The 115,343-nt window shown below is 68.5% G+C and carries 98 protein-coding genes (2 of these 98 cut by a window edge); 77 read left to right on the top strand and 21 right to left on the bottom strand.

Translation table 11 applies throughout. The features are described from left to right. Both VYI76_RS04155 and VYI76_RS04150 read left to right on the top strand, forming a co-directional pair. On the top strand, positions 1–555 hold the end of the coding sequence (locus VYI76_RS04155) for a TldD/PmbA family protein (protein WP_326523512.1). It extends 792 nt beyond the left edge of the window; only the last 555 of its 1,347 coding nucleotides appear in the window; its start codon lies beyond the left edge, outside the window; its stop codon occupies positions 553–555. Beyond that, positions 548–1,318, top strand: a complete 771-nt coding sequence (locus VYI76_RS04150; protein WP_326523511.1) for a 3'(2'),5'-bisphosphate nucleotidase CysQ — start codon at positions 548–550, stop codon at positions 1,316–1,318. Before VYI76_RS04155 ends, VYI76_RS04150 begins: the two co-directional genes overlap by 8 nt. A 156-nt stretch (positions 1,319–1,474) precedes the next feature. On the opposite strand, the gene VYI76_RS04145 is transcribed toward VYI76_RS04150, so the two are convergent. Beyond that, positions 1,475–2,764, bottom strand: a complete 1,290-nt coding sequence (locus VYI76_RS04145) for an amidohydrolase family protein (RefSeq protein WP_326523510.1) — start codon at positions 2,762–2,764, stop codon at positions 1,475–1,477. Beyond that, positions 2,761–4,182 carry an amidohydrolase gene (locus tag VYI76_RS04140; protein ID WP_326523509.1) on the bottom strand — a complete coding sequence of 474 codons (1,422 nt, stop codon included), beginning with the start codon at positions 4,180–4,182 and terminating at the stop codon, positions 2,761–2,763. The genes VYI76_RS04145 and VYI76_RS04140 overlap by 4 nt, the downstream gene beginning before the upstream one ends. Before the next feature lie 134 nt (positions 4,183–4,316). Between VYI76_RS04140 and VYI76_RS04135 the strand changes: the two genes are divergently transcribed. Beyond that, entirely contained in the window at positions 4,317–5,441 is a 1,125-nt protein-coding gene (locus VYI76_RS04135; RefSeq protein ID WP_326523508.1) for a zinc-binding dehydrogenase, read from the top strand. 188 nt (positions 5,442–5,629) lie between these two features. Here VYI76_RS04135 and VYI76_RS04130 read toward each other — a convergent pair whose 3' ends face one another. Both VYI76_RS04130 and VYI76_RS04125 read right to left on the bottom strand, forming a co-directional pair. Continuing rightward, positions 5,630–6,343, bottom strand: a complete 714-nt coding sequence (locus tag VYI76_RS04130; RefSeq protein ID WP_326523507.1) for a hypothetical protein — start codon at positions 6,341–6,343, stop codon at positions 5,630–5,632. Between the two features lie 21 nt (positions 6,344–6,364). Then, positions 6,365–7,999, bottom strand: coding sequence for a CHAT domain-containing protein (locus VYI76_RS04125; protein ID WP_326523506.1), 1,635 nt, complete (start codon positions 7,997–7,999; stop codon positions 6,365–6,367). A gap of 83 nt (positions 8,000–8,082) precedes the next feature. On the opposite strand from VYI76_RS04125, the gene VYI76_RS04120 reads away from it, so the two are divergent. Genes VYI76_RS04120 through murI form a run of 4 tightly spaced genes read left to right on the top strand, consistent with a single transcriptional unit; the run spans position 8,083 to position 13,575 of the window. After that, the gene (locus tag VYI76_RS04120; protein WP_326523505.1) at positions 8,083–9,606 is read left to right on the top strand and encodes a tetratricopeptide repeat protein; all 1,524 of its coding nucleotides are present in this window, start codon (positions 8,083–8,085) and stop codon (positions 9,604–9,606) included. Next, the gene (locus VYI76_RS04115) at positions 9,603–11,225 is read left to right on the top strand and encodes a tetratricopeptide repeat protein (RefSeq protein ID WP_326523504.1); all 1,623 of its coding nucleotides are present in this window, start codon (positions 9,603–9,605) and stop codon (positions 11,223–11,225) included. Before VYI76_RS04120 ends, VYI76_RS04115 begins: the two co-directional genes overlap by 4 nt. Further along, positions 11,222–12,778, top strand: a complete 1,557-nt coding sequence (locus VYI76_RS04110; protein ID WP_326523503.1) for a tetratricopeptide repeat protein — start codon at positions 11,222–11,224, stop codon at positions 12,776–12,778. The genes VYI76_RS04115 and VYI76_RS04110 overlap by 4 nt, the downstream gene beginning before the upstream one ends. Positions 12,779–12,783: 5 nt before the next feature. Continuing rightward, positions 12,784–13,575: a glutamate racemase gene (murI, locus tag VYI76_RS04105; RefSeq protein ID WP_326523502.1), complete on the top strand. Its 792-nt coding sequence runs from the start codon at positions 12,784–12,786 to the stop codon at positions 13,573–13,575. A 9-nt stretch (positions 13,576–13,584) separates the two neighbouring features. Here murI and VYI76_RS04100 read toward each other — a convergent pair whose 3' ends face one another. Next, positions 13,585–13,848, bottom strand: a complete 264-nt coding sequence (locus tag VYI76_RS04100; RefSeq protein ID WP_326523501.1) for a GNAT family N-acetyltransferase — start codon at positions 13,846–13,848, stop codon at positions 13,585–13,587. Positions 13,849–13,863: 15 nt separating this feature from the next. Further along, a complete protein-coding gene (radC, locus tag VYI76_RS04095) occupies positions 13,864–14,556 on the bottom strand; it encodes a RadC family protein (RefSeq protein ID WP_326523500.1) in 693 nt (230 codons plus the stop codon). A gap of 65 nt (positions 14,557–14,621) precedes the next feature. Between radC and VYI76_RS04090 the strand changes: the two genes are divergently transcribed. The 11 genes from VYI76_RS04090 to VYI76_RS04040 all read left to right on the top strand — a co-directional run bounded on the left by VYI76_RS04090 (position 14,622) and on the right by VYI76_RS04040 (position 24,190). Next, entirely contained in the window at positions 14,622–17,750 is a 3,129-nt protein-coding gene (locus VYI76_RS04090) for a YdbH domain-containing protein (RefSeq protein WP_326523499.1), read from the top strand. 56 nt (positions 17,751–17,806) lie between these two features. Continuing rightward, the gene (locus VYI76_RS04085) at positions 17,807–17,974 is read left to right on the top strand and encodes a YnbE family lipoprotein (RefSeq protein WP_326523498.1); all 168 of its coding nucleotides are present in this window, start codon (positions 17,807–17,809) and stop codon (positions 17,972–17,974) included. A 1-nt stretch (position 17,975) separates the two neighbouring features. Then, positions 17,976–18,362: a YdbL family protein gene (locus VYI76_RS04080; protein WP_326523497.1), complete on the top strand. Its 387-nt coding sequence runs from the start codon at positions 17,976–17,978 to the stop codon at positions 18,360–18,362. Between the two features lie 138 nt (positions 18,363–18,500). After that, positions 18,501–18,818: an AtpZ/AtpI family protein gene (locus tag VYI76_RS04075; protein ID WP_326523496.1), complete on the top strand. Its 318-nt coding sequence runs from the start codon at positions 18,501–18,503 to the stop codon at positions 18,816–18,818. Between the two features lie 39 nt (positions 18,819–18,857). Next, positions 18,858–19,640, top strand: coding sequence for a F0F1 ATP synthase subunit A (locus tag VYI76_RS04070; protein WP_326523495.1), 783 nt, complete (start codon positions 18,858–18,860; stop codon positions 19,638–19,640). Positions 19,641–19,686: 46 nt separating this feature from the next. Then, positions 19,687–19,914, top strand: a complete 228-nt coding sequence (locus VYI76_RS04065; protein WP_317224667.1) for a F0F1 ATP synthase subunit C — start codon at positions 19,687–19,689, stop codon at positions 19,912–19,914. Positions 19,915–19,966: 52 nt separating this feature from the next. After that, a complete protein-coding gene (locus VYI76_RS04060) occupies positions 19,967–20,458 on the top strand; it encodes a F0F1 ATP synthase subunit B family protein (protein ID WP_326523494.1) in 492 nt (163 codons plus the stop codon). Beyond that, the gene (locus VYI76_RS04055; protein WP_326523493.1) at positions 20,451–21,074 is read left to right on the top strand and encodes a F0F1 ATP synthase subunit B family protein; all 624 of its coding nucleotides are present in this window, start codon (positions 20,451–20,453) and stop codon (positions 21,072–21,074) included. Before VYI76_RS04060 ends, VYI76_RS04055 begins: the two co-directional genes overlap by 8 nt. A gap of 109 nt (positions 21,075–21,183) precedes the next feature. Then, positions 21,184–21,930 carry a helix-turn-helix domain-containing protein gene (locus VYI76_RS04050; RefSeq protein ID WP_326523492.1) on the top strand — a complete coding sequence of 249 codons (747 nt, stop codon included), beginning with the start codon at positions 21,184–21,186 and terminating at the stop codon, positions 21,928–21,930. An 89-nt stretch (positions 21,931–22,019) separates the two neighbouring features. Further along, on the top strand, positions 22,020–22,361 hold the full coding sequence (locus VYI76_RS04045; RefSeq protein ID WP_326523491.1) for a hypothetical protein: 342 nt from the start codon (positions 22,020–22,022) through the stop codon (positions 22,359–22,361). A gap of 17 nt (positions 22,362–22,378) precedes the next feature. Further along, on the top strand, positions 22,379–24,190 hold the full coding sequence (locus tag VYI76_RS04040; protein ID WP_326523521.1) for a DUF885 domain-containing protein: 1,812 nt from the start codon (positions 22,379–22,381) through the stop codon (positions 24,188–24,190). Positions 24,191–24,195: 5 nt separating this feature from the next. Here the strand turns inward: VYI76_RS04040 and VYI76_RS04035 are convergent, their stop codons facing one another. Then, positions 24,196–24,870: an HPP family protein gene (locus VYI76_RS04035; protein ID WP_326523490.1), complete on the bottom strand. Its 675-nt coding sequence runs from the start codon at positions 24,868–24,870 to the stop codon at positions 24,196–24,198. A gap of 146 nt (positions 24,871–25,016) precedes the next feature. Between VYI76_RS04035 and uvrC the strand changes: the two genes are divergently transcribed. The 13 genes from uvrC to VYI76_RS03970 all read left to right on the top strand — a co-directional run bounded on the left by uvrC (position 25,017) and on the right by VYI76_RS03970 (position 39,568). Then, positions 25,017–26,939: an excinuclease ABC subunit UvrC gene (gene uvrC / locus VYI76_RS04030; RefSeq protein ID WP_326523489.1), complete on the top strand. Its 1,923-nt coding sequence runs from the start codon at positions 25,017–25,019 to the stop codon at positions 26,937–26,939. A 78-nt stretch (positions 26,940–27,017) separates the two neighbouring features. Then, positions 27,018–30,260 carry a tetratricopeptide repeat protein gene (locus VYI76_RS04025; protein WP_326523488.1) on the top strand — a complete coding sequence of 1,081 codons (3,243 nt, stop codon included), beginning with the start codon at positions 27,018–27,020 and terminating at the stop codon, positions 30,258–30,260. Between the two features lie 50 nt (positions 30,261–30,310). Beyond that, a complete protein-coding gene (locus VYI76_RS04020; protein WP_326523487.1) occupies positions 30,311–31,264 on the top strand; it encodes a polysaccharide deacetylase family protein in 954 nt (317 codons plus the stop codon). Between the two features lie 2 nt (positions 31,265–31,266). Beyond that, on the top strand, positions 31,267–32,160 hold the full coding sequence (locus tag VYI76_RS04015) for a GNAT family N-acetyltransferase (RefSeq protein ID WP_326523520.1): 894 nt from the start codon (positions 31,267–31,269) through the stop codon (positions 32,158–32,160). A gap of 39 nt (positions 32,161–32,199) precedes the next feature. Then, positions 32,200–32,931 (top strand): DNA repair protein RecO, encoded by a 732-nt coding sequence (recO, locus tag VYI76_RS04010; RefSeq protein WP_326523486.1) that lies wholly within the window; start codon positions 32,200–32,202, stop codon positions 32,929–32,931. 47 nt (positions 32,932–32,978) lie between these two features. After that, positions 32,979–34,022, top strand: a complete 1,044-nt coding sequence (gene leuB, locus VYI76_RS04005) for a 3-isopropylmalate dehydrogenase (RefSeq protein WP_326523485.1) — start codon at positions 32,979–32,981, stop codon at positions 34,020–34,022. Next, positions 34,019–35,122: a glycosyltransferase family 2 protein gene (locus VYI76_RS04000; protein WP_326523484.1), complete on the top strand. Its 1,104-nt coding sequence runs from the start codon at positions 34,019–34,021 to the stop codon at positions 35,120–35,122. Before leuB ends, VYI76_RS04000 begins: the two co-directional genes overlap by 4 nt. A gap of 225 nt (positions 35,123–35,347) precedes the next feature. Continuing rightward, a complete protein-coding gene (locus tag VYI76_RS03995) occupies positions 35,348–36,556 on the top strand; it encodes a trans-sulfuration enzyme family protein (RefSeq protein ID WP_326523483.1) in 1,209 nt (402 codons plus the stop codon). A 14-nt stretch (positions 36,557–36,570) separates the two neighbouring features. Further along, positions 36,571–36,969 (top strand): Co2+/Mg2+ efflux protein ApaG, encoded by a 399-nt coding sequence (gene apaG, locus VYI76_RS03990; protein WP_326523519.1) that lies wholly within the window; start codon positions 36,571–36,573, stop codon positions 36,967–36,969. A 121-nt stretch (positions 36,970–37,090) separates the two neighbouring features. Next, entirely contained in the window at positions 37,091–37,879 is a 789-nt protein-coding gene (locus VYI76_RS03985; protein ID WP_326523482.1) for a LysR family transcriptional regulator, read from the top strand. Further along, positions 37,876–38,424 carry a GNAT family N-acetyltransferase gene (locus tag VYI76_RS03980; protein ID WP_326523481.1) on the top strand — a complete coding sequence of 183 codons (549 nt, stop codon included), beginning with the start codon at positions 37,876–37,878 and terminating at the stop codon, positions 38,422–38,424. Before VYI76_RS03985 ends, VYI76_RS03980 begins: the two co-directional genes overlap by 4 nt. Continuing rightward, complete coding sequence (locus VYI76_RS03975; RefSeq protein WP_326523480.1) at positions 38,408–38,668, top strand: hypothetical protein; 261 nt, start codon at positions 38,408–38,410, stop codon at positions 38,666–38,668. The genes VYI76_RS03980 and VYI76_RS03975 overlap by 17 nt, the downstream gene beginning before the upstream one ends. 63 nt (positions 38,669–38,731) lie before the next feature. Continuing rightward, positions 38,732–39,568 carry a TIGR00266 family protein gene (locus VYI76_RS03970; RefSeq protein ID WP_326523479.1) on the top strand — a complete coding sequence of 279 codons (837 nt, stop codon included), beginning with the start codon at positions 38,732–38,734 and terminating at the stop codon, positions 39,566–39,568. Between the two features lie 44 nt (positions 39,569–39,612). Here the strand turns inward: VYI76_RS03970 and VYI76_RS03965 are convergent, their stop codons facing one another. From VYI76_RS03965 to VYI76_RS03955, 3 genes are all read right to left on the bottom strand, one after another. Continuing rightward, the gene (locus tag VYI76_RS03965; RefSeq protein ID WP_326523478.1) at positions 39,613–40,845 is read right to left on the bottom strand and encodes a hypothetical protein; all 1,233 of its coding nucleotides are present in this window, start codon (positions 40,843–40,845) and stop codon (positions 39,613–39,615) included. 166 nt (positions 40,846–41,011) lie between these two features. Then, on the bottom strand, positions 41,012–42,994 hold the full coding sequence (parE, locus tag VYI76_RS03960) for a DNA topoisomerase IV subunit B (protein WP_326523477.1): 1,983 nt from the start codon (positions 42,992–42,994) through the stop codon (positions 41,012–41,014). 90 nt (positions 42,995–43,084) lie between these two features. Further along, the gene (locus VYI76_RS03955) at positions 43,085–43,708 is read right to left on the bottom strand and encodes a DNA-3-methyladenine glycosylase family protein (RefSeq protein WP_326523476.1); all 624 of its coding nucleotides are present in this window, start codon (positions 43,706–43,708) and stop codon (positions 43,085–43,087) included. Positions 43,709–43,779: 71 nt separating this feature from the next. Between VYI76_RS03955 and VYI76_RS03950 the strand changes: the two genes are divergently transcribed. Then, positions 43,780–44,097, top strand: a complete 318-nt coding sequence (locus tag VYI76_RS03950; protein WP_326523475.1) for a ferredoxin — start codon at positions 43,780–43,782, stop codon at positions 44,095–44,097. Positions 44,098–44,199: 102 nt separating this feature from the next. Here VYI76_RS03950 and VYI76_RS03945 read toward each other — a convergent pair whose 3' ends face one another. From VYI76_RS03945 to VYI76_RS03925, 5 genes are read right to left on the bottom strand one after another with little or no spacing between them, the layout of a single operon-like run. Then, positions 44,200–44,607 (bottom strand): RidA family protein, encoded by a 408-nt coding sequence (locus VYI76_RS03945; RefSeq protein WP_326523474.1) that lies wholly within the window; start codon positions 44,605–44,607, stop codon positions 44,200–44,202. After that, positions 44,604–45,422: a tryptophan 2,3-dioxygenase gene (gene kynA / locus VYI76_RS03940; protein ID WP_326523473.1), complete on the bottom strand. Its 819-nt coding sequence runs from the start codon at positions 45,420–45,422 to the stop codon at positions 44,604–44,606. The genes VYI76_RS03945 and kynA overlap by 4 nt, the downstream gene beginning before the upstream one ends. Next, on the bottom strand, positions 45,419–46,612 hold the full coding sequence (kynU, locus tag VYI76_RS03935; protein ID WP_326523472.1) for a kynureninase: 1,194 nt from the start codon (positions 46,610–46,612) through the stop codon (positions 45,419–45,421). Before kynU ends, kynA begins: the two co-directional genes overlap by 4 nt. Continuing rightward, complete coding sequence (locus VYI76_RS03930; RefSeq protein WP_326523471.1) at positions 46,609–46,836, bottom strand: AMP-binding enzyme; 228 nt, start codon at positions 46,834–46,836, stop codon at positions 46,609–46,611. The genes kynU and VYI76_RS03930 overlap by 4 nt, the downstream gene beginning before the upstream one ends. Continuing rightward, the gene (locus VYI76_RS03925) at positions 46,833–47,177 is read right to left on the bottom strand and encodes an FAD-dependent oxidoreductase (protein WP_326523470.1); all 345 of its coding nucleotides are present in this window, start codon (positions 47,175–47,177) and stop codon (positions 46,833–46,835) included. The genes VYI76_RS03930 and VYI76_RS03925 overlap by 4 nt, the downstream gene beginning before the upstream one ends. Positions 47,178–47,649: 472 nt before the next feature. Here VYI76_RS03925 and VYI76_RS03920 point away from each other — a divergent pair, with 472 nt between their 5' ends. The 7 genes from VYI76_RS03920 (at position 47,650) to VYI76_RS03890 (ending at position 63,097) form a co-directional block, all read left to right on the top strand. Beyond that, a complete protein-coding gene (locus tag VYI76_RS03920) occupies positions 47,650–49,353 on the top strand; it encodes a ShlB/FhaC/HecB family hemolysin secretion/activation protein (RefSeq protein ID WP_326523469.1) in 1,704 nt (567 codons plus the stop codon). A 32-nt stretch (positions 49,354–49,385) separates the two neighbouring features. Next, the gene (locus tag VYI76_RS03915; RefSeq protein WP_326523468.1) at positions 49,386–56,783 is read left to right on the top strand and encodes a hypothetical protein; all 7,398 of its coding nucleotides are present in this window, start codon (positions 49,386–49,388) and stop codon (positions 56,781–56,783) included. Beyond that, positions 56,780–59,929, top strand: a complete 3,150-nt coding sequence (locus VYI76_RS03910) for a CHAT domain-containing protein (protein ID WP_326523467.1) — start codon at positions 56,780–56,782, stop codon at positions 59,927–59,929. Before VYI76_RS03915 ends, VYI76_RS03910 begins: the two co-directional genes overlap by 4 nt. Before the next feature lie 34 nt (positions 59,930–59,963). After that, a complete protein-coding gene (locus VYI76_RS03905; RefSeq protein ID WP_326523466.1) occupies positions 59,964–61,139 on the top strand; it encodes a PAAR domain-containing protein in 1,176 nt (391 codons plus the stop codon). 70 nt (positions 61,140–61,209) lie between these two features. Next, the gene (locus tag VYI76_RS03900) at positions 61,210–61,923 is read left to right on the top strand and encodes an ankyrin repeat domain-containing protein (RefSeq protein WP_326523465.1); all 714 of its coding nucleotides are present in this window, start codon (positions 61,210–61,212) and stop codon (positions 61,921–61,923) included. Then, the gene (locus tag VYI76_RS03895) at positions 61,920–62,780 is read left to right on the top strand and encodes a CPBP family intramembrane glutamic endopeptidase (protein WP_326523464.1); all 861 of its coding nucleotides are present in this window, start codon (positions 61,920–61,922) and stop codon (positions 62,778–62,780) included. Before VYI76_RS03900 ends, VYI76_RS03895 begins: the two co-directional genes overlap by 4 nt. 8 nt (positions 62,781–62,788) lie before the next feature. Beyond that, positions 62,789–63,097: a hypothetical protein gene (locus VYI76_RS03890; protein ID WP_326523463.1), complete on the top strand. Its 309-nt coding sequence runs from the start codon at positions 62,789–62,791 to the stop codon at positions 63,095–63,097. 11 nt (positions 63,098–63,108) lie between these two features. Here VYI76_RS03890 and VYI76_RS03885 read toward each other — a convergent pair whose 3' ends face one another. Beyond that, complete coding sequence (locus VYI76_RS03885; RefSeq protein ID WP_326523462.1) at positions 63,109–64,554, bottom strand: M23 family metallopeptidase; 1,446 nt, start codon at positions 64,552–64,554, stop codon at positions 63,109–63,111. A gap of 128 nt (positions 64,555–64,682) precedes the next feature. On the opposite strand from VYI76_RS03885, the gene tssK reads away from it, so the two are divergent. The 6 genes from tssK to VYI76_RS03855 are packed head-to-tail and all read left to right on the top strand — an operon-like array spanning position 64,683 to position 74,522. Further along, positions 64,683–66,023, top strand: a complete 1,341-nt coding sequence (gene tssK, locus VYI76_RS03880; protein WP_326523461.1) for a type VI secretion system baseplate subunit TssK — start codon at positions 64,683–64,685, stop codon at positions 66,021–66,023. Beyond that, positions 65,999–67,537, top strand: coding sequence for a type IVB secretion system protein IcmH/DotU (gene icmH, locus VYI76_RS03875; protein WP_326523460.1), 1,539 nt, complete (start codon positions 65,999–66,001; stop codon positions 67,535–67,537). The genes tssK and icmH overlap by 25 nt, the downstream gene beginning before the upstream one ends. Positions 67,538–67,550: 13 nt before the next feature. Then, positions 67,551–71,045 carry a type VI secretion system membrane subunit TssM gene (tssM, locus tag VYI76_RS03870; RefSeq protein ID WP_326523459.1) on the top strand — a complete coding sequence of 1,165 codons (3,495 nt, stop codon included), beginning with the start codon at positions 67,551–67,553 and terminating at the stop codon, positions 71,043–71,045. Further along, positions 71,042–71,566 carry a type VI secretion system-associated protein TagF gene (gene tagF, locus VYI76_RS03865; protein ID WP_326523458.1) on the top strand — a complete coding sequence of 175 codons (525 nt, stop codon included), beginning with the start codon at positions 71,042–71,044 and terminating at the stop codon, positions 71,564–71,566. The genes tssM and tagF overlap by 4 nt, the downstream gene beginning before the upstream one ends. Next, a complete protein-coding gene (locus tag VYI76_RS03860) occupies positions 71,563–72,330 on the top strand; it encodes a PP2C family protein-serine/threonine phosphatase (protein WP_326523457.1) in 768 nt (255 codons plus the stop codon). The genes tagF and VYI76_RS03860 overlap by 4 nt, the downstream gene beginning before the upstream one ends. Continuing rightward, entirely contained in the window at positions 72,327–74,522 is a 2,196-nt protein-coding gene (locus VYI76_RS03855; protein WP_326523456.1) for a serine/threonine-protein kinase, read from the top strand. The genes VYI76_RS03860 and VYI76_RS03855 overlap by 4 nt, the downstream gene beginning before the upstream one ends. 439 nt (positions 74,523–74,961) lie before the next feature. On the opposite strand, the gene tagH is transcribed toward VYI76_RS03855, so the two are convergent. Genes tagH through VYI76_RS03840 form a run of 3 tightly spaced genes read right to left on the bottom strand, consistent with a single transcriptional unit; the run spans position 74,962 to position 79,180 of the window. Continuing rightward, entirely contained in the window at positions 74,962–76,587 is a 1,626-nt protein-coding gene (gene tagH / locus VYI76_RS03850; protein WP_326523455.1) for a type VI secretion system-associated FHA domain protein TagH, read from the bottom strand. Further along, the gene (locus VYI76_RS03845) at positions 76,584–77,156 is read right to left on the bottom strand and encodes a DUF6931 family protein (protein ID WP_326523454.1); all 573 of its coding nucleotides are present in this window, start codon (positions 77,154–77,156) and stop codon (positions 76,584–76,586) included. Before VYI76_RS03845 ends, tagH begins: the two co-directional genes overlap by 4 nt. A gap of 26 nt (positions 77,157–77,182) precedes the next feature. Next, the gene (locus tag VYI76_RS03840; protein ID WP_326523453.1) at positions 77,183–79,180 is read right to left on the bottom strand and encodes a type VI secretion system Vgr family protein; all 1,998 of its coding nucleotides are present in this window, start codon (positions 79,178–79,180) and stop codon (positions 77,183–77,185) included. A 209-nt stretch (positions 79,181–79,389) separates the two neighbouring features. On the opposite strand from VYI76_RS03840, the gene VYI76_RS03835 reads away from it, so the two are divergent. The 10 genes from VYI76_RS03835 (at position 79,390) to tssH (ending at position 90,940) form a co-directional block, all read left to right on the top strand. Next, on the top strand, positions 79,390–80,121 hold the full coding sequence (locus tag VYI76_RS03835; RefSeq protein WP_326523452.1) for an OmpA family protein: 732 nt from the start codon (positions 79,390–79,392) through the stop codon (positions 80,119–80,121). A 47-nt stretch (positions 80,122–80,168) separates the two neighbouring features. Further along, the gene (locus VYI76_RS03830) at positions 80,169–81,182 is read left to right on the top strand and encodes a type VI secretion system protein TssA (RefSeq protein ID WP_326523451.1); all 1,014 of its coding nucleotides are present in this window, start codon (positions 80,169–80,171) and stop codon (positions 81,180–81,182) included. A gap of 88 nt (positions 81,183–81,270) precedes the next feature. After that, positions 81,271–81,804, top strand: coding sequence for a type VI secretion system contractile sheath small subunit (gene tssB, locus VYI76_RS03825; RefSeq protein WP_326523450.1), 534 nt, complete (start codon positions 81,271–81,273; stop codon positions 81,802–81,804). Positions 81,805–81,848: 44 nt separating this feature from the next. Continuing rightward, positions 81,849–83,336 (top strand): type VI secretion system contractile sheath large subunit, encoded by a 1,488-nt coding sequence (gene tssC / locus VYI76_RS03820; protein WP_326523449.1) that lies wholly within the window; start codon positions 81,849–81,851, stop codon positions 83,334–83,336. Between the two features lie 67 nt (positions 83,337–83,403). Continuing rightward, complete coding sequence (locus VYI76_RS03815; protein WP_326523448.1) at positions 83,404–83,922, top strand: Hcp family type VI secretion system effector; 519 nt, start codon at positions 83,404–83,406, stop codon at positions 83,920–83,922. A 24-nt stretch (positions 83,923–83,946) separates the two neighbouring features. Beyond that, positions 83,947–84,732: a type VI secretion system accessory protein TagJ gene (locus tag VYI76_RS03810; protein WP_326523447.1), complete on the top strand. Its 786-nt coding sequence runs from the start codon at positions 83,947–83,949 to the stop codon at positions 84,730–84,732. Positions 84,733–84,742: 10 nt separating this feature from the next. Further along, complete coding sequence (tssE, locus tag VYI76_RS03805) at positions 84,743–85,276, top strand: type VI secretion system baseplate subunit TssE (RefSeq protein ID WP_326523446.1); 534 nt, start codon at positions 84,743–84,745, stop codon at positions 85,274–85,276. Positions 85,277–85,284: 8 nt separating this feature from the next. Continuing rightward, the gene (tssF, locus tag VYI76_RS03800; RefSeq protein WP_326523445.1) at positions 85,285–87,153 is read left to right on the top strand and encodes a type VI secretion system baseplate subunit TssF; all 1,869 of its coding nucleotides are present in this window, start codon (positions 85,285–85,287) and stop codon (positions 87,151–87,153) included. Further along, on the top strand, positions 87,117–88,157 hold the full coding sequence (gene tssG, locus VYI76_RS03795) for a type VI secretion system baseplate subunit TssG (RefSeq protein ID WP_326523444.1): 1,041 nt from the start codon (positions 87,117–87,119) through the stop codon (positions 88,155–88,157). Before tssF ends, tssG begins: the two co-directional genes overlap by 37 nt. Further along, entirely contained in the window at positions 88,154–90,940 is a 2,787-nt protein-coding gene (gene tssH / locus VYI76_RS03790) for a type VI secretion system ATPase TssH (RefSeq protein WP_326523443.1), read from the top strand. Before tssG ends, tssH begins: the two co-directional genes overlap by 4 nt. Before the next feature lie 94 nt (positions 90,941–91,034). On the opposite strand, the gene VYI76_RS03785 is transcribed toward tssH, so the two are convergent. Continuing rightward, the gene (locus VYI76_RS03785; protein WP_326523442.1) at positions 91,035–92,429 is read right to left on the bottom strand and encodes a helix-turn-helix domain-containing protein; all 1,395 of its coding nucleotides are present in this window, start codon (positions 92,427–92,429) and stop codon (positions 91,035–91,037) included. Positions 92,430–92,523: 94 nt separating this feature from the next. On the opposite strand from VYI76_RS03785, the gene VYI76_RS03780 reads away from it, so the two are divergent. The 19 genes from VYI76_RS03780 to VYI76_RS03690 all read left to right on the top strand — a co-directional run bounded on the left by VYI76_RS03780 (position 92,524) and on the right by VYI76_RS03690 (position 110,818). After that, complete coding sequence (locus tag VYI76_RS03780; protein ID WP_326523441.1) at positions 92,524–94,050, top strand: acyl-CoA carboxylase subunit beta; 1,527 nt, start codon at positions 92,524–92,526, stop codon at positions 94,048–94,050. Next, positions 94,047–94,310, top strand: coding sequence for a hypothetical protein (locus VYI76_RS03775; RefSeq protein ID WP_326523440.1), 264 nt, complete (start codon positions 94,047–94,049; stop codon positions 94,308–94,310). The genes VYI76_RS03780 and VYI76_RS03775 overlap by 4 nt, the downstream gene beginning before the upstream one ends. Then, positions 94,307–94,723, top strand: coding sequence for a methylmalonyl-CoA epimerase (gene mce, locus VYI76_RS03770; protein WP_326523439.1), 417 nt, complete (start codon positions 94,307–94,309; stop codon positions 94,721–94,723). The genes VYI76_RS03775 and mce overlap by 4 nt, the downstream gene beginning before the upstream one ends. A gap of 149 nt (positions 94,724–94,872) precedes the next feature. Then, complete coding sequence (gene scpA, locus VYI76_RS03765; protein WP_326523438.1) at positions 94,873–97,002, top strand: methylmalonyl-CoA mutase; 2,130 nt, start codon at positions 94,873–94,875, stop codon at positions 97,000–97,002. Then, the gene (locus VYI76_RS03760; RefSeq protein WP_326523437.1) at positions 96,999–97,499 is read left to right on the top strand and encodes a hypothetical protein; all 501 of its coding nucleotides are present in this window, start codon (positions 96,999–97,001) and stop codon (positions 97,497–97,499) included. Before scpA ends, VYI76_RS03760 begins: the two co-directional genes overlap by 4 nt. 5 nt (positions 97,500–97,504) lie before the next feature. After that, positions 97,505–97,861, top strand: coding sequence for a hypothetical protein (locus tag VYI76_RS03755; RefSeq protein WP_326523436.1), 357 nt, complete (start codon positions 97,505–97,507; stop codon positions 97,859–97,861). Then, complete coding sequence (bioB, locus tag VYI76_RS03750; RefSeq protein ID WP_326523435.1) at positions 97,858–98,847, top strand: biotin synthase BioB; 990 nt, start codon at positions 97,858–97,860, stop codon at positions 98,845–98,847. The genes VYI76_RS03755 and bioB overlap by 4 nt, the downstream gene beginning before the upstream one ends. A 209-nt stretch (positions 98,848–99,056) precedes the next feature. Next, positions 99,057–101,093, top strand: a complete 2,037-nt coding sequence (locus tag VYI76_RS03745; protein ID WP_326523434.1) for an acetyl/propionyl/methylcrotonyl-CoA carboxylase subunit alpha — start codon at positions 99,057–99,059, stop codon at positions 101,091–101,093. 74 nt (positions 101,094–101,167) lie between these two features. Next, positions 101,168–102,664 (top strand): CoA-acylating methylmalonate-semialdehyde dehydrogenase, encoded by a 1,497-nt coding sequence (locus VYI76_RS03740; RefSeq protein ID WP_326523433.1) that lies wholly within the window; start codon positions 101,168–101,170, stop codon positions 102,662–102,664. Then, the gene (locus VYI76_RS03735; protein ID WP_326523432.1) at positions 102,664–103,068 is read left to right on the top strand and encodes a hypothetical protein; all 405 of its coding nucleotides are present in this window, start codon (positions 102,664–102,666) and stop codon (positions 103,066–103,068) included. The genes VYI76_RS03740 and VYI76_RS03735 overlap by 1 nt, the downstream gene beginning before the upstream one ends. Next, positions 103,058–103,459 (top strand): RidA family protein, encoded by a 402-nt coding sequence (locus tag VYI76_RS03730; protein ID WP_326523431.1) that lies wholly within the window; start codon positions 103,058–103,060, stop codon positions 103,457–103,459. The genes VYI76_RS03735 and VYI76_RS03730 overlap by 11 nt, the downstream gene beginning before the upstream one ends. Beyond that, positions 103,456–104,001: a hypothetical protein gene (locus VYI76_RS03725; protein WP_326523430.1), complete on the top strand. Its 546-nt coding sequence runs from the start codon at positions 103,456–103,458 to the stop codon at positions 103,999–104,001. The genes VYI76_RS03730 and VYI76_RS03725 overlap by 4 nt, the downstream gene beginning before the upstream one ends. Positions 104,002–104,015: 14 nt before the next feature. Next, positions 104,016–105,161: an acyl-CoA dehydrogenase family protein gene (locus VYI76_RS03720; RefSeq protein WP_326523518.1), complete on the top strand. Its 1,146-nt coding sequence runs from the start codon at positions 104,016–104,018 to the stop codon at positions 105,159–105,161. Continuing rightward, positions 105,158–106,840: a PHA/PHB synthase family protein gene (locus tag VYI76_RS03715; protein WP_326523429.1), complete on the top strand. Its 1,683-nt coding sequence runs from the start codon at positions 105,158–105,160 to the stop codon at positions 106,838–106,840. The genes VYI76_RS03720 and VYI76_RS03715 overlap by 4 nt, the downstream gene beginning before the upstream one ends. Next, entirely contained in the window at positions 106,837–107,859 is a 1,023-nt protein-coding gene (locus VYI76_RS03710) for an enoyl-CoA hydratase/isomerase family protein (protein WP_326523428.1), read from the top strand. Before VYI76_RS03715 ends, VYI76_RS03710 begins: the two co-directional genes overlap by 4 nt. After that, positions 107,856–108,632, top strand: a complete 777-nt coding sequence (locus VYI76_RS03705; protein WP_326523427.1) for an enoyl-CoA hydratase — start codon at positions 107,856–107,858, stop codon at positions 108,630–108,632. Before VYI76_RS03710 ends, VYI76_RS03705 begins: the two co-directional genes overlap by 4 nt. A 2-nt stretch (positions 108,633–108,634) precedes the next feature. After that, positions 108,635–108,898, top strand: coding sequence for a hypothetical protein (locus VYI76_RS03700; RefSeq protein WP_326523426.1), 264 nt, complete (start codon positions 108,635–108,637; stop codon positions 108,896–108,898). After that, complete coding sequence (gene mmsB, locus VYI76_RS03695; RefSeq protein WP_326523425.1) at positions 108,899–109,786, top strand: 3-hydroxyisobutyrate dehydrogenase; 888 nt, start codon at positions 108,899–108,901, stop codon at positions 109,784–109,786. It abuts the gene before it with no gap. Positions 109,787–109,882: 96 nt separating this feature from the next. After that, complete coding sequence (locus VYI76_RS03690) at positions 109,883–110,818, top strand: right-handed parallel beta-helix repeat-containing protein (protein ID WP_326523517.1); 936 nt, start codon at positions 109,883–109,885, stop codon at positions 110,816–110,818. 8 nt (positions 110,819–110,826) lie between these two features. Here VYI76_RS03690 and VYI76_RS03685 read toward each other — a convergent pair whose 3' ends face one another. Then, on the bottom strand, positions 110,827–112,500 hold the full coding sequence (locus VYI76_RS03685) for an alkaline phosphatase family protein (RefSeq protein ID WP_326523424.1): 1,674 nt from the start codon (positions 112,498–112,500) through the stop codon (positions 110,827–110,829). Positions 112,501–112,566: 66 nt separating this feature from the next. On the opposite strand from VYI76_RS03685, the gene VYI76_RS03680 reads away from it, so the two are divergent. From VYI76_RS03680 to VYI76_RS03670, 3 genes are all read left to right on the top strand, one after another. Beyond that, the gene (locus tag VYI76_RS03680) at positions 112,567–114,591 is read left to right on the top strand and encodes a protein-disulfide reductase DsbD family protein (protein WP_326523423.1); all 2,025 of its coding nucleotides are present in this window, start codon (positions 112,567–112,569) and stop codon (positions 114,589–114,591) included. After that, on the top strand, positions 114,588–115,217 hold the full coding sequence (locus VYI76_RS03675) for a redoxin domain-containing protein (RefSeq protein ID WP_326523422.1): 630 nt from the start codon (positions 114,588–114,590) through the stop codon (positions 115,215–115,217). The genes VYI76_RS03680 and VYI76_RS03675 overlap by 4 nt, the downstream gene beginning before the upstream one ends. A 113-nt stretch (positions 115,218–115,330) precedes the next feature. After that, a protein-coding gene (locus VYI76_RS03670; RefSeq protein ID WP_326523421.1) for a circularly permuted type 2 ATP-grasp protein crosses the window boundary here: on the top strand, positions 115,331–115,343 show its start. 1,457 nt of this gene lie beyond the right edge of the window; 13 of the gene's 1,470 nt are visible here — the first part of the coding sequence; its start codon is at positions 115,331–115,333; the stop codon falls past the right edge of the window.

The raw sequence follows: 115,343 nt of genomic DNA, 5'->3' as shown, positions 1-115,343 counted from the left end.
TTCCTGCTCGACGCGCTCGGCACCCAGGTGTTTGCGAAGGGCATCCGTATCGTCGATGATCCCCACCGTCCGCAGGGCCTGCGCTCGCGGCCGTTCGACGGCGAGGGGCTGCCCGTCTCGCCGACCGAAGTGGTATCCGACGGCCTGCTGGAAACCTGGCTGCTCGACAGCGCCTCGGCGCGGCAATTGGGGCTGGAGCCGACCGGCCACGCCTCGCGCGGGATCGGATCGGCGCCGGGCGTCGGCGCGACCAACCTCCACATGGCCGCGGGCGGCACGCCGCGCGACACGCTGATCGGTGAAATCGATCGCGGCGTGCTGGTGATCGAGACGATCGGCCACGGGGTGAATGGTGTGACCGGCGACTATTCGATGGGTGCTGCGGGTTTCCTGATCGAACGGGGCGAGGTGACGCGCCCGGTCAGCGAATTCACCATCGCTGGCAATCTGAGGGCGATGTTCACCACCGCGACCCCGGCGAGCGACCTGGTGTTCCGTGGCGGCGTCAACGCGCCCACGCTGCGCATCGACGGCATGACGGTGGCGAGTGCCTGATCTTCCCGCCGTCGTCGCCGCGGCGCAGGAGGCCGGGCGCCTCGCCATGCGCCGCTGGGACGAGGGGTTCGACAGTTGGGAGAAGTCGCCCGGCCACCCGGTATGCGCGGTCGATCTGGAGGTGGACGCGCTGCTGCGCGATCGGCTGGCCGCGATCGATCCGGATGCGGGCTGGCTGTCGGAGGAGACCGCCGACGATGCCGTCAGGCTGGAAAAGCGGCGGGTGTGGGTCGTCGATCCGATCGACGGCACCCGCGACTATATCCGCCGCCGCATCGGGTGGTGCGTGTCGGTCGCGCTGGTCGAGGACGGGCGGCCGGTGCTGGCGGTGCTCGACGCCCCGGCGCGCGACGAATTGTGGACGGCCGCCGCAGGGCAGGGGGCCTGGCGCAATGGCGTGGCACTGAAAGTCAGCGCTCGCACGCAACTGGCCGGCGCCCGCGCCCCGACCGACAGCCTGCCGCGCGAGGATCGCGATCTGCTGGTCGTCGCCAAGCCCAATTCGATCGCGCTGCGCATAGCGATGGTCGCCGCAGACGAGGCGGACCTGCTGGCGACGCTGCGCTGGGGCAGCGAATGGGATGTCGCCGCCGCCGTGCTGGTCGCGCAGGAAGCCGGCGCGACCGTCACCGACGCTTTCGGCCAGCCGCTCGCGTTCAACACGCCGTCCGCAAAGGCGTTCGGGGTGCTGGCGACAGCGCCCGGCATCCACGCCGCCGCCGTCGATCGGCTGGCGGCGCGGGCGAGGGCGGCGGCGGGGTAACGCCTTCCAATTGCCTTGAATGGGGCTCTCTCCCCGTTCGTGCTGAGCTTGTCGAAGCACCGCCTTTTGTCTTCGTGCCGCACGGTCTGTTGCACGAAGAAGGGCAGCCCTTCGACAAGCTCAGGGCGAACGGTTCAAGTCCGGCGCATCACGTCCTTACCGATCATACGCCTTCGGCAGCGCCCCTTCGGTCACCGTCATGTAGCGGTCGCGCAGCTGGCGCTGGCGCGAGGTCATCGGTTGCGGCTGGCCGTCGATCCACACCGCCTGCGCCTGGCTGGTCAGCTCCAGCGGATCGCCGTCCCACAGCACCACGTCGGCACGGCGGCCGGGGCGCAGCGATCCGATCTCGCCGTCCATCCCCATCACCTGCGCCGGGCCGGAGGTGATCGCCGCGAACGCCTTGCCCCAGTCGAGTCCCGTCTTGCCCGGTACGCGGGTGATGGCGACCAGATTGCCGGCGAACTGGCGGACATTATGCTCGCCGCCGTTGCCGTCGAAGAACAGCCCGACGCGCACCCCGGCCGCGACGAGGCGGCCGATGTTCGATTCGGTCGCCGCGACCTGCTCGAAGGAGGATGGCAGGTCGGCCAGCGCATAGGTCAGCACTGGCACGCCCGCCGCCGCGATCTCGCGTGCCACCATCCAGCCCTCGGCCGCGCCGGCCAGGATCAGCTTCAGCCCGGGATAGCGCGTGCGCAGCGCGAGCACCGTGCGGATATCGCTCGCCCGCTCGACATCGACGACCAGCGGCATCCGCCCGTCGAGCACCTGCAACAGCGCCTGCGCGTCGGCGCGGGTCAGCAGCGCGTCCTTGCTGCGCCCGTCGAAGCCCGCCGGGTTGCGACGATAGTCGAGCGCCTGCTGGAACGCGTCGTGCAGCGCTGCATAGGCCGCCGGGCGGCTGCCCCCGGCGTCGCGCGCGCCGCCTTCGCCCAGCGCGACATGCTGGAACGCGCGGGCGCGGGTGATCGGGTTGGGATCGGCGCCCAGATCGATCACCGCGCCCTGGCCGGAAAATATCGATCCGCCGCCGTCGCCGCGCACGAACGCGCGGGTCACGCCGCCCAGCCGCTCGTTGGCGATCATCACCGCATTGGGATTGACCGCTACGGACACGTCGACCGAGGCGTTATAGGCTGACTGGCGCGCCGAGGCGTCGTTGCTTTCGCTCACCCCGCTGGCATCGACCAGGCCGAGGTTGCCGATCCCGGTGACGAAGCCCGCCACGACCCATTTGCCGCTGGCGTCGACGACGCTGGCGCCGGCCGGTACGGTCACATTGGCGCCCGCCGCGACGATGCGCCCGTCGCGCATCACGACGGTGCCGTTCGGGATCGGTGCGGAGCCGTCGCCGATCGCCACCGTGCCGCCGGTGATCGCGATCGTCTGGGCGGCGGCCGGCGAGGCGACAAAGGCCGCCGCGGCAAGGAGCAGGGCCTTCATTTCGCGTCTCCCAAGCCGGGCTGGCCAAGCTCGAAATCGCTCACCGGGCGGAGCCTGGGGTTGTTCATGTCGAACAGCAGCGCGCCGTCCACCCACACCTTTTCCGGCCGGGTATAGACGCTCAGCGGGTTGCCGTTCCACAGCACCACGTCGGCCATCTTTCCGGCCTTCAGCGATCCGGTGACCCTGTCGATGCCCAGCGCCTTCGCCGGGTTGATCGCCAGCCAAGTCCAGGCGAGTTCGTCGGACACTTGGATACCGGCGTTGCGCCCGGCGGTCAGCGCCTTGGTGACTTCCTGGTTCAACCGCTGGATGCCGTTCGAATCGTCCGAATGGATCATCGCGCAGGCGCCGGCCTTGTGCAGCAGCGCCAGATTCTCGTGGATGCCATCCCACGCTTCCATCTTGAAGCCGTACCAGTCGGCCCATACCGCCGCGCAGGTGCCGTTCTGGCGCAGCAGGTCGCCGATCTTGTACGCCTCGACCGCGTGGTGGAACGCGCTCACCTTGTAGCCGAATTCCTTCGCCATATCCATGACGATGGCCATTTCATCGGCGCGATAGCAGTGGTTCTGGACGAGTATCTCGCCGTCCAGCACGCCGCGCAGCGTGTCCATCGCCACGTCGCGCGCGGGCGGCTCGCCGCCGTCCTTCTCGTACTTGGCCCAGCGCCGGCCGTAATCCTGCGCCTTCATCCACGTCGCGCGATTGACCGCGACATTGCCCATCCGGGTGGATGGCTGGCGCCCCTTGCCGCCATAGACGCGCTTGGGATTCTCGCCGCACGCCATCTTCAGGCCGTACGGCGCGCCGGGAAACTTCATGCCCTGCATCGTGCGCGCGTAGACGTTCTTCAGCGTCACCGATCGGCCGCCCATCAGGTTCGCCGATCCGGGCAGAATCTGCAGCGTGGTGACGCCGCCGTTGGCCAGCGCGCGGCTGAAGCCGGGGTCCTGCGGCCACACGCTGTGTTCGGCCCACACGTCGGCGGTGACCGGGCTGGTCGCCTCGTTGCCGTCCGAATGCGCGCTGACGCTGGGGGAGGGATAGTCGCCCAGGTGGCTGTGGATGTCGATCACGCCGGGGGTCACCCACTTGCCGGTGCCGTCGATCACCGTCGCGCCCGCGGGCGTCTCGACCGACTGGCCGACCGCGACGATCTTGCCGCCGGCGAACAATACCTGGCCGTTCTCGATCCGCCCGCCCTCGCCGTCATAGACGGTGACGTTGCGGACGAGTGTCGGCACGCCCGGATACGCCTTGTAGGTGGAAGGGTAGGGATCGCGGGCATAGGTCTTGCCCGGCACCTTGGGGGCCGGCGTGGCGGCGGCGCTCTTCGGCGCCTCCTTCTGCCCGCAGGCGGCGAGCGCGCCAGCGGCGGCGAGCGCCAGCATCAGGCGCGGGGATCGACGGTTCATGAAACGGCCCCTCTTGTTCTGTGCCGTCGTTGGTAGGGGAGGGCGCCCCGCCGTTTCAACCCGGGATCGCGGCAGTTGGCGACTTTGCGGCAAGCGTCTAGAAGACGTTGCAAATCGAAACGAAAGGATACGCGATGGCGGAGGGTGTCACCGGTCTCGAACTGCGATCGACCGTCACGGATGCGGGCAAGCTGGAACTGACGCTGGAGCCGGTGACGCTCGATCCGCCGGGCGAGGGCGAGGTGATCGTCCGCGTCCAGGCGGCGCCGGTCAATCCGTCCGACCTGGGCCTGCTGCTCGGTCCCGCCGATCCCGCCAGCGCGGTCGCTGGCGGCACGGCGGAGCGCCCGACGCTCACGCTCGACATCGCGCCGGAACGCATGACGATGCTCGCCAGCAGGGTCGGTGAATCGATGGCGGTCGGCAACGAGGGCGCCGGCACCGTGATCCAGGCGGGGCCAGGGGCCGAGGCGCTGCTCGGCAGGACGGTCGGCATGCTCGGCGGCGCGATGTACGCCCAGTATCGCAAGCTGCCGGTTCGCGACGTCGTGCCGCTCAAGGACGGCCAGACCGCCGCCGACGGCGCGTCGATGTTCGTCAACCCGCTCACCGCGCTCGCCTTCGTCGAGACGATGCGCGCGGAGGGGCACAAGGCGATCGTCCACACCGCCGCCGCGTCCAACCTCGGCCAGATGCTGAACCGTATCTGCCTGGCGGACGGCGTGCCGCTGGTGAACGTCGTGCGCAGCGCGGCGCAGGCCGCGATCCTGCGCGATATCGGCGCGACCCACATCGTCGATTCGACCGCGCCCGATTTCCGCGAGGCGCTGATGGCGGCGATCCGCGCGACCGGCGCGACCCTCGCCTTCGACGCGGTCGGCGGCGGCAAGCTGGGTGGACAGATCCTCGCCGCGATGGAGGCCGTCGCGAATGAAGGCACGGCGTACAGCCGCTACGGGTCGACCAGCTTCAAGCAGCTCTACATCTACGGCGTGCTCGACACTTCGCCGACCGTGCTCAACCGCAACTTCGGCTTTTCGTGGAGCGTCGGGGGCTGGCTGCTCACGCCGTTCCTGGCGAAAGCGGGCAAGGAGGTGCTCGGTCGCCTGCGCCAGCGTGTCGTGGACGAACTCACCACCACCTTTGCCAGCCGCTACACCCGCACGATCGGCCTGGCGGAGGCGCTCGATCCCGAAGTGATGCGCGCCTATGAACGCAAGGCGACCGGCGAGAAATTCCTGATCGATCCGTCGCGCTAGCAGCGATATCGCTTCATCCCGACGGGGCCGGCGGAACACCCGCCGGCCCCGGATGTTGGCACAGGACTCGATCGACACAGGAGAGTTCTGGATGAAGCGTGGATGCCTGCTCTGGGCCCTGGGTGTGCCGCTTCCGGTCGTGCTGCTGCTTTATTTCCTGTTCTTTCGCTGATCGTCGCCGCGTGGTCTCACGCCAGCGCGCGCGCCCAGGCGAGGAGCGGCTCGATCGTCAGCAGCCCGTCGAGCAGCGCGGGGCCGACGAACAGGATCAGCATCCCGCCGACGATCGTCGCCGGATGGAAACGGCGCACGTTCAGCCAGTCGTTGGCCAGCAATGCGATCCATGCGATCCAGCCGAGCGCGATCTCCGGCGGAAAGCTCGCCGGGAAATAGGGCGCGATCGCCGCGCCCAGTGCTCGCGAAGGCGTCAGCGCCGGACCCATCGTCACCACGCAGGCCCAGTAGATCAGCCGCCCGTGCGTGGCGGCATCGCGGCGTTTAACGATCGCGGCGGCGATCAGCCCGGCGAACAGGCCGAACCCGACGATGTTGCCGATCACCAGTTCCTCTAGCGGGAAGGGGAGGCGGATGCCCCGCGCGGCATAGAGTGCGGGCTGGTTCAGCGTGGTGTGGATGCCCACGACGACGACCGCCACGGCCAGCGCGGCACCGACCCGGCCCAGGGCGCGGTGCAGATCGGTCCGCCCGGCGGCGACCAGCACGGTCTGGGCGAGAAACAGCAACTGCCACAGCGTCATCACGATGGCATGCACCATCAGATAGCCGGGCAGCGCGGCGGATCGAAACCACGGGCGAAGGTAGAAGCTGGGTAGGAAGCCGGCGAAGACGACCAGCGTCATCAGCGCCGCCGCGGCCGGGAAGAAGGCGCTCCGGCGCCTCATCACGGAGCCCCGGTGTACGCCCTACCGCCCCTCGCCGGCGATCACGAACGGGGCCCACAGCGCAGGGTCGGCGCGTTCGGGATGGCTCCTGTCGTCGATCATCGCCAGCATCGCGGCACGCAGCGCGGTGGCGCGGCCAACCGCCGGGTCGGCGCGCCACCGTTCCAGCGTACCCACCGTCAGCGCCTGCGCCACGTCGTCGCGCACGCGCCAGTGCGATGCCAGGATCGCGCGCGCGCCGGCCGAGAAGAATCCGCGCGCCAGGCCGGAAAGGCCCTCGCCGCTGGCCGTGCCGTCCGACGCGGCGGTGTTGCAGGCGGAAAGGATGATCCAGTCCGCGCTCATCTTGAGCTGTGCCGCCTCGCTCGCGGTCAGCAGGCCGTCGTCGCCGCCCGGCACCGACTGCGCCGGCGGGGTCAGCACCAGGGCCGGTTCGGCGGCCGGGCCGATCTCGCCAGCCAGCAGGCCGTGGGTGGCGAAGGCCACGACCGCGACGTCGCCCAGCGCCGCCGTCTCGACCGCGCGTTCGGTCGCTTCGGCGCCGGTGACGACGCTGTCCGGCCCGGCGCCCAATATCCGGGCCAGCGCGTCGAGCTCGCTCTTGGAGCCCGGTAGGCGCGGCAGGGCCTTCACACGCGCGCTGACGTCGCCATCGACAGCGGCGAAGGCGGTGAAGCTGCGCGGCGCGGCGAGGCTGGGCGCGCCGTCGAGCGCAGGATCGCCGAAGCCGACGAACGGTCGGCTCGCCCCGCCGCGTGCCTGCCCGGCCCGGAGCGCCCGCAGCGACCCGACCGAGGGCAGGGTGACCAGAGCGTGGCGGCGGACCAGCCATTCGGTACGGCGCATCGCGGCGGGATCGGCGTCACTGCCGCGCGGTGCCCTGGTCGGCAATACCGCGAGCGGCAGGCCACCCAGAGCGCCGCCGGTCACGACATAGACGTTCGTCGCCTTGCCGACGATGCGTTCGATCGGCGCCCACAGCCGGGTGTAGAGCGCATGGGCACGGGCGCGCGGAAAGCCCGATGCCGACGTGGTTCGCACGTCGCCCGAGGCGTCCTCGCCGGCGCGCAGCGCTCCCGAAGGGTCGAGCGCGTTACGCAGCGCCCGAACCTCGCCCGCCAGCGCCTCGGCGCCGATGTCGGCGCGCGCCCAGTCGGCCTGCGTGCGGGTGACCGCGAAGATATAGCTGTGGGTCGGCGTCGAGTGGATCATCACGATCGCCTCGTCGGGGGCGAGCAGCGCCTGCGCCTCCGCCACCGGCACCGGCGCGATGCCGGTTAACTGGACATAGCCGGGCGACCGGGCCGACAGCGCGGCGTCGGCAGCCGCCAGCGCCGCCCGCGCCGCCGCCGCCGCCTGGGTCGCCCGCGCGATCGCGGCCGGATCGGGCGACTGCGCGGTACGCGCGGCGACTTCGGCGCTTTCCGCCCGGCCGGCGGCTTCGCTCGCATCCTGGCGCGTGCGGATCAGTTGTGCCAGTTCGGGATCGCCCGCCGCCAACCGCGCGGCGCTGCGCGACAGCGCAAGCGCGGTGCGCGATCCCGTCGCCATCTGCGCGTCGCGGAACGCGCCGTCATAGACTTCCGTCCGCGTCTGGGCATGGGCCGGCGTCGCCGCGATCAGGCAGCCCAGCAACATCCATCTGGCGACCCGCATCCAACATCCCCCGAAATTGTGGATTCGCGACAGCGATCAGGATAGGGTGGCGCCGGGTCGTATGTCCATGGGGGACGATGGGGATGCTTGCGGCCATTGTCAGTGTCGCGCTCGCGTTGCAGGCGGTCCCGGATCGTGGCCCGGCGGCGCGCGAGGTCGATTCGCTGCTGGAACAGAGCCAGGCGCTGGGCCGCGTCGGCAAGCTGGCGGAGGCGACCGAAGTGACCCGCCGCGCCGTCACGATCGCGGAAGCGCGCTCCCGCCCCGATCTCTATCGTTCGCTCGATCGGCTGAATGATCTGCTGTCGGCTTCCGATCCGGACACGATGCTGCTCGTCACCGATCGCATGATCGCGGCGGCGCGGCAGCTTTATGGCGATGAGGATTTCCGCACCGCCCGCGCGGTGACGATCCGCGCGCTGTTCGCCGGCATGGTTAGCGGCGACAACGCCCGTCTGCTGCGCGAGATGCCGGTCGGCCTGGCCGACATGACGCGGCTGGCGCGCAGTCCCGAGCAGGCGGAGGAAGTGGCGACGGCGGCGGCGATCCTGGCCAAGCGGCTGGTCGTCGCGGGCCGCGATGCGGAAGCGCGCACCGCGATGTCCGGCGCGATCGCCGCGATCGAGCGCATGGGCGAGCCCCGCAGCGCCAATGCCGCCACCGCCTATCAGGCCTCCGCCGATCTGCTGACCGGCTGGGGTGACTATCGCCTGGCGGAGGAACACGGGCTTCGCGCGCTCGCCATCTACGAACGCTTCGACGGGCCGACGTCGATGGAACTGCCGGTCGTGCTGGGATCGATCGCGCGGCTGAAGGTGATGACCGGCCGCCCGGCCGAGGCTGAACCGCTGCTGGTTCGCGCGCTGGCGATCGCCGACGCGGTGAAGCCGCCGCGCCAGGCCGATCTTGTCCGCACGCTCGAGGATCTGGGCGCCTTCTATGCCGCGCGCGGTCAGCCGACGCTCGCCGAACCCCTGTTTCGCCGTGCGGTCACGACGTCCGCCCAGATGCCGGCCGGTTCCGATCTGGCCGAGAACGCGCTGCTCTCGCTCGCGTCGAGCTACCTCCAGCTCGGGCGGGTCGACGATGCGCGTACCGCCAATGCCGCCGCGATTGCGCGGGCCGAATCGCGCGACGCGCGGTCGCACAAGGCGGGGATGATCTATCTCCAGGCCGCGCAGATCGCGCTCGCGGCTGGCGACACGGCGGAGGCGGCGCGCCATGCTGCGCGCGGACGCACGCTGTTCGAAACGATCCTACCCGCGGGCGATCCCCGGCGCGGCGACGCGCTGGCGATGGCGGCGGAAGTGGCGATGCGCCAGGGCGACCGCGCTGCGGCGGCGGCGCTGTGGAACGCGGCCGCCACCGCGATGGTGCCGCGCGGCTATCCCAACGCTTCGCGGGAGGCGGCTGCGATCCGCGCGTCGGCCGCCGCGCTCGATGCCGGCCGGCCGCCGGATTGGAGGCCGGCGCGCACTGCGGGCGACGCGATGACCCGGCGGCTGGCGTCCATGGCAAGCCTGCCCGCCTCGCGCACGGCGGAACGCGACGAGGTGTCGCTGTACAACCGTCTGATCGACGTCGCCTGGACGCAGGCCGCGCGATGATCGGGCGGCTTCTCTCGCTGGCGTCGGCGCGGCCCTGCGGCACGATGCGGCGCGCTCTTGTCCCGCTGGCCTGCCTGGTGCTGGCGGCGACGCCGGCGGCGGCGCGCGATACCCCGCGCCAGGCGGCGGTGCGCGCGCTGTTCGACGAGGCGACGAAGCTCGCCAACGACGGACGCTTTCCCGCCTCGCTCGAAGCCGCCGATCGCGCCGTGGCGCTCGCCGATCGCACGCTGCCGGCGCGCGATCCGCTGCGCTATCTGGCGATGCGCCGCCGCGTGGTGACGCTGACCTTCACCGACGACAGCGCGGCGCCCGCCGCGTTCGAGGCACTCTCCCGCGTTGCCGGGCAGGTCTATGGCAAGACCAGCTTCGAGGCCGTATTCGCGCATTTCAAGGGCGTGCAATGGGGCTATAACAGCCGCCTGCCCGGCGCCACGCTGGCTGAGCTTGCGGTCGCCACCACACCCGTGGCCGAGGTCGCCGAGCGACCCGGCGCCAGTCTCGAGGCACGGACGATGGCCGCGCAGGCGCTGGCCATCCTGGCGAACAATCTGAGTCTGAAGGATATCGCGCAGGCCCGGCCGATCGCCGCCCGCGCGCTGGCGCTGGCCGATGCGCTGGGCGATCTGACGGCGGCGGAGCGTGGGCAGACCTATCATTATCTGGCGACGATCGCGCTGCGGGACGACCGGCCCGGTGACGCGATGACGTTCACCACCCGCGCGATCGCGATCTATGAGGCGGACCAGGGCAGGATGTCGCATCATCTGGTCGATACGCTCGGCACCCAGGCGATCGCCGCCCAGCGGCTGGGCGACGGATCGCGGACCGAGGCGCTGCTCCGCCGTGCTGTCGGCATCGTCGATGCCCGCCCTGACATGCCGGGGTCGTTTCGCGGGCGGGCGCTGATGAACTACGGGCGCTTCCTGGCCGATCGCGGGCGCGACGATCTCGCCTACGCGGTCTTCGAACGCGCGGTGGAGACGGCGGCCAGGATGCCTCCGGGTGCCGCACTGGCGCAGTCGATTGTCCTCGCCGCCGGGCAGGCCTATCATCGCGGCGGACGATATGACGACGCGTTGCGCCACCTGCGAACGGCGCTGACGATGACCGAGGAGACGCGGTCCAGCGTCATGCAGGGGCAGGTATTGACGGAAATGGGACGCACCGAATTCGAAATGGGCGACATCGCGTCCGCCCAGGCGACAGCAGAGCGGGCGCTGGCCGTCGTCGAGAAGACCGCGCCGCCGGGGCACAGCCTGCGCGGCGCGACCCGGATGCTGCTCGCCGATCTGGCCGAGGCGCGCGGTGACAGTAAGGGCGCCGCCGAACTCTACGCGCATGCGGCACAGGAACTGAAGGCGATCGGGCCCGATCCGGTCCATGTCGCGCCCGCCACGATCCGCCGCGCCGCGATGCTCGCCCGCCTCGGGCGGCTCGACGATCCTTCCTGGGCCGCGGCGCGCAGCGGTATCGATGCACTGGTCGGCGACGTCATCCGGCAGGCGGCGGGGCCGGTCGGCGACCAGGCGCGTTTGGCGCTGTCGCCGCAGCTGGTCGACGGCGTGCTCGACGCCGCCTGGGCGAAGGCGCATCCGGTCCAGGTCAGCGCGCGATGAGCCGCGTCCTGCGCAGCGCGGCTCTGGCCGTCGCGCTCTTCGCCGCAGTCCCGTCCCACGCGGCGCAACGCACCCCCGATCGTGTCGCGGCGCTGATCGCCGAGGCGGCGGCGCTCAAGGCAGGCGGCGATGCGCCGGGCGGGCTGGCGAAGGCGCGTGTCGCCGTGGCGCTGGCGGAAAAGGACCCAGGTCGCGACGACGCCACCTTGTTTGCCGCGCTGGAGGCCTTGACCGAGCACATTCCCGACGTCGATTTCGAACAGCAGTTCGCGACCTACGACCGGCTCGGCCCGGTCGCCGCGCGGGCGAAGGGGCCGGGCAGCTACCCCGCGCTGTCGGCCATGGCCGGGCGCAATGCGATCGGCTTCGTGCTGCGCAAGCCCGGCGCGACGCTGGAAGCCTTCGCCGACGCGCTGACCAGGGCGACCGCCGTTGCCTCCACAGAACGCGAACAGGCGCAGATGACCGGCCTCGCGATGGTTCTCGCCCAGTTCTACGACGCCACCGGCCAGCATCCCAAGGCGGTGGCGATCGTCGATACCGTTGGTCGCTTCTACGATACGCCGCCAAAGGTGCCGAACAACTCCTATGCGCCGGGGCTGATGTCGCTCGCGCTGCGCTATTCGGACTGGCAGATGTGGGACAAGGCGATGGACGCCGCCGATCGGGCGATCGCCGCCTCCGTCGCTTTCCACGGGCGGCGGGTGGTGGAGATCACCTCCGCGCTGAAGGTGCGCGGTCAGGCGCTGGCGATGGCCGGGCGTGACGCCGAGGCGGAGGCTGCGTATCGCGAAGCGGTCGCGCTCGCCGATACCGCGCCGGATCTGGGCGTAACCAGCAGCGCGCTGTTCAACCTTTCGCGCTGGTATACGTCCATCGGGCGCGACGCGCTGGCGGTGCCGTTGCTCCAGCGCGTGGTCGACATGCTGGAGAATGCGGGGCCGGTGCAGTCCAACACCCGGATGATCGCGCTGCTCGACCTCTACAATATCGCGTCGCGCGCCGGCGATCGGCCGGAGGCGCTGCGCTACGCCCGCCTCGCCCGCGCCGATGCCGATCGTCGCGGCTTCGGCGCCAGCGGCAACTATGTCGCGATCCTGATCGCCGTCGCCAACGCCTCGTCGCTGGCCGGCGCGTTCGATGATGCGGCGGAGGCCGTCGCGGCCGCCGACGCGTTGCTGCCCAAGGTCGCGGCGGCGGACAGCCCGCGCCGCGCCGACATCCGCTATGCGCGGGCGGTGCTGGAGCGCGAGCGCGGCGATCCGGCGGCCGCGGCCGCGTCGATCCGTTCGGCGATCGAGATATGGGAAGCGGCTTCGGCGGCGGACAAGCGACAGATCGCCGTCGCGCGCGCGGCACTCGCGCGGCTGCTCTACGCATCGGGCGACAAGGCGGCCGCGTGGCGTATCGGGCGAGAGGGCGCGCGATCGATGAGTGCGGTGGTGGTCGATCGCGCCGCGCGCAGTGGATCGCAATTGCTCGATCCCGAAAGCGCGCGGGTGTTCGACGGCGCGGTCGATCTCGCCTGGGCCACGACGCACGCGAGCCGCTGACCGGCGTGTCTCGTCCGATCCTGTTCCTCGATTCGGGGGTGGGGGGCCTGTCGGTCCTCGGCCCGACCCGCGCGCTGCTGCCGACGGCGCCGATCGTCTATGTCGCCGACAATGCCGGCTATCCCTACGGCACCAGATCGGAAGCGGAAATCGCCGCGCGTGTGCCCGCGCTGCTGGGGCGGCTGGTCGAACGATACGATCCGCGGCTGGTCGTCATCGCCTGCAACACCGCCTCGACGATCGCGCTGGGGGCGGTGCGGGCCGCGCTCGACGTGCCGATCGTCGGCACCGTCCCGGCGATCAAGCCCGCGGCGGAAATCAGCGTGACGCGGACGATCGGCGTGCTCGGCACCGCGGCGACGGTGCGCCAGCCCTATGTCGACGATCTCGCCGCGCGCTTCGCCGCCGACTGTACGGTGATTCGCCACGGATCGGCGGCGCTGGTCGATCTGGCCGAAGCGAAGCTGGCGGGCGCCGCGACCGATGCTGCGGCGTATCGCGCGGTACTCGACGGGCTGTTTGGCCAGCCGGGCGGGCAACACATCGACGTGATCGTCAACGCCTGTACCCATTTCCCGCTGGTCGTTGGGGAACTCGCCGCCGCCGCACCGCACCCGGTGCGCTTCGTCGATGGCGGTCCCGGCATCGCGCGTCGTGTCGTCCATCTGACCGATGGGCAGGGATGGCCCGCCGATGCGCCCGAAGGGCTGGCGGTCTTCACCCGCGACGATGATCGCCTGCCTGCGCTCGCGCCGGCGCTTGCCCGCTACGGCCTGACGCGCCTCGCGATCCTATAGCGCGCGACGTCAGGCGAGCAGATCGCGATAGTCCGGATGCCGCGCGATCCAGGCGGCGACGAACGGGCATCGGGGAACCACCCGGAGCCCCCGGTGGCGGACATCGTCCAGCGCCGCCTTAACCAGCGCGCTCGCGACCCCGCGTCCCTCAAGTTCCGACGGTACGATCGTGTGGGTGAAGGTTATCGTGTCGCCGTCCAGGTCGTACTCGGCGAAGGCGACATAGCCGTCCACGTCCTCTTCGAAACGATGCCGTTCGCGATTGTCGATCATCCGCGTTCCTTTCGGTCAGATCAGGCCCTGCGCGCGCAGGCTGGTGTGGCCGCCGCGCGCGATGATGATATGGTCGTGCAGCGCGATGTTGAGCGGCTTCAGCCCGTTCGCGATCGTGCGTGTCACCTCTATGTCCGCGCGGCTCGGACTGGCGTCGCCTGACGGGTGGTTGTGGACCAGGATGACCGCCGCCGATCCTAGCTGGATCGCCCGGCGGATCACCTCGCGGGCATAGACCGGCGCCTCGTCGATCGTGCCTTCGCCGGTTACCTCGTCGCGGATCAGGCGGTTGCGGCTGTCGAGGTGGAGGACGCGCACCCGTTCGACCGGCGAATGCGCCATGTCGGCGCGCAGATAGTCGAGCAGCGCCTGCCAGTTCGCCAGCACCGGGCCCACGCTGCTCTCCACCTTCAGCAGCCGCAGCGCGACACCGTGCGCGGCCTTGATCGCCGCCACCGACGTAGTGCCCATGCCCTTCACCCGCGCCAGTTCCTCGGCGTTGGCGGTCATCACCCCCGACAGTCCGCCGAACTCCCGCAGCAGCGCCTTGGCAAGCGGCTTCGTGTCGCGCCGCGGGATCGCCAGCGCCAGAAGATATTCGAGCAGCTCGTAATCCGGCAGCGCCTCGCCGCCTGCGGCGAACAGCCGATCGCGCAGCCTGGCGCGATGTCCGGCGGCATCTTCGGCCTTGGTTGCGGGAACGTCCATCTGCCGCCAAGGTTAAGCGGTAAGAAGTGGCATGCGCAATCATGCGTGTCCGGCGGGAGTAAAGGGTGACGGCGGACGCCGCAGACGAGCGACGCAGGCGGTGGTGGGAACGGCGGCGCTGGCGCGCGCTGATCGCGCTGCTGCTGATCTTCGCGGTCGCGCTCGGCGTGATCTGGAGCCAGCGGCGACCGATCGCGCAGGGCTTCGTCGACCGCGAGCTGGCGAAACGCGGCGTGCCAGCGCGCTATCGCGTCGCCGATATCGGCCTGTCTACGCAGCGACTCGAAAATGTCGTGATCGGCGATCCGCGCGCACCGGATCTGGTCGCCGACTGGGTCGAGGTGCGGACAGATGTAGGGCTGGGCGGTGCCCGCCTCGCCGGGATCGTCGCGGGCCAGGTACGGATGAAGGCGCGGTTGGTGGACGGCGCCCTGTCCTTCGGGACGATCGACCGCCTGCTGCCGCCGCCCAGCGGCCAGCCGTTCGCGTTGCCGGCGCTCGACACGGACCTGCGCGACGTGCGCATGCGGATCGAGACGCCGCACGGGGCCGTCGGCGCGCGGCTCAGCGGCTCCGGCCGGCTCGACGACGGTTTCGCCGGTCGTCTCGCTCTGATCAGCGATCGAATCGAGGCCGGCGAATGTGCGTTCGATCGCCCCCGCGTTGCGCTCGCGGTGCGTGTCGGCGGGGGACGGCCGAGTATCGAGGGACCGTCACGGATCGCTGCGGCGCGATGTGGCGACGTCCAGGCGATCGGCCTCGCCGCCGATGTCGCGGCGACGATCGGCGCCGCACTGGATCGCTGGACCGGCCGGGCGCGCTTCGCGGCGCAGCGGGTGGCGGCGCCCGCAGCCACGACGGGGCAGGTGATGGGGCGTATCTCCTTTGACGGCAGCGCGACCGCGACGGCCGGCGTTATCCGCATGACGGCGATGCACGCGGTGCTGGCGCAGGGGCGTGCCGGGTCTGCGGGCATCGATGGCCGCTACCGCGTCGGCCGCGCGGGCGCCGAATTCGCCGGCCGTGCCAGCGCGACTGCCGCCTCCGCCTCCGAAACGCTTGTTCGCCGCGTTGCCCAGGCCGGCGGGGCGGGCGCGGGAACACCGCTGGCGCCTCTGGTCCAGGCGATGGCGCGGGCGGGCGCCGGGGCATTGCGCGATGTCGGCGGCGATGCGGCGGTCGAGGCGGTGATGCGCGATGGCGCGCAGGCGGTGCGCGTTACGGCGATGCGCCTGGCGTCGGCCAGCGGCGCGAGGGTCGATCTCGGCGGCGCGCCGCTGCGTTTTGGCCAGGTCGAGCTTGGCGGGCGTGTCACGGTGCGCGGCGGCGGACTGCCCGACGTGGCGATCGACCTGAGGCGGACGGGCGCCGGGATCGCGGGGCGCGCGGTGGTGCAGCCTTATGCCGCCGGGAGCGCTCGCCTCGCGCTCTCCCCGGTCGATTTCGTCGCGGGCGGCGGCGGGCTCACCCGCGTGACGACCACGGCGACCCTGTCGGGGCCGCTCGGCGACGGGCGGGTGGATGGGCTGACCCTGCCGATCGATGCGCGGTGGCGCGGCACCGCGCTCGCGGTCAACCCGACGTGTGCGCCGCTGGGCTGGGGGCGGCTGGCGGTGTCCGGGCTGGAACTCGATTCCGCACGGTTGACGCTGTGCCCCGAAGGCTCCGCTCTTGTGACGTTTGCCGGCGGGCGTGTCGGCGGCGGCGCCCGCGCAGGCGCGACGCGGCTCGCCGGGCGGCTGGGCGGAACCCCGCTCGCGCTTGAGGCGTCGGGCATGCGATTCGGCCTCGCCGACAACGGTTTCCGGCTGGCCGATGTGCGTACCCGTCTGGGACCACCGGATCGCGTGACGCGGATCGACGCGGCGGCGCTGACAGGGCGGATCGTCGGCGGCGCGGTGACGGGCGATTTCTCGGGCGGCGGCGGGCAGATCGCCAACGTGCCGCTGGTCCTCGCCGACGCCGCCGGGACATGGCGCTTCGCCGGAGGCCGGCTCGCGCTCGACGGCGGCATGACCGTATCCGATGCCGCCGCCGAACGCCGCTTCGAACCGCTCGCCAGCCGCGACATGACGCTCACCCTGGTCGGCAACCGCATTGATGCGCGCGGCACGCTCAGCCATCCGGCGAAGGGAATCTGCGTCGCCGACGTCGTGATCGCGCACGACCTCGGCCACGGGACGGGAGAGGCTACGCTCGACGTGCCCAGGCTCCAGTTCGGCGACCGCCTCCAGCCTAACGAGCTGACGCCGATCACCTACGGCGTCATCGCCGACGTGCAGGGCGACGTCTCCGGGCGCGGGCGCATCGCCTGGACGCCCGACGGGGTGACCAGCACCGGGCGATTCGCCACGCCGGCGATGGACCTCGCCGCCGCCTTCGGCCCTGTGACCGGCATCAAGGGCGAGATCGCTTTCACCGACCTGCTCGGGCTGGTCAGCGCGCCCGATCAGGTGGCGACAATCGTCTCGATCAACCCCGGCATCGCGGTGGAGAATGGCACGATCCGCTACCAGTTGACCGGCGAGAACCGCGTGCTGGTGACCGGCGGTTCCTGGCCTTTCGCCAACGGGCAGTTGCTGCTCGACCGTACGCTGCTCGATTTCTCGGCGCAGAAGGAACGGCGGATGACGTTTCGGGTGCAGGGTGCCGATGCCGCCGCCTTCCTCCAGCAGTTCGATTTCGACAATCTCGATGCCACCGGCACCTTTGACGGCGTGTTGCCGATGGTGTTCGACGAAACCGGCGGGCGGATCGTCGATGGCCGGCTGGCCGCGCGCTCGGGCGGCAGCCTCGCCTATGTCGGCACGATCACCGAAAAGGACGTCGGCGTATGGGGCAACATGGCGTTCCAGGCGCTCAAGGCGATGAGCTACCGCGAACTGGGCATCACCATGAACGGCCCGCTCGCCGGGGAAATGGTGACGCAGATCCGCTTCGCCGGCGTCAGCCAGGGGCAGGGGACCAAGAGCAACTTCCTGATCCGGCGTCTGGCGAAACTGCCGCTCGTGTTCAACATCACGGTCACCGCACCGTTCCGCCAATTGCTCGATTCGGTACGCAGCTATTATGATCCGTCGCGGCTGATCGAACGCAACCTGCCGGCGCTGCTCGACGAGCGGAAACGCCGCGAGCAGGGTATCATCCCGACGCCCCCGCCCATTCAGCCTCCTGAAAGCGAGAAGAAGCCATGACGGTTCAAGGATTGAGGTTCGTGCGCGATTGCGCGAACATCCATGGTGTGAAGAGGATGGCGATCTTGGGACTGGCGGCTACGGCGCTCGGCGGATGCGTGACGGTGAACGCGCCTGACAAGCCGATCGTCATCAACCTCAACATCTCGATCACGCAGGAGGTCGTCTACCGTCTCGATGGCGAGGCGAAGTCGCTCATCCAGCAGAATCCGGGGATTTTTTAAGATGAAGACGTTGCACATCGCCGGTCTGATCGCCGTTGCCGCCGTCGCGGGCGGATTGATCGCCACGGCCGCCCACGCCCAGCGCGACCCGGCCTATGCCGCCGCCCGTTCGGCGGGCCAGGTCGGCGAACAGCCAGATGGTTATCTGGGCATCGTCGGCGATCCGACGCCGGCGCTGCGTGCGCTGGTCAACAACATCAACATCCAGCGCAAGGCTGCCTATACCCAGCGCGCTTCCGCGAGCGGCGCCACCGTCGAGCAGATGGCGTTCGTGTCCGGGTGCAACCTCGTCAACCAGACGCAGGCGGGGGAGAAGTACCAGACCCCGACCGGCGCCTGGGCGACCCGCGGCGCCGGCGCGCCGACCCGCGACCCGCGCTGCGCCTGACGCCGGTGGGGCCTGCCCCATTCCCCGCAACGGGGTGGGGTTTTGGTTGACTCGGGTGTGACCCCTTCCTAAAGCGCGCCTGCCTTGGCGGGCTCGCCGCTCGGCCGTTCGTTCGCCCGCTTCGTCGGGAGAGCGTACATGGCCGAACGAGAGCCCGGACTGGACCCCATCGCAGAGGACGCCCGCCTGGCATCGCTCGACGAGCGACTTAAGCAGGCCAAGTCCGATGAGGCGATCAGGACCGGTGAGGCGCGCTACGAAAGCGAGGCGGGTTCCCGTCTTGCCAGTCGCGTGCTCGCCGAACTGATCGGGGGAATGGTCGGAGGAGCGCTGATCGGCTGGGTGCTCGATCGGTTGCTCGGTACCTCCCCGTGGTTCCTGCTCGGCCTGCTGTTCCTCGGGATAGCGGCGGCGTTCAGGAACATCTTCAGGATTTCAGCCAGGCGCTCGAAGTAATTTTCGGGCGTTTGTCTTAGCATTTGCAGGGAACGCCAAGTGTCGGCAGAATCGGGCAAGATCGATCCGATGCACCAGTTCCAGGTGCAGACCATCTGGGACGGTTTCCAGATTGGCGGTCATCAGATCGCGTTCACCAATTCGGCGGCGTGGATGTGCGTCACCGTGGTCGTGCTGTGGATCTTCATGCTCGGCGGGATGAAGCGCCAGGTCGTGCCCGGCCGCTGGCAGATGATGGTGGAAACCTTCACCGGCTTCATAGATTCGCTGCTGATGCAGAACGTCGGCAAGGCCGGCAGGAAGTACGTTCCCTACGTCTTCTCGCTCTTCATGTTCATTCTGTTCGCCAACCTGCTGGGCCTGTTGCCGCTGGGTGTGTTCGGGCTGCACCCGTTCACCTTCACCAGCCATTTCACGGTCACCGGCGTGCTCGCGATCATGAGCTTCTCGATCGTGCTGATCGTCGGCTTCTGGAAGCATGGCTTCCATTTCTTCAGCCTGTTCGTGCCGCACGGCACCCCCGTCTGGCTGCTGCCGGTCATCCCGCTGATCGAATTCGTCAGCTTCATGGTGCGCCCGTTCTCGCTGGGTCTGCGACTGTTCGTCGCGATGATCGCGGGGCACATCCTGCTGAAGGTGCTGGCCGGGTTCGTCATCAATTCGGCCAATGCCGGCCTGCTGCCGGGCCTGGGCGTCGGCATCCCCAGCTTCGTGCTGATGGTCGGCGTGTCGGCGCTCGAAATCCTCGTCGCCGGTATCCAGGCTTATGTCTTTGCGCTGCTCACGTCGCTGTACATCAACGACGCCGAGCATCTGCACTGAGTTTTTTCGTCAACAACCACAAACTATTACACGCAGGAGTTTCAAAATGGACGCAGAAGCAGCGAAGCTGATCGGTGCGGGTCTGGCCGCGATCGGCGCCGGCATGGCCGCCATCGGTGTGGGTACGGTGTTCGGCTCGTTCCTCGAAGGCGCGCTGCGCAATCCGGGCGCGGCTGATGGCCAGCAGGGCCGTCTGTTCATCGGCTTCGCGGCCGCCGAGCTTCTCGGCCTGCTCGCGTTCGTCGTCGCGATGATCCTGATCTTCGTCGCGTAACACACTCTAGTCGTTCGGGTCCGGCCGCGTGCCGGCCCCGACGAGGATAGCAATGCCCCAGATAGCCCAACTCGGAGCGACATGGGCCAGCCAGGTTTTCTGGCTGGTGCTGACCTTCGGTATCGTTTTCCTGGTCGTCGGCCGGGGGATGGTGCCCAGGGTATTGTCGACGGTCGAGGCGCGCGATGCGTCGGTGGCGGCGGATCTCGCCGCGGCCGAGGCCGCCCGTGCCGAGGCCGATGCGCAGGAGGAACGCTGGCGTTCTCAGGAGAACGCCGCGCGGGACGCCGCCCAGCGCACCATCGCCGAGGCGCGCGCGCGTGCATCGGCCGCAACCGAGGCGACGCTCGCGTCCGCGGGCGAGGCTTCGGCGGCGCAGGTCGCCGATGCCGAGGCCCGCATCGCCACCGCTTCGGCGGAAGCGATGAAGGAGATCGAGGGCGTGGCGGCCGAGGCGGCGCAGGACATCGTCCAGCGCCTGTCGGGCGCCAAGGTGACAAAGACCGATGCCGCCAAGGCGGTGAAGGCGGCGTTCAATGGCTAATCTTTCCGCAGGCTCGGCGCGGGTCGCCGAAAACCTGTCGCACGCCGACACCGCTGAGGGGATACCCCACGCCGGCGCTGAGGCGCTGACCACCGGTCACGCCGGAACCGAACACCACGCCGAACCCGCCGTTTTCGGCATGGACGCGACGGTGTGGGTGTCGGTCGCGATGCTGGTGTTCATCGCGATTCTGATCTGGAAGAAGGTGCCCGCGCTCATCACCGGCGGCCTCGACAAGCAGATCGCCACGATCCGCCAGCGGCTGGACGAGGCGAAGCAACTGCGCGCTGAGGCCGAGGCGCTGCGCGACGAATATGCGCGTAAGATCGCCGACGTCGACAACCAGACGAAAGCGATCGTCGCCCATGCCGAGGATGAAGCGAAGGCGCTGGTCGCCAAGGCCGAGGCCGACGCCGCCGACTTGGTCAGGCGTCGCGCGAAGATGGCGGAGGACAAGATCGCCGCGGCCGAGCGCACCGCGCTGGCCGATGTGCGGGCCAAGGCTGCTGACGCCGCGACCCGCGCCGCCGCCGGCCTGATCGCGGCTAAGCACGGCGCCGAGGCCGACCAGGCGCTGGTCGACCGGACGATCGCGGGGCTGGGGCGGCCCAACTGAGCGGATCGACCTTGCGACACAAAAGCGGCGGGCCGAAAGGTCCGCCGTTTTTCGTTTCCCCAAGAAATTCGGGGTCGTGGAGATCGCGCTGAACCGATAGCGGTACGGCATGGACGAAGGGCTCGACCGGCTGAATCACGGCGAACAACGCGTTCTGAGGCTGCTGGCGCAGGGGCACACCGCCAAGAGCATCGCCGCGATCGAGGGCTGTTCGACGAACGCGGTCAACGAGCGTCTGCGCGCGGCACGGCGCAAGACCGGCGTCGGGAGCAGCCGAGAGCTTGCGCGCAAGGTCGTGGAACAGGAAAATCGTGACGAGCAATTCGGTCTGGCGCCTGATTGCCTGCCCGGCGCATCGATCGCTCCGCAGGCGTCGTCGCCTGCGTCGAGGAGATGGACAATGCCGATGCTCGCCATGGCCGGGATCGCCGCCGTTACACTGGTTTTTGCTGCGGTTGATCGATCGCAACCGGCAGTCGAACATGCTGAATCACCGGCGGCCGCGACGGCGCCGGCGCATGTGAAGATCGGAAACACGTTGGATCGCGAGCCACGCGACGCAAGCTGGGCGGCGCCGATCGAGGCTGCGCTCGACACCCGCTTCGCGGCGCTGGCGGGCCTCGCTGACCGCAGGGTGCGGTGCGCGGCGACGCTATGCGAGGTGTCGGGCCGCCTCACCGCCACCGTGGGCCGAAATTCTCCCGATTCATTGATGCGCGACCTTCAGGGCTCGCGGTTGAGCGATGACCTCGCCGCGCTCGGCCTGACACATCGCATCAGTTCCTTCGGCTCGCGCAGGGAAGCGCCAACGCGGATCGATTACGTCAGCTATTGGATGCGGCAGCCCGCCGCCTGATCGCGGCGGTTGCGCGGTGCGGGCAACGCGCTAGGCTTTGCCGGTCTGCCGGCGTCTCCCGCGCCGCGCTCCCTCGGAGAAGCTCACCCATGACCCTCGCCCTTGTGATCGCCGCCAGCGCCATGTCGATCGCACCTGCCGCCGCTCAGGATCACGCGAATCACGCCGGTCACCAGAATCATGCGCCCTCCGCGACCCCCGTCGCACCGGCTGGGGCGGTCAAGTTCACGCTCGATACGCCGATCGAGACATTGATGGCGGACGAGAAGGCGAGGGCGGTTGTCGAGGCAAATGTGCCGGGCATCGGCGCGCATCCTAGCTATGAGATGTTCAAGGCGATGTCGTTCAACCAGGTCGCGCCGATGTCGAACGGCCAGATTTCGGCGCAGATGCTCGCCAAGCTTCAGACAGAACTCGCGGCGATCAAGTAAGGGTAGGGGCGATGACGATCGATCGGCGCACGGCGCTTGCTCGGGGCGGTGCGGCAGCCGTCGTCGCGGCTCTGCCCGCGCTTCCGGCCGTCGCGGCCCAGGCCGGGTCGGGCGACGCTGCGTTCAAGGCGCTCCTCGACCGCATCTTCTACGATCGCCTCGCCGACGATCCGGAGGGAGCGACGCGGCTGGGGCTCGATACCGGCGCGCGGGCCGCGATGCGATCGCGACTGGCCGATACATCGGCGGCGGGCCTCGCGCGGCGTCGCGCGCGGACCAGGGCCGAACGGGCGATGATCGCCAGTGTCGATCGAGCGCGGCTCTCGCCGACGGCGCAGCTCGACTATGACATCGTCGTGTACCAGCTCGACGGCGGCGTTCGGGCTCAGCGTTTTGGCTATGGGTCGGGCGGCGGGCGGTACGCACCCTATCTGCTCAGCCAGCTCTCGGGCGCGTATCGCGACGTGCCCGACTTCCTCGACAGCCAGCACCGGGTGCGCGACGCCGCCGATGCCGATGCCTATCTGGCACGGCTTGCGGGTTTCGCGACGCAGATCGACCGCGAGACCGAGCGCCAGCGCGCGGATGCGGCGAAAGGCGTGTTCGCGCCCGACTATATTCTGGATACGACGCTCCGCCTGCTTGGCGCGGTGCGCGATCAGCCGGCGGCGGCGACCGTGCCGGTGGTGTCGTTCGCCACCAAGCTCAAGGCGGCGGGCCTGTCGGCCGAACGCGCGGCAAAGGCGACCGCGATCGTCGAGGGGCAGGTGTTTCCCGCGCTCGATCGTCAGCGCGCTTTGGTGACCGAGTTGCGCGGCAAGGCCGTGCACGACGCCGGATGCTGGCGCCTGCCCGACGGCGAGGCCTATTATGCCGCCGCCGCCGAGGCCGCGACGACGGTGCCGCTGACTGGCGACGAGATCCACCGCATGGGGCTCGATCAGGTCGCCGAAATTTCCGGCCGCATCGATGCGATCCTGAAGAGGCAGGGGCTGACCCAGGGAACCGTCGGCGCGCGCATGATCGCGCTCAACGAGCGTCCCGACCAGCTCTTCCCCAACACCGATCCGGGCCGCGAACAGCTGCTGGCGTTGCTCAACACCCAGGTGCAGGCGATGTACAAACGCCTGCCCGAACAATTCGCGGTCATCCCCAAGGCTCCGGTAGAGGTGCGCCGCGTGCCGCCGTCGATCCAGGCCGGCGCGCCGGGTGGCTATTATCAGGCGGCGACGCTCGACGGGTCACGGCCGGGCATCTATTTCATCAACCTGCGCGACACGTTCGACCGGCCGAAATTCGGGCTGGCGACGCTAAGCTATCACGAAGCGGTGCCGGGCCATCACATGCAGGTGATGACCGCGCTGGAAAGCGGCGACATTCCGCTGCTGCGGCGGCGTGGCGGATTCAGCGGCTATTCGGAAGGCTGGGCGCTCTACACCGAACAATTGGCCGACGAGATGGGCATGTACGAAGGCGATCCGCTGGGGCAGGTCGGCTATCTTCAATCCCTGCTGTTCCGCGCGACGCGACTGGTGGTCGATTCGGGGATGCACGCCAAACGCTGGAGCCGCGAGAAGGCGACCGACTATTTCATCGCCACGACCGGCATTGCGCGCGGGCGCAGCCAGGGCGAGATCGATCGCTACACCGTGTGGCCGGGGCAGGCGTGCAGCTACAAGATCGGCCACACCAAATGGGTCGAGCTGCGCGACGCGGCGAAGAAGAAGGCCGGTACGGGCTGGGACCCCAGGGAATTCCACAAGCTGCTGGCGCTGGGCGCGATGCCGCTGGCGGTGCTGGAACGGGTGGCGGCGGCGCGGTTCTCCTGACGTGTTCAGCGCCGCGTGCGGGCGTGGTGTTCAGCGCGCTGCAGCAGCAGGTCGAGATCCTCGGGCGCGATGTCGAACGTCTCGCCCAGGTCTGCCAGCGCGGCATCGATGTCCGCACGGTGCAGCGGGCGCGGCGTGGGCAGGGCGCCGGCACCCGGCCGGTGCGGCCAGCTATGGCCGGACAGGCGGTGGAACGCCCAGCCCGCGGCGATGAGCAGCGTCGCGTTCACGGCGACCAGGACCAGCGGATAGGCCAGGCCCATCGCCGCGATGGCGGGTCCGCCGGTCACCGCGCCCAGCGCGACGGCGCCGCCGGGCGGATGCAGGCAGCGCAGCAGCGTCATGGTGGCGATCGCGACGCCCACCGCCAGCCCGGCCGCCAGCCATGGCTCGGGGACGATCAGCGCCATGGCGATACCGATCGCGCCCGAAACGACGTTGCCGCCCAACACCGACCATGGCTGGGCCAGCGGACTGGTCGGCACCGCGAACACCAGCACGGCCGAAGCGCCCATCGGCGCGATCAGCGCGGCGAACGAGCGATCGAGCGGCAGGTGCAGCAGCACCCATGCCGTCGCGGCGATGCCGGCAAAGGCGCCCAGCGCGGCGACCAGCCGGTGATCGAGCCGCCCGCCGGCCAGCTTCGGGCGAAAGATCAGTGATTGTCTGAAGGCCGTCATCGCGCAGCCGCATGCGCCCGGATTGGGTAGGGATGCAAGAAAGGAAGGCTTGTTGGGGTGTGCCTGCTGGCAGCCGCATGCCCCCGTATTGGGTATGGATGCAAGTGATGGTGGCGGGTCGCGCCGCCAGGCTCTAGATTCCACGCATGTCGTCACCGTCCGCCCCCGATCGCTTCAACGAGGAAGCGGCGACCTACAGCGTGCGCGGCAGCGACGCGCCGGATCTGGAGGCCGGCGTCGCCGCGATCCGCAACGTCGTGAAGACGTTACCGGTACGCCCCGGCGTCTACCGGATGCAGGATACGAGGGGCGACGTGCTCTACGTCGGCAAGGCGCGCGCGCTGAAGAATCGCGTGACCAACTACACGCAGGTTCAGCGCCTCTCGAAACGGTTGCAGCGGATGGTCGCGCAGACGCGGTCGATGACGATCGTGACGACCAACAACGAGGCGGAGGCGCTGCTGCTCGAGGCGCAGCTCATCAAACGCTATCGTCCGGCGTACAATGTCCTGCTGCGCGACGACAAAAGCTTTCCCTTCATCCTGCTGCGCGCGGACCATGATTTTCCGCGCATCCAGAAGCATCGCGGCGCGCGGCGCGCGAAGGGCGACTATTATGGCCCGTTCGCGTCGGCCGGGTCGGTCAACAACACGCTAAACGCGCTCCAGAAACTGTTCCTGCTGCGATCGTGTACCGACGGCTTCTTCAAGACGCGCGACCGGCCGTGCCTGCTCTATCAGATCAAGCGCTGCTCGGCGCCGTGCGTCGGGCGGATCGACCGGGCGGGCTATGCCGAACTGGTCGAGGATTCGAAGAAGTTCCTCGCCGGCAAGGCGACTGACGTGCAGGCGAAGCTGGGCGCGCAGATGATCGCCGCGGCCGAGGCGATGGACTTCGAACTCGCCGCCGTGCTGCGCGATCGCCTGCGCGCGCTGACCTTCATCCAGGGCAGCCAGTTCATCAACGCCGGAGGGGTGGGCGACGCCGACATCTTCGCACTGGCCAGCCACGAAGGCGTGATGGGCATCCAGGCCTTCTTCATTCGCGGCGGCCAGAACTGGGGCCATCGCAGCTTCTTTCCCGCCCACACCGGCGAGGTGCCAGAGGAAGAGGTGCTCACCCAGTTCCTCGCCCAGTTTTATGAAGAAGTGCCGCCCGCGCGGCAGATCCTGCTCGACCGCGACCTGCCCGAAGGCGAGTTGCTGGCCCAGGCGCTGGGCGACGCCGCCGGCTACAGGGTCGCGCTGGCGGTGCCGCAGCGGGGCACGCGCCGTCGGTTGATGGAACAGGCGCAGCGCAACGCGCGCGAGGCGCTGGAGCGACGCCTGGCGGAAAGCACGACCCAGGCAAAGCTCAACCGCGAACTCGCGGACCTGTTCGAACTTGCCGAGCCGCCCGATCGGATCGAGGTCTACGACAACAGCCACATCCAGGGCACCAACGCGCTGGGCGCGATGGTCGTCGCGGGGCCGGAGGGCTTTCGCAAGGGCCAGTATCGCAAATGGAACATCAAGCGCGCGGAAACGATCGCCGGCGATGATTACGGCATGATGCGCGAGGTGCTGTCGCGCCGTTTCGGTCGCGCGCTGGAGGACGGTCCCGATCGCGATTCGGGCGACTGGCCCGATCTCGTCCTGCTCGACGGCGGGCGGGGCCAGCTCAACGCCGCCCGCGCGGTGCTGGAGGACCTTGGCATCGAGGATATCTGCCTGGTCGGCGTCGCCAAGGGGCCGCACCATGGGCGCGACGGGCGCGAGGTATTTCACCTGATGGACGGCCGCGAGCTGACGCTGCCGGTCAATTCGCCGCTGCTCTTCTACCTCCAGCGGCTGCGCGACGAGGTCCACCGTTTCGCGATCGGCGCGCACCGGGCGAAGCGCGCCAAGGCGATCGGTGCCAGCCCGCTCGACGAGGTCCCCGGCATCGGCCCTGCGCGCAAGAAGGCACTGCTGATGCACTTCGGCACCGCCCGCGCGGTGCGCGGAGCAAGCCTGGCGGATCTGCAGAAAGCGCCGGGGGTCTCCGCGGCGGTGGCGCAGCAGCTGTATGATTTCTACCACGCGAAATAGCGTCCGGATCGGAACGCCGGGTTGCCGCGAGGGACGGAACCGGTAAGCTTCCGTTTCGCGACAAGGGGGGCTCGGCGCGTGTTTAAAGGGATGGTTTTCGCGGGTTTGCTGGCGATTTCCGGCGTGGCACAGGGAGCGGACAAGCCGATCTATGCGCCCCCGCCCGCGTGGGTGAAACCCGCTGCGGCGCCGCCCCTGCCGGCCAAGCCCGACGATGCGCCGGTCCGTCTCCTGCTGTCCGACCAGCAGATCGCGTTCGAAAAGGGACGCCGCACGATCTATTCCGACGTCGCGCTGCTGATCCAGACGCCGCAAGGGCTTGCCGCCGGAAACCTGTCCTTCCCGTGGGATCCGGATTCGGACGAACTCACCATCCACAAGGTCGCCATCCGCCGCGACGACAAGGTGATCGATGTGCTGGCGGGTGGCCAGACCTTCACGGTGATGCGTCGCGAGACCAACCTGGAAAGCGCGATGCTCGACGGCGTGCTGACCGCGAACATGCAGCCCGAAGGACTGCAGGTCGGCGATGTGCTGCAGATCGCGGTTTCGATCACGTCGAGCGACCCGGTGATGAAGGGTCATGTGGAGGCGATTGCCGGCGGTTGGGATGCCGGTCCGATCGGGCGAGCGCGTCTGCGGATGCAATGGCCGGCGTCGATGCCGCTTCGCCTCCGCCAGGCGGGCGCCATGCCTGCCGCGAAGCCTGTCGTGGCAAAAGGCATGAAATCGCTGGAAATCGTGCTGGACGATGTTCAGCCGCAGCCCGGCCCCACCGGCGCCCCACTGCGCTACCACCTGGGCCGGCGTATCGAAGCGAGCGACTTTGCGTCGTGGAGCGAACTCGCAGCGCTGATCGAGCCGCTCTACCGCCAGGCTGCGCAACTGCCCGGGGACGGTGCGCTGGTCGATGAGGTCGCGAAGATCGCGGCCGCGTCCAGCGACCAGAAGGCGCGCGCCGAGGCGGCGCTGACGCTGGTCCAGAACCGCATCCGTTACGTTGCCTTGTCCATGGGGTCCGGTGGGTTGGTGCCCGCCGATGTCGCCACCACCTGGTCGCGCCGCTATGGCGACTGCAAGGCGAAGACGGCAATGCTGCTGGCGATCCTTGCCCGGCTCGGCGTCGCGGCAGAGGCCGTTGCCGTCCACACCCAGATGGGCGACGGGCTGGACGAACGGCTGCCGATGATGGGGGCGTTCGATCACGTGATCGTCCGCGCGACGATCGACGGCAGGACATATTGGCTCGACGGGACGCGGCAGGGGGACACCAGCCTCGATCGCCTGACGGTGCCGGCGTTCGGCTGGGGACTGCCGCTGGTGCCCGCCGGCGCGGCGCTGGTGCGGATGGAGCCGGCGCCGCTGGACAAGCCGGTGCACGACGTATCGATCCATATGGATGCGCGCGCGGGGCTCCGCGTGCCGGCGCCGACCAGAATCGAGGCGGTGTTCCGCGGCGACATGGCGATCATGGTCAACAACGGCGTGTCCGGCCTGACTGGCGATGCGCGCGACCGGGCGCTGCGAAACTACTGGAAGCGCGAGCATGACTTCATCGAGCCGGGCGCGGTCGGCGCGGTGTTCGATCCGGCGACCGGCGAGCTGCGCCTCACGCTGGATGGAAAGGCGAAGATGGACTGGAGCAGCGGCTGGTACGAAACCGATGGAACATCGGTGGGCTATCGCGCCGATTTCTCCCGCGAGCCCGGCCCCGACCGCGATGCGCCGTTCAGCGTCGCGCATCCGCATTACGTCCGTACGCAGCAAACGATTCTTCTGCCGCGAGGATTCCCCGATCAGAAATCGACTAATGACGGGATGATTGACCGCACTGTCGCCGGTGTCGAATATCGTCGCAAATGGTCGCTCGTCGATGGCGTCTTCAGCGTGGAGAAGACCGAGCGTAGCGTCGTATCCGAGTTTCCCGCCAAGGACGCGGCAGCGGCACAGGCTGCCCTGCGCGAGATGGCCAAGCAGACCCTGCACATCAAGCGCCCTGAATCATACCGCGAGAACGATGCCGAAATCGCGGCACTCCAGGCGGAAACGCCGACGACCGCGTCCGCTTTCATAGATCGGGGCAACATGCTGATGGATCGTGGTCGCTTCGTTGAGGCGGAGCGCGATCTCGATCGGGCGATCGCGCTGGAACCCGAAAGCGCCCGCGCGCTTGCCGACCGCGGTATCGCACGGGCCTGGCAAGACAAGGTCGCCCAGGCGACGGGGGATTTCGACGCCGCACTCAAGCTCGACCCGAGCAATGCCGTCGTCTATCGCGGACGCGGACTGATCGCCCAGAACAAGGGCGATCATCGCGCCGCGATCGACGCGCTCACCACATCGCTGCAATTCGATCAGCGCAACAATTGGGCGCTGACCCGTCGGGCGGCGTCGCATCGGGCGCTAGGAGACGATGCTGCGGCGCTGGCCGACGCCAGCACCGCGCTGGCTCGCGATCCACGCTCGATCGAACTGCTCGGTATGCGGGCGAACCTCTATCGACGATTGGGCGAGCTGGACAAGATGCTGGCCGACGCGGCGGCGATGGCGACGCTGAACCCGGACCTCGCCTACGCCCATGTGCTGTCGGGCAAGCTCTACGCCAGCGAGGGGCGGCATGATGAGGCGAGGAAAGCGTTCGACCGGGCCCTGGCGATCGAGCCGGAGGCCTGGGTGTACATGAACCGCGCGCAATCGCGGCCCAGGGTGGATCGCGCCGGCAGGCTCGCCGATCTCGACGCCGCGCTGAAGCTCGACCCCAAGATGGTGGACGCGCTGGTCATGAGGGCGCGACTGCAGGCGGATGCCGGCGACACGCGCGACGCGGTCGCCACGCTCGACCGCGCGATCGCGCTCAAGCCGGAGGATATCGGTGCCTTCGTGCAGCGCGGGATCGTGCGCTCGAAGCTGGGGGATATATCTGGCAGCGAGCGTGACTTCGCGGCGGCGCGAGCGATCGCCCGCGATCCGTCCGACTTCAACACCCTGTGCTGGGCGAAGGCTACTGCCGGCGTCGCGCTGGAGTCGGCACTCGCAGATTGCGAGCGAGCGCTTGCCGGTGCGGCGAGCGCGGCGTCGTTCCTGGACAGCAAGGCTTTCGTGTTGCTCCGCCTCGGCCGAACCGACGAAGCGATCGCATTGTACGACGCCGCCTTGAAAGCAGCGCCGACCCTGGCGGCCTCGCTCTATGGCCGTGCGGTGGCATGGTCGCGCAAGGGCGACGCGGCCAAGGCGGCGGCAGACCTTGCCCTGGCGCTCAAGCAATCGCCAGACGTGGTGGAACGTTTCACCGAATATGGGGTGACGATCGAAACGCGCTGACCGCCAGCCATTTCCACTTCCTTCACACCGCCGCCGGTAAAGCGGGCGGCATGGCGACCCCCGTTTTCCTGACGATCGATACCGAGTTGATGTGGCGGCACCACGCCGCCGGCTTGGCGAGCGCGGATATCGTCGCGCGGTCGCTGGAGCCGGCGGGGGTCGGTGTCGGCTATCAGCTGGCGATGCTGAAGCGGTACGGGCTGAAGGCAACCTTCTTCGTCGATCCGATGCCGGCGCTGGTCCACGGCCGCGACCATGTCGCGCGGGTGGTGGAGGCGATCCTGGCCGCGGGGCAGGAAGTGCAGCTGCACCTCCACCCCAACTGGACGGCGGCGTCGGCGGAGGATCGCACCGCCCACGCCCGGTTCGAGATGATCGAATATTCGGCCCACGAGCAGCGCGGATTGCTGGAGCAGGCGCGCGACCTGCTGACGGCGTGCGGAGCGCCGCCGCCGGTCGCTTTCCGCGCCGGCAGCTATGCGGCGAACGACGACACGCTCGCCGCGCTCACCGCGCTCGGCTTCACCTATGATTCGAGCCACAATGGCGCGCACCATCCCTGGCCCAGCGCGGTGTCGCTGCCGGTGCGCCAGATCGCCCCGGTGGTGCATCGGGGGTTGATCGAGGTGCCGGTCACGCTGATCGAGGATCGCGCCGGCCGGCTGCGCCATTTCCAGCTCTGCGCGCTGTCCATCGCGGAGATGCGCGCCGCGCTGGACCACGCGGGCGCGCGGGATCACGCTGCGGTGACGATCGTTAGCCACGGTTTCGAACTCGCCAACCGCGCGGGCACACGCGCCAATGCGGTGCACCTCCGCCGCTTCACGGGGTTGTGCGCGCTGCTGGCCGACCGCGCGCAGGACATGCCGACCGCGCATTTCGCCGATCGCCCCGCGCTCCGGCTCGGGCGCGATGACCGGCCGCTCGGCCCCAGCCTGTGGCGCACCCGCTGGCGCCAGGCGGAGCAGCTCTGGTCGAACCTCGTGGCGGAACGCGCCGCGTGACAATGGCCGCGCGCCTGCCGCTGAAGTTCCAGGTCGGGGCGCGGACGCTGTTCGCGCTCGACCGGCGGCTGGTGCGTGTTCCGCTGTCGCTGGCCGACGCGCTGGCCGAACGCCCGCCGGCGCTGCCGCCGCCCGGTGACGCCGATGGATATCTCGTCACGTCGCTGCCGGTTGGACAGCTTGCCGCCGTCCGCGTCGCCATGCCCGACGCGATCGTCCATGTCCGCCAGCGCTATACCCGCTACTTCGCGGACCTCACGCTGGGCGCGGAGGGGTGGTGGGACGCGCTGTCGTCGAACACCCGTTCGGGCCTGAAGCGCAAGGCGAAGAAAGCCGGGGCGATCGCGGTCCGGCGCTATCGCACGCCGGACGAGCTTTCCGAGTTCCACCATGCCGCCCGCGCGATCGCTGCGACCACCTATCAGGAACGCCTGCTCGATGCCGCGCTGCCCGACACGCCCGAATTCGTCGCGCGGATGCTGGCGCTTGCCGCCGCCGATCGCGTCCGGGCGTGGACGCTGGAGGTGGACGGCGCACCGGCTGCCTATCTCTACTGCCCCGTCCGGGCGGGCGACGTGATCTACGAATATGTCGGCCATGATCCGCGCTTCGCCGCGCTGTCGGCCGGCACATTGCTGCATGTCGAGGCGATGCGCGATCTGTCGGGCGAGGGCGTGTTCGACCGCTTCGACTTCACCGAAGGGGAGGGCCAGCACAAGCGCAGCCTGTCGACGGGCGGGATCGCCTGTATCGACCTGCTGCTGCTGCGTCCCACGCTCGCCAATCGCGCGGCGGTAACGGCGCTGGCTGGATTCGACCGGGCGGTCGCGCTGGCAAAGGCAGGCGTGGCGCGCTTCGGCCTCGGCGATCTGGCGAAGCGCATCCGCCGCGGCTGACCCTCCCTGTTTACAACGCGAGGCGCTAAGGCGGGAACCATGCACCTGCGCGCGCCCGCGATCGTCCTGGCCGTCCGCTCCCACGGCGAACATGGTGCAATCGTCCGTGCGCTGACGCCGGACGACGGCGTCCAGCCCGGCTACGTCCGTGGCGGCCACGGCCGTGCCCTGCGACCGGTGCTCCAGCCGGCGAACGCGATCCTCGGCGAATGGCGTGCCCGCACCGACGATGCGCTGCCCGGCCTGACGGTGGAATTGCTGGCGAGCCGTGCGCCGCTCTATTCCGAACCGCTCGCCGCCGCGGCGCTCGACTGGGTGAGCGCGCTCACCGCGGCCGCGCTGCCGGAAGGGCAACCCTATCCGCAACTCTACGCCGCGCTCGACGGCGTGATCGCGGCGGTGGAGGCGGCGCCGGCCGCGCGGAGATGGGCGGTGGCGCTGGTCCGCTACGAACTGCTGCTGCTTGCCGAACTCGGCTTCGGGCTCGACTTCTCGGAATGCGTGGCGACCGGGGCGACGCAGGATCTCGCCTATGTCAGTCCGAAGAGCGGCGGCGCGGTCAGCCGCGCGGCGGCGACGGGATATGAGGCGCGGCTGCTGCCCTGTCCCGCCTTTCTGCGCGACGGCGGCGGGGCGGAATGGGGCGACGTGCTCGCCGGACTGGGGCTGACCGGCCATTTCCTCGAACGTGATCTTCTCCACGGTCGTGCCGCCGATGCGCTGGCGGCGCGCGAAAGGCTGGTCGATCGGGTGCGGCGGGCGGTTGCATGAGCGCGTCCGGCCCGGCATGGGCGAACGCGACCTGAGGGGGAACTCACATGCCGCTTATCGCCCTGTTGCCCGGTGACGGGATCGGACCCGAAGTGATCGCCGAGGGGCGGCGCGTGCTGGAGGCGCTGGGCCTCGACCTGACGTTCGAGGAGGCGCCCGTCGGTGGCGCGGCCTATGAGGCGCTGGGCCATCCGCTGCCCGTCTCCACGCTCGACCTTGCGGAACAGGCCGATGCGATCCTGTTCGGCGCGGTGGGTGATGCGCGGTTCGACACGCTGGAACGCGCGCTGCGGCCCGAACAGGCGGTGCTGGGCCTGCGCAAGGAACTCAATCTCTACGCCAATCTGCGCCCGGCGAAGCTGTTTCCGGGGCTGGAGGACGCCTCCGCGCTGCGGCCCGAGGTGGCCGGCGCGATCGACCTCGTCATCGTCCGCGAGCTGACGGGCGACGTCTATTTCGGCGAGAAGGGCCGGCGCGAGACGATCGAGGGGCTGCGCGAGGGCTATGACCTGATGGCCTATGACGAGGTCGAGGTGCGACGCATCGCGAAGATCGGCTTTGACACGGCGCGCGGCCGCACCGGCAAGCTCTGCTCGGTCGACAAGGCCAATGTGCTGGAAACGTCGCAGCTGTGGCGAGACGTGGTGATCGAGACGGCGGCCGACTATCCCGACGTCACGCTGACCCACATGTATGTCGATAACGCCGCGATGCAGCTGGTGCGCAATCCGGGCCAGTTCGACACCATCGTCACGGGCAATCTGTTCGGTGACATATTGTCTGACCAGGCGAGCATGTGCGCGGGATCGATCGGCATGTTGCCGTCCGCCTCGCTCGGGCACGGGGGCAAGGGGATGTACGAGCCGATCCACGGCTCCGCCCCCGACATCGCCGGGCAGGGCAAGGCCAATCCGTGCGCGACGATCCTGTCGGCGGCGATGCTGCTGCGCCATTCGCTCGACCAGCCCGACGCCGCCGACCGTATCGAGGCGGCGGTGATCGCGGCGCTGACCGGCGGCGCGCGCACGGCGGACCTCGGTGGCGGCATGTCGACCCGCGCGATGGGCGACGCGGTGCTCGCCCACCTGTGAGCGACCTGCTGGAGATCGCAGTCGTCGTCCCGACGTTCAACGAACGGGCGAATGTCGCGGCGCTGGTCGCCCGGCTCGACGCGGCGCTGGTGGGGCGGCGGTGGGAAGCGATCTTCGTCGACGATGATTCGCCCGATGGGACCGCCGATACGGCGCGCGAACTCGGGCGGATCGACGCGCGAGTGCGGGTGATCCAGCGGATCGGGCGGCGCGGCCTGTCGTCGGCCTGTATCGAAGGGATGTGCGCCACCGCCGCCCCGGTGGTCGCGGTGATCGACGGCGACCTGCAGCATGACGAGACGCTGCTGCCGAAGATGCTCGACGCCCTGGCGGGTGATCCGACACTCGACGTGGTGATCGGATCGCGCTTCGTCGATGGCGGCGGGACGGGCGACTGGGATCGCGATCGCGTGGCGAAATCCGCTTTGGCAACAAAGCTTTCCCGGCGGGTGCTGAAAGTCGATCTCAGCGACCCGATGTCCGGTTTCTTCGCGATCCGCGCCGATGTGTTGCGCGATCTCGCGCCCAAGCTGTCGGGGATCGGCTTCAAGATCCTGCTCGACATCGTGACCGCCAGCCCGCGCCCGCTCAACTTCGCCGAACTGCCCTACACCTTCCGCGTCCGCGAGGCGGGGGAGAGCAAGCTCGATCACGTCGTCGCGATGGAATATCTGATCGCGCTGTACGACCGCATGTTCGGCAAGCTGATCCCGGTGCGGTTCGCGATGTTCTCGGCGATCGGCGGGCTGGGGGCGGGGGTGCACCTCGGCGTCGTCTGGCTGTTCTTCCGCGCGCTCGGCGCCAGTTTCATCGCCGCGACGGTGGTGGCGACATTGGTCGCGATGACCTTCAACTTCTTCCTCAACAACGCGCTGACCTATCGCGATCGCCGGCTGAAGGGCGCGCGGGCGCTGCTCGACGGATGGGTCAGCTTCTGCATCGTCTGTTCGGTCGGCGCGGCGGCGAACGTCGGCGTGGCGGCGTTCCTCCACGACGTTCAACGGGGCAATTGGGCGGTGTCGGCCCTGGCCGGAATCCTTGTTGCGGCGGTATGGAATTTCGCTCTGTCTTCGCGGTTTACATGGGGACGTTACAAGTAAGGATCACCATCGTCCGTCGAACTACATCGAGCGGCTGAACGCCCGCGCGTTGCGCAGCGCCATCGCTCAGATGATCGGGTGGAAATAGACGAAGAACATCAGGGCGAGGACCGCGAACCACCAGCGCAGGGGTGTTATGCCAGAGAGGCGGAAGCCGGCCGCCGGCGCGATGAAGCGGGTCGGACATGGTTGCGCGAGCGGCCGCCGTCCGGCAAGGCGGAAAACATGAAGCGGCGCACCGGACAGGATCGGACCATTACCCAGGGCTGGCGCCCGGCGACGCAGGCGGTGCGCGGGGGCACCGCGCGCAGCGAGTTCGGCGAGACCAGCGAGGCGTTGTTCCTCACGTCGGGCTATGCCTATGATTGTGCCGGCGATGCCGCCGCGCGCTTCTCGGGTGACCAGGTCGGCATGACCTATTCGCGCCTCCAGAACCCCACCGTCGAGATGCTCGAACAGCGGATCGCGCTGCTCGAGGGCGCGGAAGCGTGCCGGACGATGGCCTCCGGCATGGCGGCGATGACGGCGGCCCTGCTCTGCCAGCTATCGGCGGGCGATCATGTCGTCGCCGGCCGTGCGGCGTTCGGATCGTGCCGCTGGCTCACCGACACGTTGCTGCCGCGCTTCGGGATCGAGACGACGATCATCGACGCGCGCGATCCCGATCAGTTCGCCGCCGCGACGAAGGCCAACACAAAGGTCTATTTCTTCGAGACGCCGGCCAATCCGACGATGGACATCGTCGATCTGCGCGCGGTCTGCGCCCTGGCGCGCGAACGCGGCGTGACCAGCGTCGTCGACAACGCCTTCGCTACCCCGGCACTTCAGCGGCCGCTCGATTTCGGCGCCGACGTCACCGCCTATTCGGCGACCAAGATGATGGACGGCCAGGGCCGCGTGCTGGCCGGCGCCGTGTGCGGGACCGAGGATTTCATCACCAACACGCTGCTGCCCTTCACGCGCAACACCGGGCCGACGCTCAGCGCGTTCAATGCCTGGGTGGTGCTGAAGGGGCTGGAGACGCTCGACCTGCGCATCCGCCGCCAGAGCGAGTCGGCGCTGACGGTCGCGCGTTTCCTTGAGGGGCGCGTGCCGCAGGTGCTGTTCCCCGGCCTGCCCAGCCACCCCCAGCACGACCTCGCGATGCGCCAGATGGACATGGCCGGCTGCATCTTCGCGATCGTGCTCGATGGCGGTCGCCCTCAGGCGCACGGCCTGCTCGACGCGCTGCAACTGATCGACATCTCGAACAACATCGGTGATTCGCGCTCGCTGATGACGCATCCGTCATCGACCACCCATTCGGGGGTGGAGGAGGCCAAGCGGATCGAAATGGGCGTGACCGAGGGGATGCTGCGGCTCAACATCGGGCTTGAAGACCCGCAAGACCTGCTCGACGATCTCGACCAGGCATTGAGGGCGGTCGGGCTGTGAGCACCGCCGGCATGATGGGCGCGTTGTTCCCGCATGCCGTTGAAACCGATGGCGTCACGGTGCGCGTGTCGGTCAGCTATCTGGCCGACCAGTCGGAGCCGCAGCGCGGCCGCTGGTTCTGGGCCTATCACATCCGTATCGAGAACGCGTCCGCGCGAACCGTCCAGTTGCTCACCCGTCACTGGGTCATCACCGATGGCCGCGGCATGCGTCATTCGGTGGAGGGCGAGGGCGTCGTCGGCGAACAGCCGGTGATCGCGCCGGGCGACAGCTACGACTATGTTTCGGGCTGTCCGCTCGCGACGCCGACGGGCGCGATGCAGGGCAGTTACCGCATGGTCGATGAATCCGGCGAAAGCTTCGAGGTCGCGATCCCCAAATTCGCGCTGATGGCGCCGGCGGTGGGGGTATGATGGCCGGCGGATCGTCATTCCGGCGAAAGCCGGAATCTCGCGCCGCGAGCGTCCCGCCCGCGGCCGAAGGCCCCAGCGTTCGCTGGGGCTGCGCCATCGGCTCCCTGCGGGAGTCGATGGCTTGAAGCGCACCCATCTTCCCCTGAACGGCCTGCGCGTGCTCGACGCCGCGGCGCGGCATTTGTCGTTCACCCGCGCCGCCGACGAACTGGCGGTGACCCCGGCGGCCGTCGGCCAGCAGATCCGCGCGCTGGAGGACACGCTGGGCACCGTGCTGTTCCGCCGCACGACCAAGGGGCTGGAACTGACGCCGGAAGGCGAGGCCGGGCTCGCGGCGCTGCGCGACGGCTTTCTGCAGTTCGAAGAATCGGTCCGCGCGATGCAGGCGGGGCAATCGTCCAAGGCGCTGACGATCGCGGCCCCGCGCGACCTGACCGCCAAGTGGCTGATGCCCCGGCTGTCGGCGATCGCCGCCGCCGATCCGGAAGTCCGCTTCGCGATCGTCGCGGACGAAGAGGTCGATTTCGCCCAGGCAAACCTCGATCTCGCCATCCGCTGGGGTGCGGGGCCGGGCGAGCAGGAGGGCGAGGCGCTCGAATCCGACGGCATGGTGGTGGTGCAGGCGCCGGGCGGCGGCGCCGATACCGCGATCGCCTGGACCGGCTGCCTGACGGAAGATGCGGGCGCGGCAGTGCGCGTTGCCGACGCGGGGCTCGCGATCGATGCCGCCGCCGCCGGGCTGGGCCGCGCCTGCGTGCCCGAACTGCTTGCCCGCGGGGACATCGCGGCGGGGCGGGTGATCGCGGTCGGCGAACCGCGCGCGTCGGACAAGGGCTATTGGCTGGTCGCCCCGACGCCGCAGTGGCGGCAGAAGAAGGTCAAGGCGCTGGTCGACGCGCTGGCGTCGTGACCTCCCCGTTCCGCAACCCGGAATTCGAAAGCTCGCGCCTTGCGATGCGTCCGCAATCGGCCGCCGATGCGGAGGCCCTGTTCGAAGCCTATGGCGACGCCCATCTGATGACCTGGTGGTCGTCGGGGCCGCACACCTCCGTCGCTCAGACCGTCGAGTATCTGACCGCGTCCGACCTGCCGTCGGACTGGCGCGGCTGGACGATGGTCGATCGCGACAGCGGCGACGTGATCGGCACGCTGGCGGCGGGTAACGTCCGGCCCGGCGTGGTCGAGGTCGGCTATATGGTGATCCGCCGTTTCTGGGGTCGCGGCTATGCGCGCGAAAGCGTCACGCGGCTGCTCGACCTGCTGTTCGCAGAGGAGGGGCATCGCCGCGTGATGGCCGATGTCGATCCCGATAATGCCGCTTCGATCGGGCTGGTGAAGCGATTGGGCTTTACGCTCGAAGGCCGGCTGCGTGGTGAATGGGAAACCCATATCGGCGTTCGCGACAGCCTGATCTGGGGCTTGCTGAGGGACGAATGGCATGGCCGCACCGCCTGACCTGTCCGATCCCGCCGTTCGCGCCGCCTATCGTGCCGAACTGATGCACGTCGCGCAGGGCACCCGCCGGCTTGGCTTCCTGCTCGCCGGGCTGGGGCTGATCGCGGCGGTGCTGCGCGGCACCGCGCTTCCGGGATTGCCGGAAATCGTGCCGCTGGTGCTGATCGTCACCGCACTGGGCCTGATGCTGATCGGCATCGTGCGGCGCACGCGCTATCACCTGCGCCGGATGCGCGGGCTGTAAGGGGATTGATCGCGGCCCTTTGGCGTCTTAGGTGGATGACACACTAACGGAGTCCCCCGCGCCATGACCTCTTCCAGCCCCTGGTCGCACAGCCGCAAATCCGGCGTCGCCGACGATATCGATTTCGAGATCAAGGGCCAGGAACTCCAGTTTGTCGAGATCGAGCTGGACCCCGGAGAGAGCGCCGTGGCGGAGGCCGGGTCGCTCATCTGGAAGGACGCGAGCGTCGGAATGACGACCGTCTTTGGCGACGGATCGGGCGGGCAGGGCGGCGGCTTCATGGGGGCGCTGCTCGGCGCGGGCAAACGGCTGGTGACCGGGGAAAGCCTGTTCACGACCGTCTTCACCCATGAAGGATCGGGCAAGGCCCGCGTGGCCTTCGCCTCGCCGACGCCCGGCGCGATCGTGCCGCTCAAGCTCGACACGGTGGGCGGGTCGCTGATCTGCCAGAAGGACAGTTTCCTGTGCGCGGCCAAGGGCGTCCAGATCGGTATCCATTTTCAGCAGCGCATCATGACCGGGCTGTTCGGCGGCGAAGGCTTCATCATGCAGCGGCTGGACGGCGACGGCTGGGTGTTCGTCCAGTTCGGCGGCGCGATCGTCGAGCGCGTGCTCCAGCCGGGCGAGGAACTCCATGTCGATACCGGCTGCATCGCCGCCTACACGCCGTCGGTCGATTTCGACCTGGTCCGCGCCGGCGGGGTCAAGAGCATGATCTTCGGTGGCGAGGGTGCGTTCTTCGCGCGGCTCACCGGGCCGGGCAAGGTGTGGATCCAGTCGCTGCCCTTCTCGCGCCTGGCGGGTCGCATGCTCGCGGCGGCGGGCTCGCGCGGCGGCCAGAATCGCGGCGAAGGATCGGCGCTGGGCAGCCTGGGCGACCTGATCGGCGGCAACCGCTGAGGCGTCGCAGCCCGGACCATGACGGACCGGGCCACGCGCCGAAACTATTCCGCCGGTGAGGGCTGGCTCGTGCCGCTCGATGCGGTGCGCGGCGGGTCTGCCGTCAGGTCGAGCATTTCCAGGCGAGGCTGGCCCATACGCACGCGCATGTTGGTGCCGGTCGCGCCAAGGCCCCAGGCGGCGGTCATCGTGTAGCGTTCGACGCGGCGCATCCCGTCGAGGCCGGGGTCAAACTCGAGCGGGGCGTAGCGCCGCGCCGTGACGCTGGCGAGCACCGGCTTGACCCAGTCGTTGCGCAGCCTAGGGCTCTCGCGCAAAACCTCGACCTCCTTCACGCGACCATTCGCATCGACCAGGAAGGTCACATCGACCCATTGATCGACGAAGTCCGGCTCCCCGAGCAGTTTCACCCGGTTGGGATCGAAGAAGGTGCCGCGGTCGTCGAGCAGCGGCGCATAGAGCAGGATAGCCTGGCTCGGGCGATCCCTGGCATAGTTCGCGGCGATCGCCTCGATCCCGCGCATGTCGCCCTTCACGGCGTCCAGCCGCGCATCGAGCAGCCGGCCCGCGTCGCGAAACCCGGCGAGCTGCGGATCGGTGGTGTCGAGCAACGCCTTCACCGCGCGCTTCGCGTCGCGAAAGTTTGCGTCGCTGGCGCCGAACCGCGTCTGCGGGTCGAGCGCGCTCGCCGGCATTCCGGCCAGCGCCGAATAGACCAGCGCGATGCGCAGCAGCGCTGTTCCCTCGACGGCGGCATTCTTCTTGCCGCGTGCCTGGCGGACGACCGTGTGGTAGCCGGCCAGCCCCATCTCGACCTTGCCCTGCCGCAGGAAGGTGTCGGCGACCTGCAGGCGCTGGAGCAGCACGCGGTCGTCTGTCGCGGGAAGACCGGCCTTCAGCGCGTCGATCGCCTGCAACTGGCTGCTGCGCATCGAGCGGTCCTCGCCCAGATGGGCCGAGATGCGCGATTCGGCGCGCCAGATGTTGGCGACCGCGACAGGATATTCCTTCGCGCGGCGATCGACCCGTCCGATGGTGCCGTGCAGGGTGTGGCGCGCGGCCTTGTACTCGCCCTCGACGAACTGGTTCTCGGCATGGGCCAGCGCGGCGGCGACCTCCTCGTCGGGCGGGCAGGCGCGAGCGATGCAGGCGTCGAGCGCCTTCTTCGTGACGTCGAGCCGCTTGGCGGTGACGACGATGGTCTTGCCTTCGTCGTCCTGCGGCGGCGCGGCGGACGCCGTCTGGGCGACGGCGAGCGCAAGGGTCAAGGCGATCATGGCGTCAATTTCCCTGTTTCGACAATATTGTTTCGCGACCGATGGTGGCGAGCACCATGATCGTGGAGTCCTGAATGGAGGCAGAATGCTTCGCGGCGATTACGTGCCACGCAACGCCGCAGGCACAAGGCGCACCATGCGCGTCGCGGAAGGCATCGGCAGCGCCTCAGGCGTCGATCGCCTCATCCTCCAGCCGGGCCGCATTTTCCTGAATGAAGGCGAAGCGGTGCGCGGGGTTATTGCCCATCAGTCGGTCGACCAGATCCTTTACGCCCGCGCGCTCTTCATATTCCTGGGGCAGGGTGATGCGGATCATGCCGCGCGTCTTCGGATCCATCGTGGTCTCGCGCAGCTGCTGGGGGTTCATCTCGCCCAGTCCCTTGAAGCGCGACACCTCGACGCGCTTGCCCTTGAACTCGGTCGCCTCGATCTCGGCGCGGTGGGCGTCGTCACGCGCGTAGAGCGATTTCGCGCCCGCCGTCAGCCGATAGAGCGGCGGCTGGGCGAGGTAGAGGTGTCCGCGCCGCACCAGATCGGGCATTTCCTGGAAGAAGAAGGTCATCAGCAACGTCGCGATGTGCGCGCCGTCGACATCGGCGTCGGTCATGATGACGATGCGTTCGTAACGCAGGTTTTCGGGCACGCAATCCTTGCGCGTGCCGCACCCCATCGCGAGAATCAGGTCCGCGATCTCCTGATTGGCGAGGATCTTCGCGCTGGTCGCGCTGGCAACGTTCAATATCTTGCCGCGGATCGGCAGGATCGCCTGGGTCTTGCGATCGCGCGCCTGCTTGGCGCTACCGCCCGCCGAATCGCCCTCGACGATGAACAACTCGGTGCCCTCGGGGCTGTCGGCGGCGCAATCGGTCAGCTTGCCGGGCAGGCGCAGCTTGCGGCCCGACGTCGCCGTCTTGCGCTTGACCTCGCGTTCCTGCTTGCGGCGCAGGCGGTCGTCCATCCGTTCCAGCACATAGCTGAGCAGCGCCTTGCCACGGTCCATGTTGTCGGACAGGAAATGGTCGAAATGATCGCGCACCGCGCGTTCGACCAGCCCGGTGGCCTCGAGCGACGTCAGCCTGTCCTTGGTCTGCGACTGGAACTGCGGTTCGCGGATGAACACGCTCAGCATCAGTTCGCTGCCGACCATCACGTCGTCGGCGGTCAGATCCTTCGCCTTCTTTTGCCCCACCAGTTCGCCGAACGCGCGCATGCCGCGGGTCAGCGCCTGGCGCAGGCCCTGTTCGTGGGTGCCGCCGTCGGGCGTCGGGATGGTGTTGCAATACCAGCTGTAGCTGCCGTCGCTCCACAGCGGCCAGGCGACGGCCCATTCGACGCGGCCCTGCGCATCGGGAAACTCCTGCGCCCCGGAAAAGAAGCCGGCCGTGGCGCATTCGCGCGCGCCGATCTGTTCCTTCAGGTGATCGGCAAGGCCGCCGGGGAACTGGAACGCCGCCTCGGCCGGTGTCGTGTCGCCTTCGACGAGCAGGTCCGGCGCGCATTTCCAGCGGATCTCGACACCGGCGAACAGATAGGCCTTGGACCGCGCCAGCTTGTACAGCCGCGCCGGCTTGAAATGCATTTCGCCGAAGATCTCTTCATCGGGCGTGAAGGCGACCGTGGTGCCCCGTCGGTTCGGCGTGCCGCCGAGATGTTCGAGCGGACCCAGCGTCTGGCCGCGTGAGAAACGCTGGCGATAGAGTTCGCGATTGCGCGCGACTTCGACGACCGTGTCCTTCGACAGCGCGTTGACCACGCTGACCCCCACGCCGTGAAGGCCGCCCGACGTGGCATAGGCCTTGCCCGAGAACTTTCCGCCGGAATGCAGCATCGACAGGATCACTTCGAGCGCCGACTTGTCGGGGAATTTCGGGTGCGGGTCGATCGGCATCCCGCGCCCGTTGTCGGCGATGGTCAGTCGATTGCCGGCGTCCAGCGTCACCTCGATTCGGGTGGCATGTCCCGCCACCGCCTCGTCCATCGCATTGTCGAGCACCTCGGCGGCAAGGTGGTGCAGCGCGCGCTCGTCGGTGCCGCCGATGTACATGCCGGGGCGGCGGCGGACGGGCTCCAGCCCCTCGAGCACCTCGATCGACGATGCGTCATAGTCGGATGGAGCGGCGGACGGGGCCGCGAACAGGTCGGACGACATGACGGAACGTATAGAGGACACCGGGCGCCGCTGCAAAGCGCCTGACGGTTGCGGCGAAGCCAAAGGTTGCCGCGAACGCGCCGCCCGCGCCTAGATCACGTCCATATCGACCTTGTAATGGTGCCAGGCCATGATCGCCGCCGCCCCGCGATGCGGCCGCCACGCCTCTGCCAGGTCGCGTGTCAGCTTCTCCGAAGGGCGTTCGGCATGGCCCAGCAGCCGCCCGATCTCGATCTGCACCGCCAGGTCGCCCGCCGGCCAGATATCGGGCCGGCCCTCGGCGAACAGCAGATAGATTTCTGCGGACCAGCGCCCGATCCCCTTCACGCGCACCAATTGCGCGATCGCCTCCTCGTCGTCGACGGGCAGGTTGTGGAGGTCGAGCCGGCCGCTCGTCACCTCGTCCGCCAGCGACTTGGCATAGCCGGTCTTCTGCCGCGAGAAGCCGGCCGCGCGGAATGCCTCGTCGGGCGTGCGGGCGATCGTCGCGGGATCGGTCAGGTCGCCCAGCGCCGCCGCCAGCTTGTTCCAGATCGACGCCGCCGCGGCGACCGATACCTGCTGGCCGACGATGGTGCGCAGCAACGTCTCATATCCGGGCGCGCGGATACGCGGCTCGGGATAGCCGGCGCGCGCGATGGCGGCGGCGAAGGCGGGTTCGATCGCCGCGACGGTATCCAGCGAGGCTTTCAGTTGATCGGCGGACAGTCCCATCAAACGGGGCTTTCTTGAAATCATGATGCTGGCACGGCATGGCCGGGCGAGACACCGGGAGGAATGCTTCGATGCCGACACTTATCGTCACGACCCGCGAAGGGGAAGAACGCGCGGTCGCGGGCCAGGCGGGCCTGTCGGTGATGGAGGTCATCCGCGACGCCGGCTTCGACGAGCTGCTCGCGTTGTGCGGCGGCTGCTGTTCGTGCGCCACCTGCCATATCCATGTCGACCCGGATTTTGCCGCCAAACTGCCGCCGATCAGCGAGGACGAGAACGACCTGCTCGATTCGTCGAGTGACCGGAACGAGACCAGCCGCCTGTCCTGCCAGATCGAATTCAGCGATGCGCTGGACGGCCTGCGGGTAAGGATCGCGGCGGAAGACTGATTTCGCACGCAAATAGCGATTCTATTTGCGAGACGAAATCAGTCCGGCCGGCGGCGCACGCGCCGACCGACGACGCCGCTTCGCCGCGGCGCCATTCTTTCGTCATTCCTCCGTCGGCACCACCGCGATCGCCTGTATCTCCACCTTCGCCCGCGCCTCGACCAGCCGCGTGACCCCAACCACCGCCATGGCCGGAAACTCGCGGCCCATCGTGTCGCGATACGCCCGCCCGACATCCTTCAACCGCGCGGAATATTCGCCGACGTCGGTCAGATACCAGGTCATCGAGACGACATGCCCTGGCCCGGCGCCGCCTTCCGCCAGCACCGCCACCACGTTGGCGAGCGTCTGGCGCACCTGATCGGCCAGATCGTCGCTCTCGAAAGCCTGATCCGCGTTCCAGCCGATCTGTCCGCCGGTGACGACGATGCGTCCTTCCGCCGCCATGCCGTTGGCATAGCCGACCGGCGTCGCCCACCCGGCCGGCTGGAGGGCCCGGTTCGCGCTCACAGCGCGGTCCTCACGCGCCACAATTCCGGGAACAGTTCGACGTCCAGCATCTTGCGCAGATAGCTGACCCCCGCCGTTCCGCCGGTCCCGCGCTTGAAGCCGATGATGCGCTCGACGGTGGTGACGTGGTTGAACCGCCAGCGCCGGAAATAATCCTCGAAATCCACCAGCTTCTCCGCGAGTTCATAGAGCTGCCAATAGGTTTCCGGCGCGCGATATACGGTGGCCCAGGCGGCGACCACGGCCTCGCTCGCCGCGCGCGGCTCGCGCCAGTCGCGTTGTGGCTCGCCGGTCGCGATGCCGCTGCGGGCGAGCAGCATCAGCGCTTCGTCATAGAGGCTGGGCGCGTCCAGGATCGCCTCCAGCATCGCCGCCGTCTCTTGCCTGTGGGCGTGTGGCTTGACCATCGCGGCGTTGCGGTTGCCCGCCAGGAACTCGATCGCGCGATACTGGAACGACTGGAAACCGGACGATGCCCCGAGCGAGTCGCGGAACTCGGTATATTCGCTCGGCGTCATCGTCCGCAGCACGTCCCACGCGCTGTTCAGCTGCTCGAAAATGCGGGCGACCCGCGTCAGCATCTTGAACGCGACCGGAAGCCGCCCCTCCCTGATCGCCGCCATCGCGGCGCGGATCTCGGCGATCGCCAGCTTCATCCATAATTCCGACGTCTGGTGCTGCACGATGAACAGCAGTTCGTCGTGCGCGGCCGACAGCGGCGCCTGGGCATCCAGGATCGCATCGAGCCGCAGATAATCGCCGTACGACATGGTGCCGGAGAAATCGGTGCGCGCGCCGTGCGCGGGATCGGTCATGTGACGAGGCCTCTGGTCTGGAATTCGGGTCGTTGCCACGCGCCCGTATCGAGGATGTCGGCGAGGATGCGCGCGGCTTCTGCGACGTCCTCTTGCGACAGATAGAGCGGAGTGAAGCCAAAGCGGAGGATGTCGGGCGCGCGGAAATCGCCGATCACACCCCGCGCGATCAGCGCCTGCATGACGGCATAGCCCTCTGGATGGTGAAACGACACCTGGCTGCCGCGCGCGTGCGGATCGCGAGGCGAGGCGAGGGAGAGGGTAGGGCAGCGTGCCTCGACCTCGACGATGAAGCGTTCGCTCAAGGTGATCGAGGCAGCACGCAGCTCGCCCAGATCAACCCCGTCCCACACGTCGAGCGCGGCGTCGAGCGCGGCGAGGGCCAGGATCGGCGGCGTGCCCACGCGCATCCGCTCCACGCCCGCGCCGGCACGGTAGCCCAGGTCGAACGCGAACGGTTCGGCATGGCCCATCCAGCCCGACAGCGCGGGCAACGCGCCGTCGGCGTGACGCGGCGCGACGTAGATGAAGGCCGGCGCGCCGGGGCCGCCGTTCAGATATTTGTAGGTGCAGCCCACCGCGAAGTCCGCGCCGCCAGCCGCCACCTCGACTGGAAAGGCACCGGCGGAATGGGCGAGATCCCAGATCGTGATCGCCCCGGCGTCATGCGCCCGCTTCGTCAGCGCCGGCATGTCATGGCGGCGGCCAGTGCGGTAGTCGACTTCGGTCAGCATCAGCGCACCGACGGTGCCGTCGATCGCGTCGGCGACCTCCTCCGGTGCGACGACCTTCAGTGCATAGTCGGGCCCGAGCGAACGCAGCAGCCCTTCGGCCATATACAGGTCTGTCGGGAAATTTCCGCTGTCGGACAGCACCACCCGCCGGTCCGGCACCAGCGCCAGCCCCGCGGCGAGCGCCTGATAGACCTTGATCGACAGGGTATCGCCCATCACCACGCTGTCGGTCTCCGCGCCGATCAGCCGTGCGATACGGTCGCCGATGCGGCGCGGCATCGTCATCCATCCGGCGCTGTTCCAGGCGCGGATCAACTCACCGCCCCATTCGTCCGAGATTGCTCCGGCCATGCGCTCCGAGACCCCGATCTGCAGCGGCCCGAGCGAGTTGCCGTCGAGGTAGATGACGCCTTCCGGGATCTGAAAGCGGGCGCGGGTCGCGGCAAAGTCGGTCATGCGGTGCCCCCGTCGCGCAGGCGGAACCGCTGGATCTTGCCGGTCGCGGTCTTGGGCAGCGCCGCGACGAAGCGCACCGACCGGGGGTATTTATACGGTGCGATCGCGGCTTTCACATGATCCTGCAATAGTTTCACGAGGATCGCGTCGCCCTCGACGCCCTCGGCCAGCACGACATGCGCCTCGACGATCTGTCCGCGTCCCTCGTCTGCCGCGCCGATCACCGCGCATTCCCGGACGTGCGGGTGCGACAGCAGTGCCGCCTCAGCAGCGTGCGGCGGCCGATTCCGCAGAAGCCGTGTCCGCCCGACACGATCCGGCTGTCGCCGCGCACCACCGCCACATCGTCCCACCAGGCGAAACGGTCGCGGATAGCCGCGGCGCTGACGGGGTCGTTGGCGGCGAGCCTGTCGAGCGTCTCCTGCGACAGCACCACGCCCCAGCCGAACGTGTCGTCGGCGCGATTGCGCTCATACATGGTTACGCGATGTCCGGGATCGCGCAGCTTCATCGCGATCGCGAAATACAGGCCCGCCGGGCCGCCGCCGATAACCGCCATCCGCATCGCGAGGGAATGCTCCGTTGCCCCGGGTCGGGCGAAGCATCCCGCTGCCCACATGAAAATTCAACCCTGTAATTTCAGGTATGAAACATTTCTCTGGCACCGCGCGGTCAGGGCGTTGTTCTGGCGCACGGCTACAAGCGCTAGCCGTGCACAAGACTTTGGTGTGGCGCCTCAATGTCCTGTCGTCGATGATCCGCAAGAAGATCAAACAGTCGCGCCGGGATCGTTTGACTTGGCGGATGGGCCAACATTAGGTTCCGGCAACATCGATTCGAGTGATTGCCGACTCCGCCAGGAGGTATATGGTCGTCGCGCGCGTCTTATAAAGCATCGCGCCGACACGAATCGGTACGAATGGATCGGCGCATCGGGGGTGGGCATGACGGCGGGGACTAACGACGCTCGGCAGGATTTCCGTCCGAATTCACCGTCGCGGCGGCGTCTGTTTTGCGCGACTTTCTTGTCCGCAATATTGATCGCGCCGCCGGCGCTCGCGCAGACGGTGCCGCAGCAGAGCGTCCCCGGCGCCTTGCCGACGCGCGAACAGCTCACGCCGCTCCCGCCGGAGGCGCCTCCGGCCGCGCGCGTCGATGTCGATTCGCGCGGCGCGCTGGAACGCCAGAACTGCCCTTTCGAGGGATCGGCATTGCGGGTCGATCTGTCGCGGGTGACCTTCACCCGCCCCGACGGCAGCCCGCTCGCGCCGGCGATCGCCGCGACGCTGGCCGGGGTCGTGGCTCCCGGTCAGGATGCGCCGATCAGCGCGGTGTGCGACATCCGCGACGCCGCCAACGCTGCGCTGCGCCGCGACGGGTGGATCGCCTCGGTGCAGGTGCCGCCGCAGGAAATCGACGCGGGTGCGCTGCGGCTCGACGTCATTACCGCCAGGATCGTCGAGACGCGGGTACGCGGTGCCCCCGGCGCTTACGAAGCCGCGCTGCGCACGCGGATCGCCGAGCTCGAGGCGCTCGACCCGCTCAACGAACGGGATGCGGAGCGGCTGCTGCTGCTCGCTGGCGACCTGCCCGGTCTCGACGTCCAGCTGTCGCTGCGCCCGGCCGGCACCGCGCCGGGCGAGGTGATCGGCGATCTGGCGATCAGCTACCGCCCCTGGGCGGTGCTGGGCAACTTCCAGAACTACAATTCCCCCTTGCTGGGCCGCGAGACCGGCTATCTGCGCGGCGAGGTCTACGGCCTGACCGGCATGGGCGACACGACCTATGTCGGTGTGTCCACGACCCGCGATTTCGAGGAGCAGCGGATCGTCCAGGCCGGGCACATCATGACGCTCGACACCGCCGGCACGACGTTCGGCCTGCGGGCGACCAAGGCGTGGTCGCGGCCCGATATCGGTGCGCTGGACCTGCGGTCCGATACGCTGGTGGCCGGCTTCGATGTGCGGCGCCCGCTGGTGCGCTCGCTGATGAGCAACCTCGCGCTCGATGCCGGCTTCGACTACGTCAACCAGGACAGCCGGGTGACCGCCGGAGGCAACAGCGCGCCGCTCAGTCGTGACCGGCTGCGCATTCTCTATCTGGGAATCGACGGCGAAGCGCGGGCGACCGGGCGGGGCGGCCTGACCAACTGGTCGGCGCGTGGTGCGCTTTCGATTCGCAAGGGCCTGGACCTGTTCGGCGCGAGCGAAGGCGGCGTCATCCCGATCGGCGGGGCACTGCCGTCGCGCATCGACGGCAACGCGCGCGCCTTCGTGGTACGCGGCGATCTCGACACGGTCGTCCGCCTGACGCCGATCCTGTCGTTCGCGGCGCGCATCCAGGGCCAGTGGACCAACGATCCGCTGCTCAACTATGAGGAATATTCGATCGGCAACCTGACGGTCGGCCGCGGCTATGATCCGGGATCGAACACCGGCGACCGCGCCATCGCGTTCCGATCCGAAGTGCGCGCCGACGTGTGGCGTCGCGACGATTTCGATCTGCAGCTGTTCGGCTTCATCGATACCGTCAAGCTCACCAACCTCGATCCCAACGCGACCGAGACCGATCGCACGCTGCGCAGCTATGGCGGCGGCATCCGCGCGTCGTTGACCAACAATGCGCTGCTCGAAGTGACCTATGCCCATCCGCGCGATCCGGCATTGCTCATCGACCAGCGACCGCCGCCCGACCGCGTGCTCGTGTCGTTGACGTTCCAGTTCAGGCCGCGCCCGCGCTGACGCGCGCCCGCGTTAGGTAAGGAAGTGCCGTGATGATGTCCCGCTCCCGGTCGCGAAACCGCCTGATCCTGTCCACGGCGCTGGCCGGCGGATTGCTGCTTTCCACGCCCGTTGCGGCGCAGACGTCCAACGGCACGCTGCCGAACGCCAGCGATGCGAGTGTCATACTGGGCACCGCCACGATCACCGGCGGCGGGCCGACGCCGGGCTCGACGCTCGACGTCTCGCTGGTGACCGGTACGACGGTGATCGACTGGTTCCATTTCGATGTGCCGGCGGGCGACACAGCGCGCTTCACCAACAACGCCGCCGTTCCGGTGGCGGCCGTGCTCAACCGCGTCCGCGCGGGCGGACCGGTCGCGATCGCGGCGCCGTCTAACCTGTCGGGGACGATCACCGCGCCGGGCGTCGAGTTGTGGATCCAGAACGGCGAGGGTTTCCTGTTCGGCAGCAACCTGTCGATCACCTCCGCCGGGTTCCTGGCGTCGGTGCCCGACATCAGCCTGGCTGATTTCACCGCGGGCGGCGGGTTTCGCGCGACCACTTCGGCGGGGAGCACCGCGGGCATTCGGGGCGGCGGCGCGGGTACGCGCATCCTGACGAACGGCGGCAAGCTTGCGCTGATCGCGCCGGTGATCGACGTCAACGGCACCTTCGACGCCGGCACTGGCCAGGTCGCGTTCGTGACCGCCACCGACGTATCGATGACGATGGCCCCGGGCAGCCCGCTGGCGATCACGGTCAACCGTGGCACCAGCGTCGGCGGCGCGTCTCAGATCGTCGCCGGCAGCGTGGCCGGCAACGAAGCCTATTTCGTCCTCGCCTCGGCAGGTTCGGTGGTCGATTCGCTGCTCGACGTGCGCGCGGCGACGCGGGCCAGCGGCGCGGTCGCGACGGGGCGGGGCGTGGTGCTGGTTGCGGGCGACGTGTCGACGGCGCCGGGCGTCAGCTTTGCTGGCGGCAGTGCCACCAACGGCGCCGCCGGCATCGCGCTGAGCGGTACGGTGGATGCCACCGGCACCGGCCAGCAGGTCGCACTGCGCGCCTCGCGCGATATCGCCGCCACGACCGCGCTGACGGCGTCGGGCGGCATCAGCGCCGAGGCGGGTGGCGCGCTGGCGCTGACGCGGGCGACTGCCGGGACCGGTATCGTGATCAAGGCGGGCGGCGCGGTGACCGCCACCGGGCTGCTCGACAGCGCGACAGGCGCGGTCGAGATCACCGGCGCCGCATTGTCGCTCGACGATGTGACCGCGCGTGCCGGTTCGGTGAAGCTGACCGGCGCGGCGGTGCGGGCCGACGATATCGTCGCCGGCACGACGGTTCAGGCCGCGGCGACGACCGGCGCGATCGCGCTCGGGTCGATCGCGGCCGGCGGTAATGTGACGCTGGCCGGAGCGCCGGCGCAGGCGATCGGCGTCACCCGCGCGACCAGTTCGACCGGCGGCGGTCTGACGATCGACGGGTCGGGCGCGGTGCGGCTGGGTTCGGCGGATATTCGCGATGCGATCACCATCGGCGCGACGACGGCGCCCGCGTCGATCGAGGCGACCGGCGCGTTGCGCGGCAACGGCATCGATCTGCGTTCGGCGGGTGACGTCACGCTCGTCGATGCCGCTTCGGCCACGGTGATAACGCTGGCATCGGGCGGAGCGTTGCGCGCTGGCAATCTGACGGCGACGGCTGGCGGCATTACCGGCACCGCGACGACGATCGACATAGCGGGCGCGGCGTCGCGCGACGCCGCGCTCTCGCTGACCGCAACCGGCGCGTCGCTGCGGCTGGGCAACTCCAGCGTGCAGACAGGGGCAACGGTCACCGCCGCGGCGGGCGACATCGCCATCGGCAGCCTGACCAGCGCGACCGGCGACCTCAAGGTCTCGGGACGCTCGCTTGCCGGCACGACGACGCCCGGCGCGACACTCGCGGCGACTGGTGGTGCGATCGACGTCGCGACCACCGGCGCGGCGGCACTCGCATCCGCCACGGCGGGCGCCGGCCTTATCGTTGCGAGCGGCGCCACGCTTCGGATCGACGACACCGCGCGCGCCATCGGCGCCGTCACGCTGACCGCGCCGGGGGCGATCACGCTCGGCACCGTCGTCAGCGCGGGCGGCCCCGTCACGGTGACGGGCGGCGCGGCGATTTCAGGCACCGGCGCGGCCGGCGGCGATATCTCTGCGGCGGGCGCGCTGGCCGTGACGGCAGCCGGCGCGATCACGCTCGACGCGCTGGCGGGTGACGTCTTGACGGTGGCCGGGCCCAGCCTGTCGGTCGGTAGCGCTACCGCGCGCGCCGGCGATGCGATGCTGACCGCCAGCGCCGGTGATGCGACATTGGGCGACGGATCGGCGGCGCGTGACCTGATCGTCACCGCCAGTGGTGCCGCCGCAGTGCGCGGCACGGTCGAGGCAGGACGCGATTACCGCGTTCGGGGCGCTTCGGTGCGGCTCGGCGAAGGCACCGGTTCCGAAACCCAGCGCGCCGCGCGCTTCGCCACGATCACCGCGACGACCGGCGGGATCACGGGCGGCGGCGGCCTCACGCTGATCGGCGACGGGGCAGGGGCCGGGATCGGCACTGCGGTCACGCTCGATGCCGCCAACGGCGCGATCTCGCTGCCGGGCAGCGTGCTGCGCGGCGGCACCGCGCGGCAGAGCGATGTCGCGCTGCGCTTCGCGGCCGGCACGCCGCTGGTGCTGGGCGATGTCGTCGCGAACGCGTTCGGACGTACCGATGCGGGCGGTGGCGCGGTGGTGCCCATCGCGCACGATGCCGCCATCACGCTCGGGAACCTCGATCTCGCCGGCAGCCTGTCGCTGTCCACCAGCGCGGGCGGGCTGACCACCGGAACGATTGCCTCGACCGGATCGGTCACGCTGATTGCCGACACGATCGTGACGGGCGATGTCACCGCCGCCACGACCATCGCGGCGACCGCGACCGGCGCGCTCGCCGGCCAGCGGCTGCGCAGCGTCGGCGGCACCACCGTATCGGGCGGCCGCGTCCAACTCGTCGAGGCGTCGGCCACCGCCGGCGCGGTCGATGTCCGCGCGACCGGCGGCCGGCTCGATATCGGCACCGCGAACGGCACCAATGTGGGTCTGGCGACCAGCGGCGGCGGGGGGTCGGCCACGCTGGCGGCCGGCACGGTGACCGCGAGCGGCACCGCGACGCTGAACTCGGTCGGCGGGATCGATCTGGGCACCGTCACGGCAGGCGGCGCGATCGCCGTCACGGCGGCCGGGCCGGTCGGCCGGATCGGCGGCGCAGGAAACATCACCTCGACGGGAGGCAACGTCACCGTGACGGCCGGCGGCGCAGCGGCGCTCGGCAACGTTGCCGGTGAGTCGGTGCTGATCCGTGCGGCAGCGATCGACACCGTATCCAACACGGCCCGCACCGGCACCGTCACGCTGGATGCCACCGCAGACGCGCTCAACGCGGGCCGCGTGACGTCGTTCGGCGATCTGCGCCTGACCGCAGCGGGCGCTCTCACCGCAAACGACGTGACGAGCAGCGCAGGCAATGTCGCTATCGCCTCGGGCGACGCGGTCCTGGTGGGAGCGATAGCGGGGAACGCGATCGATGTGCGCGGGGCTCGGATCGAGACGGGGTCCGTCACTGCGCGCAGCGGCCCGCTAGCCATGGCCGCAAGCAGCGGAACCTTGCGGGTAGGCGAAGCGGTGGCAACCGGTGATGTCACCCTGGCCGCCGCGGGGGCGATGAACACCACGAACATCACGAGCAGCGCGGGCAGTGTCGCGATCACCGCCGGCGGCGCGGCGCGGATGGCGAATGTCACCGGCAACGCCGTGACGGCGACCGCGCTCGCCATCGATGCTGGCGATGTCGTGGCGCGCGCTGGAAATGTCGAGCTGACGACGACCGCTCCGGCGTCGGGCAACCCTTCGAACGGCCAACTGACGGTGAGCAATGTCACGGCCAGCGGCGCCGCCACCCTGTACTCGAACAGCCGCGTCGTCGCGGGGTCGGTCTCAGCGGGTATCGGAGACCTGTTGCTGCGCGGATACGGCGTCTCCGTCGATCGGCTCGCCACGCAGAACGGCAACGCGACCATATTATCCCATCTGCGAGAGGCGACGCTGACTGGCTCGGCAACGATCGGGGGCCGGCTTTCCATAGATGGCGCCACGGTCCTGCTGGGGATCGATGCGGATGCGGAAACGATTTCCGCCCGCGATTCGATCTCGATAACCGCGATCGGAGCCGTTAACGGCGGGCCGGGGCTGACCCTGTTGTCGAACAGCGCGGGCTCAAGCGCCAACGGCGACATCTTCATCAATGGAGGCTTCGGCATCCTGTTCGCGCCGGATACGGTGATCCGCGCAGGACCGGATCGCCAGTCTTCGGTGGGCCTGCGCGTCAGCGCCAGCAATGCCGCGATCACGCTGGGCAGCGTGTTCGCCGATCGGATCGGCAACGCCGTCAGCAGTAGCGGCCAGATAATCGGACAGTTGACGGCTCCGTCGATCACCGTGGCCGGGCCGATCGTGACGCGACAGAGTTTCACTGCCACCGCGACCGGACCGGGCGGCAGGCTCGAGCTTGCGGACGTGACGGCGACCAATGCCGGAGCGGAAATCTCGCTTGGCAGTTCGAGTGGCGGGATCACCGCGCGCTCGGTAAGTTCGCCGGGAGCGATCTCCATCGCCAGCGGCGGCGAACTGGCGGTTGCATCGGTTGCGAGTTCGGGTTCGAACGTCAGCGTGAATGTGTCCGGCGGCGCCAACGCGACCATCGGCGCCGCCAGTGCAGGAGGAACGCTCAGCCTGTCCTCAGGACCGGGCAATCTCTCGCTCGGAACCGGCGTCGGCCGGGACGTCCGGATTGTCTCGGCACGTTCCCTGGCGGCCGATTCACTGACATCGGTCGGCGGCGAGATATTCATCAATGCTGGCACCGCGACCATCGGTACCGCCACCGCGACGACGGCGCTGACCGTCACGGGCAGCAGCGGCGGTCTCACGTTCGGGACGGCAAGTGCGGGGACGACGGCGACGCTGTCAGCGCAGGGGCCGGTCACCGTGTCGAACAGTCTGGTCGCGACGGGCGCGATCGGGGTCACTGCAACCGGAAGCTCCGCCAATATCGGCACCGTCCGCAGCACCAGTGGACAGGTGGCGATCGACGCGGCGTCGGTGACTGCGACAACCGCCAGCGCCGGGACCAGCCTTGCGGTCAACGCCCGCTCAGGCGCGATTGCGCTCGGCACCGGCACTGCGGGCACCACCGCGCGGCTGACCGCGACCGGCGACGTCGGGGTGTCGACGGGTCTCACCAGCGGCGGCAGTGCGACCGTCAACGGCGCGAACCTGCGGCTGGCGAACGTGGACGCCACCAACGGCGCCGTCACCGCGACCGCGACGGGAGACGTGACGGGCGCCACCGCCGCCGATCGCGTCAACCTGACGGCGGGCGGCGCGGGCAACAGCCTGGCCGTCACCGCGGGCGGTGTGGTGCGGCTTGGCCAGGCGACGGCGGCGAATGCCGTCACGGTACGCGGCGCCGCGATCGACGCGACGACCGCCACGGCGACCTCCGGCGCGCTCGATCTGAATGCGACGGCCGGGGCGCTGACGCTCGGCACGGGTGCTGCGGGCGGTGCCGCCACGCTGCGTTCGACAGGAGCGATGACCGTTGGTGCGCTCACGTCGCGCGGCGCCACGCTCCAGTCGGGGAGCACGCTGAACGCCACCACGATCACCAGCACCGCCGATATCGCCGTGACCGCCACCGGTGCGGCGACGCTCGGCACCCTGACCGCGACCGGCGCGGGTAACAGCCTGGCCGTCACCTCGGGCGGCGTAGTGCGGCTTGGCCAGGCGACGGCGGGGAATGCCGTCACGGTACGCGGCACCGCGATCGACGCGACGACCGCCACGGCGACCTCCGGCGCGCTCGATCTGAATGCGACGGCCGGGGCGCTGACGCTCGGCACGGGTGCTGCGGGCGGTATCGCCACGCTGCGTTCGACGGGAGCGATGACCGTTGGTGCGCTCACGTCGCGCGGCGCCACGCTCCAGTCGGGGAGCACGCTGAACGCCACCACGATCACCAGCACCGCCGATATCGCCGTGACCGCCACCGACGTGGCGACGCTCGGCACTCTGACCGCGACCGGCGCGATCGCCGCGACCGGGAATGGCGTGACGGCGACGCGCCTCGGGGCCGGCACGACACTGGGTGTCACCAGCGGCGGCGCGGTGTCGATCGGTTCGGCGACTGCCGGCGGCGCGGCGACGATCGATGCGGCGGGCGCGGCGACTCTCGGCGCGATCACCGCCGGGCCCAGCCTGTCGGTCCGCGCGGCCGATGCGACGATCACCGGCGCGCAGCGCGCGACCGCCGTCACCTTCGCCAACCGCGCGCCCGCGACCACGGCCCTGCGGCTCGGCGACACCACTGCGGCGGACGGCTTCCGCCTGTCGCAGGCGGAAATCGGCCTGATCGATGCCGACCGGCTGACGCTCGACGGCGGCAGCGGCGCTGTGGAGATCGGCGCGTTGGGGTTCGGCGCGACCGCTGGCCGCACCAGCGTCGATGTGCTGACGACCGGCCGGATCGACGTGCGCGGCGCCGTCACGGGCGCGGGCAGCGGGCGGCTGTTCCGCTTCGGCGGCACCGCGGCGAACCTGACGGATCGGGCGAGCGATATCCGCATCGCCACCACCGCGAATGGCGGCGGACGCCTGTTGTTCTCCACCGCGGATCTCGAACTGCGCGGCGCCCGCGTCGCCCAGGGCCAGTCGGCGGGTTTCCTCGACGCGCTCACCGGCCTGTCGCCCGCCGACGTCGCCGGCCGCTTCGTCAGCAACGCCGGCTCGTCGCTCTACGCCGCGAACCAGGGCGGAGTCGCCTATGATGCGGCCGCCGCGACGATCCTGTCGGCGAACCGCGTGACGGTGCGCTTCACGGACTATGCCTTGTTCCAGAACACCGGCCTGCTGGGCGAGAACAGCGGTGCTGTGATCGGCGCGTCCAGCGGCCCCGCGCTCAACTTCATCGCCAATGGCGATGCCGGCGGCGCCGGCGCGCTGGCGATCTTCGGGACGGTCGGCGGGGTGGGGGGTATCGCGACGGCGCTGCTCGGCCCGTCGGCGATCGGGGCGACGTCGGTCGATCTGCGCGCCGCGCGCGTCAACGGCTGCCTGCTCGGTTCTGGCGCGGGCTGCCTCAGCAACGTCGTGTCGCAGCCGATCCTGAGCATTTTCGATGCGAGCCGCACCCAGATCCTGCGCGCGTCGGACAATCTGTCCGTGCCGTTCGATCCGGTCGTCGGCACGAACAACGAAGCGCTGTTCTCCGGCGTGTCGTCGATCGACGCGCCGCTGGAGGACATCGCGCCGCCGACCTGCCCCGAGGGATCGACCGATCCGGCCTGCCCGCGCAAGGAGAACAACCAGTGAAGACCGCGACCGCGAGGCCGTTCGGCGCCGCGATCCTTGCCGCATCGGCACTGGCGCTCGCATCCTGCGCGACAACCACCACCACGGTGGGGATGAGCCAGCCCGATACGTTGACGCTGGGCCGCAATGCGGCGGGCGAACCGTGCACCGCGACGCGCAACTGGAACGATCCTCTCGTCACGGACGCCTTCGACGCCGCCTATTCGATCACCTGCCGCAACGTCGCCGCAAGCCGGCCGGTCGGCACGGTGCGACTGGTCGGCCCGAACACCGGCGCACTCGCGCGGATCGAAGGCGCGCTCCAGTGCGGTGCCTCCGGCGACGTGATGATGGGCAGCGGCATCGGCGCGGCGAGCGCGCGGCGCTGCTACGACAAGCTGCTCGGATCGGAGGTCGTCGCGGTGACGCGCTCGGTCGGCGGCCGCACGATGGTCGCCGCGGCGGCGCCGTCGCTGCTCGGTCCGCTCGAACAGGCGATGGCGATCGTCGGCGGCCAGCGCGGGCCCGATGGCGACGGCGGCCGCGCCACCACCGCCAGCATCGACGTCGCGGCGCTCGCTCCGCTGCCTTCGTCGATCGACCAGGCGACGCTCGCGGCCAGCCTGTTCGATCCCGAAGCGGCGCTCAGCACCGGCATCAGCCTCAACCACAAGGGACTCAACGTCCAGGCCTCGCGCGTGCTCAACGACGCGCTCAGCCGCGTGCCCGCCAATGCCGCGCCTGCGATCCTCGTCGAGCTTCAGCTCGAGGCGGCGCTTGCCGATTCGAACATCCGGTTCGCGGAAGCGGCCGCCGAACATTTCGCCCGCGCCGATGCTGTGATGGCGGCGGAGCCGGCGGCGCGGACGCCGTTCCTGCAGCGCAAGCGCGACGCCTATCTGGCGCTCGACCTGCTCAACCGGCGCCAGTTCCGCACGGCGCTGACCGCGCTCGATCGCCAGGTCAGCGCACCGGCCTCGGCGGGGCAGCCCCTGCGCGATCTCGCGACGGTGCGTCGGATCAACCAGCCGGGCACAACCGGCACCGACGCGACGAGTTCGATCGCGTTGCCCGATACGGCGCTGCTCTCGCAGATCGTGCTCGACGCCCAGACCAACTGGGCGCGCAGCGCGGCGATGCTGGCGCTCGGCGACGAGCCCGGTGCGACGGCGGCGCTTGCCGCCGCGGAACGCTCCTATGCACCGCTCCAGAACGAACGGATCGATCAGGGTCCGGTGCTGTGGCTCGGCTCGCGTATCGAACGGCAGAAGGCCCGGCTCGCGGCGCGGCGCGGCGACTGGGGCACCGCGATCCCGGCGATGGATCGCGCGCTCGACGATCTGCGGCGCAGCGCGGTCGCGACGGCGGGCACCGGCAATGAACCGGCGATCGCCGAATTGCAGCTCGAACGCGCCAGCATGGTGGCGCGGCGTGGCGGCGATCCCAGGGCGATCCGCGAGGAATATGGCCGGTCGGTCGATGCGCTGATCGCGGCGAACAGCACCGGCGGCGCGCAGCCGATCGGGCTGGAGGGCTATCTTGACCTGCTCGTCGCGGAGGCGAAGAACGCGCCGCAGGGCGATACCTACGAACGCTTCTTCCGCGCGGTGCAGGGCACTGGCGAGCCGGCGGTCGCGCGCCAGCTCAGCCAGATCCAGGCGGTCGTCACCGCCGATCAGGATATTGGCGTGCAGGTCCGCGATCGTGCGGAACTGGAGCGCGAGATCACCCGTCTGCGCTACGCCATCGCCGAAGCGACGAACACCGGGGCACCGGCCGCCGTGCTGGAGGCCGAGCGCCAGGCCGCCGAGACGAAGCTGCTGGCGATCGACGCGAAACTCTCCGCCGACCCGCGCTACCGCACGATCGATGATCGTCCGGCGACGCTGGCGGAGGTGCGCGCCGCGCTCAAGCCGGGCGAGGGCTTCCTCAAGATTTCGGAGGTGAACCAGCGGCTCTACGCGATGTTCATCACCGCGGCGGACAGCTTCATCTACCCGGTTGCGGCCACGCCGGCCGACACGCGCACCGTGATGAAGCTGGCGGACGATGTCCGAGGGTCGATCGATGGCCAGCTCGCACAGGGCAAGCTGGTGCCGTTCGAGGAGGCGAAGGCCTTCGTCCTGTTCCGCCTGATCTCCGGCCCGGCGCAGGAGGCGATGCTGAAATCGACGGCCCTCGTCGTCGATCCGGCAGGACCGCTCCAGAAGTTGCCGGTCGGCGTGCTGGTCACCGCCTATGATCCGCAGGCGCAGCGCGCCGATCCGTTCGATTTCTCCAAGACCCAGTTCCTTGCCGCACGCACCGCACTGTCGACCGCGGTGTCGCCGCGATCCTTCCTGGTCGTCCGCGCGCTGGCGCCCAGCCAGGCGAAACAGCCCTTCCTGGGCCTGGGCGAGCACCGCGCGCCGGCGGTCAACGCGCCGGCGAGCGAGATGGTCAATGTCGGTTTCGGCTGCTCGGTCGAACTGCGCACGCTTCAGGCGCTGTCCGCGCGGATGGCACCGATCAGCAAGCGCGAGCTGGAGATCGCCTCCACCGCGCTTGGCGTGCCGGGCGCGCCAATGGTGACAGATGGCGCCTTCAACGACACCGCGCTCACGACGCGGGACGACCTTTCGGATTACGAGGTGTTGCACTTCGCGACGCATGGGCTGGAAGAAGGCGTGTGGGGGTGCACCAAGTCTCCGCCCGCGCTTGTCACCTCGTTCGGCGACGCCAATTCCGACGGGCTGCTCAGCTTCTCGGAAATCGCGGGCCTGCGGCTCGACGCCAATCTCGTCGTGCTTTCGGCCTGCGATACCGCGGCCGGTGTCAGGAACCAGGCGCTCGCCCGCGCATCGGGGCAGGAGGAATCGGGCTCGACGCTCGAAGGGCTCGTCCGCGCTTTCCTGACCGCCAATGCGCGCGCGGTCATGGCGACTTATTGGCAGGTGTCGGCAGAAAAGGAGACCGAGGATCTGATCCGCACCTTCTACGAACGCGCGCGCGGCGCCGATATCGGCACATCGCTCCAGGCCGCGCAGCGCGAACTGATGGCCCAGCCGGCCTATTCGCATCCCTTCTACTGGGGGCCGTATTTCGTGGTCGGCGATGCCGCCAAGCCGATGCTGTCGCCTCGCGTGGCGGCGGCACCGGCCAGGGCGGAGGCGGTCGCGGGCCAGTGAGCGCGCCGCGCCACCTCGCAGCGGGAGAACCGCGATGAACCTGCCCGCCGCGCGCATGACCGATATGCACGTCTGCCCGCTGGTCAACGGGCTGGTGCCGCATGTCGGCGGGCCGATCCTGCCGGCTTGCGCGCCGACCGTGCTGACGGGCAGCCTGCCGCAGGCGCGGGTGGGCGACATGTGCACCTGCGTCGGCCCGCCGGACTCGATCGCGATGGGATCGTTCAACGTCATCGTATCGGGATCGATGGCGGCGCGGATGACCGATCCGACCGTTCATGGCGGGATGATCGTGCTCGGGTGCTTCACCGTCCTGATCGGCACCAATGGCGGCGGGGGCGGCGGCGGCGGCGGGGCCGGCGGCGGGATGTGCGCCATCCCGGAGAATGCCGCGCTGTGCGCGGAACTCGCCCAGGCCCACGACAATGCGCTGCTGGCCCAGCATACCTATGGCGAGGACCCGACGCTGCCGCCGGGCTATCGCCACGTCGATCCCAACACGCCCGAAGGACGCGCCGAACTCGACCGCCTGGGCCTGACGCCCGAAATGCTGACGCCTCCGGCATCGGAAGAATCGAACTTCCACGCCCGCGTCTATCGGCGCGAACATCCCCCCGGCTACACGATTGCGTACCGGGGCACGCAGATGACGGAGATGGCGGACTGGCAGTCGAATGCCCAGCAGGGCGTCGGCATGCGCAGCGACCATTACGACCGGGCACTCGCGGTCGGCGGTCTTGCTGCCGCCAGCGGCGAGGACGTCAGCTTCACCGGCCACTCGCTGGGCGGCGGCATGGCCTCGGCGGCGGCGGTCAGCACCGGGCGTCCGGCAACGACTTACAATTCAGCCGGCCTCAGCCAGGCGACGGTCGGCGGATACGACGAGAATTCCGCGCCGGTCGAGGCCTATTACACCCCGCGCGATCCGTTGTCGGGCGTACAGGACAATCGCGACGGCGTGATCGCGGGCGTCATCGGAGTAGCCGGGGCGATCAACCCCTTCCTCGGGGCGGGCGCAGGAGGCTATATCCTCGGCCGCGAGATGGGCGACAGCCCGATCCTGCCGCAGGCGTATGGCAATCGGCGCGAACTGCCGGAGACGGAGGGGTTCTGGGATCGGCACAACCCGCTCAACATCGTCGAGCCGCACAGCATGAAATCGGTGTTGAAGGCGATTGAACAGCAGCAGCGCGATGCGGGCTGTATATAGGGCGGCGCGTGCCCTCGGCGTGGCTGCGGTACTGGTGCTCGCGGCATGTCAGGGCGGAAAGACGGACAGGATGGCAAACGAACGGATCGAAGTGTTCCAGTCCGCGCCCGAGCGCGCCTTCATCCAGGCGGTGGTCGACAAGCGCGTGGCCGATGCGATGCGGCTGGCGTCGCCGCTGCCGCATGGTGTCAACACCGTGTCGCCTTCGGGCGAGACCGCGCTGCTCTATGCGGTGCAGGCGAATGACGTTCCGATGGTCGAGGCGTTGCTGGCCGCGGGTGCCGACCCCAATGGCGGGCCGGACCGCGCGCCGCTCCATCCCGCCACGCGCGACCCGTCGGGACGACTGCTGACGATCCTGCTGCGCGCGGGCGCCGATCCGTCGCGGACCTACAATACCGAAACGCCGCTGTGGGAAGCCGCGCTGATCGACGAGCGCGGCAATGCCGCCAAGCTGATCGCCGCCAAGGCGCCGCTCGACAAGGGTAACGGCAACAACCTGTCGCCCGCGATGATTGCGGCGTCGGCAGGCCACTGGATCATGGCGACGCAATTGATCGAGGCCGGGGCGTCCCCGTGGCACACCCCGGCGAACGGCCAGACGCTGGCCAACCTCGCCGCGTTCGATCGCCTGCGCCCGGATACCGAGGAAGGCCAGGCGCGTGATCGCGTCATCGAGAAATTCCGCGGCTTCGGCTATCCTTGGCCGCCGCCCAAGCCACCGGAGGTTCGTGCGCTGATCGCCGCCGGACGCTGGCCGCCCCCGGCGGGACAGCCGCATTGACACTCGGTCCGCGCGGCGTCGCGGCCGCGACCCTGATCGCCGTCGTCGCCATCTGCGGCGTCGCGGTCGCGATCGGGCCGATGGCGGCGCAGGCGCTGATCGGTGAGAATTCCACCGCGTCGATGCCGGCGATGGAGACGGTCTTCACGCTGGTGATCTTCCTGCCGCTTGTCCTCGCCGGGATCGGCGGCGGCGCGCTGGCCGGGGCCAACGCGGTGCGGCCGGGCGAGCATCCGCTCGCACTCGCGCTGATCGGCGGACTGTTGGGCCTCGCGGGGGTGATCGTCGCGGTGGTCTCCGCCAGCGTGGCGGGCGTGCTGACCGAGGGCGCTGCGCCCCAAGCAACGGCATTTCTGTTGTTGTGGGGGGCGGGTGTCGTCCTGATCCAGACCGGCGCGGAGGAAGTCCTGTTCCGCGGCTGGCTCCAGCCGGTCCTCGAACGCGCCTGGGGCACGGCGCTGGCGATCGGCATCACCGCGCTCGCCTTCGCCGGGCTGCACGTGATGGGTGGGGCGCGTAGCCCCGTCACCCTCGTGAACCTGTTCCTGGGCGGCGTGATGTTCGGCCTGCTCGCCGCGCATGGCCGCGGTATCGCCGGCGCTCTCGCCGCGCATTTCGCGTGGAACGGGGCGGAGCAGCTCGTCCTCGGGCTAGATCCCAATCCCGGCATCGGCAGCTTCGGCGCGCTGCTCGATCTGGAAATGGGCGGCGCGCAGGTGTGGGGTGGATCGGACGAAGGCCTCAACGCCAGCCTGGCGATGACGGTCGCGCTGGTCCTGATCGTCATTCCGCTCGCGCTGGTGGTGCGCCACCGGACGCAGGCGAAGGCGAAACCGAAGCGGCTGACGATCGATTGAGCGGTCCGGTGGAAACGCACCGGCCCGGTCTGGCCGCAGTGTGCATCGTCCTGGCGGCGATCGATGCGGCGGGCGCTCTCGTCCTCGCGTCGTTTCTTGTCGAGATGCTGCGATATGACGGCGTGATGATACCGGAAACGCCGGTGCTCGTGGCGATGCTGGCGGCGGCGTTGCTGGCCGTCTGGCTCGCGTTATTGGCGTATCGACGCGGTCACCTGGGTCGCGCGATAACCTGGCTCGCCCTGCCGGCCGTACCGACGCTGTTGGCGGGCGGTTTCTGGCTGTATCTCGAGGCAAATCCGATCCGCTGGAACTAGCGGGCCTCTCTTCAACTCGCCTGTTCCGCCCGGCTCTTGTCGATCCGGTCGCGCTCCTTCCGGAACGCCTCCAGCCCGCCGCCGGTCAGCGACACGCCGCTGCCGGTGTCGATGCTCATCGGATCGACCTTCTCGCCGTCGATGTGCACTTCGTAATGGAGGTGTGGGCCGGTGGTGCAGGTGCCGGTATTGCCGACGTCGCCGATCGTCTGCCCCTGCGTCACGCGAGCGCCCGCGACGATGCCGTCGGCGTAGCGCGAGAGGTGGAAGTATCGCGTTTCCCACCCGTTGTCGTGGCGCAGGATCGCCATGTTGCCCGCACACGCGCTGGGCGAGGCGCTGACGACCACGCCGCCTGCCGCTGCATAGACCGGGGTGCCGACGGGCGCTGCAAAATCGGTGCCGCCGTGCAGGCGGGTATAATGGAGTACCGGGTGAAAGCGCGGCCCGAAGTTGGACGTGATCCGCGCGCCGCTGATCGGGGTGCGCATCAGCGCGCGCACGGTGCTGCGCCCGTTGGCGTCGAACCAGCCCGGCTCGCTCTCACCGGGAGCGAGAAAGCGGTAGAGCGCGCGTGACTTCGCCTGCGTCGTCATCGACACATAGAGTAGTTTCGGCTTGCCGACGCTCTGGCCGGCGGGGTTCACCTTGCGCTCGAACGCCGCCTCGAAGATGTCGCCGGCGGCGATGTCGGTCGCGAAGTTGAAGTCGTAGCTGAACGCGTCGGCGAACAGGTCGATCAGCGAATCATCGACGCCCGCCGCGACCGCCGAGGAATAGAAGCTGTCGCCGTCCATCTCGCCGCGCACCACCTCGACCCGGCTGGTCAGCTTGGCGTCGAGCTTCTCGGCGGAAAAGCCGCTGTCGGACGCGGTCAGGATAACGCCCGCGCCGTCCGCGCGCGTCGCCTCCAGCCGGGTGAGGCTGGTTGCCGCACCGGTGCCGACCAGGTCGAACTCCAGGCGTATCTCGCCCGCCGCCGTGCCGATTGTCGCCAGCGCCGCCTTTGCCGCCTGGGCGGCGGCCGCGGCGGGTACGCCCGAGGCGCTCAGAGTCGAGGCGATCTCCTGCGGCGCGGCGACCATCAGCGTACGGCGGCTGGCCTGCCGGGCGGGCGCTTCGCCCTTCTCCGCCGGGGCGGGGGCTGTCGCGGCGGGAACGCTTTCCGGCGCATCCTTGCCGCGTTCGACAAGTGCATAGCCGCCGCCCGCCGCCGCCAGCAGCGCGATGCCGGCGATGATCGCCACTTTCCGGCGGTTGCCTGCGGGTGGGGCGGAAGTTTCGTCAGAGGGCAACGTTTCGTCCGGCCCGGCGCTCCACGCACGCGGATCGAACGACGTCGTGTCCGCCTGGGCCGGCTTGGCCGGTTGCTGGGGAGTGTCGGGCGCGGCTTTCGACTCGCCCGCCCCCCAGGTGCGCGGGTCGAACGATGTGTCTTCCCGTTCGGGACCGCTCATGCCCGTGCCCCCAAAGTCGCGCGCAAGAAGATCGCGCCGCAAATATTGTCCCCGCCGCAGAAATAACCCGGCTTTATGCAAACGGGAAGCTGTGCTTAAACAAGCGCGGGCGAAAAGGGGCGGTTTGCATGGCGGGCAAGAACCGGGTTGCGTGGCGAGAGGGCATGTTCCTGCGCCCGCAACATTTTCAGGCGCAGGACCGATTCATCGACGCCCAGCTTCGCGCCCGAGTCGATGGCGTCCGGCCCTGGCCCTGGGGCTTCACCGAACTGGTCATCGACGAGGATCTGGCCTCGCTCGGCAAGTTCGGCGTTACCCGCGCGGCCGGGGTGATGCCCGACGGCACGCCTTTCTCGATCCCCGATGAACTTCCGCCGCCGGAGCCGCTCGACGTGCCCGCCGACGCGCGCGATGCGGTCGTCTCGCTGACACTGCCGGCGCAACAGGTGGGCGCGGTCGAGTTCAAGGAAGCTGGCGAACGCGCTTGGGAAGCGCGGTTCCTGGTCGATGAGGGCGAGGTCGCCGACGCCTTTTCCGACGATCGCACGACCGAACCGATCGATTTCGGCCGTCCCAACCTGCGCTTCGGCGTGACCCGCGACCAGACCTATGGCCGTGTGACACTGGGCATCGCGCGCGTGCGCGAGGTCGCCAACAAGCGGCTGATGTTCGACGATCGCTATATCCCCCCGACGCTCGACAAGGATGCGGCACTCCGCCTGAAGGGCGCCGTCACCGACATATTGGGTCGCGCCGAACAGCGGGCCGAGGAACTGGCGATCCGCGCGGTCGAGGCGACCGACGGTGGCGCGGAGACCTTCGCCAGCTTCCTGCTGCTCCAGGCGCTCAACAAATGGTCGCCGATCCTCGCGCACCTCGAAAAGCTGCCGATGGTGCATCCCGAGCGGTTGTACGAGAATTTGATCGCGCTGACGGGTGAGCTCGCCACGCTGGTTCGTCCCGATCGCAAGCCGCCGCCGATCCCGCTGTACAACCACGAGGATCCGCAGACCTGCTTCGATCCGATCATCGACGCCATCCAGTCGATGCTGTCGGCGGTGTTCGAACGCTCCGCGCTGCAGATGCCGCTCGAGAACGCCGGGCCGGGTGCCTATGTGTCGAAGATCACCGATCATTCGCTGTACCAGACCGGTTATTTCTACCTGGCGGTCGCCGCCGCCTCGCCGGTCGAGGAAATCCGCGGGCTGTTTCCCGCCGTCGCCAAGATCGGGCCGGTGCAGAAGATGCGCCAGATCGTCGATTCGGCGCTGCCCGGCGTGCCGTTGCGCCATACGCCGACCCCGCCGCCGCAGCTGCGCGTGCTACCCGGCTATGTCTATTTCGAGCTCGATCGCGGCGTGCCCGACTGGCGCGAATTCGCGACCGCGCCCGCGCTCGGCCTGCACGTGGCCGGCGACTGGCCGCAGCTCAAGATGGAACTCTGGTGCGTGAAGAGGTCTTCGCGATGAGCAACGACGGCAACGGACCCGGCGGCAACAAGACGGTATTCCGCCCGTCGCCGTTGCAGGGCCTTCGCCAGGGGCAGGGCGGCGCGCAGCCCCCCGCACCTCCGGCGCAGCAGGGATGGGGCAACGGCCCGCCGCCCGCGCCGCCGCAGCAGCCGGCATGGGGCGGGGGCGGCTATGCTCCTCCGCCGCCGCCCGCCTATGCCCCGCCGACCGCGCCGATCCCGGAAACCTCGGGCTATGACGCGCTGCCGACGATGTCGCGGACCGGTCACGCGCCGGCCGCCGCCGGGCTCGCCCCGTCGCGGCTGGCCGACGACGACGTGCCGCTGCCCGCCACGCCGCGGCAGGTGCGCAACATCATGCTGTCGGAAGCCGCGCCCGCGCTGGCGCTCGCCGCCGGCATCCGCTCGGGCCGCGTGCGCACCTCGATGCCGCAGTTCCACCGCGAGGCCGTGGCGGCGATCGCCAATTTCGACCGCGCCGTCGCCCCGCATTATTCCGAGGAGGTCCGCCAGCGCGCCAAATACGCGCTGTGCGCGACGATCGACGACATAGCGCAGAACCTGCCCGGCCTGGGCACCGATGGCGCCGAATGGGCGCGCCGCGCGCTGGTCGTCCATTTCTTCCAGGAGAATATCGGCGGCGATCGCTACTGGCAGCTGGTCGACGACATGCTGCGCAACCCGAACGACAATCTCGACCTGATCGAGCTGTTCCACGCCTGTCTCGCCGCCGGGTTCGAGGGGCGTTTCCGCGTGATGCCCGACGGCCGGCGCCGGCTGCACGAGATCATGGCGCGGCTGCACGGCGCGCTCACGCATGTGCGCTCGCTGTCGATGGTCGAGCTGTCGCCGATGTGGAAGGGCGAGCAGGCGCCGGCCGGCAAGGTCGGTTTCTGGAGCATCATCGCACTCGCCGCGGCGGGGGCGCTGGCGTTCCTCGTGCTCGTCTACATCCTGCTGCGCGTCATCCTGGGATCGACCGGCGATGCGCCATGGGATCGCGTGTCCGGCCTGATGCCGGGCGACAAGCTAAGCATGTCCCGCGCCTCCGCGCCGGTGCCGGTCGCCGCCGCCCCCCAGGCCGCCAAGCTGAAGAAGTTCCTCGAACCCGAAATCCAGCAGGGCCTGGTGACGGTCGAGGAAGATGCCCAGACGGTGCGCGTCCGCACGACCGTGGGCCAGCTGTTCCAGTCCGGCTCCGATCAGCTCGACGACGGGCGGCGCCCGCTGTTCGACCGGATCGGCGCGGCGATCGAGAGCGAGCCCGGCACGGTCACTGTCGAAGGGCATACCGATTCCGACAGGATTTCCAGCGTCGCCTTCCCCGACAACATGGCCCTGTCGGAGGCGCGCGCGAAAACCGTCGCCGACATCCTCAAGGCCAGGCTGAGCGACGGTAACCGCGTCGTGTCGAAGGGCTTCGGCGACGGGGTCGCGATCGGCGACAACAAGACGTCCGACGGCAAGTCGAAGAACCGCCGCGTCGAAGTCGTCGTGCCCAGGCAGTATTGAGGGGTTTTCGAACGTGAAGAACTTCTTCAAGAGCTGGTGGACGATCACCATCCTGTGCGCGGTGCTGCTCGCGCTGGTGATGGCGTTGCTGCTGCCGCTGTTCGTCGGTTTCCTTCGGCCGCTGTGGGTCCGCATCACCTGCGTCCTGGTGATCGCCGCCATCTGGGGGCTGTTCGCATTCCTGCGCGTGCGCAAGCGGCGCAAGGCGGCCGAGGCGCTTGCCGCCGAACTTGCCGCGCCCAATGCGGCGGACGAGGAAGGCAAGGCCTTGGCCGGCCGCATGGCGGAGGCGCTGACGGGGCTGAAGACCGCGGCGGGCGGCAAGCGCGACTATCTCTACACCCGCCCTTGGTACATGATCATCGGCCCGCCCGGCGCCGGCAAGACGACCGCGCTGCTCAATTCGGGCCTGCGCTTCCCGTTCAGCGAACAGGCGGTGAAGGGCGTCGGCGGCACCCGCAACCTTGACTTCTGGTTCGCCGACGAAGCGGTGATGGTCGATACCGCCGGCCGCTACACCACCCAAGATTCGGACTATCAGGTCGATTCCAAGGGCTGGACCAGCTTCCTCTCGCTGCTCAAGAAGCACCGCAACCTCCAGCCGATCAACGGCGTGATCGTCGCGATCGGCGTCGATGAACTGATCCGCAGCGACTGCGCCCAGATCGATGCGCATGCCAAGGCTGTGCGCCGCCGCCTGGTCGAACTGCGCAAGACGTTGGAGGTCGCCGCTCCCGTCTATGTCATGCTGACGAAGGCCGATCTGCTCGCCGGCCTGACCGAATATTATGACGATCTGGACGTCGAGGGCCGCCGCGCGGTGCTCGGTGCGACCATCCCCTTCGCCGAAGGCAAACCGACCGCGGAGATGCTGGCGAAGGCGTTCGACGGCATGGCCCAATCGCTCGCCGATCGCCAGGCCAAGCGGCTGTTCGAGGAAGTCGATCCGGCGCGCCGCGCGCTGCTGCTCGGCTTCCCGGCGCAGCTGGGGTCGCTGCGCACGCGGCTGATGCGCTTCCTCGACGGGGCCTTTGTGTCGGGTGACGAGCCGTCGGGGCGCTTGCGCGGTTTCTACCTGACGTCGGGTGTGCAGGAAGGCGCGCCGCTCGATCGCATCCTGTCGGGCATGGCCGACGTGTTCGACCGGCCCGCCACGGCGTCGTCGGGGGCGGGGGGATCGGGCCGCGCCTATTTCCTCAACCGCCTGCTGACCGAGGTGATGTTCCCCGAAGCCGGCCTCGTCACGCTAGATCCCAAGGCGCGGGCGCGTCAGCGGACGCAACTGGTAGGCGCGCTCGCGGCGCTCGCCGCCGTCGTGCTGGTCACGATCAGCGCCTGGGGTGTCAGCTTCGCGCGCAACCGCGCGTTCCAGAACGATCTGCTGGCGAAGTCGAACGACGCGTCGAACCTGATGCGCGACGCTGGCGTCGATCTGAAGCAGGTGCGTGACGGCGATGCCGATCTGCGCGCGACCCTGCCCGCGCTCAACGCGCTGCGCGGGCTGCCGCGCGGCTATGCCGATCGCCAGAACGGCGGGCCGCCACTCACCATGACGTTTGGCCTTTACCAGACCGGGCTCAGCCGCCAGGCCGAGGAAACCTATCGCGACGGACTGCGCCGCGTCCTGCTGCCGCGTCTGCTGCTGCGGCTCGAGCAATATATGCAGAGCGCGGCGAACGATCCGATGCGGGTCTACGAACCGCTGAAAGTCTATCTGATGCTCGGCGGCGCGGGGCCGATGGACAAGGGCTCGGTCAAGGCGTGGGTGACCGGCGACTGGGCGACCGAAGTGATGCCCGGCGCCGACAGCCAGGCCGAGCGCAACCAGCTCGCCGGCCACCTAAACGCCCTGCTCGACGACGAGAATCTCGCCGCCGCCTGGCCCGATCGCAAGGCGCCGCTCGACGGACAGCTGGTCGCCACCGCGCGGGCCGCGATCGGCACGCTCAGCCTCGCCGACCGTGCCTATGCGGTGATGAAGCAGCGCGCGGCGAGCAAGGGCGCGCCGTGGGAAGTCGCCAATGTCCTGTCGCAGGGCGATGCGCTGGCGTTCGCCGCGCCGGACCGGGCCATCGCCGCGCGCATCCCCTATTTCTTCACCCGCGACGGGTATGAGAAGACATACATCCCCGGTCTCGCGACGGTACAGGCCGATCTCAAGAAGGACCTGTGGGTGCTCGGCGGCGACGGCGAGACCGCCGGCGTGCAGGAGGAGATGAGCAACGTCCGCCCCGGCGTCGCCGGTCTCTATGCCAAGGATTATATCGCCGCGTGGGAGGGTATGCTGAAGCTGCTCCAGCCGGGCGATTTCTTCCGCGACGCGGCGGCGTTCGGCGCCTTCACCAAGAGCCCGTCGCCACTGAAGCGCGTGCTGGTCGAACTGCGACGCAACACGATCTTCGCCGGCGGCAGTTCCGCGGTGGCCCGTCGCGCGATCACCGCGCGGATGCAGCGCTCCACGATTGGCTCCTACGCCGGCACCGCGATGGAGGATCGTGCGCAGGCGATTGACGCAGGCGCGCAGATCACCGCCTATTTCGAGGGACTCCACGAATATAGCGGTGACGGCAAGGGCAGCGCGCCGATCGACGAGTTCGTCGCGGCGGTGAAACAGGCCGGGCAGGCGGTAATCGCCGCCAAGTCGGTCGGCGGCGGGGGTGGCGCCGATGCCACGGGCGCCGCGATGGCCCAGGCCAACGCGTCGGTCGCGGCGGCAGCCGCCGGCGCGCCGCCGCAGCTTCAGGAGTTCGTCAACCAGGCGGCGAAGGGCGGTGCCTCGGCCCAGACCAGCGCGGCGCAGGGCGCGGTATCCGACGCCTATGCCCAAAGCGTCCTGCCAGCGTGCAAGGAGGTCGCGCAGGAGCACTACCCTTTTTTCGGAGGGGCGAAGCAGGATGCCTCGACAGTTGAAATCCTGCGCGTCTTCGGCATGGGCGGCACGCTCGACGGCTTCGTCGACCAGCGGCTGAAGCCGCTGATCGAAACCGCCGGTCCGGTATGGCGCTGGCGCAGCGACGATCCGATCACCGCGACGCTCGATCCGCAGGCGCCCGAGGAATTCGCCAAGGCCGCGCAGATCCGTGACCTGCTGGTCGGTGGGCTGCCGCTCAAGATCAACGTCGCGTCGTTCGGGGCCGACGTCGGCCTGGTAGAATTCTCGGCGAGCGGCGCGACCTATCGCTTCGATCGCGGCACCAACACCGCGCGACCGGTGCTGTGGTCGGCGTCCGGCGGCCTGCCCGAAGCGTCGGTGGTGCTGTATCGCGCGCCCGCCGCGGGTGCCGCGCCCGGAGCGGGCGACGAACTGCGCCGGATCGAGACGGAAGGTGCCTGGGCGCTGTTCCGCCTGATCGACCAGGCGCAGAAGGAGAATGCCGGCGAGCGCGCGATCAAGGCGACCTTCGGTGACGGCGCGCGCGCGGTGACCCTCATGATCCAGCTGCCCGGCGACAAGAACCCGTTCAGCCGCGGCGGCCTGTGGTCGTTCCGCTGCCCGGCGCAACTGTGAGCGCGGCGGTGTTCGGCAAGCTTCCCGCCCATGGCGATTTCGTCAGCCGGGGGCTGGTGGCGGGCGAGCGCGACGCGATCGATGGCTGGTTGTCAGATTCGCTTTCGGCCGCGCGGGACGCGCTGGGAACGTCGTTTGACCAGCTGTGGGGTTCGGCACCGCCGTGGCGCTTCGGCCAGGTTCGCGACGGGCAGGGGACGGCGGCGGCGATCGCCGCCTCCGTGGATGGCGCGGGACGGGTCTATCCGATCCTGGTCCGCCGCGCCGGCCTGGCGTCCGATCAGGTGGCGTCGGCGGCCGAAGCGTGCGAGGCTCTGTTGTTCGATGCGCTTGCCGGCGGCTGGAGCGCCGACGTGCTGGCCGATGCGGTCGGCGCGATCGTGCCCGATGCCGGCGATGCGTGGCGGGGCGGCGCCCTGTGGTGGACCGAGGGTGGCGAGGATTTCGCGCCCGCGAGTGTGGCCGGCGAGCGACCGGCCGGGTTGATGCGAAAGGTGCTGAGCGTGGACGTGACCTCATGAGCCCAGGCCCCAAGATCGAGGCGACCGCCCGCTCGCACGAAGGGCGCGTGCGCACCAACAACGAGGATGCGTTCTGCGACCGCACCGGCGACGGCCTGTGGGCCGTGGCGGACGGCATGGGCGGCCATGAATTCGGCGAGCGCGCCTCCGCCGCCATTGTGGAGGCGCTGTCCGCGGCGGTGCTTCCCGAGGATCTCCACGCCGCCTGCGAGGAAGTGTCGCAGGCGATCCACCGCGCCAACGCGACGATCTGGTCCGAATGCCAGGCATCGGGCGTGCAGAGTGGATCGACGGTCGTCAGCCTGCTGATCCGTGGCACCCAGTTCGCGGTGCTGTGGGTGGGCGACAGCCGCGCCTATCTGTTGCGCGACGGCGCGCTCTATCTGCTCAGCCGCGATCACACGCAGGTGCAGGAAATGGTCGATCGCGGCCTGCTGACCGAGGCCGAGGCGGAAGGCCATCCGATGAGCCACGTGCTCGCCCGCGCGGTCGGCGTCCGCGATTATCTGGAGATCGAGGCGATCGTCGACGAGATCGCGCCCGGCGACATCTTCCTGCTGTGCAGCGACGGGCTGTCGGGCGTGCTCAACGATCACGAGATCGCCGCCCAGCTGCGCCTGGCCGACAGCCACGAGAGCGTCGAACGACTGATCGCCAAGACGCTCGAGCGTGGCGCACCCGACAATGTGACGACGATCGTCGTCGCCACCCGCGAGCCGACTTTGGTGCCGCTCGCCCCGCTCAGCCAGACGGTGTACCCATGAGTTCCGACGAGACGCCGACGCCCACGCCGGAAGTGACCAGGCCGCCGGCCGCCGACACGCCGTCCGAAACGCCGCCGGAAGCGACCGCGCCTCCTCCCGCATCGCCTGAGCCGTCCGCCTGGGATGCGTCGGAAGGGGAGGACGCTGCCGCGCCGTCCCCGCCCGAACCGGCGTCGGGTTGGGATGCGCCGGCCCCGGAAACGCCGGCCCACGACACGCCACCGGCCGAACCGCAGGGCTGGGATGCGCCCCCTGAGGAAACCCCTGCACCGCCGCCGCCGCCACCGCCGCCGCCGCCGTCCGAAGAAGCGACGATCTTCATGCCGATGGCGGACATCCCGCCACCGCAGCCACCGCTCCCGGTCGAGCGCCCCGCCGAAGAGCGTACCGCCCCGCCGGTTGCCGCCGCGCCGCCGGCACCGCCACCGCCCCGTGAGAATACCGAGGCGCCGCGTTTCCAGACCGCCTTCGCCCCGCGCGCCGACGGCCAGGGTATCCAGGTCGGCGACATCCTCAACCACATCTTCGAGGTGAAGCGTTTCATTGCCCGCGGCGGGATGGGCGAGGTGTTCGAGGGCGTGAACGTCAATTCGGACGAGCGCGTCGCGATCAAGGTGATGCTGCCCGCGCTGGCCGCCGATCCCAACGTCATCGCGATGTTCCGCAAGGAGGCCCGCACGCTGACGCGCCTCCAGCACGAGGCGCTGGTCAACTACCGCGTGCTCGCGCAGGAACCGCAGCTCGGCGTGCTGTACATCGTCACCGAATATGTCGACGGCACCAACCTGGCCGACGTGCTGGGCGCGCTGGAGGTCACGCCGCAGCAGTTGACCGCGCTGCTCCGCCGCCTTGCCAGCGGCCTGCGCGCCGCGCACCAGCTTGGCGCCGTCCATCGCGACATGTCGCCCGACAACGTCCTCCTCGGCGACGGCAAGATCGAAAAGGCGAAGGTCATCGACTTCGGCATCGCCAAGGAACTCGATCCCGGCACCGCGACGATCGTCGGCGACGGCTTCGCCGGCAAGCTGAACTATGTCGCGCCGGAACAGCTCGGCGATTTCGGGCGCGAGATCGGGCCGTGGACCGACGTCTACAGCCTGGGGCTCGTCATCCTGGCGGTCGCGGGTGGCAAGAACGTGTCGATGGGCGGATCGCTGGTCGACGCGGTCGACAAGCGGCGCGCGGGGCCGGACCTGTCGGCCGCGCCCGACGAACTGAAGCCGGTGCTCGAACAGATGCTGCGCGCCAATCCGGCGGACCGCCTGCGCTCGATGGACGAGGTGCTCGACGCGCTGACCGCGATGTCCGGCTCGCCTCGATCAGTGGCGGGCGACGAGCCGGCGCCGAAATCGCGCACCGGCCTGATCGCCGGTGCGGCCGCGGGCGCGCTCGTGCTGGCGACGGCTGGCTGGTATTTCCTCGGCGGCGGCCCGCCCGCGCCGAAGGGGACGGTTGCCGCCGCCGGCAAGGCCGCCGCGAGCGATCCCGCCGCCAGCGCGCGCGCCGCGATCGATTCGGCGTTGCCCTCGGTCGGCTGCACCTGGCTCGACATCACCGCGATCGAACCCGCGGGCAAGAGCATGACGGTGAAGCTCCACGGCGTCGCCGGCAATCCGGCGGCAGCGCAGAACGACATCTCGCGCGCGCTGGCCTCGGCCGGGATCACCGATGCGGCGATCGATTTCGCGGAGGTCGCGCCGATCACGCCCGCCGGCTGCTCGGCGCTCGACACCTATCGCCAGATCCGCGAGCCCAGCGGCACGCGGATGGAAATCCCGCAGCGCAGCTTCCAGCTCAGGACGATGACGGAGGAGAACAGCGCGTTCAAGGGCAAGCTCGCCGCGCGCGCGCCGATCACCATCAACGCCGGCGCCGACGGGGATTTCGCGCTGGTCGGCATCGAACCGTCCGGCATCATCACCCCGATCCTCGCCAGCCGCGAGGATACGCTGGCCAAGGTCAAGGAAGGCTGGCCGATCACCGACATCGGCGGCGGCCGCTTCCGTGTCGATCTCGACATCGATCACGCCGGCTGGTCCGGACTCCTGCTGCTGGTCGGCAAGGCGCCGTTCGGCGACGTCATCGCACCGGGCATCGGCGCGCGCGGCAGCGACTGGCAGAACGGCTTCATGAAGGAAGCCGCGACCAAGGGCTGGCAGGCCGACATGGCGTGGTTCAAGACGGTGGAGTGAGGGGGCGGTTGGGTGTCGCTCGGATACCGAATTGCGATCCCTTTTTGGCTCCGGTAGGAAGTCTGACGTGTCAGGCGAGCCTCGCCCGTTGCGAGCACTTCGCATCAGAGCGATCCGGCGCTTGGTGAATCGTTTTGAAGCTTATCGAAGCTGGTGGCGACCTTTGCCGGCTTGGCTCAAACTTGTTACCGCTGTGGGCATCTACCCAGCTTGGCTCGTCATGATGTACTGCGTGTCAACTGGGGCGTCCAAGAGCTGGGAGGCTTTTCTCGCTTTTGGCGTATGTGTTATCGGCACTCTGCTTCACATATCTTTTGACCGTCGTAATCGCGGCGGTAGTCCCGAAAGGGGCGGATTCGATCTCTTCGGCGGCGAATGATGCCGTTACGCCCCTATCCGCCGCAGTCGCGCCGCCGTCGGATTTGACCGGGCTAGAGCCTCACTTCCGCCCGCGCGCCTGATCCTCGTACGCTTTGCGGAATTCCTTGGCGAAGACGTCCATGAATGCCTCGTCGGATCCGCGCGCGACGCCGCCGAATTCCTTTTCGTAGACCTGCCACAGCGCCGCGTCGCGCGCGCCGGGCATGATCCGCTGGAACAGCCCCTTGGCTTCCGCGCGGCTGCGGATCGCGGTGGGGCTGAAGCGGTCGAGCGTTGCCTTCAGCGCACCCTGCATCGCCTTCAGCGTCGCCATCTGGTGCGATTGCAGGTCGAAATACGCATCTTCGATCGCGCGGTCGCTGGGCATGAAGCCGCGCTCCGGCGGGTTGAGCAGCTGGGCGATCGCCTGTTCGGGGGTACGCGCGAACTTGATCGGGTTGTTGCCGTCAAAGGTCAGGCTGGTCGTCTCCGCGCCCATCTGCGACTTGGCCCGCGCGCGGGCCTCGACCATCACCACCAGCCCGGCGACCAGCCGGCGGAAGAGCAAACCGGCGCGCTCAAGCGTGTCGGCCGGTGCATCCTTCAACTGCGCGGGATCGATCCCGGCGGCGGTGGCGAAGGCCTCCATCGCCGGCGCCGCGGGCGGGGCCGGGCGAGCGGTTGGCGCGGCCGCGACCTCCGGGGCGGCAACGGGCGCCACGGCCGGGGCAGGGGCGGACGGCCGTCCGGCGGGGGCTGCGCCCCAATCGTCATTGTCCAGCCGCGCCATCTGCGGCGTCACCTTGGGCAGGGCCGCCTGGGCCTTGGGCTTGTCGAGTCCCAGCGGATCGCGTTTCGCCTCGGCCGGCTGGCCGAAGCCGCCGCGCGCCCAGTCGACGACATTGCCTTCGGCGATCTTGCCCCAGATATCGTCGGGAGAGGCGCTGGCGGGCCTGTCCGGCGCCGCGCTCGACCAGTCGGACGCGCCCTGATCCGGTGCGATCTGCGCTTCCCAGGCCGATGCGACGGGCATGTCGGGCGCACGCGCCGCCGGAGCCCAGCCGCCGGCCGATGCGCCCGGCGCGGGCGAGGGTGCGGCGAACCCCTGGGCGTGCGCGCGGTGTGCCTCGGGACGCGCAAGCGACGGGCCGGTGGCCGGAGCCCAGCCTGCACCGCTCGACGCGGGCGTGGCGGCCGGGGCGGCGTCCCAGCCGCCCGGTGAAGGTGCGGGCGATGCGGAGGGTGGCGCGTCCCAGCCGCCAGCCGACGCGGGCTGCGCGGGCGGAACGACGGCGCCGACTCCGGCTGCCTGCGCGTCCCATCCGCTCCAGTTGCTCTGTCCGGCGGCGCGGCTCGCCTCGGCCTCGCGCTCGACGGCGACCGCGGCCTCGCCGCTCAGCGCCGCCTCCACCTCATATTGGCCGATCAGGAAGACGTCGCCATTGGCGATCCGCCATTTGGGCGGCATCCGGTCCGGGCACCCGTTCAGGAAGGTGCCGTTGGTGCTCTTGTCGACGAATTCATAGTGGTCGCCCGAGAACAGGATCTCGCAGTGCCGCGACGAGATATAGTTGCGCGGGTCCGGCAGCGACCAGTCGCACGTCGGTGACCGCCCGATGATCGCGCCGCGACGGTGCAGGACGAACTCGGTCGGGTTGCCGTTGTCGAGCGTCGCGAAGTTCCGGACTCGAAGCGTCAGCGTCATGCAGGCGTCAATGCCCCGATTCCCTGCTGAGCGACAGCCTCTCCGAGCACCAGCGCGTCGTCGATCACCTTTTTCGGATCGTCGGTGCGGAACGCGGCGAGCTTGATCGCCCCGGCGGCAAAGCGCGCGCTGACGTGCGGGGGAGGGTTGACCGGCGGCAGATCGGGTTGCGACATCGTTCCGCCGGAAAAGAACACCGCGAGGGCCAGCAGGCGCTCGGCGCTGCGATCGCCCGCCGCTTCCGACGCTTCGCGCGCCGCCAGCCGGTTGGCCTCGACCGGCTCGCCGACCCAGCGCAACACGGTGTCGAGCGCCAGCCTGTCGCGCACCGGCAACGTCCGCGTCCGCGATTCGGTGTCGAGCGTCTGGGCCGCCCAGGCGACACTCTCGAACCGCGGCAGGGCGTGGGCGAGGAAATCCAGCGCGGACACCTGTTCCCCGCCATCGCGCAACGCGGCGTAATAGGCGGGCGCGGCGACGTCCTCGCCGGGCAGGGCGTCCTCGTCCATCTCCATCAGCTCGGCGACCTGCCGGGCGTTGGAAAGCCTTACTATCGTCCAGTCGGTCATCGCGTGCTTCGTCCTTCCGGCGGCGATCAGTTGATCATCGTCAGCCCGCCCTTGATGATAACCATGGCACTGCCCTTCACCTGGGTCATCGGTGCCTGGACCTCGACCATCGTGTCGCCGGTCACCTTCACCATCGGGCCCTTCATGGTGATGCCGGTGTGGTCGATCTTGATCGACACCGGGCCCACCTTCAATTCGATGCTCATCCCCGCTTCATAGACGATGTTCTGTTCGGCCTTGAGCTTGCGGTTCTTATTAACCTGGACCGTGTCGTTCTGCTTGACCTCGGTCCGGCGTTCCTTCTCGATCGTGTTGGTCTGGTTGCCGACCACGGTCAGCGTCTGATCGTTGCCGATCTTCGTCGTCTCGTCGTTGATCACCTCGGCGGTGCGATCATGGCCGACATAGTGGTTCTGGTCGTGGCCGACATGATGGCTGTCGTCGAAATGAACGCGCACGTTCATGTCGCGCTGGGCCTGGATCCAGATCTCCTCCTTGCCGCCCTTGTCCTCGAACCGGATCTCGTTGACGTTCTTCTTCGGGACGTCGAGTTCCTTGGTGTCCGGATAATCGCCGGGATCGCCATAGGTCAGTGTACGCCACAGCGCCCGCGTCTTGTTTTCAGGCAACTCATAGATCGGCATGTGCGTCTTGTTGAACACGCGGCCCACCACCAGCGGGCGATCCGGGTCTCCGTTCAGAAAATCGACCAGCACTTCATGTCCGATGCGGGGCAGGATCAGGTTGCCGAGGCCACCGGTCTGCGACACGCGCATCCAGCATGTCGTCTGGTCGCCGGGCCGGCCGTGGCGGTCCCAGTGAAAGCGCACCTTAACCCGCCCGTATTTGTCGGTGTAGATCTTCTCGCCCTCTGGCCCCGTGATCACGGCGGATTCCAGGCCTTGCACCACCGGCTTTCGCGTGGTCCGCGGCGCATGGAAGCGCGTATCCGCCGGGATCGCCTCGAATTCGACGCCTTCGTCGGGCACGCCTTCCTTCTGCTCCGCCTCGGCCTCCTGCGCGGTGATCGCGCGATAGCGTTCGCTGACGAAGCGGTGGCGGGCGGAAATCACCACGTAGCTGGCGTTGAGGCGGTCGACCGGGTGGTTTTCCACCGACAGGCGCGCGCCGCAGGTTATGCCCAGCGCCTGGCTCTTGCCGGTCAGGACGCGGCGGGTCGCGCGGGTCGCGTCGAGCATCACCTGGCCGAGTTCGCCGCCGCGCCGTTCCTCGACGTAGAGGCCCGGATAGGCGTAGATTTCCTGGGTATCGCGCGGATGCTTCTGCAACTCGGTCGATACCGCGTTGAGCGGCCGGTCGGGCTTCTCGAAATCATAGTCGCGCATCGTCACTTTCGCGCCGGCGGTGGTCGAGACGCGCTCGACGAAGCTCTGCAGGTCGGACGTCGTGTCGCCGCGCGACGATGCGTCGGCTGTCACGATCGTCGAGGATGCCGGGTTGAAATAGAGCTTGGCCGGTTTCCCCGCGGTATGGGCGTTCGGGGATTCGCACAGCACCATGACGTGACGGTCGCCGTCGTGCCGGAAGAAGTAATAGATGCCTTCCTCTTCCATCAGGCGCGAGATGAAGGCGAAGTCGCTTTCGCCATATTGCACGCAATAGGTGCGCTTGCCGCGCGTCTTCGACAATTTGGTGAAGTCCGTGTCGGAAACGCCGGCTTCCTCCAGCACCTTCTTGATGATCGCGACCGCGTCGATTTCCTGGTAGATTGCGAAGTCGCGGTTCTGGTCGAGGAAATAGGTCCAGGGCCGAAGGGTCAGGCGGTAGTGGTGCCCGCTGAGCGATTCCTTGCAGTATTCGGCGGCGGTGACGAAGCCGTGGAAGTGACGCTGCACGCGACCCTCATCAACCACCTTCACGCGGGCCGGCTTGCCCAGATGTGGATGAATATCGATCTCCAGCGGGGCGATGATGTCGAGCAGCATGTGGAATGGTGTGCTCAACGCCTCGGTCGAATCGATTCGCTCGACGAGAACTTGCTCGTCGCCGAGATCGATGGACATCTGGGTCAATCGGGATGATTGCGCGTCCATATTCGATAGTCCCCCGCCTTCGCCGCGCCCGTAACCGGCGATGCGTGTATCATAGCTCGACTACGCCGACAGGCAACGATCGGGTTTAGCGCGAATCGCGCAGCTTGCGAAGACAATGGTGTAGGGGTATGATCGACGCTTTCTACAGATAGTCTACGGATTATTTGGGGGCAATCGACATGCGCACATCCGTTTTCGCGACTCTCGCCATTGGAACGATGCTGGTCAGCCAGCCCGCCTGGGGACAGGCGGCGGCGCCCGCGCCCAGCGTCGACAGCTATCTCTGCGCCTTCGCCGGCAAATGTGGCGACGCCCAGGCGGCCGATTCGGCGCAGGTGACCCGCGACGCGCCGCCGACGCGCGGGTTCAGCCTCGCCCGGCCGCAGACGGCGAAACCGACCGAGCCCGCGCCCGCGACTCGCGGCTTCCGCATGGCGCAGCCGACCCGGGCGAAGACGGTCCCGGCCGCATCCGCCCCGGCGCAGCGTAATCCCGCCACCGCGCCCCGCCGTGCTCCCGCCGCGGTCGCCGCGGCGACCGCTGCCCGCCCGTCGGCCGGCAGCGCGCTCCCCGGTCGCCGTGCCGACCTGATGATTGCGTTCGAGATGAATTCGGACCGGATGACGAGCTTGGGCGAGGCCCGCGCCCGCGTTTTTGCCGATTCGATCCTGCGTCCCGAGTTGCTCGGCAAGCGTTTCGTGATTGAAGGGCATACCGATTCGGTCGGCAACCGCGCGTCGAACCTCGATCTGTCGCGCCGCCGTGCCAAGGCGGTCGCCGACTATCTGACCGCCGCGGGCGTCGACAAATCCCGTATCGAGACGCGGGGGCACGGTTTCGGCAACCCGCTGCCGGGCCGCAAGGCCAGCGATCCCGCCAACCGTCGCGTCGAGGCCGAGCTGATTTCGTAGAGCCGGCACGATCGGGAGGGGGCAGACGATGACGACACCGACAGCGAATGGGGCGTCGCGTGGACGTTGAGGCGCTGCTGGCTTCGGTGTCGGACGAGTCCCCGGCTGGGGAGGACCTGTCCTACGACGCCGAGCGACAGGTCATCGAGAGCGCGTTTGAATCGACCGCCGAGGAAGAGGGCGTCGATCTGCGCGACACCCTCCGCCTGATCGAGGCGCAGAGCGCGCGCACCAAGGACGTCTGGCTCGCCATCTATCTGACACGTGGGGGTGCCCGGCTCGGCCGGCTCGACGTCGCGCTGGCAGGCACGCAGATGCTTGCCGGACTGTTCGAGCGATACTGGGACAGCGTCCACCCGACCCTCGACGAATATGGCTTCCAGGGCCGCAAGGGGCCGTGCGAGTCGCTGACGCGGATCGGTGAGTTCCTGGGGCCGTTGCGCCGCACGATCCTGGTCGAGCATCCGCGCCTCGGCCGCTATTCCGCCGAGGACTTCGAACGCTTCGCCACCGAGGGCGACGCCGCCGACGGCTATGGCATGTTCCGCGCGGCGATGGACGACACGCCGACCGAAACCGTCGCGACGGCGATCGACCAGCTTGACCAGATGCGTGACGCGATCCGTCGCGCCGATGCGGTACTGACCGAGAATGCCGAAGGCGACACCGCCACCAATTTCCAGACCACCTATGAGGCGATCAACACGATTCGCCGCGCGCTGGCGCCCTATGCCGGGCTCGCGCCAGAAGCCGCAGTGGCGGCCGACGAGGCGGAGAACGGCGGATCGGCCGATATGGTCGATGGGGGTGGCGGATCAGGCGGACCACGCATCGCCGGACGAGTCGATTCGCGGGAGGATGTGCTGAAGGCGTTCGACGCGATCGCCGATTATTATCTGCGGCGCGAGCCGAACAGCCCCGTTCCGGTGGCGCTCCGCCGCGCGCGGTCGTGGGTGACGATGGATTTCATGACGATCATGGAGGACATCGTACCCAACGGCATCGGCGAGGCCCGCACGGTTTTGTTGTCACGGGAAGAACAAAACAGTTCCAGCTATTGATCTCGCTAGGCCGTCAACTATCGTGCGCCGGCGAGGTCGATGATGATTTGAGTCGTTTGTCGATCAGGAAGGTTCGGGGGAAGGCGCGATGGCAGTGAAGAGCGGACAGCGGTTCATTCGCGAGAATCGGGCGCCGCGCGTCCATATAGAATATGAAGTCGAAACCTACGGGTCGCGACAGAAGGTCGAATTGCCGTTCGTGATGGGCGTGATGTCCGACCTGTCGGGCAAGAGCCTTGTCGAGAAGAAATCGGTCGACAAGCGCGATCTGGTCGATTTCGACATGGACAATTTCGACCAGCGCATGGCCGCGATCGCGCCGCGCGCCGCGTTCAACGTCGACAACAGCCTGACCGGCGAGGGCAAGATGTCGGTCGATCTGACGTTCAAGAACATGAACGATTTCAGCCCCGGCGAGGTGGCGAAGAACGTCCCCGCGCTCGCCAAGCTGCTCGAGGCGCGGCAGCAGCTGCAGGACCTGCTGCTGTACATGGACGGCAAGGACGGCGCGCAGGATCTGCTCGACAAGGTGCTGAAGGATCCCGCGCTGATGAGCGCGCTGTCGGCGACCAAGCCGGTCGACGAGGCGCCCGCTGCCGAGGGTGAGCAGCCGACCGCATAATCGCGCTGACCGCGCCAACATCGTAATTGGGAGTTCGGGAGAACATGGCGGAAGCTCTTCAGCAAGCAGGTGGGCCGCAGGCGGCCGACGCCTTTGCGTTCGATGATTTCTCGGCGCTCCTGCAGAAGGAGTTCAAGCCGGCCGACGACGCCAAGAAGGGGCGGATCGAGGAAGCGGTGCAAACGCTGGCGCAGCAGGCGTTGGAAAATGCTTCCGTGATCGGCGACGACGTGTTCACCACGCTAGACGCGATGCGCTCGGCGATCGACCGCAAGCTCAGCGAGCAGGTCAACCAGATCATCCATCACGCGGATTTCCAGCGGCTGGAATCGGCGTGGCGTGGCCTCAACTATCTGGTGATGAACACATCGACCGGCGCGAACCTAAAGATTCGCGTCATGAACATCTCGAAGGACGAGTGCCGCAAGATGTTCCGCCAGTATCGGGACGCGGCGTGGGATCAGAGCCCGCTGTTCAAGAAAATCTACGAATCCGAGTTCGGCCAGCTCGGCGGCCAGCCCTATGCATCGTTCGTGTGCGACTATGCCTTCGATCATTCGGCACCCGATCTGGAAGTCATGAAGGGGCTGTCCAAGATCGGCGCGGCGAGCCACGCACCGTTCATCGCCGGTGCCGCGCCCAGCCTGTTCGGGATGGAAAACTGGACCGAGCTGTCGAACCCGCGCGATCTGGGCAAGTTGTTCGACGCGACCGACTATGCCGCGTGGCGCTCGTTCCGCGCGTCAGACGATTCGCGCTACATGGCGCTTGCCATGCCGCGCTTCCTTGGTCGTCCGGTCTATGGCGCCAAGAGCGAGCCGGTCGAGGAGTTCGATTTCGAGGAAGAGACGAGCGGTGACCACGACAAGCATCTGTGGCTGAACGCCGCCTATGCGATGGGTACGCGGATCACCGAGGCGTTCGGTTCCTACGGCTGGTGTACCCGCATTCGCGGCGTCGAATCGGGCGGCACGGTCGAAGGGCTGCCGACCGCCATGTTCCCGACCGACGACGGCGGCATGGACCTGAAGTGCCCGACGGAGATCGCGATTTCCGATCGGCGCGAGGCGGAGCTGTCAGGCGCGGGCCTGCTGGCGTTGATCCACCGCAAGAACACCGACCAGGCGACCTTCATCGGCGGGCAGACGCTGCACAAGCCCAAGGCGTTCGAGAACGCCGATGCGACGGCCAATGCGAACCTGTCGGCACGCTTGCCGTACATCTTCGCCAGCTGCCGCTTCGCCCATTATCTGAAGTGCATGGTACGCGACTGGGTGGGCGGCAATCGCGAGGCGCCGCAGCTGTCGCGCGAGCTCAACGAATGGGTCATGCAATATGTCGACGGCTCGCCGGAGACGTCGAGCGAAGAGACCAAGGCCAAGAAGCCGCTCAAGAACGCGATGGTCGAGATCATCCCCGACGAGGAGAATCCCGGCTATTACAAAGGCAAGTTCATGTTCGTGCCGCATTACCAGCTCGAGGGCATGGACATCGCGCTCAGCATGGTGTCGCGTCTGCCCAAGGGCGAGTGAGCCAGGCGGCGTAGTTTCGATTATTCAGTAAACGCGTACCCCAACCTTTCAGGCAGGAGTGACGACGATGGCACTAGACCTTTTGATGACCGTCAAGAGCGGCGACCCCAAGATCGAGGGCGAATCGCAGCACAAGAAGTTCGAGGGCAAGAAGGCGATCGATATCCGGTCGTGGGCCTATGCCGTGAACCAGCCCTCGCAGATGGGCTCGGCGGGCAAGACCACCGGCCGCGCCAACTTCTCCGACATCTCGATCACCAAGCCGATCGATGCGTCGACTCCGGCGCTGTTCCTGGCCTGCGCGGCCGGCTCGGTGCTTGATGAGGTGGTGATCCACGCGGTCAAGACCGGCGGCGTCGGCGGCACCGACATCTTCTACACCATCACCATGCAGTCGGTTGTCATCAGCCAGGTCAAGGACGAATCGGTCATCGACGAGGAAGGCGGCGTTGTCGAAATTCTCGAATCGGTCACCTTCAACCCGGCGCGGGTGAAGGTCGGCTATGCCCCGACCCACAAGGATAGCGGCAAGATCGAGGCCGAGAAGACGGCCGGCTGGGACATCATCAAGAACGTCAAGGTCTGATCCGGCGTCTCGGGGGAGTTGCGCGTGTCCGACGCCGACCAGTTGCTGAAGGCCGGCGATCTCGACGGCGCGCGTGCCGCGCTGGTCGAGACCGTCCGATCCAAACCGTCCGACCAGGGCGCGCGGATGTACCTGTTCCAGCTGCTCGCGATCGCGGGCGAGTGGGACAAGGCCAGGAAGCAGCTGGCGACGCTCGCGCAACTCTCTCCCGAGGCCCAGATGCTGTCGATCGCCTATGGCCAGGCGATCGAGGCGGAGGCCGCCCGCGCCCGCGTGTTCGCGGGTGAGGAACTGGCCCCGCTGCTGGTCGATGCGGAATGGGCGCGCCCCATTCCGCTCGCCATCCAGGCGTTCGCTATCGGCCGCGATGCCGAAGGCGAAGCCGCGCGCGACGCGGCGTTCGATGCTGCACCAGAAATGGCGGGCGAGATCGACGGCGTGGCGTTCGACTGGATCGCCGACGCCGATTCGCGTTTCGGCCCCACATTCGAGGCGATCATCGGTGGCCGATACGGGCTCGTCCCGTTCGATGCCGTGGAATCGATGAAGAGCGAGGGGCCGCGCGACCTGCGCGATATCATCTGGTATCCGGTCGAAATCTCTTTCAAGTCGGGCCAGTCGATCGCCGCCATGCTGCCCGCGCGCTACCCGGGCAGCGAGGCGTCCGACGACACCGCCGAGCGGCTGACCCGTACGACGGGCTGGCGGGACACGTCATGGGGCCAGGCTGGATCGGGGCAGCATATCTGGGCGCTTTCGAACGGTGAAGATCGCGATTTGCTTTCGGTCCGTTTGCTGACGTTGGCCTGAGGCGCGGGGCATGGCTGTCAAGCAGCGCCTTACGCCGTCGCTGTTCGACAAGCTGGTCAGCGATCTCGAGATATCGGGCCTGAGCAACAGCGAGAGCGAGGCGGCCGAAGTCTCGCGCGAGAATTTTCGCTATTATTCCATTCCCAAGCTCGAACGCTTCAACGAGGCGGCGCTGCGATCCACCGTGCGCCGCGAGGTCGCGTGGCTGCTCAACACCACAAACCTGGAAGCGATCGAGGATCTGGAGCCCTATCCTCAGGTCCAGAGCTCGGTGCTCAACTACGGTGTCCCCGACCTGTCAGGCAAGGTGCTGACGCGGCGCGTGGTGCTGGAGCGGGCGCGGGAGATTCGCAAGGCGATCCGTCTGTTCGAGCCACGCTTCGACCGCGACAGCCTGACGGTGGAACCCAGCGAGGAACAGGGCAATCCCAACGCTTTCGTCTTCACCATTCACGGCGACATCGCCGCCGCGGTGCAGGCGATGCCGGTGAAGTTTCGTACCGAGCTTGAGCCCGATACCGCCGCCGTCGACGTGCGGGAGTAGCGGAGCCCATGGACCCGCGCCTGCTGCAGTTCTACAACGACGAACTCGCCTATCTGCGCGAGAGCGCGCGCGAGTTCGGCGAGGAGCATGAGGCGGTCGCCGGCCGGCTGGGCCTCAAGACGCCGACCGATCCCGATCCCTATGTCGAACGGCTGTTGGAGGGCGTGGCGTATCTGAGCGCGCGCGTGCAGTTGAAGCTGGCCGACCAGTTCCCCGATTTCACCGAACATCTGCTCCACGCGATCCAGCCGCATTATCTGGCGCCGACGCCGTCGATCTGCATCGCCGGGTTCGATCCCAAGGAGGGCGATCCCGTCCTGCTGAAGGGGCATGACGTGCCGCGCGGTACCGAACTGACAGCGACCGCCGCCGACCATGACAATGCGCCGGTCACCTTCCGCACCGGTCATGCCGTCACCCTGTGGCCTTTGAAGGTCGTGGAGGCGGAGTATCTTTCGTCGCGCGCCGCCGTCGCCCCCTATGCCGCCAGCGCCGACGTGCGCGCCGAAGCCGGGCTGCGCCTGCGGTTCGAGGCGACGCCGGGCACCGACCTTGCCAAGGTGCTGCCAAAGAGCCTGCCGATCTACCTCGCCGGGGCGGAGGCGGTTCCGGGCGAGCTCTATCGCCAGCTGGTCGGCGAAACGCTGGCGGTGATCGGGCGTGACGCCAAATCGGCGGCGGGTGCGGGCGGCTGGGCGAAGCTGCCGCTGCCCGAACCGCGCGGCTTCGACGACGACGAGGCGCTGTTACCCGCTGAGGAACGGTCGTTCCGCGGCTATCGGCTGCTGACCGAATATTTCGCCTGCCCCGAGCGCTTCCTGTTCGTCGATGTTAAGGGGCTGGACCGTGCGTTCAAGGCGTCGCCGTCGGGCCAGTGCGATGTCGTGCTGCTGTTTGGCCGTTCGTCACCGGTGCTGGCCGGCGCCCTCGACCCCAGCAATTTCCGCCTTTTCGCGACGCCGGCGATCAACCTGTTCGAAAAGCAGCTCGGCCGCGTCCAGATCGCGCCGCACACGCATGAATATCATGTCGTACCCGATCGCACGAAGCCGCTCGATTTCGAGGTGTTCCGCCTGACCGGCGTCCAGGCCTTCGCGCGCGACAATGTCGATGCGCGCACCGTCGCCCCGCTCTACGCGTTCGGCGCGCTGCTGTACGACTGGCGCGAGGCGTTGTTCTATACCAGCCGGCTGCGTCCCCGCCGCCTGTCCACCCGCGAACAGCGGCTGCGGCGGCGCGGCGAATATACCGGCACCGACACATGGATCAGCCTGACGGCGCCCGGCGACGCCACGCGGCTCGACGATATCCACGAACTTGCCGTCAAGGCGCTCGTCACTAACCGCGAACTGCCCGAACTGCTCAGCTTTCGCGGCGACCGGCATTTCGCCGTCAGCGGCGTGCCCGCGCGGTCGGTGACGGTCCTGCGCGCGCCGACCCGGCCGCGTCCGCCGCTCGCGCTGGGCGAGGCGGCGTGGCGGGTGATCGGCCATCTGACGCCCAACTACATGACGATCGCGCCGGAGGATCACGACGATCCGTCGGTGCTGCGCGATCACTTGGCGCTGTACGGGCGGCAGGACGACGCGACGTTGCGGCGCCAGATCGACGGCGTGCTGTCCATCCGCTCGTCCAAGGTCGCTCGGCGGGTGCCGGGGCATGACCGGATGGCGATCGCGCGCGGCCACCGCATCCGCATCAAGCTGGACGACGCCGCGTTCGATCGCGCGCGGATGTTCCTGTTCAGCGCGGTGCTCGATCGTTTCCTGGCCGAATTCGCCAGCATCAATTCATTCACGGAAACCATCTTCGAAAGCCCCGACGAAGGCATGTTTGCGCAATGGCCCCCCCGGATCGGCCGCCGGCACACCATCTGACCTTCCTCGACAGTGCCGCCGGGGACGTGCGGCGCTGGGGGATGTTTCCGCTCGTCCGCGGGGCGGAGGCGCGCGCGCCCGGCCTGCCGCGCGTCGGACGGTCGCGGCGGCCCACGCAGAACGTCGTCGATCTGGCGCAGGATCCGGCGCTGCATTTCCCGGCTCCGACCCTGAGCGCGGTGGAACGCCGCCACGGGCGGGCCGAGGTGACCGGATACTGGTTTGGCCTGCTCGGGCCGATGGGGCCGATGCCGATCCATCTGTCCGAATTCGCGACTTATGAACGGCGCTACGCCAAGGTGCGGCCGTTCGGGCGCTGGCTCGACGTGCTGGCGGGGCGGATGCTCCAGCTATTCTATCGCGCCTGGGGCGATACCCAGCCGGCGGTGCAGGCCGACCGGCCCGACGACGATCGCTTCGCGCGCTATCTGGGTGCTTTGAGCGGCGCGGCGGAAGGGGTGGCCGGTGACAGCGTTTTCCCGGAACGCGCGCGGCTGCACTACGCCGCGCTGTTCGCGTCGCGGCGCAGCGCGGTGGCGATCGAGGATGCGCTGTGCCACCTGCTGCGCCAGCCGGTGCGCGTGCTGGAATATCAGCCACGCTGGCGCGACATCGCGCCAGAGGATCAGAGCCGGCTGGGCCGGGGTTTCTCGACGCTGGGCAGCGACATGCTGGCGGGCAAGCGCGTACTGACGGCATCCGATGCTTTCCGCATCGTGATCCGCGCCAATTCGATCGCGGAATATGAAGCGCTGCTGCCCAACGGCACGCGCTTCGCGATCGTGTCGGAAGCGCTCGACGCTTTCGCGCCGTCCCACCTCGAATGGGATATCGCCATCGAGCTGGATTCGGCGCATGCTCGCCCGGTGAAGCTCGACGGCCGCAGTCGACTGGGCTGGACGGGCTGGATGAAGCCCGATCCCCAGGGCGGGCTGCGCAGGGATACGCATCTTACGCGCCGGATGAAGCCGGCCAAACGGACCAAGGGGGAAACGACAGCATGACCGAGATCAGCCGCAGTGCCCTGTTCGGGCGCCTCAATCCCACCGGCCTTAAGGCGATCGAGACTGCCACCGGCTTCTGCAAGATGCGCGGAAACCCCTATGTCGAGCTGGTCCACTGGCTGCACATCCTGATTCAGGATGCCCAGAACGATCTCGCCTCGATCCGCACCGCGTTCGGCATCGACGATACCAAGCTTGCCAAGGACGTCGTCGCCGCGCTCGACGCGCTGCCGCGCGGCGCGACCGCCATCTCCGACTTTTCGCCGCAGATCGAGGAAACGATCGAGAAGGGCTGGCTCTATGCCTCTCTGCAATTCGGCGCGGCGCGGGTGCGCACCGGCCATCTGCTGTTCGGGATGCTGCGCACGCCGAACCTGAAGAACGCGCTGTTCGCGATAAGCGGGGAGTGGCGCAAGGTATCGGTCGACAAGCTCGCGTCGGACTTCGCGGTCGCCACCAAGAACTCGACCGAGCAGACCCAGGTCGATGCCGGTCCGGCGGCGGTCGGCGGGGCAGGGGGCGGCGAAGGCGGCGACGCCATGCCGCAATCGGGCGACAGCGCGCTCGCGAAATTCTCGATCGACCTGACGGCGAAGGCGAAGGCCGGCGAAATCGACGTCATCATCGGCCGCGACGCCGAAATCCGCCAGTGCGTCGATATCCTGCTGCGTCGTCGCCAGAACAACCCGATCCTGGTCGGCGAGGCCGGCGTCGGCAAGACCGCGGTGGTCGAGGGCTTCGCGCGGCGGATCGCCGACGGCGACGTGCCGCCGGCATTGCAGGGCGTGTCGCTGCATTCGCTCGACATCGGCCTGATGCAGGCGGGCGCGAGCGTGAAGGGCGAGTTCGAGAAGCGGCTGCGCGCGGTGATCGACGAGGTGGAAAGCTCGCCCAAGCCGATCATCCTGTTCATCGACGAGGCGCATACGCTGATCGGCGCGGGCGGCCAGGCGGGGACGGGCGACGCCGCCAACCTGCTGAAGCCGGCGCTGGCCCGAGGGCGGCTGCGTACGATCGCGGCCACGACCTACGCCGAATATCGCCAGTATTTTGAGAAGGACCCGGCGCTCACCCGCCGGTTCCAGACCGTCGACGTGCCCGAGCCGGAGACGCCCAAGGCGATCGCGATGATCCGTTCGGTCGCGCCGATGATGGAGAAGCACCACAATATCGTCGTGCTCGACGAGGCGGTGGCGTCCTCGGTTGTGTTGTCGCAACGCTACGTCCCCGCGCGCCAGCTGCCGGACAAGGCAGTCAGCCTGCTCGACACCGCCTGCGCGCGTGTTGCGGTATCTCAGCATGCGACCCCGGCGCAGGTCGAGGATCGCAAGCGCCGCGTCGAACTGCTGGAGGTCGAGCGCGAGATCGTCGAGCGCGAGAAGGGCGGCCAGTACCGCAACGACGACCGGCTGGAGAAGATCGACGAGGAACTCGCCGAGGCGCGGGCCGAATTCGACGCGATCACCGTCAAATGGGATGCCGAGAAGGCAGCGCTCGCAAGGGTGGTCGAGGCGCGCGACGCGCTGCGCGCCGAAGGCGCCGATGAGGTCGCGGGCAAGGCCGCGCTGGATGACGCCATCGCCGGCATGCGCGAGGCGCAGGGCGACGCCCCGATGGTGTTCGGCGTGGTCGATCAGGATGCTGTCGCCGCCGTCGTCGGCGACTGGACCGGCATCCCGATCGGCCGCATGGTCAAGGACGAGATCCAGAGCGTCCTCAAGATCGCCGACGAACTGAAGAAGCGCGTGATCGGCCAGGATCATGCGATGGATGCGATCGCCAAGCGCATCCAGACCAGCCGCGCCAAGCTGGACAACCCCAACAAGCCGGTCGGCGTGTTCATGCTGTGCGGCCCCTCGGGCGTCGGCAAGACCGAGACCGCGCATGTGCTCAGCGAACTGCTGTTCAGCGGCGACGAATCGATGATCGTCATCAACATGAGCGAGTTCCAGGAGGCGCATACCGTATCGACGCTGAAGGGCGCGCCGGCCGGCTATGTCGGTTACGGCCAGGGTGGCGTGCTGACGGAAGCGGTGCGGCGGCGGCCCTATTCGGTGGTGCTGCTCGACGAGGTCGAGAAGGCGCACCCGGACGTCCACGAGATGTTCTTCCAGGTGTTCGACAAGGGATTCATGAACGACAGCGAAGGGCGGTTCATCGATTTCAAGAACACGCTGATCCTGCTCACCTCGAACGCCGGCACCGACCTGGTCATGAGCCTGACCGAGGATGAGGAGATGGCGCCGGATTCGGAAGCGCTGGCGACCGCGCTGCGCCCCGAACTGCTCAAGGTGTTCCCGCCCGCGCTGCTCGGCCGCCTGCTGGTGCTGCCCTATTATCCGCTCAGCCCCAAGATGCTCGACGGCATCGTCCGCATCCAGCTCAACCGCATCAAGAAGCGCATCCAGGAGAACCACAAGATCGCGTTCAACTTCGGCCAGGACGTGGTCGACATGATCGTATCGCGCTGCAACGAGGTGGCGTCGGGCGGGCGCATGATCGACGCGATCCTGACCAACACGATGCTGCCCGAAATGTCGATCGCGTTGCTGGAGCGGCAGATGTCGGGCGAGGAGATCGCCGGCATCCATGTCGGCACGGACGGCAACGGCTTCACCTATGAATTCCAGGCGAAGGGCGAGGCGCCGGTGATCGCAACGGTGGCGGATGAGCCGGCAGCGGCGTCTGCGGTGGAGGATACGCCGTCAGGGGACGAACCCAGTGCTGAGGCCCCGGCGGACGAGGCCGCCGAGCCTGCGCCGGAACCGCAGCAGCCGGCGTAGCCTCTCGCGGCCGCTGCCGCGTAGGCGGGAGCCCAAGCGGCGCGGGCGTTGGCCTTTGTAACCCTGGCCCCCCGCCTGCGCGGGCGTGCGGTCGCTACCCGAACCCGTATGGCACCACCGCGCGCACGTCGGGATCGATCGCCAGTTCGGTCCCCGCCGGCGGAAACGCGCGCTGGTCGCAGTCGGGGCGCGGGCAGATGCGGCACGACATGCCGATCGGGGTCGGCCCCTGCGCGGACAGGCCATCGGCGTAGATGAAGTCGGCGGCATCGGCCTCTTCGCAGCCCAGTGCCACGGCATAGCGGCGCGGCGGGCGGGCGTAGCTGCCCGACGGCTTCACCAGCCCCTTCGCCATCGAGACGTAGCGGGTGCCGTCGGGCATCTCCGCGCGCTGGACAAGGATGCGGTCGGGGATCGCCACCGCTTCATGCACGACCCACAGCGGGCAGGCGCCGCCGAAGCGGGCGAATTGCAGGCGGGTGGCCGAATGGCGCTTGGTGATGTTGCCGGCCATATCGACGCGCAGGAAGAACAGCGGGATGCCAGCGGCACCCGGCCGCTGGAGCGTCGAGAGGCGGTGACAGGCTTGTTCGAAGCTGACCCCGAACCCCTGGCGCAGCCGGTCGATATCATGGCGCGTCGCGTGCGCGGCGGCGCGAAAGCGCGTGTAGGGCATGGTCAGCGCCCCGGCGGCATAATTCGCCAGCCCGATTTCCAGCAGCCGGCGCGAGGCGTCGTGGCGCAGGCCGGCGTCGGCGATCGTCCTGGCGATCGGCTCGGGCATTTCCAGCCGCACGAGCTGGTGGGCGAGCAGGAAGCCGGTGCTTTCGGGCGGCAGCGCGGCATCCAGGCGCAGGCGTCGCTTCGCCGGATCGAATGCGCGCAACTCGCCGCCCCCGGTATCGACCATCTCTACCATCACGTCATGCGCGTCGGCCAGCCGCGCCGCGAGAGCCGCGATGCCCGGCCCGATCGCGTCCGCCATCGCCTCCGCCGCACGGTCTAGCGCGTCGATATAGTTGCCCTCCGCATGGAACCAGTCGCGCACCTCCTCCCACGGCAGGCGCGCGACATCGCCGGATCGCGCATCCAGTCCGTCGTCGAGGATGCGCAACTGCTCCTGGCTGCGGCGCCACGCATCGTGCGTCGCGACCAGCCGTCGGGCGAGGTGCGGTTGCTGCTCGACCGCGCGGCGCATCGCGTCATCGGGCACCGGAGCGGCGATGCTGGGGTCGGCGGCGGCGGCGGCGGCGGCGACGATCAACGGCTCGTCGGCCCCGGCGACGCCGCCCCAGTCGTCGGGATAGGCGCGAGCCAGCGCGAGCAACACGGGCGCCGTCAGCGGCCTGTCATTGCTCTCGATCTGCGAAAGATAGGGCACCGAGATGCCGAGCGCTGCGGCCAGCGCCGGCTGGCTGACGCCGATCTTCGCCCGCAGTGCGCGGACCTCGGTTCCCGCGAACAGGCGGCGTTTGCTGGTCAATGTCATCGCTCTTATTTGCAAACATGATCGTGTGAACTTTGCAACATTGCATTTGCGTCGGCCCGCGCGTCTTGAAAGAGCGTTGAACGAAGGAGCGTCCATGTCGTCGACCATCGAGGAACTCGAACGCCGCCGCACCGCCGCCCGCCTGGGGGGTGGTGAGAAGCGGATCGAGGCGCAGCACGCCAAGGGCAAGCTCACCGCGCGAGAGCGGATCGAGGTGCTGCTCGATCACGGATCGTTCGAGGAACTCGACATGTACGTCGAGCATAATTGCGTCGATTTCGGCATGGAGGCGCAGAAGGTACCCGGCGACGGCGTCGTCACCGGCAGCGGCACGATCAACGGTCGCCTTGTCTTCGTGTTCAGCCAGGATTTCACCGTATTCGGCGGCTCCTTGAGCGAACGCCATGCCGAGAAGATCTGCAAGATCATGGACATGGCGATGAAGGTCGGTGCGCCCGTGATCGGCCTGAACGATTCGGGCGGCGCGCGCATCCAGGAGGGGGTCGCCTCGCTTGGCGGCTATGCCGAGGTATTCCAGCGCAATGTGCTGGCGTCGGGCGTCGTGCCGCAACTATCGCTCATCATGGGTCCATGCGCGGGCGGTGCCGTGTATAGCCCCGCGATGACGGACTTCATCTTCATGGTGAAGGATTCGTCCTACATGTTCGTCACCGGCCCGGATGTAGTGAAGACCGTTACCAACGAGATCGTCACGCAGGAGGAACTGGGCGGCGCCGTGACGCATACCACGAAGTCGGGGGTCGCCGACGTGGCCTTCGACAATGATATCGAGGCGCTGCTCGCGGCCCGCGACTTCGTGGATTTCCTGCCCGCCTCGAACCGCGAGGCGCCGCCGACGCGGCCGAGCGACGACCCGTGGGACCGCACGATCGACAGCCTCGACACGCTGATCCCCGCGAGCGCCAACCAGCCGTACGACATGCACGAGCTGATCCGGAAGGTGGTGGACGAAGGCGATTTCTTCGAGGTGCAGCCGGCGCACGCCGCCAACATCATCTGCGGCTTCGGGCGGATCGAGGGGCACACGGTGGGCTTCGTCGCCAACCAGCCGATGGTGCTTGCCGGCGTGCTCGACATCGCATCGTCGAAGAAAGCGGCGCGCTTCGTCCGCTTCTGCGACGCGTTCGAGATCCCGATCGTGACCTTCGTCGACGTGCCCGGCTTCCTCCCCGGCGTGGCGCAGGAATATAACGGCATCATCAAGCACGGCGCGAAACTGCTGTTCGCCTATGCCGAGGCGACGGTGCCCAAGCTGACCGTCATCACCCGCAAGGCCTATGGCGGCGCGTATGACGTCATGGCGTCGAAGCATTTGCGCGGCGACCTCAACTACGCCTGGCCGACCGCCGAGATCGCGGTGATGGGCGCCAAGGGCGCGGTGGAGATCATCTTCCGCGGCCGCACGCCTGAAGAGATCGCCGAGCGGACGGCGGAATATGAGGCGCGCTTCGCCAACCCCTTCGTCGCGGCGAGCAAGGGGTTCATCGACGAGGTCATCATGCCGCACTCCACCCGGCGGCGGATCGCGCTGGGGCTAAGGAAGCTGCGGGGGAAGCAGCTGGAGAACCCGTGGAAGAAGCACGATAATATTCCGTTGTGAGTATTGATTTTGGGATAGTTTTGGCTGGCTGTGTTGCTGCGTTGGCGTTGATGACCGTGTCGATATATTTGCGTGCTCGCGAAGCGGAAAAGACTGGCGAGCTAAAATATCGGGTAAGCGGTGTCGTTCGCGAGCACATTATTCGGCGAGCGGATGACCCTGCTCGTTTCGCGCTTGAGTTGAAAATTCTAAGAGCTGTGCCCTGGATGGGGTTTTCTCTGCTGGCTGTGACAATAGCGATGATGGGCTTTTTTTCATGATCCTCGGTCGCCTCAACCACATCGGCGTCGCGACGCCGTCGATCGGCGACAGCGTCGCCTTCTACCGCGATGTGATGGGCGCGGAGGTGATCCATGCGCCGTTCGACCTGCCGGCGCAGGGGGTGCGGGTGTGTTTCGTCGATACGCCCAATACTCAGATCGAGCTGATCGAGCCGCTCGGCGAGGACTCGCCGATCGCGGCGTTCCTGGCGAAGAACCCGGCCGGGGGGCAGCATCACCTCTGCTACGAAGTGCCCGATATCGAGGAAGCGCTGGCGTGGTTCGAGGCGAAGGGGGCGAAGGTGCTGGGCAAGCCCCGCATCGGCGCGCACGGGACGCCGATCTTCTTCGTGCACCCGAAGGACATGGGCGGTGTGCTGACCGAGATCATGGAGAGCCCACGTGAGCATTGAGCTTCACTCCCTCTCCCCTTGTGGGAGAGGGAAGGGGCCCGCCGGCGTAGCCGGTGGGAAGGGTGAGGGGGACTTTGCCTCGCTCACTCCCCCTCACCCTTCCGCCGACTGCGTCGGCTCCCTCCCTCTCCCACAAGGGGAGAGGGACCTTGGCTGACATCACCGACTGGCAATCCGCCGCCGCCAAGGAGGTGAAAGGCCGCGACCTGACCTGGCACACGCCGGAAGGAATCGCGGTCAAGCCCCTGTATACGGCCGAGGATGCGCCCGCCGATCCTGGCCTGCCGGGCTTCGCGCCGTTCACGCGCGGCGTCCGCGCCTCGATGTATGCCGGGCGTCCGTGGACGATCCGCCAATACGCGGGCTTCTCGACCGCCGAGGAATCGAACGCCTTCTACCGCCGCAACCTCGCCGCAGGGCAGAAGGGGCTGTCGGTCGCCTTCGACCTCGCCACCCACCGTGGCTACGACAGCGACCACCCCCGCGTCGTCGGCGATGTCGGCAAGGCGGGGGTCGCGATCGACAGCGTCGAGGACATGAAGATCCTGTTCGACGGCATCCCGCTTGGTGAGATGTCGGTCTCAATGACGATGAACGGGGCGGTGATCCCGATCCTCGCCTTCTTCATCGTCGCGGGCGAAGAGCAGGGGGTGCCGGTCGAGAAGCTCGACGGGACGATCCAGAACGACATCCTCAAGGAGTTCATGGTCCGCAACACCTATATCTACCCGCCCGAGCCGAGCATGCGGATCATCTCGGACATCTTCGCATATACCTCTGCCAACATGCCGAAATTCAACAGTATTTCGATCTCCGGCTATCATATGCAGGAAGCCGGTGCGACGCAGGTTCAGGAACTGGCCTTCACCATCGCCGACGGCATGGAATATGTGAAATACGGCGTCGCCAGCGGCCTAGACATCGACAAATTCGCCGGGCGGCTCAGCTTCTTCTTCGCGATCGGCATGAACTTCTTCATGGAAGTCGCGAAGCTGCGCGCGGCGCGGGTGCTGTGGCACCGGGTGATGACCCAGCTCGGCGCGCAGGACGAACGCAGCAAGATGTTGCGCACCCATTGCCAGACTTCGGGTGTCAGCTTGCAGGAGCAGGACCCGTACAACAACGTCGTCCGCACCACGATCGAGGCGATGGCGGCGATGCTGGGCGGCACGCAGAGCCTGCATACCAACGCGCTCGACGAGGCGATCGCGCTGCCGACCGATTTCTCCGCCCGGATCGCGCGCAACACGCAATTGGTGATCCAGGAAGAGACCGGGATGACGAAGGTCGTCGATCCTCTCGGCGGCTCATATTACGTCGAAGCTCTCACCAGTGAACTCGTTGAAAAGGCGTGGGAGATCGTCGAGCGGGTAGAGGCCGAGGGCGGCATGGCGAAAGCGGTCGCCGCCGGCTGGCCCAAGGCGATGATCGAGGAAGCCGCCGCCGCCAAGCAGGCGCGTGTCGATCGCGGCGAGGACGTCATCGTCGGCGTCAACAAATACCGTCCCGCGCAGGATGACGAGATCGAGATCCTCGCGATCGACAACCACGCCGTCCGTGAGGGCCAGATCGCCCGGTTGAGGCGCATCCGGGAGACCCGCGACGAGGCGGCGTGCCAGGCGGCGCTGGGGGCGTTGCGCGAGGCTGCGTCGGGGCGGGACAATCTGCTCGCCCTCGCGGTCACCGCCGCGCGTGCGCGCGCCACGCTGGGCGAGATCAGCGCCGCGATGGAGGCGGGTTTCGGCCGGCACGAGACCGTCCCAACGCCGGTCAAGGGCGTCTACGCGGGGGCTTTCGAAAATGACCCGCGCTGGACCCGTCTGGAGGACGGCGTCGCCGCCACCGAGCGCCGGCTGGGCCGCAAGCCCCGCATGCTCGTCGCCAAGATGGGGCAGGACGGCCATGATCGCGGCGCCAATCTGGTCAGCAGCATGTTCGGCGACCTGGGGTTCGAGGTCGTGCCGGGTCCGCTGTTCCAGACGCCCGGCGAGGCCGCGAAGCTGGCGATCGCCGAGAATGTCGACGTTGTCGGCGCGTCCAGCCTCGCGGCCGGCCACCTGACGCTGATCCCCGAACTGATCGGTCATCTGAAGGATGCGGGGCGCGGCGACATCAAGGTCGTTGCGGGCGGCGTCATTCCGCAGCAGGATTACCAGGCCCTGCGCGACGCCGGCGTGCAGGGGATTTTCGGGCCGGGCACGAACCTGATTTCCGCGGCGGAAGAGGTGCTGAGGCTGCTCGGCCACAATTGGGCTCCGGCGGAGGAGGCTGCCGAATGAACACCATGCTGATGCTTGCCGCCGTGCTCGCGGCACCCGCTGCCCTCTCGACCGAAACGCCGTCCGCGCCTCTCGCGCCGGTGCCCGTCGCCGAGGCGCTCGACGAGTTCGCCGCCGTCTGTCTTGCCACCTATCCGCGCGCCAGCCGCTTCCGTGCTGCCGTGTCGCGCTCGAACGCGGGCTATGCCGACAGCGGCGACGGCAAGCTGTGGCATAGCAGGCGCGCCGCGGTGCGTTTCGATACGGCGCGCGGCGGCATTTGTGAGTTCGACGCGCTGCTCGCCGAAGCGTCTGATCCCGGCGTGATCGCCGGCATGGTGGAGGGGCGCGTCGCGCGCGCGCTCAACGCCGTGCCGTCGCGCCGCCAGCAGGGCCGCACGATCGTGTGGGAATGGCGCGACGAGGGCGCGCCGGTCCGCGTCGTCTATGATTTCGGGTCAGCGCTGAAGCCCAACCAGCTCGCGCTGTCGATCCGCCGCCCGGCGGTGGGGGCGTAAGCGCGATGGTCGAAGACAATACCTCCGGCGACGTGACGCCCGTGGCGTTCGCGCGCGCCTATGACTGGTTCAAGCATATGACCGGGATCGCGCTGATCTCGATCGGCGGCGTGTTCGCCTTCCTCGACGGCGATGGCGTGAAGCTCGATCCGAAGCGGGCGGTGATCGTCATCGCCTTCCTCGGCCTGTCGGGCGTGACCAGCCTGTTGATGTCCTCGTCGCTGGCCGGGCTGGAAACGAAGCCGGTGGAGCAGGGCAAGCTCGCCCGCCGAGTGAAGATCGGGCAGGCGACCGTGACGATGTCGCTGTCGATCGGCCTCGGCGCGTTCATCCAGACCTTTCTTTCGGCGATGTTCCCATGACCCGTACCGACTGGACCCGTGACGAGATCGCGGCGCTGTTCGACATGCCCTTCACCTCGCTGGTTTTCCGCGCGGCCGAGGTTCACCGCGCGCACCACGCGGCGGACGAGGTGCAGTTGTCGACCCTGCTCAGCATCAAGACCGGCGGCTGCCCGGAAGACTGTGGCTATTGCAACCAGTCGGTCCATGCCGAAACGGGCCTGAAGGCGACGAAGCTGATGGACGTGCAGGGCGTGCTCCAGGCCGCCGCGCAGGCGAAGGACCATGGCTCGACGCGCTTCTGCATGGGCGCGGCGTGGCGCAACCCCAAGGACCGCGACATGGATGCGATCGTCCAGATGGTCGAGGGCGTGCGCGGCATGGGGCTGGAGACGTGCATGACTTTGGGCATGCTCACCCCCGCGCAGGCCGATCGGCTGGGGCGGGCGGGGCTCGATTACTACAATCACAATATCGATACCTCGCCGGAGCGCTATGGCGATGTCATCTCTACCCGGACATTCGGCGAGCGGCTCGACACGCTGGAGAATGTGCGGTCGGCCGGGATCAACGTGTGCTGCGGCGGGATCGTCGGGATGGGCGAGACGCGCGCGGACCGCGTCGGCTTCATCCATGCGCTGGCGACCCTGCCGGAGCATCCCGGAAGCGTCCCGATCAACGCGCTGGTGCCGGTGAAGGGCACGGTGCTGGGCGACATGCTGGCCGACACCCCGCTGGCGAAGATCGACGATATCGAGTTCGTCCGTACCGTGGCCGTCGCGCGGATCACGATGCCGGAGAGCATGGTGCGGCTGTCGGCGGGGCGCGAGAGCATGGGCGAGGCGACGCAGGCCTTGTGCTTCCTGGCCGGCGCGAACTCGATCTTCACCGGCGACAAGCTGCTGACCACCGGCAACGCGGGCGACGACGCGGATGCGGCGCTGTTCGCGAAGCTGGGCGTGCGGCCGATGGCGGCCGAGTGCCGGGTGGCGGAGGCGGCGGAGTGAAACCCTGGCGCTATCAAGTCATGCGTTTGATAGTCGGGCTTGGTCTGCTCGGCCTCTTGATTTTTCCCACGTACCTTCTCGTCGGCAATCTAGGCTCGTTTATGCCAGTGAGCTTGGCCCTGGGGATTGGCCTTATCGCTTTGCTCTGCGGAGTAATGTTCGGCTCAGGGATCATCGTTGAGAAACTCAGCAAGCGTTAGGGTTTGTAGATGTTCAAGAAAATCCTGGTCGCCAATCGCGGCGAGATCGCGTGTCGGGTGTTCCGCACCGCGAAGCGGATGGGGATCGCGACGGTCGCGGTCTATTCGGATGCCGATGCGCGATCCCCCCACGTCTTGATGGCTGACGAGGCGGTGCGGCTGGGGCCGGCGGCGGCGGCGGAGAGCTATCTCAAGGCGGAGTTGATCCTGGAGGCGGCGCGGACGACCGGAGCCGACTGCATCCATCCCGGTTATGGCTTCCTGTCCGAGCGCGAGAGTTTCGCGCGGGCGTGTGCCGACGCCGGCATCGCCTTCGTCGGGCCACCGCCGAACGCCATCGCGGCGATGGGCGACAAGATCGAATCGAAGAAGCTGGCCAAGGACGCGGGCGTCAACGTCGTCCCCGGCTATCTGGGCGAGATCGCCGACACCGACGAGGCGGTGCGCATCGCGTCCGACATCGGCTATCCGGTGATGATGAAGGCGTCGGCCGGCGGCGGCGGCAAGGGGATGCGGCTGGCGTGGTCCGAACAGGACGTGCGCGAGGGCTTCGAGGCGACCAAGCGCGAGGGGCTGGCATCGTTCGGCGACGACCGCGTGTTCATCGAGAAGTTCATCGAAAGCCCGCGCCACATCGAGATCCAGGTGCTGGGCGACCAGCACGGCACCATCGTCTACCTCGGCGAGCGCGAATGCTCGATCCAGCGCCGCCACCAGAAGGTGGTCGAGGAAGCGCCGTCGCCGTTCGTCTCGCCTGAGATGCGCCGCAAGATGGGCGAGCAGGCCGTCGCGCTGGCGCGGGCGGTGGGATATTATTCTGCGGGCACGGTCGAACTGATCGTGTCGGGCGCTGACACGACGGGGGACGGCTTCTATTTCCTCGAAATGAACACCCGCCTGCAGGTCGAGCATCCGGTGACCGAGGCGATTACCGGCATCGATCTGGTCGAGCAGATGATCCGTGTCGCGGCCGGCGAGCCGCTGGCGTTCGGGCAGGATGATGTGACGCTGAACGGCTGGGCGATCGAGAACCGCGTCTATGCCGAGGACCCGTATCGCGGCTTCCTGCCCTCGACCGGGCGGCTGGTGACGTACCGCCCGCCGGCCGCGGTCGATACGCCCTATGGCGCGATTTCGACAGGCGATGCGGGATATGTCCGCGTCGATGACGGCGTGCGCGAAGGCGGCGAAGTCAGCATGTTCTACGATCCGATGATCGCCAAGCTGGTGACATGGGCGCCGACGCGCGAGGAGGCCGCCGACGCCCAGATCGCCGCGCTCGACGCGTTCCGGATAGAGGGGATCGGGCACAACATCGATTTCCTGTCGGCGATCATGCAGCATCCGCGCTTCCGATCGGGCGAACTGACGACCGGCTTCATCGCGGAGGAATATCCTGACGGGTTCGCCGGCGCGCAGACGTCGCCCGAACTGCTCAGGCGACTGGCGGCGATCGCGACGGTGCTCGATCTCGATCGCGCGGCCCGCGCCGCCGACGTGTCCGGCCAGCTCGGCGGGCACGTGCACGGTACGACGGAACGGGTGGTGACGATCGGCGGCGAGCGGTTCGATATCATCGTCGATGGCTATGACGGCGGCCTTCTGGTCAATTTCGATCCCGAAGAACCGCCGCTCGACGTGCGGCATCGCTATCTGCCGGGCGCGCCGCTGGCGACGGGGATGATCGACGACGCGCCGTTCCACGTCGGCGTCAGGCGCAGCCGCGCGGGCTGGACGCTTACCGCGCATGGCGCGAGTCATGCCGTGCAAGTTTACCCGCCGCACATCGCCGCACTCGCCCGGCACATGATCGAGAAGGTGCCGCCCGACACCTCCAAGCTGCTGCTCGCGCCGATGCCGGGCCTGCTCACGCGGATCGACGTGGGTGTCGGCGACGCGGTCGAGGCTGGGCAGCCGATCGCGGTGATGGAGGCGATGAAGATGGAAAACATCCTGCGCGCGGAGAAGTCTGGCACGGTCAAGGCGGTCAACTTCGCCGCCGGTGACAGCCTGGTGGTGGACGCCGCGATCGTCGAGTTCGCGTGAACGCAAGGTTGCGCGCGCGTGTAATTTAATTACAAGTCTCGCGACGGCGGACTCGCAGCCGACGGGAGAGTGATATGCGTGATATCGACCATGTGATCGTCGGCGGCCCGGCGGCCGCATCCACGCGCCACGGCGACGTCTATGACCCGAACACCGGCCAGATCCAGGCCCGCGTCGGACTGGGCGGCGCGGTCGATCTGGAACGCGCGGTGGCGGCGGCGCGGGCAGCGCAGCCTGGCTGGGCGGCGACCAATCCGCAGCGCCGCGCGCGGGTGATGTTCCGGTTCAAGGAACTGGTCGAGGCGAACATGGACGCGCTCGCCCACCTGCTGTCGAGCGAGCACGGCAAGGTGATCGCCGATTCAAAGGGCGACATCCAGCGCGGGCTGGAGGTGATCGAGTTCGCCTGCGGCATTCCGCACGTGCTGAAGGGCGAATATACGCAGGGGGCGGGGCCGGGGATCGACGTCTATTCGATGCGCCAGCCGGTCGGGATCGGTGCCGGGATCACCCCGTTCAACTTCCCCGCGATGATCCCGATGTGGATGTTCGGGGTGGCGATCGCCTGCGGCAACGCCTTCATCCTGAAGCCCAGCGAGCGCGATCCGTCGGTGCCGGTGCGGCTGGCCGAACTGATGGCCGAGGCGGGACTGCCCGACGGAATCCTTCAGGTCGTCCACGGCGACAAGGAAATGGTCGACGCGATCCTCGATCATCCCGCCATCGCCGCGGTCAGCTTCGTCGGGTCGTCCGATATCGCGCACTATGTCTACCAGCGCGGCGTCGCGGCGGGCAAGCGTGTGCAGGCGATGGGCGGGGCCAAGAACCACGGCATCGTGATGCCGGATGCCGATCTGGACCAGGTGGTCGCCGACCTGTCGGGCGCGGCGTTCGGCTCGGCCGGCGAACGCTGCATGGCGCTGCCGGTGGTGGTGCCGGTCGGTGACAGGACGGCCGACGCGCTGCGCGAGAAGCTGATCCCTGCGATCGAGGCGCTGCGGGTCGGGGTGAGCACCGATGCCGAGGCGCATTACGGCCCGGTCGTCAACGCGGCGCACAAGGCGCGCGTCGAACAGTGGATCCAGACCGGGGTGGACGAGGGCGCTGAACTGGTTGTCGATGGACGCGGTTTCCAGTTGCAGGGCCATGAAGAGGGTTTCTTCATCGGACCCAGCCTGTTCGATCGCGTGACGCCGCAGATGCGGTCGTATCAGGAGGAAATCTTCGGCCCCGTCCTCCAGATCGTCCGCGCGCCCGATTTCGAGGCGGCTCTGCGCCTACCGAGCGAGCACCAATATGGCAACGGCGTCGCGATCTTCACCCGCAACGGCCATGCCGCGCGCGAATTCGCAGCGCGGGTCGAGGTGGGCATGGTCGGCATCAACGTGCCGATCCCGGTCCCGGTCGCCTATCACAGCTTCGGCGGCTGGAAGCGCAGCGCGTTCGGCGACACCAACCAGCACGGCATGGAGGGCGTCAAGTTCTGGACCAAGGTCAAGACCATCACCCAGCGCTGGCCCGACGGCGGTTCCACCGGCGACAGCGCGTTCATCATCCCGACGATGGGGTGATGACGCGCGCGTCCGACCTGACCGGCTTCTGGAGCGGCGAATATTGGTATGATATCGCCGGGGAACCGCGCGTGCCGTTCCTCGCCAATCTCGACGATCAGGCGGGCGCGCTGACCGGTTCGATCAGCGAGCCCAACACGATCACCGACGCGTCCGACCGCCTGACCGCCTTCGTTCGCGGGCAGCGGATCGGCAGCGAGGTCGAATTCGCCAAGGTGTATGACGGGGCGTCGGATGCCGCGCACCGCGTGGACTATCTGGGGATAGTGGCCGATGATGGCGCGGCGATTTCCGGGCGCTGGATGCTCGACGGTTTGATCGGGGGGTTCAGCATGACTCGCGAGATCGCTGTGGGCGACGAGGTCGAGGAGCAGCAGCAGGTGGTTATGCATCATGAGGGATGATCGGCAACGCGCGTCGTCGGGCTCGCCTTTCGAAGCGACGATCGGTTTTTCGCGGGCGGTGCGTATCGATAATCGTATTCTCGTGTCGGGCACCGCACCGGTGGAAGACGACGGCGCATCCACCACGGGCGACGCCGAGGCGCAGGCGGAGCGATGCCTGGCGGTGATCGTTCGTGCCATCGAGCAGCTGGGCGGATCGGCGGAGGATGTGGTGCGGACGCGATTGTATCTGGTCGATCCGGGCGATGCCGACGGGGTCGGGCGCGCACACGGGCGCTGGTTCGGCGACGTGCGGCCGGCGTCCACGATGGTGGTCGTCGCGGGCCTGCTGCGCCCGGAATGGCGCGTCGAGATCGAGGCAGAGGCAGAGGTCGACGCGGCTGCGCAATGATGCTTACGCTTCTCTTGTCTGCGGGCCTTCAGGTGGAAACGCCGAAGACGGTCAATGGCGCGGAACTCGGGAGCATCGCCGAGTTTCAGGATCATGGTGCTGCCCGCATCTGTCTGCAGACTGCGGCGATCGATCTGATCGAAGGCGAAACGGCGGTTCTGCAATATGCCGGTATCCATGCCGCGACTTTGCGGATCACCAGCAAGCGCGGCATCCTCGATATTCGTCACGGGGACGCATGGGCTCGGCCCAGAGGAATGCGGCAGATCGTATCTCGACGTGATGGGCAGACCATCCGGCGCCAGGAGACGGATGGCGCCGTTGGTTATGTACTCTATGCGGTGACCGAATACTCGCGTCGCAAGCAGGTGCCCGTGCTGATGATCGGCGGCTCGGCGCTGCGCGGTTTACGGGACGACCTGGCGATTCTCGCGCGGATCGACGTATCGACGCGGGAGCCGGCGCTTTGTGATCGAACTTACACCTATGGCTGGGACATGGTGCTCGGCGAGGAGCCCGTTTCCAGGAAGGCGCGCCAATGACAAATCAGTTCGACCTGACCCCTCAATTTGATCTTACTGGCGACCAGCGCGAGATTCAGGAACTCGCGCGGCGCTTCACCGCCGATCGCATCACGCCTTTCGCGGCTGAGTGGGACGAGAAGCACCAATATCCCGTCGACGTGTGGAAAGCGGCGGGCGAGCTTGGTTTCGGCGCGATCTACCTGAGCGAGGAGGATGGCGGGATCGGTCTCGGCCGGCTGGAAGCCGCGCTCATCATGGAAGCGATGGCCTATGGCTGCCCGGCGACCAGCGCCTATATCTCGATCCACAACATGGCGACGTGGATGATCGCGCGGTTCGGCGGGCAGGAACTGAAGGACCGGTTCCTGCCGCAACTGGTCGGTATGGAGAAGATCGCCAGCTATTGCCTGACCGAGCCGGGATCGGGATCGGACGCCGCCGCGCTGAAGGCGACTGCAAGGCGGGACGGCGATCATTATGTCCTGAACGGCACGAAACAGTTCATCTCCGGCGCCGGCTACAACGACCTGTACGTGTGCATGGTGCGTACTGGCGACGAAAAGGCACACGGCATCAGTTGCATCGTCGTCGAGAAGGACACGCCCGGCCTGTCGTTCGGCGCCCCGGAACGCAAGCTGGGCTGGAACGCGTCGCCGACCGCGCAAGTGATCTTCGAGGATTGCCGCGTGCCGGTGGAGAACCGCGTGGGCGCCGAGGGCGACGGTTTCCGTTTTGCTATGGCCGGGCTCGACGGCGGGCGGCTCAATATCGGCGCCTGTTCGCTGGGCGGCGCTCAGCGCTGCCTCGACGAGGCGGTCGCCTATACGAAGGAACGCCAGCAGTTCGGCCGCGCGGTGGCCGATTTCCAGAACACTCAGTTCACCCTCGCCGACATGGCGACCGATCTGGAGGCGGCGCGCGCGCTGCTCTACATGGCGGCGGCCAAGGTGACGGCGAACGCGCCCGACAAGACGAAGTTCGCCGCCATGGCGAAGCGACTGGCGACCGACAGTGGCTCCAGCATCGTCGATCGCGCGCTGCAGCTGCATGGCGGCTACGGCTATCTGATGGACTATCCGATCGAACGTTTCTGGCGTGACCTGCGCGTTCATTCGATCCTGGAGGGCACGAACCAGGTGATGCGGATGATTATCGGCCGGGAGCTGACGCGGCAGTGACCGACCCCTGGACCGATGCCGTGCGGGCGATGACCGATGCGATGCACCGGCCGCTCGGCGACGCGCCGACGCGGCCCTATGATCCGTTGGCGCTGTTCGAGACGATGGGGCGCTTTGCCGGCGGGCTGATGGCCGATCCGCAGCAGCTGCTCGCGGCGCAGGCGGAGGCGGCGCGAGAGTGGGGGAATTTCTGGGCGAACATCTGGTCGGAGCCGGCTGAACAGCCGAAGGATCGCCGCTTCGCCGCGCCCGAATGGCAGGACGATCCCTGGTATCGCGCGATCCGCGACGCCTATCTGCTCGCCTCGGCCCAGATGCGGCGCGTGGCGGCGCAGGCCGGCGGGGCTCCGGCCGACCGCGCGATGATCGCTTTCCTGCTCGACGGCTGGCTGAACGCGGTCGCGCCGACCAATTTCGCGATGACCAACCCCGCCGTGGTCGAACGCACGCTGGAGACCGGCGGTGCGAACCTGCTCGCCGGCTTCGCCAATCTGGTCGAGGACGTCGCGAGCGGGAAGGGCATCGTCCGTCGCCGCACCGATCCGGACGCCTTCGTGAAGGGCGAGACGATCGCCGCCACGTCGGGGCAGGTGGTGTGGCAGAACGACCTGTGCCAGTTGATCCAGTATACGCCGGCCACGGCCGACGTGGCGGCGGAGCCGCTGCTCTACGTGCCGCCGCTGGTCAATCGCTTCTACATGATCGACCTCCAGCCGAAATCGAGCCTCGTGAAATGGCTGGTCGAGCAAGGGCGGACGGTTTTCGTGATCTCCTGGGTCAACCCGACCGAGGCGCATCGTGCGAAGGGCGTCGAGGATTACGTCCTGTCGGGGATCATCGAGGCGATCGGCGTGGTCGCGACGCGCACCGGTCGCGCGCCCGACCTGTTCGCCTTCTGCCTGGGCGGCACGCTGAGCGCGATCGCGCTGGCGTGGCTGGCGGCGAAGGGGCGGGGCGGCGAGGTCAATTCGGCGACGCTGATCGGCTCGATGGTCGATTTCGCCGACATGCGCGACTGGTCCGCGTTCGTCCATGAAGCGCATCTGGCCGCGCTGGAGGGGCATCTCGAGCGGCAGGGATTCATCGATTCGACCGAACTGCAACAGCTGTTCGCGGCGATGCGGGCGAACGACCTGATCTGGTCGTCGGTGGTGAACCATTATCTGCTCGACAAGCCGGCACCGCCCAGCGATCTGCTCTACTGGTTCGAGGACGGCGCGAGGATTCCGGCGGCTTTCCTGAAATCCTACAATCGCGATCTGCTGCTGAACAACGCGCTGGCCGAGCCGGCCGGTTTTGCCGTCGCCGGCGATGCGATCGATCTCGCGAGCATCGCGACGCCGGTTCTGTCGATCGCGCTGAAGGATGATCACGTCTCCGCCTGGGAAGCGGTATATCGCGGCGCGCGGATGCTGGGTGCCGATTTCGTGCTCGGCGGATCCGGGCACAACGCCGGCGTTATCAACCCTCCCGCCGCCGGCAGACACGGCTTCTGGACGAATGACGCTATGCCCGCGACGGGGGCGGAATGGCTTGCCGGTGCCGGGAAGCACGAAGGCTCCTGGTGGCCGTGGTGGACCGACTGGCTCGACGCCCACGGGTCCGGCGAACGAGTGTCAGCGCGGCAGATCGACGACGGGCTGGAGCCCGCCCCCGGCAGTTACGCGAAGGCCGCATGACAGATACGATAGTCTCGCCACGCGTTGGCGCCGCCGGTTGTTTGCGCCTGAACCGTCCGAAGGCGCTGCATTCGCTCGACCTGGCGATGGTTCGGCGGATGACGCAGGTGTTGCTGGCGTGGCGGGACGATCCCGAGGTGCGGATCGTGCTGATCGACCATGCCGAGGGTCGTGGCTTCTGCGCGGGCGGTGACGTGGTGACGATCGCCAGGGCGCTGGAGGGGCATGAACAGGCGGCGCGGGCGTTCTTCTTCGAGGAATATCGGCTCAATCATTTGATGTACACGTTCCCGAAGCCGGGTGTGGCGTTCATGGACGGGGTGACGATGGGCGGCGGGGTCGGCATCGCGTGCCCGTGCCGTTACCGGGTGGCGACCGAGCGGACGGTCTTCGCGATGCCGGAGACGGCGATCGGCATCTTCCCCGACGTCGGCGGCGGGCGATACCTGTCGCGGCTGCGGGGGCGGGTGGCGCAGTATCTGGCGCTCACCTCGGCCCGTCTTTCGGGGGCGGACTGCAAGGCGCTGAGGCTGGCGACGCATTACCTGCCGTCCGATGCGCTTGACGAGGCGAAGGCGCGGATCGCGGCCGATCCGTTCCGGGTAGAGGCGATCCTGGATGAGCTGTCGGTCGCGGTGCCGGAGGCGCCGGTGATGGCGCGGTTGCCGCTGATCGACCGCTGCTTCGCCAGCGACGATCTCGGTACGATCCTCGCCTGCCTCGATGCGGAGGACGATGGCTGGGCGGCCGAGACCGCCGCCGCGATCCGCGCCAAATCGCCGACCGCCTGCGCGGTGTCGCTGCGCATGCTGGTCGAAAGCCCCAAGCAGCCGCATTTCGTCGACGAGATGCGGATGGAATATGCGTTGATGGTGCGGATGATCGCCTTCCCGGATTTCGCCGAAGGGGTGCGCGCGCTGCTGATCGACAAGACCGGCGATCCGGCGTGGCAGCCGCTCGCCGACACCGATTCCTTCTTCGAACCGCTTGCCCCCATCGATGCCTGGAGCCCGCTATGAGTGAGTATGAAACCCTGATCGTCGAGCGGCGCGATGCCGTGACGCTCGTCACGCTCAACCGCCCGCAGGCGCTGAACGCGCTCAACTCGACGGTGCTCGCCGAACTGATCGCGGTGCTGGAGGCGTTCGATGCCGACGAGACGCAGGGCTGCGCCGTGCTGACCGGCAGCGCGAAGGCGTTCGCGGCGGGTGCCGACATCAAGGAGATGCAGGCCAAGGGCTTCGCCGACATGTACGGCGGCAATTTCTTCGCCGGCTACGACCGGGTGACGGCGACGCGGAAACCCGTGATCGCGGCGGTCGCCGGCTATGCGCTGGGCGGCGGATGCGAGCTTGCCATGATGTGCGACTTCATCCTGGCCGCCGATACCGCGAAGTTCGGCCAGCCGGAGATCAAGCTGGGCGTATCCCCCGGCATGGGCGGTTCGCAGCGGCTGGCCCGCGCGGTCGGCAAGGCCAAGGCGATGGAGATGTGCCTGACCGGCCGGATGATGGACGCGGCGGAGGCGGAACGCGCCGGGTTGGTGTCGCGGATCGTTCCGGCCGCCGATCTGCTCGACGAGGCGCTGAAGACCGCCGCGACGATCGCCGGCATGGCGCCGCTGGCGGTCAAGGCGAACAAGGAAATGGTGAACGCGGCGTATGAAACGACGCTGCAGCAGGGCGTCGTTTTCGAACGCCGCTTGTTCCACGCGCTGTTCGGGACCGAGGACCAGAAGGAAGGCATGGCCGCGTTCGTCGAGAAGCGGCCGGGCAAGTGGACGGGCAGGTAGGAATGGAACTTCTGGTCCTGTTCGTGCCGCTGGCGATTGTCGGTGCGGTAATGGGCCGGTGGATGCGGTGGCATCCGCTCGTGATCGGCGGGGCGATCGGCGTGGTTCCGGGCATTTTGGGTCTGGTGGCGATGAGTGCGTTCGCAACGGATGGTGGCGCCATCCTGCTCTTTGCCGGCGGCGCCTATCTGATCGGGACAGCGGTTGCCGCGCTGGGGGCATTTTGCGGCTGGCTGCGACGCAAGCATATTGAAAGGATCGCATAAATGGCACGCATCGCCTTCATCGGGCTGGGCAACATGGGCGGCGGGATGGCCGCGAACCTGGCGAAGGCGGGGCATGACGTGCGCGCGTTCGACCTGTCGGCGGACGCACTGGAGCGCGCGGTGGCGGCCGGCTGCCTCGCGGCCGAAAGCGCCGCCGCCGCGTGCGACGGGGCGGAGGCCGTGGTCACGATGCTGCCGGCCGGCCGGCATGTCGAGGGGGTCTACACCGACGATGTGTTCGCCGCCGCGCCGCTCACCGCGACCCTGATCGACTGTTCGACGATCGACGTCGCCACCGCCCGGCGCGTGGGCGAGGCGGCGCAGGCCAAGGGCCTGGCGATGGTCGATGCACCCGTTTCCGGCGGGATCGGCGCGGCGAACGCCGGCACGCTGACCTTCATGGTCGGCGGATCGGCGGCGGCGTTCGATCGCGCCGAGCCGTTCCTGGCCGCCATGGGCAAGGCGGTAATCCATGCCGGGGCGAGCGGCAGCGGACAGGCGGCCAAGATCTGCAATAACATGCTGCTCGGCGCATCGATGATCGCCACCTGCGAGGCCCTGGTGCTGGCGCGGAAGCTGGGACTGGAGCCGCAGAAATTCTACGATATCGCCAGCGTATCGTCGGGGTCGTGCTGGTCGCTCAACACCTACGCCCCGCTGCCCGGCGTCGGGCCGCAGAGCCCGGCCGACAACGACTATCAGGGCGGGTTCGCCGCCGCGTTGATGCTCAAGGACCTGCGCCTCGCGATGGACGCCGCCGCCAGCGTCGATGCCGACACACCCATGGGCGCCCGCGCGGCCGAGCTCTACGAGGCTTTCGTCGCGGCGGACGACGGCAACCACGACTTCTCCGGCATCATCCGCAGCCTGGCCGGGGCGGCTTCGTAAACCTGCGGCGGGTCCGTCCCGTCGCGGTACGCAGCGGCGGTTAACCCTCTATCGCGCTTCCCGCCGTCGAGGGGACGCGGCATGCACGCGGCCATGATGCGCCCCATCCTTCTCGCCGCCACGACCCTCGCCATCGCCAGCCCGCTCGCCGCGCAGCAGGGCGGGTCGCCGTTCACCGTGCAGGAAACGGGCGAAGGCTTCGCGCGGCTCGACGATGCCGTCCAGTCGGTCCGCATGGGGCGCGGCACGATCCTGATCGCGCCCGGTACATATCGCGAATGTACCGTGCAGGCGGGCGGCGACATCGTCTTCAAGGCGGCGAAGCCCGGCAGCGTGGTGTTCGACGGCAGCCCGTGCGAAGGCAAGGCGATCTTCGTGCTGCGCGGCCGCAGCTCGACCGTCGATGGCATCATCTTTCGTGGCGTGCGCGTGCCCGACGGCAACGGTGCCGGCATCCGCACCGAGATGGGCGACCTGACCGTCGTCAACTCGATGTTCCTCGACAGCCAGGAAGGAATCCTCGGCGGCGAACCGCGCGGCCAGCGTATCACGATCGACAAATCGACCTTCGCTGGGCTTGGCCAGTGCGACGAAACGGTCGACTGCTCACACTCCATCTATCTGGCGAACCAGGGATCGGTCACGATCACCCGCAGTCGGTTCGAGCGTGGAACGGGCGGCCACTACGTCAAGCTGCGCGTGCCCAACGTCACGATCACCGACAACAGCTTCGACGACAGCGCGGGGCGCAAGACCAATTACATGATCGACCTGCCCGAAGGCGCGACGGGCCTGATCGCGGGCAACAGCTTCGTCCAGGGCAAGGACAAGGAGAACTGGTCGGGCTTCATCGTCGTCGCGGCGGAGGCGCGGAAATATCGCTCCGCCGGCCTGCGTGTCGAGGGCAACGACGCGCGCCTCGCGCCCGGCGTCACGCGATCGCCGGCGTTCGTCGCCGATCTGAGCGGCGAACGGTTGGCGGTCGGCGAGAACGCCCTCGGCGCCGGCGTGCGCAAGTTCGAGGTGCGATAGCGCGCGCCTCAGCGGCAGGAACTGTCCGGCCCGGCGACGATATCGACGCATCGACCGTCCATATCGCCCGGCTTGATCGGCAGGCCGATCAGCGCAGCGAGCGTCGGTGCGATATCGACCGTTTCCACCGCCGCCGGCTGTTCGAAACCGGCCAGCCCCTTGCGCCAGAACAGGATCGGCACGCGGCGATCATAATCCCAGAAGCTGCCATGCGTCGCGACATAGCCGCGCGTCGGATCAACGATCGGGGTCACGTGGGGCCTCAGCGCGACCACGAACGCCCCTGACCGCAGCGGGTTGTACGATGCCCGCGCACGTTCGAGCAGCGACCAGGTGTCCGCTGGCCCGGTCGGCAGCGGGGTCGCTGCGATCGCTTCGGCGGTGAAGACCGAATGGACCTGCGGGTGGGCGGCAAAGGCCTTCATCCCTTCCGCGATCACCTGCTTGCGCTGTGCCGGGTTGAGCGTGGGATCGACCCAGATATCGCCGAAGCTGCCGCCCCACAGCAGCTGGCCCTTCAGGCCGAGCCGCGCGGAAAGGGCGGTCCCGATCGTCCGCGCGTTGAGGCTCGCATCGACGCGCTGTGCATCGGGCACGCCGTTCTGGCGGGCGCGTTCGGGCAGGTCGAGCCCGCCGTGGTCCGCGGTCAGCGCGACGGCATAGTCGATCCCCTGGCGATCGAGCGCGGCGAAGAAGTCGCCGAGATCGCGGTCGAGCGAGGCGAGCTGGAGGCACGTTTCGACGCCACCTGGACCATAGGTATGGCCGACGAAGTCGGTCGCCGAGGCGCCGACCGTCAGGATATCGGTGGCGGGGCCCTGGCCCAGCTTCATGTCCTGCACCATCGCGGCGGCGAGCGCGAGGGTCGCGCCGTCGAACGCCGGCGACGCGCGCCACGTCCGACCCGCCTCACCGGGCTTGCGTTCGAACCGATAGGTGCCGACCGTCCGGCCGGCGTCGCCGATCGGGATGGCGCGCTCCCGCGTCCGGCACCATTCGGGCGCATCGAGCGCCGGCTGCCCGGCGGCGATCAGTCGGGCGACCGCGGTGTTGGCTCGCGTGACGGCGGCCGGCTCGGCCTTGCCGGCGTAGCTGACATAGGCGTTCCTGTCCGAATCCCACCACCACAGCTCGTCGATGCTGTGGCCCCCGGTCATCACCGCAGCGCGATCCTTGCCCGCGACCGACACCGCGCGCGTCGCGGGATTGGCTGCCTTCATCCGCTCGCCCAGGGTCGGGACCAGCAGGTTCATGTCGGAAACGGTATATTTGCTCGATGACGATCCGGGCGCACGGGGATCCTCTGCGCAATAGATCGTCTTGTCCTCGCGGGCGGCCTTCAGATCGACCCAGTCGTTGGCGATGATCCCGGTGCGCGCCGGGCGCAGGCCGGTGGTGATCGTCGAATGGCCGGGGCAGGTCTCGGTCGCCGCATGGCTCTGATAGCCGTTGGGGAATACCGCGCCGTCCAGCAGCCGCGCGAAGCCGCCGGTGAAGTGCTGGCGATAGGCCGCGAACATGTCGCCCGAAAACTGGTCGACCGATACGACGACGAGCAGCTTGGGCGCGGCAGCCGGCGCGGCGTCGGCGGTCGAAGCAGGTGCGGGCGTCAGTTGTGCAGCCGATGGCACGGCGACGAGCGCTGACAGCAGAGCGAGGGGGGCAAGCTTCACGGGCGGCATCCGATCGGGTTAAGGGAAGGACGCGACCCCGCTATCCAAGCGCGCGGGGCAGGGCAAGGAGTGGTCGTGCGCCTGTTTCATTTCGTGCTGATGACGCTGTTCGCCATGATGGCGATCCCCGCTGCGGCGCAGGCGCCCGGCCAGCGGCACATCGCGATCGAGCTGATACCCGAAACGACGACCCCTCGCGCCGGCGAGACGGTGACGCTCGCCTTTGCCTCCACGCCCGAACCGACGTGGCACGGCTATTGGAAGAACCCGGGCGATGCCGGAGTCGAAACCCAGGCCGAATGGACGCTGCCGGCCGGAGTGACGGCCGGAGGAGTCGAATATCCGGTGCCCCAACGGCTGCTGATCGGCGGCCTGATGAATTACGTGTACGAGGGGCCGTTCGCGCAGTTCGTGCGGCTGACGCTGCCTGCCGGGCTGGCGGCGGGCACGCGCCTGCCGATCTCGGTCAAGCTCGACTATCTGGTCTGCACCAAGGAAATCTGCGTTCCCGAGAGCGTCCAGCTATCGACCGAACTGACGGTCGGCGACGGAGCGGTCGCGGCGGAGACACGCGCGCGGTTCGACCAGTGGCGGCGCGCGATGCCCCGGCCGCTCGGTTCGCCCGCCACCTATGCGGTCGAGAACGGGACTTTCCGGCTGGCGGTGCCCTATCCGGCGGCGAGCCCGGTGCAGGACGCCTATTTCTTTCCGCTGACCGACGGTGTGGTCGATTACGGCAAGCCGCAGACGGTGACGCGCGACGGCGACACCTTGCTGGTCGAGACGGTCGGCAAGATGGGGCGCCCCGACAAGGTGGAGGGCGTGCTAGCGGTCGGGCCGGCCGAAGGCTTCTGGCTCACCGCGACGCCGGGGACGATCGCCGCAGCCGCGCCACAGGAGGGCCTGGGCTGGACGCTGCTCGTCGCACTGGGGGGAGCGATCCTCGGCGGGGTGCTGCTCAACGTCATGCCGTGCGTCTTCCCGATCCTCAGCCTCAAGGCGCTGAGCCTCGCCAAATCGGGCGGGGAGGGGGCGAAGGGCGAGGCGATCGCCTATACCGCCGGCGTCGTGCTGGTGTGCCTCGCGCTCGGCGGACTGCTGCTCGCCCTGCGCGCCGGCGGGGCGAGCGTCGGCTGGGCGTTCCAGCTGACCGATCCGCGCGTGATCCTGCTGCTGCTGCTGCTGGTCGTCGCGATCGCCTTCAACCTGGCCGGTCTGTTCGAGATGGCGGCGCCCGGCGCTGTCAACCGCGCCGCAGCGGGAACGGCGTCGAGTGGCTTCAGCGGCGCGTTCGGCACCGGCGCGCTCGCCGCCTTCGTCGCGACGCCGTGCACCGGCCCGTTCATGGCGGGCGCGATGGGGACGGCGCTGCTGCTGCCCTGGTGGGGCGCGCTTGCGGTGTTCGGCGGACTGGGCCTCGGCCTCGCGCTGCCGTTCCTGCTGCTTGGATTCGTGCCGGCGCTCAGGCGAATGATGCCGAAGCCGGGACCGTGGATGGGGGTTTTCCGCCGCATCCTGTCGATCCCGATGTTCCTTACCGCGCTGGCGCTGGCCTGGGTGCTGGGCAAGCAGGCGGGGGTCGACGGGATGACGCTGGGGCTCGCCGCCGCCGCGCTGCTCGCGCTCGGCCTGTGGTGGACGGGCGGCCGGCAGGCGAACGGACGGGGCGGCGCGTGGCTGCCCGGCACGCTCGCCGCCGTCGCCGCGCTCGCCAGCATCGCGTTCGTCACCCGTGCGCCGGCACAGGTTGAGGCCGCAATTGCCGGCGCCGAACCCTTCACCGAAGCGCGCCTGGCCGCGCTCCAGGCCGAAGGGAGGCCGGTGTTCGCCTATTTCACCGCCGACTGGTGCGTCACCTGCAAGGTCAACGAGAAGGCGGTGATCGAGACCGACGCGGTGCGTGCCGCGCTCGATCAGGGCAAGGTCGCGGTGCTGGTCGGCGACTGGACCGACGGCGATCCGGTGCTTGGCCGCTTCATCGAACGCCATAACCGGGCCGGCGTGCCGCTCTATCTATGGTATGGAGCGGGCAGTTCGCAGCCTGAGGTCTTGCCCCAGCTGCTGACGCAGGCGATGCTGACGACACGTGCGGGAGGATGACCAAGAAGGAGACGACGATGCGGATTGCAACGATCCTGGCACTCGGCGTGGCGATCGCCGTGCCCGCCGCCGCCGAACAGGCCACCGGCGCCCAGGCCGGAAACTTCCGGCTGACCGACGCCAGCGGCAAGAATGTCGCGCTGAGCGACTTCAAGGGGAAGACGGTGGTGCTCGAATGGCACAACCCCGGCTGCCCCTATGTCAAGAAACATTATGATAGCGGCAACATGCAGAAGACGATGGCCGACGCGCGCGCCGGCGGTGCGGTATGGTTGACGATCAATTCGGGCGCGCCGGGCAAGCAGGGCCATATGTCGGGGGTCGAGGCCCAGGCGCTGCTGAAGCAGTTGAAGGCGCAGCCGACCAATTATCTGCTCGATCCCAAGGGCGTGGTTGGCAAGGGCTATGGCGCCAAGACGACACCGCACATGTACATCATCGATGGCGCGGGCAGGCTCGTCTACCAGGGCGGCATCGACGACAAGCCGACCAACAAGGCCGCCGACATCGCTGGCGCGCGCAACCATGTGACGGCCGCGCTCGGCGAGATGCGTGCGGGCAAGGCGGTATCGATGCCGGAAACGCGCCCCTATGGCTGTGCGGTGAAATATCCCGACGTCGATTGAGGTGATCCTTCCTCCCCGGAGCGCGAACGCTCCGGGGAGGATTTATCCCCTTGTGCGACGCAACACGATCGCGCAGCATGCAACTCATGACGATGCTGCGACTTGAGCCCTAGATGATATCAGGGG

The organism is Sphingomonas sp. (assembly GCF_035910975.1).
Classification (GTDB): domain Bacteria; phylum Pseudomonadota; class Alphaproteobacteria; order Sphingomonadales; family Sphingomonadaceae; genus Sphingomonas.
This window is presented reverse-complemented; position numbering and strand designations above follow the sequence as displayed.

Coding starts and splice junctions, on each gene's coding strand:
- VYI76_RS04145 (WP_326523510.1), bottom strand. CDS start 2,764: ATGAAGGCCCTGCTCCTTGCCGCGGCGGCCTTTGTCGCCTCGCCGGCC.
- VYI76_RS04140 (WP_326523509.1), bottom strand. CDS start 4,182: ATGAACCGTCGATCCCCGCGCCTGATGCTGGCGCTCGCCGCCGCTGGC.
- VYI76_RS04135 (WP_326523508.1), top strand. CDS start 4,317: ATGGCGGAGGGTGTCACCGGTCTCGAACTGCGATCGACCGTCACGGAT.
- VYI76_RS04130 (WP_326523507.1), bottom strand. CDS start 6,343: ATGAGGCGCCGGAGCGCCTTCTTCCCGGCCGCGGCGGCGCTGATGACG.
- VYI76_RS04125 (WP_326523506.1), bottom strand. CDS start 7,999: ATGCGGGTCGCCAGATGGATGTTGCTGGGCTGCCTGATCGCGGCGACG.
- VYI76_RS04120 (WP_326523505.1), top strand. CDS start 8,083: ATGCTTGCGGCCATTGTCAGTGTCGCGCTCGCGTTGCAGGCGGTCCCG.
- VYI76_RS04115 (WP_326523504.1), top strand. CDS start 9,603: ATGATCGGGCGGCTTCTCTCGCTGGCGTCGGCGCGGCCCTGCGGCACG.
- VYI76_RS04110 (WP_326523503.1), top strand. CDS start 11,222: ATGAGCCGCGTCCTGCGCAGCGCGGCTCTGGCCGTCGCGCTCTTCGCC.
- VYI76_RS04100 (WP_326523501.1), bottom strand. CDS start 13,848: ATGATCGACAATCGCGAACGGCATCGTTTCGAAGAGGACGTGGACGGC.
- radC (WP_326523500.1), bottom strand. CDS start 14,556: ATGGACGTTCCCGCAACCAAGGCCGAAGATGCCGCCGGACATCGCGCC.
- VYI76_RS04085 (WP_326523498.1), top strand. CDS start 17,807: ATGGCGATCTTGGGACTGGCGGCTACGGCGCTCGGCGGATGCGTGACG.
- VYI76_RS04080 (WP_326523497.1), top strand. CDS start 17,976: ATGAAGACGTTGCACATCGCCGGTCTGATCGCCGTTGCCGCCGTCGCG.
- VYI76_RS04075 (WP_326523496.1), top strand. CDS start 18,501: ATGGCCGAACGAGAGCCCGGACTGGACCCCATCGCAGAGGACGCCCGC.
- VYI76_RS04065 (WP_317224667.1), top strand. CDS start 19,687: ATGGACGCAGAAGCAGCGAAGCTGATCGGTGCGGGTCTGGCCGCGATC.
- VYI76_RS04060 (WP_326523494.1), top strand. CDS start 19,967: ATGCCCCAGATAGCCCAACTCGGAGCGACATGGGCCAGCCAGGTTTTC.
- VYI76_RS04055 (WP_326523493.1), top strand. CDS start 20,451: ATGGCTAATCTTTCCGCAGGCTCGGCGCGGGTCGCCGAAAACCTGTCG.
- VYI76_RS04050 (WP_326523492.1), top strand. CDS start 21,184: ATGGACGAAGGGCTCGACCGGCTGAATCACGGCGAACAACGCGTTCTG.
- VYI76_RS04045 (WP_326523491.1), top strand. CDS start 22,020: ATGACCCTCGCCCTTGTGATCGCCGCCAGCGCCATGTCGATCGCACCT.
- VYI76_RS04035 (WP_326523490.1), bottom strand. CDS start 24,870: ATGACGGCCTTCAGACAATCACTGATCTTTCGCCCGAAGCTGGCCGGC.
- uvrC (WP_326523489.1), top strand. CDS start 25,017: ATGTCGTCACCGTCCGCCCCCGATCGCTTCAACGAGGAAGCGGCGACC.
- VYI76_RS04020 (WP_326523487.1), top strand. CDS start 30,311: ATGGCGACCCCCGTTTTCCTGACGATCGATACCGAGTTGATGTGGCGG.
- VYI76_RS04015 (WP_326523520.1), top strand. CDS start 31,267: ATGGCCGCGCGCCTGCCGCTGAAGTTCCAGGTCGGGGCGCGGACGCTG.
- recO (WP_326523486.1), top strand. CDS start 32,200: ATGCACCTGCGCGCGCCCGCGATCGTCCTGGCCGTCCGCTCCCACGGC.
- leuB (WP_326523485.1), top strand. CDS start 32,979: ATGCCGCTTATCGCCCTGTTGCCCGGTGACGGGATCGGACCCGAAGTG.
- VYI76_RS03995 (WP_326523483.1), top strand. CDS start 35,348: ATGAAGCGGCGCACCGGACAGGATCGGACCATTACCCAGGGCTGGCGC.
- apaG (WP_326523519.1), top strand. CDS start 36,571: ATGGGCGCGTTGTTCCCGCATGCCGTTGAAACCGATGGCGTCACGGTG.
- VYI76_RS03975 (WP_326523480.1), top strand. CDS start 38,408: ATGGCCGCACCGCCTGACCTGTCCGATCCCGCCGTTCGCGCCGCCTAT.
- VYI76_RS03970 (WP_326523479.1), top strand. CDS start 38,732: ATGACCTCTTCCAGCCCCTGGTCGCACAGCCGCAAATCCGGCGTCGCC.
- VYI76_RS03965 (WP_326523478.1), bottom strand. CDS start 40,845: ATGATCGCCTTGACCCTTGCGCTCGCCGTCGCCCAGACGGCGTCCGCC.
- parE (WP_326523477.1), bottom strand. CDS start 42,994: ATGTCGTCCGACCTGTTCGCGGCCCCGTCCGCCGCTCCATCCGACTAT.
- VYI76_RS03955 (WP_326523476.1), bottom strand. CDS start 43,708: ATGGGACTGTCCGCCGATCAACTGAAAGCCTCGCTGGATACCGTCGCG.
- VYI76_RS03950 (WP_326523475.1), top strand. CDS start 43,780: ATGCCGACACTTATCGTCACGACCCGCGAAGGGGAAGAACGCGCGGTC.
- kynA (WP_326523473.1), bottom strand. CDS start 45,422: ATGACCGATCCCGCGCACGGCGCGCGCACCGATTTCTCCGGCACCATG.
- kynU (WP_326523472.1), bottom strand. CDS start 46,612: ATGACCGACTTTGCCGCGACCCGCGCCCGCTTTCAGATCCCGGAAGGC.
- VYI76_RS03925 (WP_326523470.1), bottom strand. CDS start 47,177: ATGCGGATGGCGGTTATCGGCGGCGGCCCGGCGGGCCTGTATTTCGCG.
- VYI76_RS03915 (WP_326523468.1), top strand. CDS start 49,386: ATGATGTCCCGCTCCCGGTCGCGAAACCGCCTGATCCTGTCCACGGCG.
- VYI76_RS03905 (WP_326523466.1), top strand. CDS start 59,964: ATGAACCTGCCCGCCGCGCGCATGACCGATATGCACGTCTGCCCGCTG.
- VYI76_RS03900 (WP_326523465.1), top strand. CDS start 61,210: ATGGCAAACGAACGGATCGAAGTGTTCCAGTCCGCGCCCGAGCGCGCC.
- VYI76_RS03885 (WP_326523462.1), bottom strand. CDS start 64,554: ATGAGCGGTCCCGAACGGGAAGACACATCGTTCGACCCGCGCACCTGG.
- tssK (WP_326523461.1), top strand. CDS start 64,683: ATGGCGGGCAAGAACCGGGTTGCGTGGCGAGAGGGCATGTTCCTGCGC.
- VYI76_RS03860 (WP_326523457.1), top strand. CDS start 71,563: ATGAGCCCAGGCCCCAAGATCGAGGCGACCGCCCGCTCGCACGAAGGG.
- VYI76_RS03855 (WP_326523456.1), top strand. CDS start 72,327: ATGAGTTCCGACGAGACGCCGACGCCCACGCCGGAAGTGACCAGGCCG.
- tagH (WP_326523455.1), bottom strand. CDS start 76,587: ATGACGCTGACGCTTCGAGTCCGGAACTTCGCGACGCTCGACAACGGC.
- VYI76_RS03845 (WP_326523454.1), bottom strand. CDS start 77,156: ATGACCGACTGGACGATAGTAAGGCTTTCCAACGCCCGGCAGGTCGCC.
- VYI76_RS03840 (WP_326523453.1), bottom strand. CDS start 79,180: ATGTCCATCGATCTCGGCGACGAGCAAGTTCTCGTCGAGCGAATCGAT.
- VYI76_RS03835 (WP_326523452.1), top strand. CDS start 79,390: ATGCGCACATCCGTTTTCGCGACTCTCGCCATTGGAACGATGCTGGTC.
- VYI76_RS03830 (WP_326523451.1), top strand. CDS start 80,169: ATGGGGCGTCGCGTGGACGTTGAGGCGCTGCTGGCTTCGGTGTCGGAC.
- tssB (WP_326523450.1), top strand. CDS start 81,271: ATGGCAGTGAAGAGCGGACAGCGGTTCATTCGCGAGAATCGGGCGCCG.
- tssC (WP_326523449.1), top strand. CDS start 81,849: ATGGCGGAAGCTCTTCAGCAAGCAGGTGGGCCGCAGGCGGCCGACGCC.
- VYI76_RS03815 (WP_326523448.1), top strand. CDS start 83,404: ATGGCACTAGACCTTTTGATGACCGTCAAGAGCGGCGACCCCAAGATC.
- tssE (WP_326523446.1), top strand. CDS start 84,743: ATGGCTGTCAAGCAGCGCCTTACGCCGTCGCTGTTCGACAAGCTGGTC.
- tssF (WP_326523445.1), top strand. CDS start 85,285: ATGGACCCGCGCCTGCTGCAGTTCTACAACGACGAACTCGCCTATCTG.
- tssG (WP_326523444.1), top strand. CDS start 87,117: ATGGCCCCCCCGGATCGGCCGCCGGCACACCATCTGACCTTCCTCGAC.
- tssH (WP_326523443.1), top strand. CDS start 88,154: ATGACCGAGATCAGCCGCAGTGCCCTGTTCGGGCGCCTCAATCCCACC.
- VYI76_RS03785 (WP_326523442.1), bottom strand. CDS start 92,429: ATGACATTGACCAGCAAACGCCGCCTGTTCGCGGGAACCGAGGTCCGC.
- VYI76_RS03780 (WP_326523441.1), top strand. CDS start 92,524: ATGTCGTCGACCATCGAGGAACTCGAACGCCGCCGCACCGCCGCCCGC.
- mce (WP_326523439.1), top strand. CDS start 94,307: ATGATCCTCGGTCGCCTCAACCACATCGGCGTCGCGACGCCGTCGATC.
- VYI76_RS03760 (WP_326523437.1), top strand. CDS start 96,999: ATGAACACCATGCTGATGCTTGCCGCCGTGCTCGCGGCACCCGCTGCC.
- VYI76_RS03755 (WP_326523436.1), top strand. CDS start 97,505: ATGGTCGAAGACAATACCTCCGGCGACGTGACGCCCGTGGCGTTCGCG.
- bioB (WP_326523435.1), top strand. CDS start 97,858: ATGACCCGTACCGACTGGACCCGTGACGAGATCGCGGCGCTGTTCGAC.
- VYI76_RS03745 (WP_326523434.1), top strand. CDS start 99,057: ATGTTCAAGAAAATCCTGGTCGCCAATCGCGGCGAGATCGCGTGTCGG.
- VYI76_RS03740 (WP_326523433.1), top strand. CDS start 101,168: ATGCGTGATATCGACCATGTGATCGTCGGCGGCCCGGCGGCCGCATCC.
- VYI76_RS03735 (WP_326523432.1), top strand. CDS start 102,664: ATGACGCGCGCGTCCGACCTGACCGGCTTCTGGAGCGGCGAATATTGG.
- VYI76_RS03730 (WP_326523431.1), top strand. CDS start 103,058: ATGAGGGATGATCGGCAACGCGCGTCGTCGGGCTCGCCTTTCGAAGCG.
- VYI76_RS03725 (WP_326523430.1), top strand. CDS start 103,456: ATGATGCTTACGCTTCTCTTGTCTGCGGGCCTTCAGGTGGAAACGCCG.
- VYI76_RS03710 (WP_326523428.1), top strand. CDS start 106,837: ATGACAGATACGATAGTCTCGCCACGCGTTGGCGCCGCCGGTTGTTTG.
- VYI76_RS03705 (WP_326523427.1), top strand. CDS start 107,856: ATGAGTGAGTATGAAACCCTGATCGTCGAGCGGCGCGATGCCGTGACG.
- VYI76_RS03700 (WP_326523426.1), top strand. CDS start 108,635: ATGGAACTTCTGGTCCTGTTCGTGCCGCTGGCGATTGTCGGTGCGGTA.
- mmsB (WP_326523425.1), top strand. CDS start 108,899: ATGGCACGCATCGCCTTCATCGGGCTGGGCAACATGGGCGGCGGGATG.
- VYI76_RS03690 (WP_326523517.1), top strand. CDS start 109,883: ATGCGCCCCATCCTTCTCGCCGCCACGACCCTCGCCATCGCCAGCCCG.
- VYI76_RS03685 (WP_326523424.1), bottom strand. CDS start 112,500: ATGCCGCCCGTGAAGCTTGCCCCCCTCGCTCTGCTGTCAGCGCTCGTC.
- VYI76_RS03675 (WP_326523422.1), top strand. CDS start 114,588: ATGACCAAGAAGGAGACGACGATGCGGATTGCAACGATCCTGGCACTC.